Genomic DNA, 115,343 nt, shown 5'->3' with positions numbered 1-115,343 from the left:
GGCATCATTGCTCTCCTGCTCGCCTCCTTGCTGATCTTCCATAACATCCGGGCAGTATTCAGTAAAGGGGTTTACACCCTTATCGTCTCGTCAATACTGTGTACTATCGTATCGGAATTGTCATTTACCGCATATCTGAGTGTCTACGGTTTTGCCAACATGCTCGGCCATATCCTCAAGCTGGCAGCCTTTTACCAGATTTACCGGGCCCTCTTGGTAACAGGGCTAAAAAAACCGCTCGATCTCATTTTTCGTGAGCTGAAACAGGCTGAAGAGGCACTCCAGAAGGCTCACGACCACCTGGAGGAGCAGGTCAGGGAGCGAACCGCCGAACTGGAAAACGAGCGCCGGCTGCTTAGGTCTCTCGTTCAGACTATCCCTGACCCGGTTTGGCTGAAAAGCCCGGAGGGAAAATTTCTGATTGCCAATACCTCTTTTGCCCGGCTGTTCAATGTCTCCGAATCCGAGCTTATCGGAAAAACTGATTTTGATTACCTTGACCCGGCGCAGGCGGCTTTTTTTCAGCAAAAAGACCGGGAGGCTATTGCCGCGGAGAGAACAAAGACCAATGAGGAGTGGGTAACCTTCCTCGGCGACAATCACCGCGAGTTGTGGGAAACAAGCAAGACCCCGCTCCACTACGCAGACGGTCGGGTTATCGGCGTACTCGGCGTTGCGCGAAATATCACCGGACGCAAGCAGATGGAGGAAGCTCTTGCCGCCAGCGAGCGGGAATTCCGGTCACTGGCGGAAAACTCGCCAGACAATATTGCCCGCTACGACCTGCGGTGCCGACTGAAGTATTTCAACCCTGCGCTGCAAAAGAGCGTGCATCAAGATTTTGACCATAAGCTGGGCAAGTCGCCACGGGAGGCTGACGAAGATGACACCAAGGAAACCGGTCTCTATGAGGATATGCTCTGGAAAGTCATTGATAGTGGTGAACCAAGCGAGATTGAAATTGACATGCCTCATTTTTCCGGAGAAGCGCATACCCATCACATCCGTTTCGTCGCAGAACGTGATCCGCTCGGCAACATTATCGGTGTCCTGACCATTGGCCGGGACATTACTGACCGGAAGCAAATGGAAGAGTCCATTCGCAAATTGAACGAAGAGCTCGAAGAGCGGGTAAAACAGAGAACAGCGGAGTTGGAGGTCAAGAACGCCGAATTGCAGCGGATGAACCGGATATTTGTCGGCCGGGAGCTGCGGATGGTGGAGTTGAAGGAGCGGATCCAGAAGCTCGAAAAAACAGGAGGATAACCAATGATGGCATCTACCTCTTTTTTCATTCCAAAGGGAATGACTCTGGGGGTGCATCTCCCCTTCTCCGGCGCCGTTGCTATAGCAGCAACTGCGCCCGCTATAGCGAAGCCAAGGAATTTCAAGCAATACCTGGTAATTATTTTGACTATCGTGCTGTCGATAGCTGCTGCCGCGGATATTTCAAACGCTTCCCAGACCCTCATATTCAACACCTCCAATGCTCCTCCCAACTCAACGGATACTGCCACCGGCTCCTGTGACAGAATCCTGACCGAAGCTTTCAGGCGTCTCGGCATGAACCTGAAAATTGTCCAACTACCTTCGGAGCGAGCCCTCCAGAATGCCAATCAGGGGATTGACGACGGCAACTTCGTACGGGTCGAAGGGATGGAGAAAATGTATCCCAACCTCATCAGAGTCCCCGAAGCGATTACCACCCTTGAATTCACGGCCTTTACCAAGAATGACAGCATCAGGATCACCAACTGGGAAAGTCTCGTCCCCTATCGCGTCGCTATTGTCAATGGCTGGAAGATACTGGAGAACAACATCGTCGGAGTCAAATCGCTCACCAAGGTTAGGGACGAACATGTCCTGTTCCCGCTTCTGCTCACCGGTAAGGTCGATATTGTAGTCTATGATCGCAGACAGGGTGAGTATGCTCTCAAGCAGCTCGGAGCTGAAGGGGTCAGGGCCTTGCAGCCACCACTCATCGTAAAACCGATGTACCCCTATCTGAACAAACGCCATGCCGATCTGGTCCCGAAACTGGACCAGATCCTGAAAGCAATGAAGAAAGACGGGACGGTCAAACGAATCGTTACGGAGACTCTGCACACATTTTCCATTCAGGAGTAATTTCATGCTGAGCCGGGGGGACTTCAATTCCATTGCCTACAGGATGACCGCATCCGTGCTGGTTTTAAGTCTTCTGCTGGCCGGCGCTTCGACCATGGGGCTCTATGTCGTTTCTTCCCATGAGGAGGCTGACAAAGTCGAGCGGGATCTCCGGCAGCTGGTAAAGACCAACGTCCCCGGCATAAATGAGAGCCTGTGGGTCATGGATATGCGGCAACTCCAGATCCAGTTGAACTCTCTGCTCAATATCCCCCATGTGACCAAGGCACAGGTTGAGTCCGGTGGCCAGATCCTGGCGTCAACCGGGAACAACCTGCCGGATGAGGCCACCATTCGGAGGTCTTTCGCCCTCAACTACCGCTTAGAAGACAGAATCATTCCGCTGGGAAATCTCCAACTTCAGGTGAACTACAACGACATATCCAAGGATCTGCTTTCCAAGGCACATGTCAGGTTTCTGTTTCAGTTGGGGCAGATTGCCCTTGTAGCAGTCTTCATGCTGTTTATCTTCCGGCAAATTGTAACGCGACGTCTTGAAACATTTGAGAACCACATCAGCGAGCTGAACCGTGGCCAGACGGATGCCCTGGTTCTGCCGAAACCGATGTTCTTCAAGGGGAATGACGAACTGGACATGCTGGTTCAGGCATTCAACAACATGTCAGGCCAATTGCGCGAAATGATCAGCGACATGAAGCAGGCCGAAGAGGATCTCAGGCGGATGAACGAACGTTTTTCCCTGGCCACCCATGCTGCTCAACTGGGGGTTTGGGACTGGGACATCCCTAAAAATGAGCTGGCATGGGAAGAGTCGATGTATCGTCTCTACGCCATTCAAAGGGAAGACTTTGGTGGCGCTTACGACGCCTGGGCCCGCACCATTCATCCTCTGGACAAAGCCCAGACCGAAGGAGAGATTCAGGCCGCCCTGCGCGGCGAGCGCGAGTATGCTCCCGAATTTCGCATCGTCCTGCCAGATGGCAACATCCGCTACATCAAAGCGAACTCGCAGACATTCAGAGATGAAAACGGCACCCCCCTGCGTATGATCGGTACCAACATCGATATTACCGAGCGCAAACTGGCAGAAGAGGAAGTTCGCCGATTGAACGCCGAACTGGAACGGCGGGTGACCGAGCGCACTGCCCAGTTGCAAGCTGCCAATCAGGAGCTGGAGGCATTTTGCTACTCCGTGTCGCACGACCTGCGGGCGCCGCTCAGACATATCGACGGGTATGTGGATCTGCTGGTATCGCGCTGCCGCGACAGTCTTACAGATAAAGGCTTGCATTACGCAGATACCATCGCCGCCTCCGCTCGTCAGATGGGGGTGTTGATCGACGACCTGCTGCAGTTTTCCCGGACCGGTCGCGCTGAGATCCACCAGGAACGTGTGGACATGAACAAGGCAATGGAAGAAGCGCTGGTCACCTTACAGGAGGGCTGTGCTGGGCGTGCCATTGAGTGGGCCATAGAGAAACTGCCCATGGTCCGGGGAGATTTCGCCCTGCTGCGCCAGGTGTGGGCCAACCTGCTGGGGAATGCGGTTAAATATACCCGAACCAGGGAGACCACCCGGATAACGGTCAGCTCCAGCAGAGAAAACGATGAAGACATCTTTACGGTAACCGATAACGGGGTGGGGTTTGACATGCAATATGCCGGCAAGCTCTTCGGCGTCTTTCAACGTCTACATACCCAGGAGGAGTTCGAAGGGACCGGCATCGGCCTGGCCACTGTCCAGCGAATAATTAACCGGCATGGCGGCCGGGTCTGGGCCGAGGCAGAACTGAACCGTGGTGCGACGTTTCATTTCACTCTGCCGCTACATACGGAGGAAAGCGATGTCTGAACTTAAACCGATTCTGCTGGCGGAAGACAATCCTAGAGACGCCGAACTGACATTAGAGGCCTTGGCAGAAAACAATCTGGTCAACCGGGTTACGCACGTCAGGGACGGTGTTGAGGCATTGGAATATCTGCGCTGCGAAGGCCGGTTCGCAACGCGCACGCCTGGTAATCCGGCAGTGGTGGTGCTCGACATCAAAATGCCACGTCTGGATGGCATTGATGTGCTGCGGGCCATCCGCTCCGACCCTGCCTTAAAACTGATACCGGTGGTGATGTTGACCTCCTCGCGGGAGGAGCATGATCTGATCCGTAGTTATGAACTGGGGAGCAACGCCTATGTGGTCAAACCGGTAAAGTTTACGGAATTTGTCGAGGCGGTGAAGCAACTCGGTATTTTCTGGGCCTTACTGAACGAACTGCCCCCAAAAGGAGCAACCTCCAATGACCAATGAAATGCAGCGAGAGCGACCTCTGCGGATACTGCACCTCGAAGACTCGCCACGGGATGCCGAGCTAATCCGGGAGCGGCTGATCGACGCCGGCTTTTCCCTGCAGCTCGACTGGGCAGCCAGTGAACTGAAGTTTGCCTCGTTGCTCCAGAGAGGCGGATACGATCTTGTGCTGGCCGATTACCTGCTGCCAGGTTTTGAGGCGCCGGCGGCGCTGTCACTGGTAAATGCCCTCGCTCCCGGCCTGCCCTTCATTGTAGTTTCCGGCGCCGTCGGCGAAGAAAAGGCAGTGGAACTCCTCAAACTAGGCGCCACAGACTATGTGCTGAAAGACCGATTGGACAAGCTGCCGTTGGCAATTGAGCGGGCGCTGGATGAGATTGGAGAGCAGAAGGCGCGGCGCCGGGCCGAGGAAGAGCTGCGCATAAGTGAGGGAAAATATCGGCGCATAGTGGACACGGCCGCCGAGGGAATCTGGTCGCTAGGGGCGGATCATCTGACCACCTTTGTTAACGCCCGGATGACCGAAATGCTCGGCTACACCGGAGCGGAAATGTTCGGCCGGCCAATGGCCGACTTCATGTTCGACGAGGACGTGCCGAACCATCTGCTGAGAATGGGCAATCGCCGTCATGGGCAACCAGAGCATTATGAACGCCGCTTCCGCCGTAAAAACGGTGAGGCGGTCTGGACCCTGGTTTCTGCTACCCCGATTCTTGATGACCAACATCAGTTTCAGGGCTCCTTCGCAATGTTCACCGATATCACTGAAAGAAAACTCGCCGGCGACGAGCTCCAACGGCTCAAAGACGACCTGGAACGACGGGTGCTGGAGCGTACCATCGAATTGCAGGAAAAGTATGCCGAGTTGGAACGAATGAATAAGCTCTTCGTCGGCCGGGAACTCAAAATGGTTGAGTTAAAGGAACGGATCACTGAACTGGAGCAGCAGATCCGGCAACTCAACGAACGGAGTGGATCATGACACGCCTCATTGCTGTCATTACTCTGCTGCTGGTTGCCTGTACGGCATTCGCCGCGCAAGACGAGGTAACGCTTAAGCTCGGTGTACTAGCCTATCGGCCCAAGCCGCAGGCGCTGGCACAGTGGCAGCCGGTGGCGGAGTATCTGCGGATGGCCCTTAAGCAGCCGGTAGAACTGGCGGTATACGACTATACGGAACTGGCCGATGTTGCGAAAAAACGCTCGACTGATGTGGTGATCACGACCGCCAGTCACTTCGTTCTCCTCAAGCAGACCTGCGGTTTTTCCTCTCCGTTGGCGACCATGGTCTCCCGAATGGGCACCCATGAGCTCAGCACCTACGGCGGGGTCATAATTGCCCGCTCCGACCGCGGCGATATCACGTCGCTCGCGGACCTTTCCGACAAAAAGATTGCCACGGTCGCTACCGATGCGTTCGGCGGTTTCCAGATGCAAGAGATGGAGATGGTGGAGGCGGGGTTGCCGATGCCGCCCCACGAACGGTTAGTGATAACCGGACAACCACATGACAAGGTTATCGAAGCGGTCCTGGCCGGTCGTGCCGACGTCGGCTTTGCCCGGGCCGGCGTCATCGAGGGGATGATCAGGGAAGGCAAACTCGACCCGGAACGACTCAAGATCATTAATCGGCGGAACGCTCCCCACAGCCCGTTTGTTGTCTCCACCCGACTCTATCCGGAATGGCCGGTGGCGGTGCTGCCGCATGTTGAATCGGAACTGGCGGCACGCCTGGCGGCCGCCCTCTTCCTGCTGCCGCGCAACAGCCTCACCGGCCCCGCCGCCACCATCAGCGGCTTCACCGTTCCCGCCAATTATGACGGCGTAGAGCACCTGCTCCGGAAGCTGCGCCTCCCCCCCTTTGACCGGCCGCCGGAATTCACCCTTGCCGACCTTTGGAAGCGGCATGCGCCGTGGATCGTTACCCTGGGTGGGTTGCTGCTGCTTTTGTCGGTTGCCAGTGCTGGGCTGATCGTGTTGTACCGCCGCGCTAATCGCTCACTGCGCGAAGTGGAGCGACTGGCGGAAAAGGAACGACTGCTTCTCGCCAGCCTGGCCGAAGGAGTATACGGCGTCGATGCGTGGGAGAGATGCATATTTGTCAACCCTGCCGCCTTGACAATGCTGGGGTTTGCCGCAAGCGAACTCATCGAAGTAAAGATCCACGACCTGTTTCATCGGCATACGGAGAGCGGACTCCCCAACCATCCGGAAGCGTGTCCCGTTCTCCATACCCTGCGTGATGGGGTGAAGCGCGAGGCTGAAGTGACGTTTACGCGTAAGGACGGCAGTATGTTCCCTGTTTCGCTGGTCGCTTCCGCCATGAAGCAGGGGACGGAAATCGTTGGGGTGGTGGTGGCCTTCCAGGACATCACCCGGCACAAGCAGGCAGAAGAGGCGCTTATGCAGCGGACGTACGAGCTTGATCAGGAGATCGCCGAGCGGCAGGTGGCACAGGAGAGCCTGCAGGAGCAGGCGCTCCTGTTGGAAAAAGAGATGGAGGAGCGCCGCGCTGCCCAGAACGAGCTGGAGCAGGCAAACGAACGGCTGGAGCAACGGGTGCGCGAGCGCACCGCCGAACTGGAGGCTAAAAACGCCGATCTGCAGAACATGCTCAAGAGTTATGTCGGCAGAGAGTTGAAGATGGTGGAGTTGAAGGAGCGGATCAAAGCTCTGGAGGCGAAAATATGAGGCTACAACCCAAAAACCAAATATTGTTAATTGTCTTGTGGTTGGGGTGCTTTCACATTTCAGGTCGTACAACCTGGGCGGTTGAACCTTCTCTTGCGCAAGGCCTCGGCCATTGCAACTGTCATCACCGTTGAAGAGATCAGGAACATGGGGGCGCGCAACCTGCTGGACGTTTTGAAGATGATGCCGGGAATTACTGATGGTGGAAAGATCAAGGAGCTGGAGAGCCATGGAAACCGATAAAATACCGATCTTGCTGGTTGATGATCGTCCTGAGAACCTCATTGCGCTGGAAGCGCTTCTGGATGACATGGGTCTCGCGCTTTTCACTGCACAATCTGGGAATGAGGCGCTGAGCCTCTCACTGAAGCATGATTTCGCGATCGTTCTTCTGGATGTCAGGATGCCTGGCATGGACGGTTTTGAGACAGCCGAACTGATGCGGGCAAACCCTAAAACCAGCCGCGTACCGATCATATTTATCAGCGCAGCCTTGAAAGACACGGAACACCAGTTCAAGGGATATGAAACCGGGGCGTTTGATTACCTGTTGAAACCGATCGAGCCAACTATCCTGCGCAGCAAGATACGGGTTTTTTGCGATCTGTATCAACAACGCATGATGCTGGAGATGACCGAGCTGCAGCTTGAAACAGCTATCCGTGAGCGTACAGCTGAACTGCATGCAGCACTGGAAACTCTGCGTGAGAGCGAGCAACGTTTTCGTGACCTCCTTGCCTCGGTCACCAGTTATATGTACACGGTTGTCATGGATGGCGAAAAAACCGTTGCTACGGAGCATGGCCCGGGTTGTTTGGCAGTAACCGGTTTTTCTGCCGAAGAGTACGCGGCTGACCCTGACCTCTGGTATCGCATGATTTACCCGGAAGACCGCCAGACAGTTGTTGATGCGGCTCAGCATCTCCAGAAAGATAAAACCACTGATACCTTTGAACACCGGATTCAGCACAAGGACGGCTCGATCCGCTGGGTGCAGACCACGCTTGTTCCCTGCGTCGGCCCTGACGGCGAGCTTCAGTCATACGATGGCGTCATAACCGACATAACTGAGCGCAAACAGGCGGAAGAGAAAATTATAAGACTCAATGAAGAACTGGAGCAGCGAGTCAGAGAACGTACAATGGAACTCGAACTGAGGAACCATGAGCTGGAGCAGTTGAACAAGGCTTTTGTTGGGCGCGAACTACGGATGGTTCAGCTGAAGGAAAGACTATCAGAGTTGGAAGCCGACAAGGCAGCTCACAGCGAAACGGTTGCAGAACCTGATAAGTGCAGGAGCAGACTATGAACAGACTGATAATAGTAATCGAATTGTGCGCAGCACTCTTAGCAGGTGCAGTTTCACCAGCAAAAGCAGCAGAAAACATGTCATACACCATTGCCGTCATCCCCTCTGTACCAACTGTTACCATGCATACTCAATGGACCCCTCTGCTGGAGTGGCTGACACAAAAAACCGGCATCCGTTTCAGCCTGAAACTATTCGAACGGATGGCAGACTTTGAGCGTGAAATTGGGGAAGGCAACCCCGATTTCATCTTCGCCTCTCCCATCCAGACCGTAGTAGCTCACCAAACACACCAATACATTCCGCTGGTGCGCGGCGGCAAGGCTATTGCGATCGGGGTTTTCGTTCGCAAAGATTCCCCCTTTAGAACCCTTGACGATCTCTCCGGCGAGACGATCTCGTTCGTCGGGAACAAGAACCTGTGCAGTGTCTTTGTCCGCCACATGCTGGCCAAACGGGAGCCCCCACTCATATTTGCCAGTAATTACGCAGGGTCAACGCGCAACGTGATCAAGAGTGTTCTTTTGGGAAAGTCATCAGCCGGCGCGGTGTTCATACCAGAGCTGGAACGGGAGCTAGAGGCAAATCGCGAGCAGCTTCGCTCTGTTATCGAAACGCCGAAGATTGCCCCACATCCACTCTCGGCTCACCCACGGGTTCCCTTTAATGTGCGTGAACGGGTAAAGAGTGCTTTGCTGGAATTAGCTTCGCTAAAGAATGGTGCTGAATTGTTGCGGACCGTCAGGCTGCCGTCTCCGGTTGCTGCTGATTACAAGAACGATTACCAGTCCCTGGAACTTATTGATATCCGGGAGCTGACCGATTGGGGAAGATAGATGAAACTGCTTCCGCGTCACCTGAATAACCGTACGATCGTCCTGGTTGCCATCGTGTTATGCGTGACCGGCATCCTCTCGGGGTGGGTCACGGCAACGCGTCAGTCCGAGCGGCTGATCACAGCGATGCGCGACCACTCATCTGTCATGGTCGAACATTTTGCCGAAAATTGCGCACGGTTTCTCATCCTCGAAGACTATGCCGAGCTGGAATCATTTCTCCTCAAATCAGCGGAGCTGCCAAACGTGGTTCAGCTGCAGGTATTCGAACCAGATGGCAGAATTGTCGGCGACACCAAACGGACTCTGGACGGCAAACTTATTGTGCCAACTGATATGAAACGCATTGTTCTGCCGAGCAACAGCAAGCCTTCAGATAGCATTTCCGGAGAGCATCTGGTTTTCTGGTACCCGATTACAGCCGGCAAGCTGCTCGGCTGGGTCAGGGCCGATTTCAGTCTGGCATCCATTAATCGATCCCAGGAAGAGACATTGACGCAAAACTTGATCCTCGCAATGCTGTGGGTTATCTGCAGTGCGGCAATGATATTCATTGTATTACGACCAACGGCAGTAGCGTTGAACAAACTGGCACTCTTTGCCCGGGAGCTGAACGAATGCAAGGGTAACCGGATTGAAGTTCATCACGAAACCATTGAAATAGAGGCGCTTGAGGAGTCGCTCAACTATGCCTCGGGAAAACTCCTCTCCGCAGAGCAGCAACTGATCAGCGACCGGGAACGGTTGCGTAAAAGTGAAGAGAACTACCGGCGCCTGTTGGATACGATCCAGGAAGGGATTTGGGTCATTGACAAAGATGCCGTAACCACGTTTGTCAATCCCCGTATGGCGGATACCTTGGGTTATACCCCCGAGGAAATGATCGGCAGGCACCTGTTTACTTTTATGGATGAACAAGGCAGAGCAATTGCCGAGCAGAATATTGAACGGCGCAAACAAGGAATAAAGGAACAGCACGATTTTGAATTTATCAGAAAAGATGGTCAGCGGATTTATACGCGACTCGAAACCGGACCGATACACGATGATACAGGAAATTACATGGGGTCAATTGCAGCAGTTGCCGATATTACCGAGCGTAAACAGGCGGAGATCAGGCTTCATGCCAGCGAGCAGCTCTTTCGTTCTTTGGCGGAAAACTCTCCGGACGTTATTGTGCGCTACGATCGGGAAGGGAGGCGGATCTACGTCAATCCAGAATTCGAGCGGGTCAATCGACTCTCTGCACAGGAAGTAATCGGCAGAAAACCGGTAGAACTCTCAACTGAACTGGCTCCCATCGCAACCGAGTTTACTGAAAAGCTGATGGCAGCGATGGCATCCGGTACGGTGGCAAAAATCGATCTGTCATGGAACAAGGAAGGAAAAGCCATTTGCTGGTTTGTGCGCGTTGTTCCGGAGTTTGATGCAGACGGCAAGGTAGTCAGTGCCCTAACCATCTGGAACGACATTACCGAACGCAAGCAAACAGAGGAGGAATTGCGTTTACTAAACGAAGAGCTAGATCTTCGTGTCCAGGCAAGGACTGCAGAACTTAAAGGGAAAAATGCTGAGCTGGAACGCCTTAACAAGATATTTGTCGGCAGGGAACTGCGAATGATCGAGCTGAAGGAACGGATCAAAGCATTGGAAGCCCAAACACCGGGCAACATTGACACTGCTTAATTAAGAGATATCATACAGTTAAGAAGGGGGCGATCAGACTGAACAGACTGTTACGCAACTATAACGCAGCCATCATGGACACGGACCGGGACAAGGCGCTGTTGGTTGTTCACAATGCCCTGCAACGGGGGTTCACTCCGGAAGCGGTGGTATTTGAGGTTGTCGTGCCATCAATCGAGCTGATGATGCAAACAGTCAGCGAGAACCAAGGGGGAAGTCTGGCTCAGCACTTCATGGCAGCCCAGATTGCCTCAGAGGTAGTCGATGAAATGTTGCCGCTTTTCCATAAAGCCCCTCAGAGTATCGGTAGTGTGATCATAGGTACCTCCCAAGGGGACTTTCACGGGCTGGGCAAACGAATTGTCGGGGGGTGCCTGAAAGCCATGATGGTTGAGGTTATTGATCTCGGCCTCAATGTTGCGCCGGAGCGATTCATCGATGAGGCTGTGGCTCACGATGCCCAAGTCATCGGTATTTCATCCATGATGGTACATACCGCAAAAGGAGAGAACGGCTGCTGTCGGGTAAGGGAACTGCTCAAAACACGTGGCCTGGAAGATAAAATCAAGATTGCGGTAGGCGGTGCTCCGTACCGATTCAATCCGCAGCTATATGCCGAAGTTGGGGCAGATACCTGGGCTGAAAATGGCATCAAAGCCGGCAAAGTGATCTCCGATCTGATCCGGGAGGTACACAGAACATGACAGGCATGGAGCGTTTGAATGCCGCCATCAAAGGCACACCAGCCGACCGGATCCCGGTTTTCTGTAACCTGCTCGACCAGGGGGCCAAAGAACTGGGCCTCTCCATTGAGGAGTATTATTCACGCGGTGAATATGTGGCCGAGGCGCAACTCAAAATGCGGGAGAAATACGGCTACGATAATCTTTGGAGCCTCTTTTATGTCGGCAAGGAGGCCGAACTTCTAGGATGTGGCAAGATCATCTTTGCCAAGGACGGCCCCCCCAACGTTGGCGAGATGATTATCAAGAAATATGATGATATCGCCAAACTACAGGTACCCGATGACATTACCAGCCACCCTGCCTTTGCCGAAGAGCTTGAATGCCTGCGAATCCTCAAGGCTGAGGCTGGCGGCAGGTATCCGATCTGTGCCTACCTGACTGCTTCGATGACTCTGCCGGCCATGTTGATGGGTATGGAAAAATGGCTGCAGATGCTGATGATGGGGCCAAGCGAACTGCGCGACGAGCTGCTGGCCAAGTGCTCGGACTTCTTTCAAAAGCAGATAGCTGCCTACCGGGCCGCTGGCGCCGATGTTCTGGTCTACTCGAACCCCTTCGGCTCCACCGACTTTATTCCTCGTAAGTTCTTCAATGAACTGTCGCTCCCCTGGATGGAGCGCGATCTCGGCCCGGGTGGGACAGCAGGTATTGTCTATTATTGCGGCAGCTCCCGCTTCAACGATGTGATCGAAGCGGTCATCAACCGTCTGGGGATTGGTGCGTTTTACCTGAGCCCAATGGATGACATCGCTGAGGGGAAACGGCTGATAGCGGGGCGCGGACTTACCTGCGGCGTTATAAACGACATCATGCTCCTCGAATGGTCGAAGGACGAGATCAGGACAGAGGTAAAAAGGATGATCGACGCAGGCAAAACTGGCGGAAAGTTCCTGTTCGGCACACTGGTCATGCCTTATGCCATACCGGAAGCCAATATAAGGGCAATGCTGGAGGCAGCCTATGAATACGGCAGGATTGAGGGACCGCAATGACCCCTCATTCCCCTCCCCTATTGCTTCTGGGCTGTGGCATCTTACAGCAAGAAATTCATTTTCTCATCGAGAAGAATGGCTGGCCGCTTGATACATACTTTATCGACTCAGCGTTGCACATCAATTTTGACAAACTGTCCCAGGCTTTAACCTCGGCACTGAAACATAATGATGGACGTGAGGTCATTGTTTTCTATGGTGCCTGCCATCCACTCATGGAAGAGATGCTCTCCTCGGCCACGACGTTCCGCACCGAGGGGCAGAACTGTGTGGAGATGCTTTTGGGGAACGAGCGATTTACCCATGAACTGGAACAAGGGGCCTTTTTTCTTCTGGAAGAGTGGGCGCAGCACTGGGAGCAAATCGTAACCGCAACCTTCGGCACTAATCTGAAAGTGATCCGGGAGCTTTACCAGAGTGATCGCCGGTATCTGCTTGCTGTTTCAACCCCCTGCTCCGGCGATTTCCGGGTTGCAGCCGAGGAAGCCGGCCGATTGGTAGGACTGCCTCTAAAACAGCTCGAGGTTTCTCTGGATAACCTGGAAGCAGTGCTGAAAAAAGCGATACGCAGAAAAATGCGAGAAACCTCATGACTGAGATACCAGTCATAACCCCTGATGAATTGGCCGACTTGCAGGAGCGCGCCAGAAAACTTGCCAGAGACAAGTCATATCTGCAGTTGATCGTCAATCTGATCAATAAGGTAAGCGCCTGCCAGGGGCTTGATCCTATGATTGAAACCCTGTTGAATAATATCCTGACGGTTATTGGCGGCACCAATATCATCCTGTACTACCTGATTGACGATGAGATACATTATGCCGACCTCATGGGTAAACAGCAGGTCATAGAGCAGATCGATGACGATCTGGTTAAGAGAGTTCTTGAGCTGCGGACGCCCCTTGAAACCGAGCACGATTTCTGTGACACGCAGATGATGAGCCCGGAGTTTACCAAGGCCTACACCTGGGTGTTCCCTCTGTTGGTTGGCCGAGAGTTGATCGGTGTCATCAAACTGGAAAACCTGCACCTTGGCATGAGGGAATTATATGCCGAGCTACCGACCTTTTTCATCTTTGTCAGCAGCCTCCTGAAAAATGAAATATACAACCACACCCGGCTGAAACAATCTTACGACCAACTGAGTGAGATCAATGAGGAGCTGGAACTGGAGATTGCCGAACGGGAGCTGACCGAGGATGAACTGCGCAAGGCGCGGGACGAGTTGGAAATGCGGGTTGCCGAGCGAACCGCGGCATTGCAGGTTGCCAACGAAAAACTGCAGGAGGACCTTAGCGAGCGTAAACTGGCGCAAGAGGCATTGCGCAAATACGCCGAAGAGCTCCATGATCTCTACAACCATGCCCCCTGCGGTTACCATTCCCTGGACAAGGATGGTCTATTCATCCGTGTCAACGATACCGAACTTCAATGGCTGGGATACGAGCGCGACGAGATCATCGGCAGAAAGCGTTTTTCCGATATTGTCACCCAGCAGAGCGTGCAAACCTTTCGGGAAAACTACCCCCGTTTCAAGCAGCAGGGCTGGGTAAAAGATCTGGAATTTGAGATGGTGCGCAAGGACGGGACCATTCTACCCGTTATCCTCAGCGCTACAGCGGTCAGCGACAGTGACGGTAACTACCTGATGAGCCGCTCGACCATTTACGACATAACTGATCGCAAAAGGACCGAGGAGTCGGAGCATCTACTCAGTTCCATTGTTGAATCAACAGATGATGCCATTCTCAGCAAGGACTTGCATGAAAATATCCTTTCCTGGAACAAAGGCGCGGAACGTATCTATGGGTATTCGGCAGAAGAAATCATTGGTAAGAACATCAGGATCCTGATTCCTCCGGAACGTGAAAAAGAAGTTAATGAAATCATGGGTTCGATCCAACGCGGCGAGCGGATCGAACACTTTACCACTGAAAGAATCCGTAAAAACGGTGAACGGATTTTCGTATCGCTCACCATATCACCAATCAGGGACTCGACTGGTGTAATCGTCAGAGCATCGGTTATCTCCCGCGATATAACCGAGCAGGTGCAGCTGGCTGAGCAAATCAAGTCGCAACAGGTCAACCAGGAAGAGCTGATCCAACAACGAACAGCGGAACTGCTGGAAAGAGGCCGGGAGCTCCAGGACAACCAGCTGGCGCTGATGAATATAGTCGATGATCTCAACCAGAAAACCGACGAGCTGGAAAGCGCCAATGCCAAATTGATGGAACTGGACCGGTTAAAGTCAATGTTCATTGCCTCGATGAGCCATGAGTTGCGAACGCCACTCAATTCTATCATCGGGTTCTCCAGCATCCTTCGTGATGAATGGCTTGGCCCGGTCAATGCGGAACAGAAGGAGAACCTCTCCACCATCTTTCGCTCAGGCAAGCACCTGCTCAATCTCATCAATGATGTCATTGATGTTTCCAAGATTGAAGCAGGCAAGGTGGATACCCGTATCGAGGAGTTCGATCTCCATGAACTCATGTCTGAAGCGGTCCAGTACCTCGATAAAGAGGTGAAAGAAAAAGGGTTGGGGCTTAACTTGGAACTGCACCACCAGACCATCTGCACTGACCGGAGACGCCTCCTCCAGTGCGTTATCAATCTGCTGAGTAATGCCTACAAATTTACGGAACAAGGCGGGATCACAATAAAAACTTTCTGCGAAGATGCAACGGAAGCGCCTATCTGCATTTCCATCGCAGATACCGGCATCGGCATTGCTGAAGAGGATATCCCCAGACTTTTCAAACCGTTCGTTCGGCTGGATTCGCCCATAAAAATTATTGTCCCGGGCACAGGACTGGGACTGTATCTTACCCGCAAACTGGTTGGAGAAGTCCTTAAAGGTGATATAATTTGCGCAAGTAAACTCGATATGGGGAGCACCTTTACCATCCGCATACCGGAGAGAATCAATGAAAAAAGCACTGGTCATTGAGGATAATAAAGACAATCTGAAGCTCATTACCTATGCCCTAGAGCGTCACGGTTACACAGTGATTGCTGCAGAGACCGGCGTGAAAGGGGTGGAGCTTGCCATCAGCGATCCGCCCTGTTTTGTGATCATGGACATCAACCTGCCGGACATCGATGGTTTTGAGGCAACCAGGCGCATCCGTCAAAGCAGCTCCAACGGCGATATCCCTATTATTGCCATCACTTCCTATGCCATGGCAGGCGACATGGACCGAATCATTGCTGCCGGCTGTACCGGCTATTTCGAAAAACCGATAGATCCATTGACCATCGCGGACAATATCCATGCATTGCTTGATCGGGTTAAGAAACAGAAAACCGGTAACTAGGAGTTTCCGTGAACGTACTGATCGTCGAAGACAATGTAAATGCCCGCAAACTTTTGAGGATCACCTTTGAGCATTATAACTGCACTGTCTTTGAGGCTCAGGACGGAGAGGAAGGGCTTGACCTCGCATCCCGCCACCATCCGGACATCATCATCTCCGATGCCCTTATGCCGCGCATGGACGGCTTTCAGCTACTGAGAGCACTGAAGGCCGATCCTGAGCTCAAGCCAATCCCGTTTATTTTCTATTCATCAACCTATACCGGAGAAATGGAGGCCGAACTGGCCCTTTCACTAGGCGCTGAGGCCTTTGTTTCCAAACCGACCGAACCGGAAGCTCTCTGGCAAAAAACCTGCGCCATCATAAAGGAATGGGAAAAACGCCAACATGTGCCAACGCCCTCTGCTATCAATGAGAATGACGAACAGTATCTTCGCGAATACAGCCGCATTGTTGCCACCAAGCTGGAAGAAAAGGTGCTGGAACTCGAAGATGCTCTGCTGCAGCGCAGACAGGCCGAAGACGAGCTGCGCAGCCTTAATGAAGAGCTAACCAGGGAGATCGCCGAACGCAAGCTGGTTGAAAACACGCTTAAAGAGCAGGAAGAAGAACTGGCGACAATCTTCGAAAATGCTCCTTTTGTCATGCTGCTGCTTGACGAGGATCGTAAGGTCCGCAGGGTCAATGCCCAGGCCTGCCTGCTGACCGGCTTGGCAGTCAGTGAAATGATTGACCACCGCAGCGGCGAAGCGTTGCGCTGCATTCACGCCCTTGAAACCTCTGATGGCTGCGGTTTCAGCCTTAATTGCCGGAAATGCGTCATCCGGACAACGGTGCTGGACACCTTTGACACCGGGCAGAGCCATCATCAGGTCGAAACGTCCCTGCCTCTCGTAATTGACAACAAGGAACAATCCAAGACATTTCTTTTTTCCACAATCCGGGTATCAGTTGCCCAGCAGGCAATGGTCCTGCTCAGTCTCCAGGATGTCAGCGAATACAAGAAGCTTGAATTGCAACTACTGCACGCGCAGAAAATGGAATCGATCGGCACCCTGGCCGGTGGCATAGCTCATGATTTCAATAATATCCTGACCGCGATCATCGGCTATGGGGATATGACCCTGATGAACATGAACCCGGAGGACCCCCAGCATAGAAACCTCGTCTTCATGCTGGAAGCGGCACGTCGGGCTGCAGCACTGGCGAAGGATCTGCTCCTGTTCAGCAGGAAGCAGATCAGCGTCAAAAAAGTTGTCGACCTCAACGAAATTGTCCGTTCTGTGGAAAAGTTTCTGCAAAGAATTATCGGCGAAGATATCGATTGCATAATGTCGCTGGAAAGCGTCGCACTCCCGGTGTTTGCCGATGCCCACCAGCTTGAACAGGTCTTGATGAACCTTGCCACGAATGCTCGGGATGCCATGCCTGATGGGGGCTCACTATCCATTGCCACTGAACGGATCTCCCTTGACGATGCCTTCATTGCCACCCACGCTTACGGAAGCAGCGGGTCATATGCACTGCTTACGGTAACTGACACCGGAATGGGTATGGACGATGAGACCTGTCGACAAATTTTCGATCCATTCTTTACGACAAAAGAGATCGGCAAAGGGACCGGACTGGGGATGTCGGTGGTCTACGGAATCATCAAGCAACACGAAGGACATATCGCGTTGAACAGCGAGCCTGGGGCAGGCACGACATTCAAAATATACCTGCCGCTCAATGTCACAAAACTAACTGAGCAAGAAGCCGAAGTCAGCCCCGAGAAACCGGTAACCGGCTCCGAAGTGATTCTTTTGGCAGAGGATGACGAAATTGTGCGTACCATGGCGCAATCGTTGCTCAGCGGCTTCGGTTATGAGGTCATTGTCGCAGTCGATGGCGAAGATGCCGTGCAGAAGTTCCGGGAGAACCAAGAACGCATCCAGCTGCTTTTGTTTGATATGATCATGCCCAAGAAAAGCGGCAAGGAAGCCTATGGCGAGATTCGGGAGTTGAAACCACAGATAAAGGTGATATTCACCAGCGGCTATGCAACCGATCCGGCCCATCAGAAAGTCCAGGTAGGGGAAACCGGGATGATGATCCCTAAGCCGTATTTGCCGACCAACCTGCTGACAATGGTGCGTAGCGTTCTGGATAAAGGGTGAAATCATCGTGACCGCAGTGCGTTATAGGTGGTGATCATAGCCGCCGTTGGCAAGAAACTAAAAAGCGACATCCATCTGATTTGGGGTCGCCTTGGCAATATTGAAAAGGTTCTTTCGCGGCGTCTTTCTGACTGCGCGGAAGTTTTATCGCCGCTTGGTCTGGGCCAATTATTATTCTACCAAAGCTTAAGGACAATGAAGAATGGCACCCCCACTTCATTTGCCAAATACCTTGCGCAAAAGATCGGTGGTCCGGGCTGCCGGGTTGGTCCTGATCTTCTTTTCCTCCTCACCCACCTTGATGAAAAGGCCGTCCAGAGCCTTATCGGTCACATAGGTATCGAGGTCCAGAGAGGGGATGCCTGCCAGCGAAGCCAATGGCGAAACATCATACTTTCCGATCATCTCTTTATAGGCACGGGCGGTTCCCAGCTGATCCATGCTCCTGGCCACTGCCGGTTTGAAGGCAGCGAATAGTTGCGGTCGGGTCTTGTTCTCAAAGAACCTGGTTGCAGCCGTATCTCCACCCTGGAGGATCCCCTGGGCATCCTCCAGGGTCATCTGCCTGATGGCATCACCGAAGAAGCTGGCCGCCTTGGGTGCCGCTTTTTCCGCGGCCCGGTTCATGCTCAAGACAACGTCATCGACCTGTTGCTGGTAGCCGATGCGCCCCAGAATATCTGCTGCCTGCTGGATTTTATCGGGAAGGAGGATCTTGATAAGCTGGTTGCCGAAGTAGCCGTCAGGCTTGGCAACCTCGGTAACGGCCCGCTCGGTGCCGGTAGCCAGGGCCTCCTTGAGTCCCTTGACAATGGTGCTGTTGTCGAGAGAATCCTGCTGCGTGGGTGACGGGAGCACTTCGCGAACAAGGTCATCGAAAAATCCTGCCAGGCAGGGAGCGACCATGAACAGGAGCAGTACCGACGCCAGACCGAGAGAGCGTTTCATAGCAAACCTCCACCTTTATTGACATGCCGCAACGAAAAAGGCCGGGCTGCTCGGTGCCTCCATACGGTGAAGGCTCCGGCAACCCGGCCGACTATAAGCTGGAAAGTAGGTTTAGTCCCGTGGTGTTCCGTCCCCCGGTCACCCGGGGTTTGGCGGCATTATTATTAACATATCAATAATACCGGCAAATTACCTGCTGTCAATGATGCGATCGAGAGCTTCTGTTACGGTTAGCGCATCATTTCAAAGAAGCGATCCTCGCAAGTCTCATCCTTGATATCGATGAACTTGTTGCAGATCTCGGTAACCATGTTGATTACCCCCTGATAGCCGATGATCGGGTAGCGGTGCTTGTTGACCCGGTCAAAGATCGGGAAGCCGAAGCGGAACAGCGGGATGCCAGCGTCGCGGCAGGCAAACTTGCCGTGGGTATCGCCGATCATGGCATCTACCGGATCGGTCATGATCAGGCTGCGCATGTGCCACAGGTCTTTGCCCATGTAGATCTTGCAACCCTTGCCGTACATGGAGGAATCGAGCAGCGCCTGGATCTCCTTCTCCACTTTCTTGCTCCCCTTGCTGCAGAGGATGTGATACGGGATGGCCCCCATCTCCAGCAGGAAGGAGACGTAACCTAACAGCTGGTCCGGATCGCCGTAAAGAGCAAACTTTTTGCCGTGCATGTACTGGTGAGAATCGGTCATGGCATCAACCGCCCTGCCCCGCTCGTTCTTGATCGACTCGGGCACCGGCTTGCCCGAGAGTTCGGAGATCTTCTTGATGAACTCGTCGGTCTTGGCAATACCCAGCGGCATCGGGATGGCTGCATGCTTGCCAGAGTAGTTGTCCTTCAGCCAGGCAAAGGTCTTGGTGGCCGAATAGGGGCCGACGCTGAGGGTGGCCTTGCCGTTGATGGAGTCGGCGGCATCATCCAGCTTGGTGCCGCCGGGATAGGTATGGTAAGTGCCGTCGCAAGGGACGTCGAAGACATCGGAGATGTCGCCCAGAATGGTAGCTGGCACGCCGAACTCGGCAAAGAGCCGTTTGTATTCACGGAAGTTGCCGGTGTTGGCGTCAAAGCCCGGAATGAGGTTGATCTTGCCAGTGCAGCGCCCTTCCACCTTCTTCCCTTCAGTCAGGGTCTGGAGGATCGATAACAGCATGGCGTCGTAGCCGTGGATGTGGGAGCCGTTGAAGCTCGGGGTATTGGCGAAAGGCACCGGCATCCCTTCAGGAATAATCCCTTTGTTGCGAGCGTTCTTGAGGAAGGCGACCAAGTCGTCGCCGATGATCTCCGGCATACAGGAGGTAAAGATGGAGACCATTTTCGGCTTGTAGATGGCAATGGCGTTTTCCAACCCTTCGTGGAGGTTGTTCTGGCCGCCGAACACAGCGCCGTCCTCGGTCATGGAGTCGGACACCGCCGGCGCCGGCTCGCGGAAGTGACGGTTAAGGGTCGAGCGGTAGTAAGAGGCACACCCCTGGGAACCATGGACAAAAGGAAGCGAACCTTCAAAGGCATGTGCCACCAGTTCTGCCCCCAGAGGCTGGCAGGTATGCGGAGGGGCGATCACCAGCGCCTCGCGCTTGAAATTGAGTTCCTTGTATTCTTCGGTATTGATCCAGGCGGCCACCCGCTCTTTTTCACTTTCCGGGGTTTCGGTTACGTATTTGACAGCAGCTTCGGCGCTCATAATAGACTCCTTTTAGTTGCGGACCAATCCGTCCAACAACAAATTGTTTTCAGTCTCTACCTACCGGTGTCGGATTTCGAGGTCAGATAGGTAGCTCCCGAGACGAGCCGCGGAGGGGTAGCAGCGCTACCCCGCACAAGGACGAGTCGAAGGGTACTGCCGATCTGGCCCGAAGGCCGGCACCGTTAAAAAGGCGATTCAACCAGCTTCCATGTTGGAGAATTGACCGCCATGTCGATATCCCTCGCAAACACTGAGAACCCCTGGTAGCCGTGGTATGGTCCGGAATAATCCCAGCTGTGCATCTGCCGGAACGGGATCCCCATCTTCTGGAACACGTATTTTTCCTTGATGCCCGAGCCGATCAGGTCCGGCTTCAGGGCATGGGCGAACTTCTCGAACTCGTACTCGGACGGGTCATCATAGACCACCGTTGCATCGGGCATCTCCGGGGCGGTCCGATCATAGTCGTCGGTGTGGGCAAACTCGTAACCGGAACCGACGCACTCCATGCCAAGGTCCTCATAGGCGCCAATGGTGTGGCGGGGCCGGAGGCCACCGACCAACAGCATGACTTTCTTCCCTTCCAGGCGCGGCCGGTATTCATCGACGATCGCCTGCATGATCGGGTCATACTTGGCAATGACCTGCTCCACCTTGTCCTGGATGGTCTGGTCGAAGCGCTCGCCGATAGAGCGCAGGCTCTCCCGGATCTTGGTCGGACCAAAGAAGTTGAACTCCAGCCAAGGGATGCCGAACTTCTCTTCCATCACCTTGCACATATAGTTCATGGAACGGTAGCAGTGGATCAGGTTCAGCTTTACGGTGTGGGTCGCGGCAATCTTTTCCAGTTCGCCGTCACCGGTCCAGACCGACTTGACATTGAGGCCGATCTCCTCCAGCAGCGCCTTGGCTGACCAGACATCACCGCCGATGTTGTAGTCGCCGATCAGGGAGATATCGTAAGGGGTTTCCGGCTCGCTGAACTCGCGGGTGCCGATGATATGGTCGCGGATGGTGTCGTTGGAGATGTGGTGCCCCAGAGACTGTGATACGCCGCGGAAACCCTCGCAGTTACAAGGGATGATCGGCAGGTCCAGCTCCTTGGCTGACTGCTTGGCGGCGGAGTTGATGTCGTCGCCGATGAGACCCACCGGACATTCCGACAGTACCGAGATCCCCTTGGCCAGCGGAAACAGCTCTTTGGCCTCGGTCAGCAACTGCTTCAGCTTCTTGTCGCCACCATAGACAATGTCTTTCTCCTGAAAATCCGAGGTAAACTGCATGGCGAACTGGTCAACACCCAGTTTGCCGGTCATCAGGTTGCGCCGGGTTCCCCAGGAATACCAACCACAGCCTACCGGGCCGTGGGAAACATGGACCATATCGCGGATCGGTCCCCAGACAACCCCTTTTGCCCCGGCATAGGCACAACCGCGGGCTGACATGACACCGGGAACGGTCTTCTTGTTCGACTTGACGCAGGCCGAGCCAGAGGCCTGGTCATTGGCGCCAAGGTGGGGTGCCCTCTTCTTCTTGGCCTTTTCGGGATATACTTCCAGAGTCTTGGCAATCAACTCTTCGGTCGATTCCTTGGTGATACCGGGTATGGTTTTTATGGGATGTGACATAATTAGCTCCTGTATTTGAATGGTTCACGCAGGGGCTATGCACGAATTGCCCCTGCCAAATCACCAATTTAGTTAGCCGCTGCTTCGGCAACACCGACCACAGTCTCATCCTCGGCCTCCATGATGCCGAACTCCATGAGCAGGTCTTCCAGTTCTTCCATCTCCAGCGGCGTCGGCACCACCAGCATCTTGTTATCTAGGATCTTCTGGGCCAGGGTGCGGTATTCATTGGCCTGTGGATGTTCAGGAGAATATTCGATGACGGTCATGCGGCGCAGTTCAGCCCTCTGGACCTGATTGTCGCGCGGTACGAAATGGATCATCTGGGTGCCGAGTTTCTTTGCCAGAGCATCGATCAGTTCATACTCCTTGTCAGTCTTGCGAGCATTGCAGATCAGGCCGGCCAAACGGACTTTCCCGGAAGAGGCATACTTGAGAATCCCTTTGGCAATGTTGTTGGCGGCATACATCGCCATCATCTCGCCGGAACAGACAATATAGATCTCTTCAGCCTTGCCTTCGCGGATCGGCATGGCAAACCCGCCGCAGACAACGTCACCAAGAACATCGTAGAAAACAAAGTCAAGATCCGGGGTATAGGCGCCGTTCTCTTCAAGGAAGTTGATGGCAGTAATAACACCCCGGCCGGCACAGCCGACACCCGGCTCCGGTCCACCTGATTCAACGCACTTGACATCGCCGTAGCCGACCTTGAGGATATCGTCCAGCTCCAGGTCCTCAACCGTTCCGAGTTCCCGTACCTTGTCCATAACTGTTGCCTGGGCTTTGGCATGAAGGATGAGGCGGGTCGAATCCGCCTTGGGGTCGCAACCGACAATCATTACCTTTTTGCCCAGAGATGCCAGGCCAGCCACCGTGTTCTGGGTTGTGGTTGACTTGCCGATGCCGCCTTTACCGTAGATCGCTATCTGTCTCATTGTGTGCTCCTTTCGCGGCCACCAATCTGTGGACCGCCTGTTGAATTTTCGGGGCAATAAAAAAGGCGCCCCATGTCTGCCATGTAGGGCGCCTTTGCCAAGTCTGTTACCAATTAGATACTTCGGCGTATCTGTTGATGTTCCAGGTCTATTCGATTTTCAAAAAAACGTGCTGTCTTTGTCTTTCATTAAGCACTGACTGTGCCAATTCGTAACCTACTGTTATCTCGTCATTTACCAGCATTTCCCTGCAAATGATAGCTTTCGCTGAGTGCAGATGCCCATTTTTTCAGCATCACTCGGTCAGCAGAATTGCCTCAGCAATCTGCTTGAGCGTCTTCCGCTTGTCCATGGCCAGCTTCTGCATCTTGCGAAAAGCCTCCGGCTCAGACAAGGAGTGGTTCTTCATCAATAAACCCTTGGCCTTTTCAATTACTTTCCGGCTTTCTATGGTTTCTTTGAGGTCATTCACCTGTTCTTTGAGGTTTTCCACCTCGTCATTATGGGCAAAGGCAAGCTCAATGGCCGGCCATAGCTCATCCGCCCGTACCGGTTTGGTCAGAAACGCGGCAATGCCGACCTTGACTGCACGCTGCACAACCTCAGGGTCATGACAGGCAGTAAGAAAAATAACCGGAACCTTCAGTTTCTTCCTAATCTCTGTGGCAGCGGTAATGCCGTCCTTCTTCGGCATGGAAACATCCATGATGATAATATCCGGTATCTTGTCCAGCGCCGTTGTCACGGCAGCATTACCGTCCATTGATTCATAGATGTCGTCAAAACCGAGATCCTTGAGCATTGCCTTCAATCCCTGCCTGATGACCGGTTCGTCATCGCATATCAAAACAGATTTCATAGTATTGCCACCTCGCAGCTCTTGAGTCGTTTAAGCAGATAAAGCACAATCCATACCCTTTCTTGATTTCAGGCGGCAAGTGAGCTGCAAAGCCCCTCGTGAAGGTGCAGCAGCTCACTGTCCCTGAGTGATCGCTTGACCTTGCCGGCAAAGGCACGTGCCCGGTCAAGCAGCATTGATGCCTGCTCCTGAGACAGTTCAATACCCAAACCATGGTAACGCTCAATCACCCCCCTGCTTCCGGAGTGCTTGCCGATTACCAGCAGCCTGGTCAAACCGACTTCGTGCGGATCAAATCCTTCATAATTTTTCGGGTTCTTGATGACACCGTCGGCATGAATGCCTGATTCGTGGGCAAAAACGCGCTCACCGACAACAGATTTCCATGCCGGGACCGGCCGATGTGAGGCCCGGCCGACATAGCGGGAAATTTCGGCAAACCTGTGGGTATCAATACCGGTATCTACCCCGCATGACACCTTCAATGCCATTACCACTTCTTCTAGTGCCGCATTCCCGGCCCGCTCACCAAGACCGTTGACCGTGGTATTGACAAAGCTCGCCCCGGCTTTTAGCCCGGCAATGGCGTTAGCCGTGGCCATCCCCAGGTCGTCATGGGTATGAACTTCTATATCCAGACTCGGTACCGCAGAACGAAGCGCCTTGACCTTTTCATACATAGTGAACGGATCAAGTATCCCCAGGGTATCGCAAAAACGGAACCTGTCAGCGCCCATGCTCTGGGCAATCCCCATCAGTTCGGCCAGGAAATTCAGATCAGCCCTGCTGGAGTCTTCGCCGCCGATAGAAACATAGAGGTTGCGCTCTTTTGCATAGCCAAGCGCCTGCCTTAGCTGCTCCTTCACCCATCCCCTACTCTTCCCGAGTTTGTTTCGGATCATCAGGTCAGAAACCGAGAGAGAGAGATCCACAGCATTAATCCCGCATTCGAGCGAGGCATCGATATCGCTTATCAGCGCGCGGTTCCAGGTGATGAGCCTTGCGTTAAGCCCGAGATCAACCAGAGCGCGAATCGATTTCCGCTCATCCTCACCCATGGCCGGAATACCGCATTCAATCTCATGGACACCTATTGAGTCAAGCATCCGGGCAATCTCTTTCTTTTCTTTGACGGTGAACGATACCCCGGCAGTCTGCTCACCGTCCCGCAAGGTGGTATCATCGATAAACAGTCTGGTCTCATTGCTTTCCATATTCACCCCCATCGGTTTATCTGCGTGGTTAACCTCAAAAAAAAACGCCCTCTAAAAGTCAGAGGGCGCCATTGCCGTCAAAATCATTGTTTTGCTATCACAACAAGAAAGCACACGATGTGCCAACACATATTCAACTGAATTAATTACAATTTTCAATACTGATGTGCCAAGGCCACCACCATTTTGCCTAGATTTTATGCAATATTTTGCAGCACGAGCAAACAATAAGGAAAAATCTTAGTAAGGCAAAAGCATGACCATTATATTAAATAAGTCTAAATTTAGATCAAAACATGACGATAAGTTATAGAAATTCACTAAATTTAGGGGGATGCAAATGCTCGACAGAATAGGAATTAGCACTAAAATTACCGGTACTTTAGCGGTAATTACCCTGATTATGTTCCTAATCGGAGCGGTTTCAATTTTAAAACTGTCTGATCTGGCAAAGCTTACCGGCGAGTTGGGTCAGACAAATATGCCGGCAGTTACTCTTCTGGCAAAAATGCGCAACAATGTGGACACCTACCGTCGTTCGGAACTCCAGTTTTACCTGAAAAATACAGAAGATGACTTTAAACGTTACCTTGATCGAATGGGCAAGATGCAGGAAGAGCTGAAATCTTCTCTGGATTCATATGGCAAACTGCAGCTTAGTAGTGAAGAGCAGGGGAAAATTAAAGAGCTGGACACTGCCTGGAATAGTTATCTTGGATCGGCCAAAAAATCGGTTGACCTGATCAAGTCTGGCAAATTGGATGAAGCCCAAAATGAGACCCGCGGCGATGCTAAAAAGTTCTACGACAAAACCAACAATATCCTTGGCGAATTACAGGGATTGAGCCAGAAAAATGCTGATGGGTCTGTAAAAAAAGCCGCCAAAACCGCCACCTGGACCCGAAATTTCATCATTGGACTAATAATTTTTGGCCTATTTATCGCTATTATGCTCGGTATAGTTACGGTTAAAGCTATTCGCGCTCCACTGCGCAGACTTGCCGCTGATGCCGAACAGATCGCCACCGGTGACTTGAGCGTAGATATAGGCATCAACACGGAGGATGAAATAGGCCAGGTGGCCCGGTCTTTTGAAAAAATGGTCAACAGCTTGCGGGAGCTGATTGGCAGGCTTGCCGATACGTCCTCGGAAGTATCGAAATCATCAGGTGAAATGAAAGAGAACTCTGAGTCAATGGCAGCCGGTGCCGAGGAAGTGGCGGCCCAGGCTACTACTGTTGCCACAGCCAGCGAGGAGATGTCGGCAACTTCAGGCGATATCGCCCACAACTGCCTGCTGGCCGCAGAAAGCGCCAAACGGGCCAATGATGCCGTTGATCACGGCGCAACGGTCGTGGACAACTCGATTGTTGTCATGAGACGGATTGCGGACCGGGTGAAATCTTCAGCATCCACGGTTATTGAGCTTGGCCAAAAAAGCGACCAGATCGGTGCCATTGTCGGCACCATTCAGGACATTGCCGACCAGACCAATCTTTTGGCACTGAACGCGGCAATTGAGGCGGCCAGAGCTGGCGAACAGGGACGCGGCTTTGCCGTAGTTGCCGATGAAGTACGGGCGCTGGCCGAGCGTACCACCAAGGCAACCAAAGAGATCGGCGAAATGATCAAGGTCATCCAGAACAATACCCAGATGGCGGTTTCTGCCATGGATGAGGGGGTGGCTGAGGTCCAGAACGGAACAGATGAGGCAGAACGTTCCGGAGAGGCGCTGAGAAAGATCCAGGACGAGATCAACACCGTAAACCTGCAGGTTCAACAGATCGCCACCGCTGCCGAAGAACAGACAGCCACTACCAGCGAGATCAGCACCAACATCCACCAGATCAACAACGTGGTTAACCTGACGGTAGACAAGGCTCGCAACACCTATAATGCGTCGCAACTCCTTTCCAGTCTTGCCGGAGAACTGCAGAAGGTCGTTTCCGAGTTCAAGCTCTCCGAATCCGGCAAGTTGATCAACTGGAGCAACAGCTACAGCGTCAAGGTGTCAAAGATGGACAGTGAGCACCAGCGCTTGATCGACATGATCAATAACTTGTACATAGCCATGCGTGAAGGCAGGGGTAAAGACGCAATCGGCTCCATTCTCGATGAGTTGATCGAGTACACCAAGACCCATTTTGCCCATGAAGAAAAGCTGATGAAGGAATCAGGTTATCCGGGATATGAGGACCAGAAGCGGGCGCATGAAAGCCTGATTAATAAGGTCGTCGAGATCCATGCCAGGTTCAAGGCAGGAAATGCCCTCAGCCAGGAGATCATGACTTTTCTGAAGGATTGGCTGATCAACCATATCCAGGGGATGGACAAGAGATATGGCCCGCACATGAACCAAAAAGGGATAAAGTAAGAATGAACTTTTATAGGCATCCCCTTCCATAACCTGAAGGGGATGCCTATTAGTTGCTGCCCGCCTTAGTCCTACTCAACAATGCCAAAGCCCTGGCACAAACATTTTCAGCAGTAAAGCCATATTCAGCATAAACAACAGGACCGGGCGCCGAGGCGCCGAATCCTGATACTCCGATTACTTCGCCGCCATCACCGACATAACGATGCCACCCTTGCGCTATCCCGCATTCCACTGCAAGCCTCGCTTTGACAGCCGGAGGAAGGACTTTATCCCGATAATCCTGCGGCTGCTCCTCAAAAAGTTCCCAACTCGGCATGGAAACGACCCGCACAGCAACGCCTGCCCGTAAAAGTCGCTCTCTGGCGGCAATAATCAGCCCGACCTCGGAACCGCTCGCAATCAGAAGCAGCTCAGGATTTCCGTCTGGCGCATCGGCCAGGATGTAAGCCCCTTTCTCAACGGCGTCAGCCGGTGCGAAACTTTCCCGATCAAGGGTCGGCACTGCCTGGCGAGTCAGGATCAGAGCAATCGGGCCATCGTTCCGCTTCAAGGCAAGCTGCCAGACAGCAGCGGCCTCGTTGGCATCAGCTGGCCGAATAACGGTCAGCCCGGGAATCGCCCGGAGCGATGCCAACTGTTCAACCGGTTGATGGGTAGGCCCATCCTCACCTACTGCGATACTGTCATGAGTGAAGACATAGACCAGGTGCAATCCCATAAGTGCCGCCAGCCTGATGCTCGGTCGCAGATAATCGGCGAAAACCAGGAAGGTTGCCCCGTAAGGTATGCAGCCACCATGAGCAGCCAGGCCATTGATGATTGCCCCCATAGCGTGCTCGCGTACCCCGAAATGGATATTCCTGGCAGCGTACCCCCACTCACCTCCCACAGCCCCTTGTCGATCAACAGGATTATAGGCAGGCGACTGGAAATCACCGCAAGCAGATAACGCGCTCAGTGTCGACGGATTCAGGTCGGCAGAACCGCCGACAAGTTCAGGGAGTGCGGGAGCCAGGGCGTTCATGACAATCCCTGATGCCGACCTGGTAGCCATGCCTTTCGGATCCGCCGGGAATCGCGGTATCCCCTGATCCCACCCGTGAGGGAGTTTGCCGGATACGATTCTCTTTAATTCTGCAGCGGCCTCAGGATAATCGTGTTGATAACGACGAAACAGGTCATCCCACTCGACGTTAGCAGCAGCGCCCTTTTCCCGTGCTTTCCGGAAATGGTTCTCAGCAGTTTCAGGAATATGAAACAACGGCTCTAAAGGCCAGCCGAGATGGTGCTTAGTTAAGGCCAGCTCCTCAGGCCCCAGAGGCGAGCCGTGTGCCTCGAAGCGGTCCTGTTTGTGGGGAGAGCCGAACCCGATATGGGTTCTGACCATAATCAACGATGGCGCAGCTGTTTCGCCCTTGGCCTCTTGTATGGCGCGGCGCAGTTCATCCAGATCGTTGCCGTTAACAACTGTCTGAACGTGCCAACCATAGGCAGCAAACCTTTCTCCCAACTGCTCGCTGCATGAAAGGGCAGTCGCACCGGCTAACGAGATGCGGTTATCATCGTAGAAACAGACCAGCTTACCCAACCTCAGGTGGCCGGCAAGTGAAGCAGCTTCCGCCGAAATCCCCTCCATCAGGTCGCCGTCTCCAGTCAGACAATAGGTGAAATGATCAATAATCCTCAGGTCAGGCCGGTTGAAGCTGGCGGCAAGATGTGCCTCGGCTATCGCCATGCCTACGGCATTGCCGAAACCTTGTCCCAAAGGACCGGTGGTGGTCTCAACTCCAGGAGTCACCCCTCGCTCCGGATGGCCGGGAGCCCTGCTCCCCCGCTGGCGAAACCGCTTAATGTCATCAAGCGAAAGATCGTAACCGGTCAGATGCAACAACGCATAAAGCAGCATCGAGCCGTGTCCGGCAGAGAGTACGAACCGGTCGCGATCAATCCAGTCGGGGTTTGCAGGATTATGTTTATGAAATCCCATCCAGAGGGCGTAAGCAAGTGAGGCAGCCCCCATCGGCATTCCGGGGTGACCACTGTTCGCCGCTTGTACGGCATCGAGCGCTAAAAAACGGATGGTATTAATGCAGAGTTCGTCCAGTGCCGCGTCGCTTGATGTGAGCGTTAGTTCCTCGTCCATGGCCCTCTCACGTAATATGTCTTGAGTAGTCTTGTCAGGTTAATTCTACCACAGACTATGCAACCGGCATCTGCAACATTAGTGCGCATAGGAACATAGTCAAGTTAGAACTGCCCACTTTCTACAAGCCCGTATCACGGCCTAATCCATTTGACTTCTCTGCAACGGTCTGTCATTTTCATTAAATAAAAAAGGATCTATGTCAGAGTCGACAAAAGAATTGATGATGCTGTTATATGGGGATGAATAGCCACGTGTTGAAGGTAGCGCAGATAATTGACCGCACGGTGCGATGCTTTGTCCGGAGGCTCCAATCATGTGTGCCAGAGCAGTTTTCTACTGAGAACTCCCGGGTTCAGAGAGAAAATCCAACTGTCAGGTTCCCGCCGCGCGATCTCTCTCAGGCCGCTCTGAACCATTGCAACTACCGGCAATACTTGGATTCAGGCCGCGCCCATGCAAACTTTATTTTGCAGACAATCAGAAGCCACAGCTCCGCTCAGAATCTTGTTGTCTGTGAATGGGGGTGTGGTCCGGGAAGGATCATCCAGCATCTTACCGCAAAGGACACCGGCATTGCCCGCCTGATCGGCACCGACTGCCATGAAGCCACTATTGACTGGTGTCGGGAGAACCTGCCGACCACTGAATTCCAGCACCATAGCCTGAACCCACCGCTTGACCTTGCAGACAAAAGCATTGATGTCATCTATTGCTGCGCAGTCTTTTCGCATCTGGGGGAACCGCTCCACCATGCCTGGATTTCGGAAATCCTCCGCTTGCTCCGTCCGGGCGGACTACTGATTGCCTCTTTCAACGCCGGCGGCATGGAGGATCGGATGACTGCCAATGAGCTGCTTGCCTATGGCAACGGCAACCTGGTACAACGTGCCGCAGCGCAAGAAGGGGTGACCGGTTTCGTCTCTTTTGCCAGCGACCGTTTTGTTCGTAATTGCCTTCTTGTCGGCTTCGACAATATCACCCGACTTGACAGCGCACCGTTCCTGCAGACCGTCTGGTCGGCAACCGCACCAACGCACTGAGCCACATCACTCAGCATTTGTCCCCATATTTTTTCAACTGCGACACTTATTCCTTCACATCATTGCCACCGGGTTCCACCGCTTGAGCATCCTCTGCGGATGAAGCTTCAGTCAGCGGATCAAGTAGATCTCCGCCATGTTCAGGACAATATTCAGTCGGTGCGGTGCCGTCAATATAGAACTCCTCCACCCGTTCCGGACAGTCCATCGTTGCCAGATAGCCGGTTGCAGGGTCAATAGTAGCAGCTACCACCTTTTCCGGCTTGGGGAAATCAATGGCAGGCTTTCCGGCCAGCGCCTGGCGCATAAACCGCTCCCAGACCGGCGCGGCTATGGCACCGCCGGTGAACCCTTTGCCGCCGGGCCTTGGTCTGTCATATCCCACCCAGATACCGGTAACCATCTGTGGGGTATACCCGACAAACCAGGCATCACGGTAATCATCGGTAGTGCCGGTTTTGCCAGCTGCCGGACGCTCCTTACTGAACCGCTTTAAAGACTTGGCTGTGCCATAGGCCATGACATCCTCAAGCATGCTGGTTGTAACAAAAGCGACTTCCGGGGAGATAACTGAGACCGTTGCCGGCGGGGTTTCTGACCAGGCATGACGGTTTCGATCATAAATCCTGACAATGGTGCGCGGTTCGGTACGCAACCCGCCGTTGGCCAACGGCGCATAGGACTGCACCAGCTCGTTGAGGGTTACCTCCTCGGTGCCGAGAGCCAAAGATAGATCGTTCTGGGCCCGAAGCGGCAAGCCCATCTTTCGGGCATAATCAACAAAATATGGGACCCCGATCGATTCCAGCAGTTTAATAGTGATGACATTATTCGAATATGCCAACGCCTCGCGGAGCGTCAACTCGCCAAACAGTTCCTTGCCATAGTTCTGAGGTTTCCAGGTGTCGCCATTGCCACGGTTGTAGGATACCGGGGCATCATCCCAGTTGCTGCTGGCAGTGACCCCTTTTTCCAAGGCTGCAGCGTAGATGAGCGGTTTAATGGAGGAACCGGGTTGGCGTCTGGCTGTAAATGCCCGGTTATAGGGACTCTTGGCAGCATCAACGCCGCCAACTGCTGCCAGGACATCACCATTGACCGGATCAAGGGATATCAGCGCCCCCTGTAGCTGAGGAGATATCTTTCTCACTCCTTCCGCCAGGGTCTTTTCCGCCAGTTTCTGAAGGTTCAGGTCCATGGCGCTAATGACATCCAGCCCACCCTGCTCGATGATCTGCGGGCCATAACGTTCCACCAACTTCCCTTTGATATGGGCCATGTAATACGGAGCCTGACCAGCAGGGATTATCTTCGGCGGGTTCGCTCGCAGCTGCTGTCTCTGGCCGGATGAGATCATTTTCAGATCCTCCATCCGCCTGAGTACCACGTCCCGACGTCCGGTCACTTTGGCCGATTGCCCGAGAGGGTTGTAGCGCGCCGGATTCTTCGGTACTCCGGCCAGCAGCGAGCATTCGGCCTCGGTCAGTTCCTCGGGGTTTTTGTCAAAATAGAGTCGAGCCGCCTGGGCAATGCCCCAGGCGCCGTTGCCGTAATAAATCTCATTGAGATACATCTCCAGGATCTGTTTCTTGGTGTATTTCTTTTCAAAGTCCATTGCCATGCGCGCCTCATCGAGCTTGCGCTCGATGGTTTTCACGCCTGTCAGATAACGGTTCTTGATCAGTTGCTGAGTGATGGTGGAACCACCTTCGGCCAGCCTCCCCTTGACCACGTCTTTTACCAGGGCGCGGGCAATCCCGCGGACATCAATGCCGCCATGTTCGTAAAAACGGGCATCTTCGACAGCAACCACGGCATTCTGCAGAAAAAGTGGAATCCGGTCTATCGGGGTCCAGTACCTCTTCTCAGGAACTATCCTACCGACAAAGCGGCTCTGGTTATCGAAGACCTTGATGGAAGAATAACCAAACGGCAGTGGCGGGAAAGAGGCAAATGACTCCTGGGCCGATGCCGAAGATACAAAACCCAGGCACATCATGAGCAGGAAAGCAATCAATTTAGCTAAATCAGTAGGCACGGCAGTAGCATCCTTTCAGGGGTTGCTGCATCGAAACCTAGTCTGGCGCAGGAACTTTCCAAAGTCAATCATCGGTTTCATGGATTAAGCGAGGATAATTTGCAACCATGGAGAGATCATTCAGCGCAGCAGGAAAGGCGGGTAATGTCCCGTGAGAACCCCTGGGCACAGAGCCGCAGCCCTTCACTCATTGTGGGGTAAACCGGCAGGGTAGCGGCAATATCATCAATTGTGGCATGCAACCGCAGCGCCAGAGCAGCTTCATTGATCAGCTCTGCGCCCCGATGACAGATCAGATGAACACCGAGGAGTCGCCCGGAAGGCTGGTCAGCCACCATCTTGATCACTCCGGATCGATGGCCGGTAACATGAGCCTTGGGAATGGTTGAGACCGGTATGACATTTACTGCCGTAGTAAAACCGGCTTGTCGTGCGCTCTCTTCGGTATGACCGACCAGCCCCAGTTCCGGGTCGGTGAAGATCGCCATGGGTGCGGTCAGATAATCCATCGGGCAGCCACAACCGGAGTTGAACATGTCATCGACGGCAACGACTCCTTCGCGGGCACCAATGGTGGCGATCATCATGCCGCCGGTGACATCGCCGGCGCTCCAGATGCCTGGTGCAGAGGTGCGCATATGGCTGTCGGCAATGATAAACCCTTTCCTGTCCAACTCGACTCCTGCCAGTTCAAGACCGATGCCAGCAGTTGCCGGAGCAGTGCCGACAGCAATAAGGAGCTTTTCACCGGTAAACTCCTGACGAACCCCGGCAACATCGGTACTGACCGTTGTCATCCCCGCAGAACCCTCTACCGAGCAGATTGCCGCGTTAAGGACGATCCGCAACCCCTCAGCGATCAATACCTCCTGCAAGGCCGCAGACAGCTCCGGCTCAACCGACGGCAGGATACGAGGGCCATGTTCAAGGATGGTTACCGAACAACCTAACCGGTTGAACATCTGTCCCAGTTCTACAGCAATGGCACCGCCACCGATGATGATCAGTGACTTCGGCAGGCTCTTCTGCAACAGTGCGGTCCTGCTGGTAAGAAAAGCTATGTCTTTCAAACCGGGGATTGCCGGAATGCGAGGAAAGCCGCCAACAGCAACCAAGAAACGGTCGGCATGGTAACGCTGATCAAGTAACTCTATGGTCTCGGGATCAAGAAAACGTGCCGTCCCCTTAACTAGCTCCAGACCGGGAACACTTTGCAGAACATCAAGATAGCGCTCCTGGCGCAGGTTGAGCACAGCCTGCTCGCGGTGCGCTGCCAAACGTCCGGCATCGACACCCTCCTCCCAGGAACCAAGGCCGATAGCTGCAGCCAGGCGGGCCTCGTGACTGAAAAGCGCGGCATGGATCATGGTCTTACTGGGGATGCACCCCCAGTTGATGCAGGTCCCGCCAAGAACGCTTTTTTCAACCATTAGAACTTTTGCCCCGTAGGAGGTTGCATGCAGGGCAGCGGCAAAAGCAGTCGATCCAGAGCCAAGAATAATCAGGTCATGTTTTTTCTGGTGCTTTTTCATGAATAACAGTCTAGCAAATGAACCGGCCACTGCAAACGCAGGATGAGGTCAGCAAGGATGAGGGTCAAGGGGTGACTGCTCCAAAATTGCCAGGGCTTGGGCAATCGGATCACCCTCGCCGTCAAGCCAGTTAATGACAGTGCCATTGCGCTCCATTCGCCGGAACCAGTTATCCTGGCGCTTGGCAAAGTCGTGAATGGCGCTGTTCAGCTTCTGAAACAGGTCGTTGCGGTTCAGCTCTCCGCGCAGATGCCGGGCAACGAAGCGGTATTCCAAACCGAAATAGTCGAGCCGCTCCCAAGGAATACCCGCATCATGCAGCTTTTTGACCTCATCGACCATGCCTGCTGCCAGCCGCTCCTTAAGCCGATCAGTTATTCTCTTACGGAGCGTTGTTCGTTGCCAACGAATGCCGAAGATCAACGGCCTGATTTCCGGCAGGGGCTCCGGCTTATTTCGCTGGGCATGTTCTGCGATCTCAATGGCCCGGATCAGGCGCTCGCGGTCTAGCATGTCAGTAGTATTGTGGGTTGAGGAGGCAGCCTGAACCAACCGTGAACAGAGAGATTCCAGAGGCAGCCCAGCAAGTTCTGTCCGCAGTGCCTGATTTTCCGGCACCTCGACAAGCTGATAACCATTGAGTATCGACTCGAGGTAAAGCCCGGTACCGCCGACAAGCACCGGCACTCTGTTTCGGGCCTGGATATCAGCCATTGCCTGCAGGCATTCGCGCTGAAAATGAAACACACTGAACTCTTCTGATGGGTCGCGAATATCGATGAGGTGATAAGGCAGGTCACCATAATCAACGATGTCTTTACCGGTGCCGATATCCATAGAACGGAACACCTGACGAGAGTCGGCGGAGATGATCTCACCGCCGATCAACCGGGCAATGGCGACGCCGAGCTTTGTCTTCCCGGAGGCGGTCGGACCAAGGACAACAACAAGATTGATCGCGTTATTATTGTTTAACACTGGAGCTCCGACTTGGCATAAAATGGAAAAGCCGCTCCACAGGGCGACTTTTCGGTATTAACCGCAGCTGCTGAATTAGGACCTTCAGCAAAGCGGGTTGCCACGGGTTTCCACATCATAGATATCGAGCAGCATTTCCGGGGTCAGCATGCATTCATTAACATGCTTGCCGGTTTTCCCCTCATGAATCCACTTCACTACATCGCCGCTCTCCCCGTGCGTTACGTTGAGCCGTTCTCCAGTCACCCGTTTCACTTCATTGAGCATCTCTTCCAAGGTAAGCAGTTCCACACCACCAATCTCTTCCTGAGGCGAGAGATTTTCCAGGAATCTGTCAAGTAGATCATAGTCAACAAAGTCATTCTCTTTCCGCCACCAGCGAACAAAGCGATGCTCAGTCGTTACATTTTCGGTAACCAGCCCTCTGACATCCAAGCCTCTCATGGCACGCCTCCTTTCCGCTAATCCCTTTGGCATCAACTCAATACTTATCCTCTTCTGCTTACAGTATACATCAATTTACTCATTAGGGATAAATGGATAATATGACAAAAGCCATTGAGAACGGGTTACAACCAATTGGTTTGCAATTGTCAGTCGTCATCATGCTCCTGCTGGTCGCCCTGTTTTTCGCTTTTGCCCAACTGAATCAAGGTGCCAGACACAGGTACTTCGAGTTTCTTGGTTGAGAAATCATAGTTTTTTACAATCGCGGTGCTCCATCCGCCCATCAGCACAAGTAACACCAGGGCGACCAAAGAATGAGCCGAAGGAATACTTTCACTGTCTAGCCCCATCTTCCTCCCGGTCAGCATACTGAGCACCACATTCTCCTTGTGCACCACAATATGGGACAGCACTCCGAGCAGATGCGCTCCAATGACCGCCAACAGGCCGAATGATACCATCTCGTGCAGTTCTTCGAATATCTCGCTGCCAGGCATCAATAATCCGGAGATAACGGAACCGGGGATGAGTACCAGCATGGCAAAAATTGCGAAACTTGCCGCCGGATTGTGGCCGAGATAGCGCTTTGAGTTGTTGGTCATGACGCCGATCAGATAATCCACTGCTGCTCTGGGTCTATACAAAAATGATTGAAAGCGACTGTACCTGGTTCCGATTAATCCCCAAAGCAAGCGAAAAATAATGAGCGGCAACAGCATCAGGCCAAGCAGCATATGAAAGTCAAAGGCCCGGCTATGTTCAGGCGCTCCAAGAGCCAGCGCGATTGCAGCAAGGCAACAGAGTGATAGCAACCAATGGAATATCCTGATCGGCAAGTCCCAGACAAGGACAGGTTTCATTTTGAGACTCCTGATAAGTAATTACAGCAAAGGGAAGGGAGGCACCATCCCCCCCTTCCCTGCCCCATCTATTTCAGTAACGGTTTCGGCGTACTATCAGAATTGACCGGCAAGATCGGATACACGACTTTTGGTTGTTTGCCGTTCAGGGTCTTGAGAAACGCCACTATTTTCGCATCATCCTCAGCATTCAAGGTGATCCCCAGCTGAGAAGAGCCCATGACTTTTACCGCATCACTCAGGGTCCACACCTTGCCGGAATGGAAATAAGGAGGCGTCAGCTCGATATTGCGCAGTGATGGCGACTTGAAGACATATTTGTCAGCTGCGGTATTAGTAACCTTAAAGCGCCCGAAGTCATCAACCGGCCGGGCCGCGGCATCGGGGTCCTCTTTGACGCCAAAGGGGAAGTATCCGGTACCGCCGATATTAACCCCGTTATGGCAGGTTGCGCATCCTTTAGCCATAAACAGTTTCAAGCCGTCATGTTCTTTGGCAGAAAGCGCTTTGCGGTCCCCTTTGAGATAACGGTCAAAACGAGAATCAGGGGTAATCAGTGTTGCCTCGAACACCTCTATGGCGCGGGCCATGTTGTCAAAGGTAATGGGGTCCTTTTCCCCGGGGAATGCCTTCTTGAACTGCGGCAAATATCCCGGGATGCTCTTGAGGGTTTCGACAACACGTTCCGGCTTGTTGTTCATCTCTACCGACGCCTGTACCGGTCCTTTGGCCTGGGCCTCCAGATCTTTTGCCCGGCCGTCCCAAAACTGGGCAATATTGAACACGGCATTCAACACTGTCGGGGCGTTACGCGGACCTTTCTGCCAGCCGTGACCGACCGATGTTTCCTGAATGTCCACTCCGCCAAGCCCAACGTTGTGGCAGGTATTGCAGCTGATCAGGCTTGATGACGACAGGCGTGGGTCAAAAAAGAGCATTTTGCCAAGCTCGATTTTTGCCGGGGTTGCAGGGTTATTCTTCAGAACCGGGGGTTTTGCCGGTACCGGCTTAAATACAGCTTGTGCTTGGCTCAGGGTGTCGTCTTTGCCCCAAGCAACGCCTCCTGCAAGCATTAACACCATGATGCTACTAGAAATTTTCAGCTTCATCTTAAAACCTCCTTTTTCTTGGTTAATGTCTTTCCGGAAATGCCGGATAAGACATAGCGATTCCCTGCAGCAAAAAACCGCTTTTGCTGAATGAAAATGCTAGCTCGCAACCGGCAGCAAACTCTCGATGGTCAGGAACGGATGATGAGTTTTGCTACTCAGACGAGAAAAGTTGGGGTAACTATTTTTGGTGGAGAAAATATCGGGAGAAATATCAGCGGGAGAGCGTGATCGAAGGTGGCAATGAAAAGCCTCCCGACTCTGGTGGTGACTGACAGTACTGCGGCACCGAAATAGCCCGGGTATTCCGGGCTGTGGAGATCATTAAACTCTATAGTATCAGCACCAGTGCCGTCACATTCAAGGGAAAGGCCTTGAGAATTATGGAGCGGCTGCACCTGCCCGGCATCGGCGCTGATCTGAAGCAAATGAGAAACAGGCTCTGCCGCTGAACAGATAAAAAGTACCAGGGCAAGCAACTGTAGCCAGAAAACATCAGAACAGCGATATGATAAAACCATAAAATGTCACCAGGACAATGTGATTAAACCGCTCATTTTATTTATGGCCAGCATCAACAACAATGCAAACAAGACTTACAAGGTCTTATTTATCACAGAACCATCAGATGTCAACAATTATTTCCAATATGCCTGATTGATCGACAGTCTTTCTTCAGACATCAGGCCTATCGTTCAAGCCCTCCGCCCCCGCCGTCCGGTCTTGGGAGCGGGGCGTTCGGCTACTGCCTTTTTTCGGCGAGGAACAGCGGCTTTGATATCCTGTTGCACCTTGTCTCTGCTCTTGCGCGCCTTGACCTGTTCCTTAACCTGCTTGGCCTCCTTGGTCTTTACACTCCGCCGGGATGCGTATTGAGGAAACTCTGCCAGCGTCTTGCGAGGGATGGCGTATTTGAGCAGTTTCTCAATGGCAACCAGCAGCGGCCGCTCTTCAGGAGCAACCAACGACAGGGCTACCCCATCCTCGCCGGCCCGGCCGGTGCGGCCGATCCGGTGCACATAATCCTCGGGCACCTGCGGTAGATCGTAGTTCACCACTTGAGGCAAGCGTTCGATGTCGAGACCGCGAGCCGCCACATCGGTCGCAACCAGTACGCGCCACTCCCCCCGCTTAAATTCTGCAAGAGTCCGCGTTCGTATCGACTGGCTCTTGTTGCTATGTATGGCTGCGGCCTTGATCCCGTCGTAGAGCAGCTCTTCGGTCAGCTTGTCAGCTCCGTAGCGGGTGCGGGCAAAGACCAGAACCTGCTGCCAGCCTCCAGAGCGGATCAGGTGTGAAAGCATCTCCCGCTTACGGCTCTTTTCCACCTCATAGATTGTCTGGATAACCGCATCGGCAGTGATATTCTTCCGCTCCACCTCGATTCGCCGCGGCTTATCGAGGAGTTCATCGGCCAGTTGCTTGATGCTCTGCGAATAGGTTGCTGAGAACAGCAGCGTCTGCCGCTTCGGTGGCAGATACTCTGCTACTTTGACGATATCGTCGATAAATCCCAGATCGAGCATCCGGTCAGCCTCGTCCAAAACAAGGAACTTAATCCGGGAAAGATTAATCGTGCCCCGTTCCGCATGGTCCAGCAGCCGCCCCGGCGTTGCGACCACAATATCAACTCCGCGATGTAGCCGCTCGATCTGGGCCTGGATGGTGACCCCGCCGTAGATCATGGTCGAACGCAGCGACAGGCGCCGCGCATAATTGTTCATTTGCTCACTGACCTGAGCGGCCAGCTCGCGGGTAGGCACCAAAACCAGGGCGCGCGGGCGGCGCCGCTTCTCTACTGGTATGTTTTCCCCGAGCATCTGTACAATCGGCAGGGCAAATGCCGCAGTCTTGCCGGTACCGGTCTGGGCGCCAGCCAGCAGGTCGCATCCCTCGAAAATCACCGGAATCGCCTCGCTTTGAATGGGGGTTGGCGTTGTATACCCCTGGGCGGCAATAGCACTCAGTAGTTCGGCACGGAGACCAAGAGAATCAAAAGACATTATTCAAACTCCTTGTGGACACGATTCAGAAATGGATTATTAAGATAGTTTATCGCAAAAAATAAAAACCACAGGGTCGCCCCTGTGGTTCAGAAGTTCTTCGTGTATAGCACGCCAACCCATACGGCGACAATGGCTTTTTAATCAGGCAAAGGTCAGACACTCACCTGATTTACGGATGTTAGCGACGATCCCCGGTAAACCTGAGCAGCATGAGAAACAGGTTGATAAAATCGAGGTAGAGAGTCAAGGCGCCGAGGATCGCAGGTTTTCGCCCTTCAGTCCCGTACGCTGCCATCTCCTTGATCTTCCAGGTATCGTAGGCTGTCAGTCCGGTAAAAACAATGACTCCGATACCGGATAGCACCCAGGAAACCGTACTGCTGCCGACAAAGATATTGACAACAGAGGCGATTACTACGCCAATCAACCCCATAAACAGAAAGCTCCCCCATGAAGTCAGGTCACGCTTGGACATGTAACCATAGATGCTCATGGCTCCAAACATGCCGGCAGTAATCACGAAGGTTGAGGCAATCGAATTGGCGGTGTAGACCAGGGCGACAATCGACAGGGTTACTCCGTTGAGCGCCGAATAAGCGACAAACAACAGGGTTGCGACCGACGCGCTCAGGCGATTGATAGCGCCCGACAGAGTAAACACCAAAGCCAGCTCGCCGATCACCAACCCGAAGAACAGCAGCCGGTTTCCGGTAATTGCCTTGATGAGCACTGGCGAGGAAAGAGTGACCAGCGCCATAAAGGCGGTAATGGCCAGCCCGGCTCCCATCCAGGCGTATACCTGGCGGACAAGGGTGTTCTGCCTGACTATCACCTGCTCGGCAGTGCGATTATAGCTGGTATTCCATTCATTCATGATGATGCTCCTTGATATCTGTTATGCGACCAGGGTCATTATATGCACGGCTTTCTCCGCAACCATGTCTTCAACGGCACTCAGGTAGTTCTTGAAGTGATCCGTGTTCATGTGCTTCTCAAGACACGCCCTGCTCTCCCAAGTTTCGTAAAAAATAAACACGGCGGGATCGGCATTGTCCTGATGGAGTTTGTATTCAAGGCAACCATCTTCTTTCCGGGTTGGCTCAACGAGCTTCAGCAGCTCGGTTTTGACCGCGCCAATGACATCCTTCTTTGCTACGACTTTTGCGACAACGGTTAAATATACCATAGTTCCCTTCCTTCCAGGTGTATATATTCGCAAACTACGCGTTGGGAATCAGGTGGCCCGCCACTCCTTTTTCCAGACAGCTTGCAGCAACTCTTTCAGGCATTCACCTTCGGTGGTTTCATCACCCGACTCAGCCGGTCAACTCTGCCATGTCCTGCCCGAATTATCTCCTGGCAATCGGTAAAGATCGCCTCAGCGATTGCCACTCGTTGCCGAATCTTGGCAATAGGCACCCGGCTCAGCTCAAACCGGCTCAGTGTCACCAAATGCCTGCCACCAAGAGCTCTGGCGCCGACAAATCCGGGTAATCGCCCGAGAACCTTAAGAGCATAGACGACCGCCGGGTTCACTTCGGCGGTAACAATTGCCTCACAAAAGAACTCGTAGCAAACAGGCGGTCGGCCCACCTTAAGCCTGCACCCCTGCGACGAGAGCCACCCGCGACCTTCATCGAATGCCCCGACGTCCTGCCCGGAAACAGCCGCGATGATCCCAAGCCAATAACTATCGACAGACTCCCGGCAAAAGCGGACAGCGCAACAGCATTCTCTACAGAGTCGGCACACGGGTTGACAGGCAGCGGCGACAGCACCGTTGATCCTAGCTTCTAATTCGCTGTATAGTCTTGCTACAGCAAGCAACTCAAGGGAAAAGTCGTTAAGGTCAAGACAATCAGCTGGTTGTGTATTCATATTCGCCCGAGCCGCAGTCATCGGGAGATGACCGGAGTTGTGACCTGCTCTAAATTTTATCTGTATATCTCATTCTTGTTCACAAGAACAGTTCCTTATTCGCACGAACCGGGTTACTATAAAAAAACACGGCGATAACCGTCATTTCTGATATCGCATCTATTGGAAAATGCGCGACCAGTTGCTATCAATGGGTGCAACTATAATCACAAAGGAATGTTTTATATGACGATACAATGGTTTCCCGGACACATGGGCAAGGCGCTGGAACAGATCCAGGACCTGATCAAGCGGGTAGATGTGGTGATCGAGGTTCTGGATGCCCGGCTCCCCAACTCCAGTTCCAATCACCGGCTGGCTGAGCTGCGACGGACCAAGCCCTGGATTAAGATTCTGAATAGACACGACTTGGCCGACCCGATCGTAACAAAGGCCTGGGTGCGAGAGTTGGAATTACAAACCGGGGTGCGGGCGCTTCCCATGTCTGCAAAGAAGCATGCTGACACCAAGCCGCTGATCAAGCTTTGCCAGGCAATGGCCCCAAAGCGGGGCAAGCCAGGCTTTCCGGTTCGCACCATGGTGGTAGGGATTCCCAATGTTGGGAAATCCACCCTGATCAACACCCTGGCTGGGAAAAACATGGCAAAGGTGGGTGACCGGCCAGCAGTAACCACCACTACCCAGCAGATCGACCTGCGCAACGGCATTGTCCTTTCTGATACACCGGGGGTGTTGTGGCCGGATATGAGCGATCAGAACGGCGCTTACCGGTTAGCCGTCAGTGGCGCCATCGGCGACAACGCCATGGACAGTGTCACTGTCGCGACTTTTGCCGGCGAATACCTGCTAGGGCGTTATCCCGAACTGCTGCAAACCCGTTACGGATTGCAAGCCATCCCCGGCTCAGCCAATGACCTTATTGTGGCTGTGGGTCGCCGGCTGGGGTGCCTGGCCAGTGGCGGGGAGGTAGACCTGAACCGGGCGTCGGAGGCATTATTGCGGGAGCTGCGTGCAGGTAAGATCGGCCGGATCAGCTTTGAAGAACCAACAGCAGAGACAGCTCAGTGAATGATGACAACTCAAGAGCACCATGTCCGGCTCAGAATTGCAGACAACAACACTTTGTCTCCCTTTTTACCAGTGTTGTTGTTATACTTAACTTGCGAGTGATATGATTTGCTTTGGGCCGTCAATGAAAAGACGGCTTCTTTTTGCCATCGTAGTTTTCCCCAAGACAAACCACCAATAACAACACCCCTGCTAGCGTGAAGCTGACAGGGGTGTTGTTATTTCAACTATCTCACGGAATGGTGGTCAGAGCGCTACATAATGCCCTTCCGCTTTCAGCTTTTCAAGAATCTCGGAGTGGTTATTTGTATCATTTTTAAGGGAATGTCCCTGCAGCATAGCCAAGGTAGTCTCGTAGCTAACTCCGTTTTTACGGCACCAGCCCATAACGCTCAAACCGGTATTCCGAATATTATTCATTACCTCTCTGCCGTTCATATTCTTTATTTCATCGATCATCGTAGCTCCAACTTTCTGCCGTTCCCGGCCATGCAAAACTTTCATGAAAAAGCCCCTGTTTACAAGGGGCTGAAGATTCTTTTTCGGTGCCGTCCGTTAAACTATTGCCTCAGTGACTGTTTTTTACAGCGTGAGAGACTCTATTGAGATAACTAGCAGAAATTGACTTTACTTCGGCAAGCACTGAATGTCCAACTTTTTTGGCAAGAACCGAAAGAATCTGTGACCGCAAACTCGTTTTCCCTTAGTGTCGGAGTCACTTGTTGCCCGCCTCATATTCTTCGGGAATAAGGGGAGAAGGACACTTATTAGCTTGGTATTATTTGCCATTTGGCATATTGTTGAGCAACGAGGTGATTATGGACAATATCAAAACAGCTGTAGATACAAAAGAATTGGTACAGAGGATCAACAGGGTACTGGCAAAGAACCGCCACCGCCTTGTGATGTCGCGCAGCCTGAGTGAAAAGTCGAATCTGGGCGACTGGTATATTATTAGCACCTCTACAAAAGCGGTTACGGATTATTACAGTGATATCGTCGCGCTGGCCAGTGAAACTAACGTGTTGATGCCTCATGAATACTTCAATAAGGCGATCTGATCCAGAACTGATTGCATAAGGCGACCGGCCCCGGCTTTAGCTATGTCCCTTCTATCTTACTTTTAGCATTTGGGTTTCGCCGCCGGCGCCGTCTTTTTCTCTTCCGTTGCGGCGCCTCGTTTTCTTCGGCAAGTCCTGGCAACGGTACCGGCGCCTCCTGCCTTGACTGAGCCACCCACCAGTCGAGCTGTTTGCCAACATCTTTTTTGTCACCGTGGGTTATCCGGCAGTATTCAATAATGTCATAAAAATCGTGACGGGCAATGAACGACTCCGGTCGGCGACCTGGGATCTTTTTCAGGCGCAGCTGCTGGCTGATGATATCGCGGAGCGCGATGCCGACACGGTTCATGATCATAACAGTCGGGCAGGTTTCGCCCATAAACTCCGCGATTGCCGCGTTGACGCTCTGCTGCCAGGGCGCACCCTGGCGACGGAAACGCTCCGCCTTCGCGTCGAGATATTCACCGAAAAGAAGGGCCAAGAGGAGCGGTGGCGAGACCTTGCCTCCCTGTTGGATGCGGGAATCAACGCAGTTGAGCATTGCTCCGAACCGGGTATGGGGAAAGCTTTCGTTTTCAGTGCCGAGCCAGCTTGAGAAAGCCGGGAAAAGCGCCGCAAAGAGCCCGGTCTGGCTGAGGAGGTCGTAACACTTCGCCCCTTCTCCCGAGAGGAGAAGTTTGAGCATTTCGTCGTAGAGACGTGGCGGCGCCGCCCTGACAATGGTATCAGCAGCTGCTACCAGCGCCTTCCTGGTTTCTTCTTCAATGGTGAAGCCGAGCTGCGCGGCAAAACGCACTGCCCGCAGCATCCGTACCGGGTCTTCCTGGAAGCGGACATTTGGATCGCCGATGGTGCGAATAATGCCGGCACCTAGATCGGCGAGACCGCCGGTGTAGTCAATAATTGAGAAATCAGCAATATTGTAGGAAAGCGAGTTGACGGTGAAGTCGCGGCGCAAGGCATCCTCTTCAGGAGTGCCGTAAACGTTATCCCGCAGAATCATGCCATCGTCGTCCTTCAGCATCCGAGCATCCCGCTGCCGGTGCCCCGCATCATTTGCGTCATTCGGCTCGGGCTCTGGCTCGTTCGAAGCCTGGGCTCGAAAGGTTGACACCTCAATGATCTCATCTTTGAAGTGGATATGGGCAAGGCGAAACCGCCGCCCGATAAGCCGGCAATTGCGGAACATCCGCTTAATCTCGCCTGGGGTGGCATTGGTTACCACGTCGAAATCCTTCGGCTCTCGTCCGAGCAAGAGGTCACGCACGCAGCCACCGACGAGATAACCCACAAAGCCGTTGTCTTTCAGGCGGTAGAGCACGCGCAGGGCGTTCGGGCTCATAAGCTTGCGGGAGATGCCATGTTCCTGCCGGGTGATGACCACCGAGCTGTTCTGTTCCTTTTTCATCCGGTTACCGAAACCTTTAATGGTTGTCACGCAGTTGAGAATCCTACTAATCACAGTTCCAGCAGATCGACCATGTCTTAAAGACGGCCACTACCTTAAACCAACCCGGTGGCAAGCTCACGCCAGTATACGATGTCCAGACGCTTGCATGCGCGGGTAACACACACATAGAGCAGGTTGCGGTCCAGCGCAGACTTTCTGAAATCCTTTGTATTCGGGTCGTAAAGGATCACGTTGGCGAACTCCACCCCTTTTACCTGGTGGGCGATGGTGACCAGGGCACCCGGCTCAAAGGTCAGCTCGCCCGGTTCATGCAATCCCTTGATGCCGTGTAACGCCTTATGGAGCATCTTTTCGTCCGTCTTTTTCTTGCAAATGACCGCAGTCAGGCTGTTCGGGTCCTCGGTCACCAGCTGCTCCACAAGCCGGCGCAACGTGATAAGGGCGTTCTCCTCATCAGCTGCCTTGTGATACTCAAGGACGCCGGAATGCCTGCCGACCTGCTCATTCTCCCGACTGCTGATCCTTGCAGCCAGCGCCATGATCTCCTTAGGGCAACGATAGGAAACAGACAGGGCCTCGTTGCTTACCCCTACCTCCCTGAGATTGTTATGGAAGATATCAAAGTCTGCCGCATCGACCCAGGAGAGGATCTTCTGTTTGCTGTCTGCACTGAGGGTGATGCTATTCCGCTTGTCCGTTGCCGCGAGGATGGCCTCAAGCTCCAGGAGCGAGAGGTCCTGGCCCTCATCGACGATGATATGGGCGTACCAGCCGAGGGCATCGCGAACCGGCCCCTCCTTCTCGCGCAACTGGCAGAGCCTTAACAGCACACTCACGTCAGCAAACGACACCGCCTGGCTTCTGACCGCATAACGCCGCCGCAGCTCGCCCAGAAACGCCTCTTTCTCATTCTCACCTTCGCCAAACATCGCCTCCAGAACGTAAGGCTGGCCGTAAAAACGCCACAGATCCTGAATCGGCTCCGGCTCCTGCACTTCCTGGACATAGCGGGCGAGCAAGCCTGAGAGCTTTGACGATTTTTTTTGCACGGTCAAGGTATCGGTAATAACCGGTTTGATAACCTTGCCCGTCAGGGCGGTGATGGCGCTCAGTGCCCAGGCGCTAAAAGTGTCAACCCTGGTACTGCCGAGCAGGTCTGAGGAAGTCTGTCTGACGTAGTTGCGGAGCACCTTGTTGAACATCAGCACCAAGCAGCGGTCAGGCGTGAATCTGCCGGGATCGTTGAACTGCAGGCATGACAGCCGATGGAGACTCACCACCGTCTTGCCGCTGCCAGCGCCACCGGTAATCAGGGTACAGCCATCAGTGGCTTCCGAAGTAATCATCTGGAACTGGTCCGGTGAGATCAGAGAAACGATATCCACCATCCGGTGGTCCTGGTTCGCCACCTTGGTGTCGGTAGTCGTATGATACTGCTTATCGTTCTTCATCCACCCGCCACCGGTCAACTCGTAAAGGTCTGCGCCGGATTCAATGCGGCGCAGAGACCGTTTCGCTATCTCTACGGTGTCACGCCGGGTTATCTCCCCTTCCCGATCCTTGCCCTGAATCGTTTCAAGATACTCCTCGCCAACTTCGTAGTCATAGAAAAAACGCGAGATCGGCGCCTTGCGCCAATCGACGATCAATGCCCGGTTGTCATGCGAAACAAACCCTTGCTTGCCTATGAGATATTCTTTTGCGCCGATCCGCTTATCAGTGTCTTTGATCCCAACAACCCCGAAGTACGGGCTATCGATCATCTGGAAGGAGGTAAGATACTTGGCAGGATCAAATTTATCGTTTTCGATGAGCTTGAAGGTCAACGAGTTCTTTTCACGCCAGCTAACCGAATCAAGGCGTGCCTTCTCCAGTTCAGCGGTGTAGGCATAATGATTGGCGATCTTAGCCTTGTTCTGCCTGGCAGTCTCTTCGATCGAGGAGAGCACGTCAGTCAGGCGCTGCTGCTCCTGAATGACTATGTCAAATTGGGGGCTTTTGCTCATACGCAGACCAAAACAATCCTGTCATTTCTTGAAAATACGGAATCCGGCAACAGGCTGTTATCCAATCAATGGGCTGATTATGTTCATCGCGGGATTTGAGTTCAGCATCTCATCGCTAAAGCTTCGTACCTGGGGCATAAAGCCATGGAAATCGGCACGAAGGGCTTCGTAATGCCGCTCCAGCTCCACCTCACCGCCGGCAAGCGGGTTGGCACGTTTCAACCTTCTGGACATCCGGGTCAGTGCGCTGCCTATGCCGCTCACCTGGCCATAGGATGGAAGAAGCTCATCGAAGATTATCGGCACAACCTGTTGCAGCCGCTCCGGGAGCTCGTCATTGAGCCTGGTTATAATTGCCCTGCTCCGGTTTAGATAGCTATCGAACGATTCTTCCGACCAGTTGTCCCACTCAGCCACCAGGAAATGATCATAGAACAGGTCAATCATTACTCCTCGATACAGGCCGTAATGAAGGTCAAGACGACGCCGGCTCTGCTGAAACAGCTCTGAACGGCTGGCAAACGAGTCTATTTTCCGGTGGAGGTTGATCCCCTGCCTGATGCGTTCAGGGAACCTTTCTGCCAAAGGACCTTTGACAAAATCACCCATGAAGTTGCCGACAAGAATCTGGTCATCATCGCCGGAGAGGAGCATGTGAAAGAGAAAGTTCATGAAATGGCTAATTGAAGCTGGAAGATGTAACCCCGGGTTGATGAGGCTATTGCTGAATACTCAAAGGCAGTTTCGATGAATGCCGCCCTAACCCGGAGCCCTTTCTGGTTGTTAATGAAGGTCTCAAGACAGAATAACCAACCATCCTGACTCTCAAACTAATAGATCATACTCCCAATAAATTTAAAAAAACAGACTGTTATTTTGCCATAGGAGAGGATAAAGTTAATTCACATGCAACAAACGTCTCAACAAAAGGAGGGCAATAATTATCGAGAATAATGACAGTCCACCACAAAATAACCGTTACAGGGAAGTTGAGTCACGCCGGAGGTAAGTAGGGCCGGTATCTTCGATGAAATCGAAAAGTTACGAAACACGCATAGCGAAGCCCACCAAATATCTTGGTGGGCTTTTCATGTTCGGGCTAACAATAGAGCCCGGGGTAACTACAAAATGAAGAATATCTTAACCCTTCCGGCGCCTCACCTCAAAAGTCTTGGAGGCGGGTGTTTTCTTCTCCTGCTTGCATTCAAATTTGCACGCATCAAGGTCTTTGAGGAATTTGCCGGTTGTGAACTTCCCTACCCTTTTGGCCGCTATCTTCATCTCTTTGCCAGTCTGCGGGTTCCTGCCGGTCCGTGCCGCTCTCTTGACTGACGAGAAGGTGCCAAAGCCTACGAGAGTGACTTTACCGTCTGTCACCAGTTCCTTAATCACGATGCATTGAAACGCTGCTACGGCAGATTCTGCTTGAGCTTTGGTGAGTTTTGCCTTCTCTGCGATTTTGGCGATCAGTTCTGCTTTAGTCATGTCCTCTCCTTTACAAATAGATGATGGTAGGGAGGATAACAGATTAATTACTGGATACAAACCGTGCAGATTGCCATCCAATTCCGCCGGGCAAGGCCTTGAAGACACAGAGCTTTGAGTTCCGGATGGACGATAACCTTCTAATATAAACCAAGATTTATGGCCCAAAATAACAAAGCCGCATCCGAGGATGCGGCTTTGTTCCAGCATGAGTTGTGGTGATTACTTCGCTGCCGGGGCTTCAGCAGGCTTGGTTTCTTCTTTTTTCTCTGCCTTTTTGGCTTTTTTTGCTTTCTTGGCTTTTTTGGCCTTCTTGACCGGAGCTTTTTCTTCCTTGGTAATAGCTGGGTGACCAGCTGGCATTGCAGGTGCTGGTTCAGCTGCACATACGATCCCGGCGAAAGAGAGTGCTACGATAGCTGCTACGAGGGTTGAAAGGACTTTTTTCATTTGAGTATCCTCCGTTAATTTTGATTCCTGTATTTGGATAAAGCATATGCTATGCCACACAATAACCCAGCCACAACACTCTGAAATAAATAAACTTTACCAAAAAGAGCATTGAAAGCCGGGGAATAATCACCTGAAAACATCCATGGACCACCTCGTTTGCGGTAGCTAAATAGATGATGCTATAATTTGTGTAACTTTCTTAGTGGCCAGGCTAGCAAAGAGGTATAGACTCACCCCGTTATGCCTGTTGCAAATGTTGAGTCACTTAGATTGAAAATATCCTGGGGGGAAGAATATGCCGGTGTTTATGGAGTGGAGTGACAAGTATCTGCTGGGGGTAAAAGAATTTGATGAGCATCATGAGCACCTGGTGGAGCTAATGAACAAGTCATACGACCTTTTCAAGAACCAGGCGCCGCAGGCCAGACTTGAGATGATCCTTGATGAGTTATTTGAATATACTGCCTACCATTTTGCTGCCGAAGAAAAGTGGATGGCTGAGCACTCTTACCCAAAACTTGCCGAGCATAAAGAGGAGCATGCCCTGTTCCGACAAAAGATCATCGAGTTCCAGCATGCCTTTCACGATGGTCAGCCAACCATTAAAGTGGATCTCTATGCGTACCTTGCCAAATGGTTGATTGCACACATTCAGGAAAAGGATCCCGACTACGGCAGCTTCAATGCCGGCAAGGGTGACAAACAATAATTCATACAGGCCGACAGGCGAGCATGTACCTGAAGCCGGTTGCCAGAACAACCTCTTCCCGTTGATTCGTCACATGATACTTCACCGTTGCCACGCCCTGCATCGGTTTGCTCTTTGAGCGCTTGAGGTCTGCCCAGTGGGCATTAATGGTCAAGAGATCATCAGGCCTGACGACATTCGGCAATGATACCTTCTCCATCTCCAGACCAATGATGACTTCATGGTCGCTCAAGGCTTCCACCAACGACCTGGTACACATTGCCAGGGTATGCAGTGAGGACGCAATTATCCCACCGAAACGGGTTGCTGCCGCCGCGTTGGGATCGACATGGAATAGCTGAGGATCGTACTTCTTGGCAAACTCGATGATTTCGTCAATGGTCAGGGTAAATGGGCGACATGCGAGCGGATCCCCCTCGCGCAGGTCATCCCAATAACATTTTTCGCTCAAAACTCTCCCTTTCTCTAGTACTCTTCTTGATATTCCGGCACTCCATCGAGGAATCCCGGGTATCTTGCGGCCTGCACCATTGCGGCATCCAGCTCCGCAATCAGCCGTTCCCGGTCTTTGGGGTAGCTCCCGGCAAGATTCAGGAAGTTGGAAACATGGTTGGAGCGGAGGATGGTGCGCGAAGGGTTGAGAAACGACAGCAGCTCGCGTGCTTCCAGCATCAGTTCGCGGCGGGTGCACTGGACCAGCGAGCGAACAAACTCTTGGTTGTGGCGGTGGAACAGCGTCAGCAGCGAAAAGTACTCCGGATTGACCCGGTTGACCCATTCTGCGGTATGTCGGGCATGCTCAAGGCTTCGCTCCCGGCCTGCAAGGCCAAGGATGGCGGTCACTGAAAGTTTCATCCCGGCTTCGCGAGCCTTGATCGCCTGCTCCGCCATCCCGTCTGCCGTAAATCCCTTCCGAACAGTTGCCAGGGTTTCGTCGTCTCCCGACTCCAGTCCGAAATAGAGGATCCGCAGTTTCTTTGCCCGGAGGCTGGCAAGCTGATCGCAGCTTTTGGTCAGCAGACTGTTGGGTGAGGCATATGAACCGACTCTGGCGAGGTTGGGGAAAGTTTCCGCCATGGTGTCGAGAAGGGTAATAAGTCCATCGAACGGATAGACCAGCGCGTCGCCATCGGCGATGAAGATCCGATCCACGGCAGGCCTGAAAGGGGCGGCGATGCCTTGGATCTCGGCGATCAGCTCTTCCAGGGGCCTGATGCGGAAACTCTTCCCCTTGTACATGCCGCAAAAGGTGCAGCTGTTCTGGGAACAGCCGACCGTTATCTGGAAAATGAGGCTTCTTGCCTCGCTCGGTGGCCGGAAGAGCGGTTCTTCGTAACGGGGCATGGCATTAATTCGCATAGCCGCTCCCGATGGCCGTGAATGGCAGCTCAAGTCCAAGTTCCGGAACCTTCTTGGCAATCCAGGCAATAAAGGTATTACTGTTCGGCCCGGGGAATGCTTTATAGGTATCCGGCCACGGGTAGCTGCGGGCTGCCTGGTCAACGGCTGGAATCAGCTTTTCCGCTTTTTCGCCCCTGAGCTCCTTGAGCAGACGTGGGCGCTCGCCAAACCAGTATCGGTCGGGAAGGTCCTTTTCAATGCGAACCATGGGTATCCCCCGTTTTTGCCTCCAACCGATCAACTCGTACACCGTATATGACGTACCGTTTGCCGGTTTGACCGAGATCCAGGTATGTACGGCAAACCAGCCGCGCCATCCCCAGGTGGGAGCAGCGTAGGCTTGCAATACCGCCTCCTTGGTCACGGCCGGGTCAGGCGCAATCCCGGCAGGTTCACGGCTGGCGGTTCGCCAGTCCTTGGCGGCACATCCGGCTACGGTTACGACCAGACATATAATAATCAGAAATCTAGACATCTTCACTGTAATTCCTTTTACTGTTTCGGCAGTTACGACATGCCGGATGGCATCGAGCTTGTCGGACAGCTCTTCCATCCGACACCACCAGATCCCGCCGATGATGAATCATGGGGCATTTAACTGTCTCAAGCTACGCACCCGTTCCACAACCGGTGGATGTGAGTAGTAAAACCCTGCATACAGAGGATGTGGGTGAAGATTGGAGAGATTCTCAGCCGACAGCTTGATGAGGGCTGAGGCAAGCGATTCGGGATCGCCGGTAATAGCGCAGGCAAACCGATCGGCCTCCCGTTCATGTCTACGCGACAGCCAGGCCGATAACGGGGTGAAAGGGAACATCAACAGCGAAGCGATGAACCCCAAGATCATCAGCCGTGCAAAAAATGACCCCCCTTCCATACCCACTAACCCAGTTAACCCTTCCCAGCGCACAGCCTGCCAGGCGCACCACATCCCCCCCAGCAGCATCCCCTCTGCGACAACCAACCGTTTAAGGATATGGCGCAGCTTCCAATGACCGATCTCGTGGGCAAGCACCGCCACTATTTCGGCATGGGTCATCTGCTCAATAAGGGTGTCAAAGAGCACGATCCGCTTCACCTTGCCGATTCCGGTGAAATAGGCATTGCTGTGTCGGCTCCGTTTGGAGGCATCCATCTTCATAACCCGCCCGACCTTAAGTCCTGCCTTGCCCATCATGGCTGCAATCTCTTCGGTCAACCCCGGCTCATCGACCGGCTCGAATTTGTTGAACAGCGGCTCGATCACGTACGGCGAGAGAAACATCATGACAAGAGTGAACATGGCCATAACTCCCCATAACCAGAGCCACCAGTGCAGAGGGCTCCATTCAATCAGCCAAAGAGAGACAGAGATGATCAGGGCAAGCAAGATTGAGCCGATAACCTGCGATTTAAGCAGATCAGCAGCCCAGATACGGAGCGTGCTGGTGTTGAATCCGTGGCGAGCCTCGACCACGAAGGTGCTGTACAGAGTGAACGGAAGCTCCAGAATCGCCTGTGTCCAGGTGAGGATCAAGAAGAAGAGCAGTCCCTGAACAATGAAGGAGTCACTCATTCCGGCCACGAAGCGATCATACATCGGCAGCAATCCGGCAAAGAGAAAAAGGATCAGCAACGTGTTATCAAACAGAGATTCCCACAGCCCCAGACGGCTGCTGTCAATGGTGTAGGCAGAGGTTTTGGCCAGAGTCTCCTGACTTATTGCATCGGCAAAACCATCCGGGACAGTCGCCCCATACTGCTTCAGATGGCGAAGATTGATGTGGCGCAGCCAGTACGTGAATGCGGTTGTAGCGGCAAAAAGCAGTAACAGAGATACTTTCAAAATCTACCTTTCATGTTACAGATGGCCGAAGATCGGTATCAAAACGGGATAATGGGTGGCTTTGCGCTTATTTCTCTTTGGTCCTAAGAGGATCGGGAGCAAACTTCTCTTTGGGAATATCGCTATTGATCCGTATCTCAGACAAGGTAATGACCGACAGCTTCATCTCACCCGCATAGTTGATGAGACGAAACGGAAAGAGTACTTTACCGACCACTCTGAAATCCTCATATTCGGTAGCTAGCTCGCTTGAACCCATCCCCATATCGAAATCCGACGCCACCCGAACAATCAGCCGCTTCTCCGGGTCAATGTAAACTCTCAGTTGCGGTGCCCCGTTAACCGCCACCAGCAGAAGGTCAACCTGCTTGCCCCGGTACTCTTTCTTTCCGCCGTAAGACACGGAATAACTCTTGTCGGCCAACCCCATGGGAAGGTCGAGATAGCTGTACTGGTAGATCATCGACTGCATAGTGATCGGCCTAGCCTCTTTGAGGGCTTCAGGGCTCCCCTGCCAACCTTTGCCGCCATCAAGGACTCGCGCTTCGCCTCCTTGGTCAGGCATGATCTCTATCCGCAGTTTTTGCGGCCGGGCATAATAGCGGGCATATTCACCTTTTTTCTCTTTCATGAAATCGGTAATTGTCCCTTTGGCCACCACCGACTTTACTTTTAAGACTGAGCCCTTACCACCATAAGCTTCAAGTACCGATGTAACGATACGGCTCAGCTGATTTGCAGACCGGTCCTCGGCATTAGCGATGGCTGGAAAGCATAAGATTGCGAGCAAGACGCCGCTAGCAGTTCTCCGAAGCAATGATTTTAAAGCATTCATGCAGTTACCCTCGCGGAATCAGTTTTTGACGACATTGTGCAGCTGTTCGTAGCATACAAGTCCGGTAATCATTGGACACTAAAGGACAACACAAAAAGAAAAGCCTCTATTTATTGAGACATTCAACACTTTTTCCCTCCATACCACGCACCATTCAAACATTGGCAACATGGAGTTTCCTTGATACCTGCCGTTCGATGAAGAACATCATGCCAAGAGTAATGAGCATGGTGCAGGCCGTGACATAGCCAACAGTGTCAAAATGCTGCAGTGGTGCATTTTTAGCCGGCTGATAAACAATGAGGCCGGCAACGAAAGATGCAACTCCTCCGGCAACCTGCTGGGTGGCCGAGTTTATACCCATGTATGCCCCTCTGTCCTTCATCTCAGGCACGCCAGAGATAAGCGCGGAAGAAGAAATCATACGGGAGGATATTCCTATCCAGAGAAAAACATTGGTTACGATGACCGTCCAAATCGAAACAGGTCCGAGATGAGTGTAGATTATTACCATTATCATCGACAGAAGGCTGCCTATCACAAACAACCGGTACTTGCCAATGCTGTCAGCCAGTCTCCCCAATAGTGGACCGGTAAAAATGGAAACAACCCCAGTAACAAGAAAAATCAGCGACAGGTGGGTTTCCGGAATGAGGACATTATCCACCAAAAATGCGCTGCTGAAAGGCATGATCATGAATCCTCCCGTAGCAAGCAGCATCGTCGCAATGAACCCTCGGATGTAGAAAGGGTTTGATGCCGTATGCCAGAGGTGCTGAAACGCGCTTTTGTCCTGACTCCCTTTGAGATGGGCAGTAACCGGCTTTAGTTTCAAGGCGATGACCACCCCGACCAGTGCCGCAATTGCCGCAATCATCAGGAACGGTGCATGCCAATTGAAATAGGTGGCAAGGAAAAGTCCCAGCGGAATACCCAGTACCTGGCTGGCCGAAAAAGCCATCTGTACGAATCCCATCACCCGGCCACGAACCTCCATCTTGAAGATGTCGGTTATTATTGCGAACGATATGGAGCCAATTACGCCACCAAAGATCCCTGTAATGACCCTTGCACAGAGTAACATCACATAGCTATTAGCAATCCCGCAAAAGAGAGTGCCAATGACGAACCCCGCGTAGAAGAACAGCAACATCCTCTTCCGGTCAAATTTGTCGGCAAATCCAGCCGCGCACAGGCCTGATGCTCCGGCACTGAATGCATATGCTGAAACGGCCAACCCGAACTGAGAGGTCGAAATGCCTAAATCTGGCATGAGTATGGCCCCTAGCGGTGACATAACCATAAAGTCAAGGATGACGGTGAATTGGAGAAACGCCAGAATCGCAATTACGAATTTTTCGTAAGGCGTAAAGAGATGTTTGGGATTGTTCAAATAGGGGCCTATTACTTCCATAGTGTAAGAGGGCTTGGTCCCTCAAATTTCTTAGTGCCAAGTTTATGTCAGGATCGCTTTTATTTCAGGTGTCTTCCTGCAGGACTACCCCAGGTAAGAAGCTTCTTTAAATCAGTCTCTAGATGGTCTTACTATGAGATTGAGGATGAAACTGATGACACTGAAAGCGAACGCACCAAGCATCGCACTACCGAAACCGGTCACATTGAATCCGGGAACAATCCAGGAGGCAAGAGCGAAGATAACGCCATTCACAACGAAAGTGAAGAGTCCGAGGGTAAGGATCGTTATCGGCAGAGAGAAAAAGGAGATGATTGGTCGTAATGTCGCATTGAGTAAACCAAGCACTAGGGAGGAGACCACAAGGTTTTCAATTCCCGCAACGCTGATACCAGGTACAAGGTGAACCACTGCATAGAGCGTCACGGCATTGACTATGAGTTTCAGGAGAAAGCCGATCATTATTTACTCCCTTCTTTAAGCATCACGATATGACGTCCAGAAGTTATTTCTGATTTTATCACCTTCGAGTTTATTAGCAGGTACAGGAAGTCGTGAACTTCCGTATGCTGCGGCTACAGTTGCGGAAGGATCTGTGATATTTGCCACAGATCCTTATTAAAGCTGGATTAGCTGTAGGCTTATTGTTTAGACGGGTTCAAAGCCAGATCCATTGAAACATCAGAAAATATTGCAACGCCCGAATACACCCTGTTTTCATGAGACATCCCTGACGGTGATATGATCTGAATTTCATAGGAAGGATTCGGAAGAAGCGTGATGGAATAATACCCTTTTTCATCAGAAGTAACGGTATCATCTCCCATATCTGATTCATAATTATAAGTGATGCCTTCATTACTCCAACTGTAGGTTCTGGGAGCAGTTTTCACCCGTACTCCACCCACTGGCATACCAGTATGATCAGTCGTCCTTCCCCTAAGAACAGGAAAATGCGGCAAGACGATAACGGGGAGCGACAATGAATTAAGCGGTGCGTGGAACAGTATATTGCTGATCGACCATTCAACCTTGATCGGAATTTCTGCGGTTTGTTGGGCTGCCGGTGAAGATACATTCGCATTGAAAACTGTCCCGGCAGGCATACTGTTTTCACTTATCAACGTTACAAAGTATTTGCCAGAGAGGTCAGTTAAGCCGCTGCCAAAATTCTCACCGGAATCGATAATGACACGCATATTGTGTGCTGCAGTCCCTAGCTCTGTCTTTACATATCCTGTAATGGTTGTGGATGATGTTGAATCCTTAGTCAGAACAATATTCTGGATTACATTTGAATTACTTACTTCTATTCCGTTTACATATGAAACAGCATGTTCACTGTCAGTTGGTGGAGTAATCTCTAAATTGTATTTACCTTTTTCAACTGTACCTGAATAATAACCTTTTGAATCTGAAGTCACACTTTTTATCGGAGACAGAGTTAATGAATCAACTATTATTATTGATGCTTCTGGCAGGGGCGCACTTCCACCATATATTATGCCGCTGACGGTATAGGCCAGGTTTTCTGCAACCGCAGAAACAGTAAAGCAGCCGATGCATAACAGCACCGACAACAGCCTACAGAAATTACCCTTCACAAAAACACTCCTTGATCAACTCAAAAAGCACAGTCAAATCTACCTGATATTCACACATATCATAATTGTGGCTTTCGGCAAAGTCGGGAAACATCAGATTGATTGTCGGAAAAATTTACACTAAAAAACGACTGTATTTCATAATTAATGAAAACTCCAAAATCAACATACCCATTAAACGGCCTATTAGCTGAATACTCTCCGATAAAGTCACTCTAGTAACTACAAATATAAATGGCAAAACTGTCGAAAAGTCTTACTTTATTAATTCTCGGTAACCGACCACTGTTGAGGGATAAATATATCATGTCGAATTTTTTAATGAAATTGACAATGGCGCAAACATTGCTTAATGAAACCCCAAACAATGTTCTCTTATTGGAGGTTAATATGATTACGCTGAAGTCAAATAGGATAATGGTAGCAGTTGCTGGGCTTTTGTCTTTGGCAATAATGCTTAGTACAGCGTTTGATGCATATGCAATCTCCGGAGCCCAAAGTTCGGCATCAGTATCCGTTGACCCTTTCAATGATCCAAGAATGATCATAAACCGGGTAACCACAGAGACAATAACCACATCAAGCTCGCCGTCCGACTTCCAAATCAACAGCACTCAAAGTAACATATGGGAAGATGCTCTGGTTGAGTCAACTATCTCAGACGGTCCATACAAGCTTTCTACCTCGACCGCTTCATCAAGCGGTTCCATGGTAAATCAGCTCTCACTTGCTCTTTCCGATGCTGGCGGAGATTATTCGGCAAATGCTCAGACAGTTCATGATATCGATTTTCAGATTGGCCTGGGAGGCGCACTGCAAGCCACAGCATTCTATGATGTCCTTCTGCAACTTTATGCGGACAACGGCAAAGAGAGCGCCTCAGGGTATCTCCTTGCAGGCATCTACCTGCGCAATCTGACGCAGTTAACCGAGTCATCTGATGTCGTTCAATTCAGCTATTCCACCAGCACCTTTCCCGAAGAATACTTTACCTCACTTCAGGGCTCTCTCTCCACCTCATTGGACTTTGCCACCGGCGACTATGGCTCGTTCCGGGTTATAGTCGACGGTAATGCTTTCGCCTCATCTCAGCCCGCACAGTCGGCTGACCCGGTACCGGAACCTTCAACGCTTGCGCTGTTCGGAATCGGAGCTATCGGAGCTGCCTTAGTAAGGAAACGCTCGCGCAGGTGATTATTGCCCCTTCGGGGATCAACCAAAAAGGAGGAATATATGAACCCATGTAAACTGTTTTTCACCAAAGGGATAGCACTAGTTGGTCTGCTGCTTTCTGTCGCGCTGTCATGGGCCGCTACCCCCACAACGCTCACCCCTGAACAGGCATTCGCCCAACTTCAGGCAGGCAATGCCCAGTTTATAAAGGGGCGGGTACTCCACCTTACCGCCCAGAGCCAGCCATCAGTCAGAATCAATGCCGGCACCAACGGGCAAAACCCTTACGCTGCGATCCTTGGTTGCATGGACTCCAGAGTTCCACCTGAAATCATCTTTGATCGGGGCCTCAATGAAATTTTCTCAGTAAGGGATGGCGGAAACGTTTTGGGGGATATCGAGATCGGTAGTTTAGAGTATGCTGTTGAGCATGTCGGTGTGCCTCTTATCGTTATCCTTGGCCACAGTAAATGCGGGGCTGTCACCTCATCGGTCGACTACTACCTCATGAACGGTAATACCCCTCTGACAGTCCCAGCACCAGGATACGGATACATCGGCAGTCTCGTCAATTCTCTACTGCCCCCAATAAATACCAGATATAATAAAGGTACTCACGACCGGGCCCCGCTTATCGAGGAATCCATAACCGAGAATGTCACCGAAGTCGCTGACTCGCTCTATCGTAAGTCAACTATTATAAGAGAATATGTAGAATATGGTGTGCCTGGAACAAGGCCGTTACAAAAAGTAAAAATCGTTACTGGCAAGTATGACGTCGTTACCGGTGTTGTGACCTGGATCCCGTGGAATCCGCCTGCAATACCCTAATACAAGCTTTCACCCCTTGCTTTATTTTGAAGAAAAAAGGCCGCCTCCTAAAAAGGAGCGGCCTTTATCATTTACATCCGACACCGATTCGGACGTTTGTATCATGTCCTCAATTCACCGGAACTTGAACTCCGTCCTTAATCCCAGCTGCATATCAAACAGGTGCTTGACCTCAGACACCGAATAGTTCCCATTAAACCTTGCACCAACTCCCTTAATGTTAACGGTATCTCCAATATGCAAAGATCCGTTAACTCCCGCAACAGCCTGTCCAGACTTCTTCCCGAGAAAATGACCAATGGTAATCTCTCTCAGTGATTGGCCATAAGTAATTTCCCATGACTTCGGAACCCTCAGCCTCGTCCCTGTACTGCGTAAAAGAAATTCAGATGTAATGCATATTGATGAAGCACTGTGCTGCGTTTGGATTGTTGATATGCCGGATATAACTCCTGAGAACATGCTGGTATTACCCAATTTGACCTGAAACTGCTTTCCTGGATCGAATTGTGGGTTATCGGTATAGAGAAATCCAACCCCACTACTTGATTGCCCCCAGTTGTTGAAGGTCACATCACAATTAATGCTGCCCTGAGTTTCCAGGATAACCAGAGATTGTAGATCAGTTGCCAGTTGAATATTGGCAGTGCCGTCAACGGCAAAGGTCGGTCGAGCTGCGTTAATGCTGGGACCCCATTTGTCAGTCATTCTAGAACCCTCCAAGAAACAGCAAAATTCATGTTTGCCGGGACTACATCGTGTGACGCGGAAACTTCGAGCGAACCAGCTTGATAATCGTAGGGACACTGAACATGACAACGAGGATTATCAGCATGGTGATGTTCGGGTCCTCGATGACAGTGTTCAGCTTCAGGGTGCTGATGGCAATAACCGCAAAATAAAGCATATCCCCGGCAATGGCGATGGTCCAGCCGGCAAGGAAGCCATGACCGGCAGCATGGGCTGTTGCCCGACCGGTCATCGGGTCAACACCGAAGGCGATCATGATAAGACCGATGGGACCGGCTCCGGTACCGCTCATATGATGGACGCTGCGGGCAGTGGCAGCCTTCATGGCGGCGGCAACGCGACCCAGGAAGGATATCTTGCTGCAGATGTAGGCCAGCAGGCGCAGTACCGGTTCAAACAACAATGCCAGAATGATGTCGGAAACCAGATAGAGTAGCGCAGTGACCGGCCATGCCACCCCCTTGGTCTGGGCAAGCATGACACCTGCCGGGATGCCGCCACCAACCGGAATCAGGAAAAGTTTCAGCACGGATAGCATGTTTGTTGTTGCTTCGGTCATTTTTCAGCCTGTTCAATCCAGTAGATCTGCTTGTGGATACATACCATCAGTTCTGCCATTCTTGCTTCGGCATCAGCCTTGACCTGGTACTCACCGACCAGGAACCGATGGCCGTTATCGTCCTGTCGCCATAACTGCCAGGTCATTGCAAGGTGCTCATCTATCAGCCGGGCAACTGCATCTGCGAGCTCAAGACCAAGATCATGGCTGCCGCCGTTCAGGACGTGTAACTCGGCATGTGGCAGTAAGGATCTGAGCTTTTCCCCTACGCTAGGCGGGCTGATCGGATCACAATCCCCCCAGAGCAGCAATACAGGGATATCCAGGGTGCCCAGCTGGTCAGTAAGATCAACCGAATAGTCGGCAAACCATTCCGGATAGGTTGGATTTGCCGCCATGAATGCGGGGCGCCAGTTTTGGGCGCCGAGCGCTGCAAGATTCATCCCTCCAGATGTGGCCGTCAGCACCAGATGGGTGACCAAGCCCGGTTTTTCCAAAGTCGCAAGTAACGCAATGACGCCACCCATTGACTGGGCGATCAAGACTGACGGGCCTGTAATTTCAGCGGTGACGAGCCTGACCAGGTCATCGATCCCCTGGATTGTCGGATCAGGGGGTGTAGGGCCAAAACCGGGCCAACCGAAATGAATCTTATCTCCGGGAATAGTCAAGATATCGGCAACGGGTCGCCAGAAGTCGGTGTTGCCCGAGGCACCAGGAAGAAACAGGATTCTTTGCGGAGTTATCATAATCACCCTGAAATCTGACGATGAATCATACACGCTTGTCCAGCCAGACTACGCTTTGTGCGGCGCCTTGCGCTTGGTGGCGTCGGCCCAGGTTGGGCCGGGGGCGCGGCCCAAGAAGGCCGGATTTATTCAGCCAACCAGCGTCCCAGCTCACGGCGCGCACAACGGTCGACCGCGGCAAAGATCTGCTGCACGTTGTCTTGGGCAGCAGTGCGGCAGTGCCCGGCTAACTTGACGACCTCGAAACCGAGTTCATCGCCGGCTGCGAAAAATGCGCGGTAAAGTGCAGAGTTGCTCAGGGGTCTTCTGGAGTGCACTGCGGAGAAGCCGTGCTTCTCCAGCCGCTCCCGACGCCCGGCCAGGCCGACAATACACTGGGAGTCAGTATAAAGCCGCAGACCGCCGCGCTCCACCGGTGCTATCTGCTCCCGGTAGATTGACACACCCCACAAGAGTGTCTGCAGTTCCAGTTGTGTCGATGACGTATCGGTAAAACGCCGGTACTGACAGCGCATGGCGAGTTCATTGAGGTCAGGCTCCGAGAGAGAAGACTCAAGAAACGCAGCGGGCAACAGCAGACAAACGCCGACACCGAGCCGCTGCTGTGGATTGACGCTGCCGTCGGTAAAAAGAACATGACTGACCACTAGCAGACCTCATGAATCGCATTTTATCGTGTATCTTCCCATTTGCAGCCGCTGCGCTTGATGCTGACAACCGTGCCGTTCTCTTCTTCGAGCCGCAGATTAGAACCTTCATGAAATTGCTTGCGCCCTGCCCTGCGTTTTGCGTCCGTTAATTTCCTGGCCGTAAATGTATAAGTTTCACCTTCGCTATTAAAAACGAGGTTATCCGATTGCCGTAAAACATACGTTGTATTCATGGTGTCCTCCTGTTGAACGACAAGTAATTAAGGTATCACAAAACGAAGAATAATGGTTACAGTCGCCATTCGCGGCGATGTTCGGCCAGATACTTAAGCCGAGGAGTTGCAACGCCGCCAGGGAGCAAAAGATGCGGAATTGAAAGGCATGAACTGACAGCAGGAGCGGCTTGTGCGGAGCCTTGCGCTTGGGGGCTTCGGTCCAGGTCGAGCCGGGGCGCGGTTTAGAGTCCGCTTCTGTCAGGGTAAAGCCCCTTGGCGATCTTCACTTCCATATCAATGCCGTTGCAGCTCCCTGGGGAGGGAATCGAGCCAGCCGAGATGCAGCAACCCCCACAGGCCGATCATGATAGCCTCTGCCGCATCATGCCTGAGGGAGGTGGGGCGTCGGGCTCCGCTCCAGTCGATCACCCGGCGCGCCAGCTCGCCGGCGTATCTCTTGGCATCCGCGCCTGACCGCTGCTCGCGATCATGCAGGAACAGCGGCCGCCACCGCTCGGCGCCGATCCGGACTACGGTAATACCTCTGCGCTCCGCCTCACGCTCCCAGACGGTCGCCAGATTGCCCCCACCTTCAAGCACCACAGCCTCAAGATCGCCGATCGACGCAAAAATCCCCGGCAAGCCGTGCCGCAACCGTTCCGTGGTCCCGAAGTTGTGGGAGCGGTACCAGACTAGCCTGCCACTGCCGGCAAACAGGGCCAGACCGGTACGAAGCCCCAGGTCCACCGCCAGCAGCGACCGGCTTGCGTCAGTCGAACCGGTAATGTTTCCGGACCGCATTCAGGACGGTCCAGCGGCACGACATCCCGGCCCGTGGCGGCCGATCCACGCAGCACCAAACACGCCGGCGGAATCTCCCAACCGGTTTTTCAGGATCGGGGTGCGGAGATCGTTGTGAAAGGCATACTGCCGCACCCGGTCAACACCGATCGTATAGATCTCATCGATATTGGAAAGCCCCCCACCCAGCACGACGGCGTCGGGATCGAGCGTGGAGATCAATCCGCCGAGACAGCGCCCGAAGTCATCCAGGAACCGGTCAAAGGCTTTCCTGCAGAGGGGGTCGCCAGCACGGGCCTTCTCGATGATCCGGTCCATCGATAACGAGATGCCATGCTCACGCTGAAAGGAGTTCTCGACGCCGGAGCCGCTGATCAGCGTCTCCACGCAGCCCCGGTTGCCGCAGTAGCATGCCGCCCCCTGGGGGTCAACGGAATAGTGGCCCCATTCGCCGGAGATCCGGTGCGGCCCCTCCCGGACCATGCCGTTGCAGAAGATCCCCCCGCCACACCCGGTTCCCATAATGACCCCGAATACCAGGCCGTACCCCTGCCCTGCTCCGCTCAGGCACTCGGCAAGGGTGAAGCAGTCGGCGTCGTTGCGCACCTGTACAGGTCTATCGAGCAGCTGCTCCAGGTCTCTTTTTAGCGGATGTCCGATCAGGCAGGTGGAGTTGGCATTGCGCACAAGGCCGGTATGTTCGTCAAGGGAGCCGGGGATACCAACCCCGACGGTGCAGGCTTCATCAGGGCCGAGTCGTTCGATTGCATGGCCGACCATAGCGGCAACAGCCGAGAGGATCGCCCGGTACCCTTCATCGCGGGGTGTCGGTATCCGTTCGCGGAAGAGCACCGTATCATCCGGTGCGAGCAGGATCGCCTCGATCTTGGTCCCACCCAGGTCGATGCCGACGCTGAACCTTTCGTCACGAGTTCTATCGCAGGGGGGCGTTGGGGTCATACCGACATACTGCAACTTGCCTGTTTTTGTAGATATTTTGGCCGGCGAGTGAGAATCACAGACCCACCGCCGTCTTGCGGATGATCTGCCGAAACGACTCGCTGGTGGTCGCCCAATCCACCACATCAACCTTGAAGGGAAGTTCCGACTCATCAAAGTCGTTTTCAAGCAAAGCAAGCTGTCTGAGGTCAAGCGGAATGTCGCCAATAACGGCAAGATCGAGGTCGGAAAACTCTTTGGCGTTCCCGGTTGCGCGGGAACCGAAAACCCAAACCTCCCGGTCGGGCAGATTCCTGCGCAGAATGGCCCTGATCGTTTCAAGATGTTGTGGGGCCACGTCGATCATGGGCGTGGCATCTTCTCGGTCAGCCTGTCGATCAGGTAACGCGCTTCCTGTAGAAATTCCGGGACGATACTGAATACTTCACGGGCCTTTTCCTCATCATAGGTGTGACTAGTGGAGCCGCGCGCCTTACGGTAGCGCACCCAGGTATCCCAGCCTGACAAAAGCAATCCCTGTTCACTACCGGTGCGAATAAGCGTCTGGAAAGACATGCCATCCACCTCTTCGGGGTTGGGCAAGGTAGCCTCAAGATAGCGCTTGAGCATCTTCCAGGAGATCTCATAGGTGTATTCAAACCGCTGGATCACGCCATCCCGCAGCAACTCGCTGTCTGGCGATGCCTGCGACTCCCGCAATCCTGCATCCAACTGTGCGATCGCCTTATCCAGTGATTTAAAGTCAAGAACTCCCATAGGACTGGCCCCTTCGATGCATAAATAAGGTCACTTCGCCGCTCCTGCGCCCGTTGGGCTACGGCGGGCAGTGCAAAAAAAAGGCTCCGACTAGCATTATCATGCCAGCCGAAGCCTTGGCGAAGGCTGGTGGAGGTGCCGGGAGTCGAACCCGGGTCCGAAAGTCATCCACAGAAGGCGTCTACATGCTTGTACCAGTTTTTGATTTAACCCCCTGAAACTCCACTGGCCGGGATTTTCAGGAAGCGGTCCTGCTAAGGTTTCGCTTCAGATACGCAGGCTCTCTCATCGGCTATCCCACATTAATGACGATCTGTCCTTCCCAGCGGGAGTGAGTCGGCAGATCGGTAGCAGGTTATTAAGCTGCTACGGCGTAATTATAGTTATCGGCGTCTATAAACGCTCGGATTGTTTAACGAGCCACCCGAACCTCGGCATGCAACCTTTGCTTATTACCCCCGTCGAAACCTTTACACCCCCATATCGGATCCGGAAAAAGTCCATCTGCTGTGTTATGCTCGGCCTTCGTCGTTACGACGTACCTTACAGGTACGACTCACTCCTCTTGCCTCTCAAGCCTTGCATCTGGAGCTTTTTGCGAATCCTCATCCTCTAAATCCGGAAAAAGTCCATCTGCTGCGTTACGCTCGGCTTTCCACTCTAAAAATACTGCTGAGGAAACCTTCTGGTTCACCCGGCTTACTCCCTGCTTACACTTGGTAAGCGTCGGTTGCTATGCTTCGTGTGACTTCCAGAATGACTTCCTCAGTAGGCCGTGCTATCTACTCAGGATTTCTTCTTACTATCTGCTACTTCCTTCTAATTCAATATAACACTTTATTGAGCGCATTGCAAACCGGCATCACCCGCGGTGGCGCTCCTTGAGCGCCTGGGCAAGCTCACGTTTATGGTCTTTTTGTTTCAAATCCTCGCGCTTGTCGTACAGCTTCTTACCCTTTGCCAAGCCTAGTTCTACCTTTACCAGGCCATTCTTAAAGTAAAGCCTCAGGGGAACCAGGGCATAACCCCGTTCCTGGGTCTTGATGAAAAGCTTGCCGATTTCGGCCAGGTGAAGCAGCAGTTTGCGCGGCCGGTCAGGATCGTGGTTCTCGCGGTTGCCGAAATCATACGGCGGGATATTGAGGTTGTGCAGAAAGACCTCGCCGCCACGCACCAGGGCAAAGGAGTCGCCCATGTTGGCCTTGCCGGCCCGAAGCGATTTGACCTCGGTCCCTTTGAGCGATATCCCGGCCTCGAATTTCTCTTCGATGAAATATTCGTGAAAAGCCTTCTTGTTGTTGCAGATCAGTTTTTCGCCCATGGGACCGGATAGTAGCAAACTGTTGGGGATACTGCAAGGGAAGCCTATGGATTGAAGTCGACCCCGGCCAGGTAGACCTTTGAGACCACTGCGGCTTCAAGGAGGGTATCGGCGATGGTCTGCGCTGCCATGGATGCCGGGGTTGCAAGGATCTGGATGTCGGCCCGCTTGCCCTGCTCAAGGGTTCCGGCCCGCCCATCCAGGTGCAGAACCTTGGCGCCGCCAATGGTGGCCATCTCCAGCAGCTCTTCTGCGGTGAACATGCGGGGGTAGCGCTCATGGAGAAAGCGGATTTCGTCCCACAGGGAGAGGGAATCGTTGCTGGCCAGCGAATCGGTGCCAATGGCCAGTGGGATCCTGCTCCCCCTGAACAGCATCAGCGGTGGGGTCCCGACAACCAGCCGGTCGTTGCTGCGGGGACAGATCACCACGGAAACGCCACGGTCGCGCAGGATGCCGACATCCCCTGGGGTGACATGCACGCAATGAACGCAGGTGGTCATCGGCGTCAGGACTCCGAGGGCGTCGAGATAGGCAACCGGCGACATGCGCCGCGGCGGCGGCAGGTACGCTGCCCATCCGGCCATGGTGAAGATGTCCTCGGCAATCCGTCCGGTGGCGTCAAACCAGAAATCTATCTCATCGGACGATTCAGCGAGGTGGATCATGGTCGGCAGGCCGGAGGAATGGGCGAAGCCGGTCATATCCCTCATGAACTGCTCGGAAAGGGTGTGCGGAGTATGGGGAGAGACCCCGGGAACAAGGGCATCACCGGAAAATGACTCTATCGCCGCAGCGATTTCGGCCCTTCTCTCCTCGCATTTTACCGGGTCATGGCCAATGGCTTCGAGATAAACCCTGCCGGCTACCGGTAGTTTGAGGTAATCGGGGAGGTGCGTCAGGCTGCTCAGGATATCGCCGACAGTCGTTGTCCCTGCCGCGAGGGAGATTCTTGCCCCTTCGACAAGCGAATGGAGCAGTTCTTCGCTCGAAAGCCCCCTGCTGATCTTGACCACCTGCACAATCCAGTCAACATACTGCCTGGGCATGTAATCAAGCCCCTTGCGGATCTTCCACGAGGGGAAATGGGTTAGCTCCAGGTGGGTATGGGCGTTCACCATGCCGGGCATGAGAACGCACCCCGGGTGGTCTTCGACCGGCCAGGGGAATTCCCCCCGCAACTGGTCAAGGGTGCCGACAGCGATTATCTGCCCGTCACGCACGGCAACAGCACCGCCGACAACAGGCGCAGAGCCTGGGTTATAAAGGTATGACGCAGCAATGATCTTCATAATGAAAGTTTACCAGTGAAATAAAAAAGGGCAAACAGAATGATCTGTCTGCCCCCGAGATGCAAGAGTCTCAGCCCTCTTAAGTCATGTTCGTCCTGCGGAGCAACATTTTCGCTGCTGCTGAGCAGTTGTTCCGTCACAACCCTGACCGACACAGAGCTCCTCAATCTGCCGCAATAACGATTGAATCTCCGGTTGCTGCACGATTTCGCACTGTTCCTCCAGCACTGACTGCAGGATCTCCTCGGTCGTCAAGGGATTTGCCAGGACCACGCGCAGGACCGTGAGTTCACCATCATAGTGGTCGATACGCAGCCGTGTCCTGGAGACAAAGGTCTTGCCTGCTTCCCGCTGGTATTTCTGCAGTAACTGGCAGACCTGGTCAAGCAGAGCGTTGATCTCAACGACCTGTTCGACCGTTGCCTCAGCCAACGACTGTTGTACCGCCAGAGGGCAGTAGCGATAGGTGAGGATATTCAACTCCGGATCGCTGGTCAGTTCAAAATCGGGATGGTGTCGGATCATATCGGCAAAGGTTCGTGCCCGTTCAATCCCCATGTCGATAAGAAGCTCGTATCCCTTGCGACCGATGATCGAGAACCCGGCATGGACGAGCATTGCTTTTCCCGGCCGCGACCCTTCAAGGGTATGGCTGCCCAGATCCTTCGAGCCATGACGCAGGATATAGTTGGCATGATGCTCTATCGCCGACAAGGCGGTAGGATCCCGGAAAACGACCATCCCTGCCCCCATTGGGACATACAGCTGCTTGTGCGCATCAATGGTAATCGAATCTGCCCGCTCGATGCCGCTGAGCAGTGGGCGGTAGCGGTCAGAGAACAGGGTCGGACCTCCCCAGGCAGCGTCTACATGAAAATGGCAGCCCAGTTCCTGGGCAAAATCCGCCAACTTCTCCAGGGGATCGATGTTGCCGGTTTCAGTGGTACCGGCGATGCCGATCAGGGCCAGCGGCAGGATGTTCCGGTCCTGCAGACGCTGGCACTCGTCTCTCAGCAGCTTGAGGTCGACGCGGTTGTTCGCATCGGTCTTCACCTTGATCAGATTATCCCGACCGAGGCCGAGCAGATCGGCAGCCTTGCCGAATGAGTAGTGACCGCGTTCCGAGACCAGAACGGCAATCCCGTCTGCCCCGCGATGCTTCAAGGCAGCAGCAAGCCCTTCCTGGGCAATACCGCGGAAAGCCCCGTCAGGAGCAAAGAGCCGATTTCGCGCCACCCACAGCGCCGTAACATTGGCAATGGTGCCGCCGGAGCAAAAGGCTCCCAAGGCATGCTGGCTGTTGTGGATCCATTGCCGGTAAAAACCGTCATCGCGGCGATACACCAGGTGATGCAGCATGGCAAGCACCTGCCGCTCCATCGGAGTAAAGGCCTTGGAGGTTTCCACCTTGACCAGGTTCTGGTTGAGCGCAGTCATCAGCCGCGACAGGGGGAGCATGAAGTACGGCAGCGCCGAGGTCATGTGACCGACAAAACCTGGGGCAGCGGTATGGACCGAATGGGCGACCAGGTTTTCTTTGACGAATTCCGTGTATTCTGAAACGTAGGTAGGCTCTTCGGGAATGGCAGCGGAGGAGAACATCGCCTCGATCTCTTCCAGGTTTCGTTCGATGGCGACTATATGATTCTGCAAAAAACCGGTGACGTCATCGGTTATTGCCTTGTCGATAGCACCAAGGGTGGAATCGGGGGCTTCCGGCACAGTAAAGATCCGGTAAAGATTTTCCAGATTGGCACGGGCAGCGTCGCGATTCTTCGGCATTATCGTCAGTCATCCTCTCCGAGCAGGCAGTTGTCGATGAGTCTGGTAGCTCCGACCCTTACTGCCAGGGCCAGCAGCGTGCGATCATCTACCGTGGCGACCTTTTCCAGCGTCTCGTCTGCGCGGAGTTCTACGTAGTCGATGGTTGCGCTAGGTTCAGCCAGGATAATATTTTGGACCAGCTGCTTGAGGCGCTCTGCATCCCGCTCTCCAGAATGATAGGCAGCGCGAACCGACTGCAACGACCTGCTGAGGCAGAGTGCGCTTGTCCGCTCCTCCGATGACAGGTACTTGTTGCGCGAGCTCATGGCCAGGCCGTCCTGCTCGCGGATGATCGGCATCCCGACAACTTCCACCGGCATGTTCAGGTCCACCGTCATCTGCCTGATGACCGCGAGCTGCTGAAAATCCTTCTTCCCGAACAGGGCAATATGAGGCTGAACAATATTGAACAGCTTGCAGACCACGGTGGTGACTCCGCGAAAGTGCCCCGGCCTGCTGGCACCACAGAGTGGCAGCGTCAGTTCTGCCACATCCACAAAGGTCTGGTAGCCTGCCGGATACATCCCGACAGGAGACGGGGTAAAAACCACATCAACCCCGGCAGCAGCCGCAATATGGGTATCTCGCTCCATGTCGCGCGGATACTTGTCGAAATCCTCGCCAACGCCAAACTGGGTGGGATTGACAAAAATACTGAGCACCAGCAGGTCGCCGCGCTTTCTCCCCTCATGCAGGAGCGAGGCATGCCCTTCGTGCAGGAACCCCATTGTCGGGACAAAGGATATCCTTTTCCCTTCCCCTCTGGCGGCAATAGCAAGGGTCTGCATTTCTTTTATGTCGGATATGATTTTCATGTCAGTTGAAGGAATGGGCCTCGGTCGGGAACTCTCCGCTCCTGACTTCGGCAATATAGGCGCTTACCGCGTCCGCTATCAGCGCCCGGCCGTCCGCATAGCGTTTGACAAACTTGGGGGAATATTTCTCACAAAGACCGAGGATGTCGTGCAGCACCAGAACCTGGCCGTCACACCCAGGCCCGGCGCCGATGCCGATGGTCGGGATGGTGAGAGCTTCGGTTATCTTTCGCGCCAGTTTCTGGGGTATTCCTTCCAGGGTCACGGCAAAAGCACCCGCCGCCTCCACAGCTAAGGCATCGGCCATGAGCCGGTCGGCCTGCTCCTCCTTTTTACCCTGAACGCGGTATCCCCCCATCCGGTGGATCGACTGCGGGGTCAGGCCGATATGCCCCATGACCGGGATGTCCATCGAAGTGATAGCCCGGATGGTATCGGCCATGTTGGTGCCACCCTCCAGCTTCACTGCTGCCGCTCCCCCCTCTTTGATGAGTCGCCCGGCATTGAGACGGGCAGTGGGGATATCGACCTGGTAGGAGAGAAACGGCATGTCCGCCACCACCATCGCCCGCGGGGTGGCCCTCATCACCGCCCGGCTGTGATAGATGATTTCGTCAACAGTAACCGGCAGGGTGTTCTCATGACCGGCAACCACAACCCCCAGGGAATCGCCGACAAGAATGACATCGATGCCGCAACCGTCCATAATCCTGGCTGTCGGATAATCGTAGCAGGTGAGTACGGTTATCGGTGTCCCTTCGTCCTTCATCTTCTGAATATCAAGTATGGTTACCTGCTTGCGCATTGTGCCCCAAAAAAAAACGCCCTCCGGAACAGAGGGCGTTTTCCATGCGCACGAGGTAGAATCCTCGAAAAAGTCGCTGGCTATTGCCTCCCGTCCCGGTTCAACTCTGAATCCAGGCGGTATGAAATATAAAAACAGGTGAGGGTTAACAGCTCCGCTCCTGTAGCGGGCCTTGCCTCACCTGTTTCGATTTAACATAACAGGGTTATACCTGTCTACACTTTTTATTATTCGCTGAACTCTTTCATCATCTCCAGTTCTTTCACCACGGCAACGCTTTCACTGCGGCGTTTTTCCAGATCTTCGAAGATTCCCAGCACCATCTTGCCCACAGACTCTACCGCATGCTTTATCTCTTTGCCATCGTCTACCTGGCGCCCGGTGGCGCCAGCCATCTCCTGGGTCATATCCTTGATGGTATTGACTGCCCTGAGGATGTTGCGGGTAGCGTTGGCCTGTTCCTTCGAGGCGGTAAAAATCTGGGTGGTCATCGTACTGACATCCTCAATGGAGCGGGTCACCATTTGTACGCTTTTGGCCTGCTCCTCTGTGGAGATCCTGATCTGGTTGGTCATATCCATGGCCTGGTTGGAGCTTTCGAGAATAACCTTGAGCGATTCCCCGGTTTCCTGGCCGAGCATAACCCCTTTTTGCACCAGATCCTTGGTCAGCGTCACGTTGCTCGCCGCTGCCCGGGACTCGGTCATGATCTCCTCAACGATTCCGGTAATCTCACCGGTCGATTGACCGGTCTGTAGCGACAGATTGCGGATTTCGTCGGCAACAACGCCGAAACTTTTGCCGTACTCGCCGGCTTGGGCGGCAATAATCGAGGCATTAAGGGCCAGCAGATTGGTCCTTTTGGTGATGTCGTTGATTACTCCGACGATCCCTTCAATTCGGCTGCTGTTTTCGGCTAGCCGCTTGATCCCGGCGTATGACAGCTCTACCGAATTCTGAATCTCGGCCAACGAGGCAATCGTCTCTTCGACAATGGCGCTGCTTCGATCGGCTTGCGATTTTACCTGACTTGACACCTTGTGGGAAACTACCGTGTTCTTTTCAACCGTGAAAAGGGTCGCATTAATCTCTTCCATGGCCGAAACCGATTTTTCTACGGTCTCGGACAAGGCATCCAGATTGCGACTCACCTGCTCGATAGCGACTGAAATCTCACCGACCGAGGCGCTGGTGTCATCAATGGCGGTCATTACGTTTTCTGCGGCCCCGGCAATATGGGCGGTATTATCGCTGAGAGAATCGACATACCCTTTGAGATTGATCACTGTTTTGGAATGGCTTTCCCGATTTTTAAGCAGGGCGGCAAAGGTATTGCCCAGCTCCAGGGTAAGGGTATCAATCGATTTGACCAAGTTGATCCTGGTAAGAGAGGATGCTGCCTGATCGGCAAAAAGTTTAACGGTGTCCAGATCCGAGTCGTTCAGGGGACGCTTGCTGTGCTTGTTGTCGACACCAAAGACCCCTACCGATTCGCCTTTGATGATTATCGGACAAAGGATGAAACTTTTGGACCTCAAGGGCTCGATGGTATCATAGGGTGGCTTGATCTGGTATTCGGTAGGATAGCTTCTCATGTCCTCCACGAGGAACGGCTTTTTCTCCACCATACATTTATAGATGATCCCTGCTCTTTCATCAAACGGCAGAACTGCTGAATGCGGGTCAAACCCTTCAGTGCGGGCATTGACCGCAAACCTGAGCGTAGAGTGAAGTTCATCGGCAATCAGGATATTGACCCGCTCATAGCCCAGCACTTCGCTCAACCCCTCGGCACACAGTTTTAAAACTTCCTGGGAATCAATGGTCTTCTGGATCCGGCTGCTTATCTGGTGAAAGCTCTTGATGCTGTTATCCAGAGCCTTGAAGCGGGTTTCAAAAAGCTCTTTTTGCAGGACTATCTTTTTATTCAGATCCTCGGTCTCATGCTTCTGCTCCTTGAGTTCGTCGCTGTTGCGACCGACCAGATAGCCAAGCCCCCCCATGACGGCGCTGGTGCCGAAAAACATGTAAATATACAGAGATATCTGCTCCGAACTCCGGGAAGCGTCTTCGTAAATGCGGACAAAAAACGACTTCGATCCGTCACCGAAAAAGATGGCACTAAGAATTGCCCACATGATCGGGGCTCCCACGCCGAACAGGATTCCCATTATCAGATAACGCAATGATTTCGAATAGGACGCGTCGCTATTTTTCATAAGACGGAGTGAACCTCCCGAATATTTTCAATTTAATGTCTGATGATGCGGGCTCCAGATCTCTGCTGTATCGATCCGGCACATATCCAGAATCGCTGTGCTAAATGTACATTTCGGCCCGGCAAACGGAAACTGAAGCCACAGTTAAGGGAACACATCAGCCTAGCGCCCCAGCATTATCCCCAGTTCCTCAGCAGCATTGACCATCTGGCCCCGGGGGTTTACCAGTTTAAGCCGGCGAACCGCTTTTTCTATCTTGACCGAACGGATCTCTGTCCCTCTGAGACAGACCATCTCCCCGAAAATGCCTTTCTCTATAAGTTCAAGGGCCTTGATGCCGAAGCGGCTCCCCAGGCAGCGGTCAAATGTTGACGGAGAGCCGCCGCGCTGCAGATGCCCCAGTACGGTAACCCGGGAATCCATGTCGAGACATTTGCCAATCCGTCGCGACACGTACTCGCCGATGCCCCCAAGCCGCTCAACCTGGTGGCGCAGGTCCGGGCCCGACTTTACAACCCTGTTGCCCCCCTTTTCCATGGCACCCTCAGCAGCGACAATAATACTGAAACGGCTCCCCCGCGATCTTCGCCGTTCAATGGACTCACAGATTTTTTCAATCGAAAAAGGGATCTCCGGGATGAGAATAACGTCAGCCCCTCCGGCAATTCCTGATTCGAGGGCAATCCAACCGGCATAACGCCCCATGACCTCCATCACCATGACCCGGTGATGACTCTCTGCCGTTGAGTGCAGTTTGTCGAGCGCGTACGTTGCTGTCTCCAACGCCGTGTTATACCCGAAGGTGACGTCAGTCTCAAGCAGATCATTGTCGATCGTCTTCGGGACGCCGACAACCGGCACCCCCTTGCGCATCAATTCCAAGGCTATCGTTAAAGAGCCTTCGCCACCGATGGCAACAAGGGCATCAATGCCGGCACGACTGATGTTATCAACCACTCTATCCGAAATATCGACAATCTCAAGCTTTCCGTCTTTTTCGACTGGGTAGGAAAAAGGATTGCCGCGATTGGTGGTTCCGAGAATCGTGCCTCCACGAGGGAGTATACCCCTTACCTCGTTGAGCCCCAGTGGCCTCATCTTGGATTCTTCAAGCAGGCCGTCAAAACCGTCTTCAATGCCAACGACTTCCCAGCCCCGCTTGAGAATTGCCCCCTTTACCAGAGCGCGAATAACCGCATTCAGGCCCGGGCAATCACCACCGCCGGTTAAAATACCAATCCGCTTAGCCATTTATCCTCCCGAAATATCTACATTAGCTGCGACAGGCAATGGATCAACGGCTAAAACGTTCCAACGCCACTGCTGCCGCCCCCAATACACCAGCATCATCATTAAGCTCACCTTTGATTATTGTCACCCCTGCGGCCGAAGGCCTGTATGCCCGCAGGTCAATCTCTGCCCTCATCGAACTCTGCATGAGAGCAAAACTGGCAGCAACTCCTCCGCCGATGATAATCGCGGCAGGGTTCAGCAGGTTTACCACAGCTGCGGCAGCAGCCCCGAGATAGCGGCCGGCATCACGGAAAAGAGCTATTGCCTGGGCATCGCCGGCAGTGGCCAGGGCCGCAAGGGCTTCCACAGAAGCATCTCTGATCATAATACCCTGCTCCCCGGCAATTGCCAGTAGAGCAGTGGCGGATGAGTACTGCTCGACGCAGCCGTGATTGCCGCAAGGACACGCTCTGCCATCTGGAACCACTGTTAAGTGACCAAATTCCCCGGCAAAACCGTCGACGCCGGTCCAGAGGTTCCCGTCAAGGACCAGCCCTCCGCCAATGCCGGTGCCGATGGTAATCATGATAAATGTACGAAACGGGCGACCCGCGCCAAAACGGTGCTCGCCGCAGGCAGCGGCATTGGCATCGTTGACTACAGCAACCGGCAGGCCGGTTACGGCCTGGAGTTCAGATTCCAGGTTCAGCCCTGCGCAATGCTGAAGGTTGACCGACGAAAGGATCTGCCCCGATGGAGCGATAAGGCCGGGCATGCCGATGCCGACACCGGTCAAGCTGCCTGCGCCACTCAACTCTGTGGCCATGAACCCGACATTCTCGTTGAGTTTGCTGAGAAAGGCTGCCCGGTTCATCGGCGTAGCAATGCGTCTCCGAGCCACGATTTCACCATCAGCTCCGACCAGGGCAAACCTGAGATTTGTCCCGCCGACATCGATCCCCACGACATAGTGCTGGTTCGCCACAGCTACGACCCTTCCCCGGCATGAGCTGCAAAATGCGGCTTGAGACGCTTGTAAGTTGTCACTAAATCCTCAGGGATCACTCGTGTTTCTGCGGTCACAGCCATGTAATTGGAATCACCGTTCCACCGCGGCACAATATGATAATGCAGATGCTCTTTCACCCCGGCGCCGGCAGCCAGACCGAGGTTCATACCGATATTGAACCCATGGGGAGCATATTCAGCGTTAAGGACATTGCATGACAACCGGACCATCCTGGCAAGATCGAGCAGTTCCGTATCATCGAGGTCATTCATGGTTGCGGTATGCCGGTAAGGAATGGCCATCAGGTGCCCACTGGTATAGGGATAGATATTGAGAATAACGAACGAGGCGCGTGATCGAAACAGCACCAGCCGCTGTCGGTCCTGTTCCAGATCATCGCCGATGCAGAACACGCAATCTTCAGATTTCGCCCCGGCAATGTATTCCATGCGCCACGGGGCCCAGAGCCGCTCCATTCGTTCCACTCCATATATTCAGTAAAATGACTCCGGCAGTTGAAGATAAATAGTAACGGAAAACTGGTGTTTGACAACCGTAAGAAGCAGTCTATAACTGCTGATAGATGAAAACTTTTTGTGTTTTACTCTGAATAAACCTTGACATAGCCTTGATTATGGAAATAATGTAAAACGACTTTTGATTGGTGGCGGTATCGCACAAGATCCGCACCCAACTACCTTAACATCCAATTTTACTCTAAGTAAAATACAAGGGGGTAACAGAATGGGAAAAAGAGAAGATGCATTGGATTATCACTCCAGTGGCCGCAAAGGGAAAATAGAAGTTATTGCTACGAAACCGTGTCTCACATCCCGTGACCTATCGCTCGCCTATTCTCCAGGCGTAGCTGAGCCATGCCTGGAAATTGAAAAAAATCCCGAAGACGCTTACAAATATACAGCCAAGGGTAACCTGGTGGCGGTTATTTCCAATGGAACAGCGGTTCTGGGGCTCGGCAACCTGGGCGCACTGGCCGGCAAACCGGTCATGGAAGGGAAAGGTATTCTTTTCAAGCGCTTTGCCGACATAGACGTCTTTGATATTGAGGTTGACAGTGAAGACCCGGAAGAAATCATCAAGTTCTGTCAGCTTATAGAACCTACCTTCGGCGGGATCAACCTGGAGGACATCAAGGCCCCTGAGTGCTTTCACATCGAGGAAGAGCTGAAGAAGACCATGAACATCCCGGTCTTCCATGATGACCAGCACGGCACGGCAATCATCTCCGCCGCAGCTCTGACCAATGCACTTGAGCTCATCGGCAAAAAGATGGAAGAAATCAAGATCGTGGTGAACGGCGCCGGGGCATCCGCCATTGCCTGCGCCAACCTGGCCATCTCCCTCGGCGTAAAAGCAGAAAATCTCATTATGTGTGACACCAAAGGGGTTATTTACAAGGGTCGCACCGAAGGGATGAACAAGTATAAAGAACGGTTTGCCGTAGACACCACGCTGCGCACCCTGGAAGAGGCGGTAGTTGGGGTCGACGTCCTGTACGGACTTTCCTCGAAAGGCGCATTTACTCCTGACATGGTTCGTAAAATGGCAAAAAACCCGATCATCTTTGCCATGGCAAACCCGGATCCGGAAATTACTCCCGAAGAGGCACAGGCTGTCCGTGGCGACGTCCTGATTGCCACCGGCCGCTCCGATTATCCGAACCAGGTCAACAATGTACTCGGCTTCCCCTTTATTTTCCGCGGCGCCCTGGATGTCCGGGCATCATCCATCAACGAAGAGATGAAAAAGGCCGCTGTACGCGCTCTGGCAGAGCTTGCGCGCGAAGAGTGCCCTGATTCTGTTTGCCGGGCCTATGGCAACGAGAAATTCTCTTTTGGACCGCGATACATTATCCCCAAACCGTTCGATCCGCGGGCGCTGCTCCGCGTTGCCCCTGCAGTGGCGCAGGCAGCAATGGACTCCGGTGTGGCAAGACAGCCCATCGAGGACATGGAAAAATATGTCGAGCATCTTGAATCGCTCCAGGGCAAAGCCAAGGAAACCCTGCGCGGCATCATCAACAAGGCCAAGAGTGATCCGAAACGTATCGTCTTCCCTGAAGGTGACAACGAAAAGATCCTTAAGGCTGTACAGGTGCTGGTTGAAGAAGGAATCGCCCACCCAATCCTCATAGGAAACCATTCCAAGATTCGGACTGCCATTGAGGAGCTGGGGCTGGATCTTAACGGCGTGCCGATAGTCGATCCGGAAACTTACGCAAAGTCTGATGAGTACGCGGAAGAGCTTTTCCGGCTCCGCCAGCGCAAGGGGCTTACCCTGTCCGAGGCAAAGAGGATCATGCGCAGGAAATCAAGAACTCATCTCGGCTGCATGATGGTGCGCCAGGGGGATGCCGACACGCTTCTCGGCGGCATCGATACCCACTACCCTGAAACCATTCGTCCGGCCCTGGAAGTCATAGGCAAGCAGGAAGGGCTTTCCAGCGTCCACGGCCTGTATATGATGGTCTTCAAGAAAGGGATCATCTTCCTCGCAGATACCACGGTCGATATCGACCCAACTGCAGAAGAGCTGGCCGAAACTGCCATTCTCGCCGCGGAAAAAGCCAAGATGCTCGAATTCGAGCCCAAGGTTGCCATGCTCTCCTTCTCCAACTTCGGCTCAGTGCTCCATCCGGATACGGTCAAGGTGAAAAAGGCGGTAGAGATCGTCAAGCAGAAGGCGCCAGGTCTGGAAATAGACGGCGAGATGCAGGCGGATACCGCTCTGGTCCCGGAAATCCTTCAGAAGAACTACCAATTTTCGACTCTTAAAGGGTCGGCAAACGTCCTGATCTTCCCGGACCTCAACTCAGGCAACATCAGTTATAAGCTGCTTAACAGAATCGGTGGCGCTGATGCAATCGGTCCGATCCTGATGGGGATGAAAAAACCGATCCATGTCCTGCAGCGGGGTGACGATGTGCTCGACATCGTCAACATGGCGGCAATCGCCGTGGTTGACGCGCAGAACAGCTAATCACAATTATTCTAACTCCAGAATAAACTGTCGTATATAACCCCTCTTTAATCGAAGAGGGGTTATTTTTTATGAATTAAATTGATACTATTAGCTGTCTCTGATATATAAAAACGGTTTATGTGAAGTTGAGGCACACTCCCTTCTTCCTCGCAAATTCTTTTACCGCAAAACTCGACATTTGGAGTACTGATGAACAGGGTAATCAATCAATTTACCACCAGGGCAGAGACGTACTCTGCTTCTGCCAACTGGATATCCGATGAAAAACTAATCAATACCCATATTGAAGCCTGCGGGCAAAGATCAGCGGGACACCTGCTGGAGCTCTGTTGTGGAACCGGTATGGTAGGCAGAAAATTCTCTGCTGCCGGCTGGAATGTGTGCGGAATCGATCTGACCAAAGCCATGGCCGAAGAGGCCAACAGGTTTTTCCCCTGCATCTGTTCACCGGCAGAAGAGGTTCCTTTTCTGGATGGCGCTTTCGATGTCGTCTTGCTGCGCCAGGCTTACTTTCTTCTGGATAACGGCCAGAAGGTTTTGGAGCAGGCCCATCGGGTGTTGAAACCCGGCGGGTTTTTTGTCTTCAGCCAGACTGTGCCGTTTTCAGCGGAAGACACCCCGTGGCTGGAACATATTCATCGTACCAAGCAGGCCCAACTGCAACGGTTCTTTACTGAAGCAGACCTTGCCGAAGAGTTGGAGCGCACATTTTTTTCTGTGCGGGAAACCCGTCGCCTTATGGTAAGGGAAAACATAACTGGTTGGCTAGCCGCAGCTCCGGAACTATCTCCGGAGAAACAAACCGAAGTGTGCGCCCTGATTGCTGGCGCCCCAGAACCTTATCGCACTATTCACAAGGTCGAAGCAGTTGACGGACAGGTACTAGAAGACTGGAACTGGGTGATATTCACAGCAGAAAGAAAACCTGGCAGATGACCTCCTCACAGAACTCGCCGCAAACAATCTGCAGAATCGCAGCACTCCCCCTGCCACACGAAGCCGTACCAAAACTCACCACACCAATTGCACTGCTGGTCCCGCCATCTGTCTTTGTCGTACCCCGTGGCTGGGAATGGACACATAGCGCCCCTTTCGAAGGGCCGTCGATTCTGGCGGCATTGATAAAGGGACTGGGATATCCCTTCAGGCTTTTCGACCAGAGAGAATATTTTGACCCGGAAGATATCCGCGGAATTGCTGATGGGTACGACATTGTCGGCATCAGTGTCTGGGGTGACAGCTTCAGCTATGTTCGCCGTGTAGTAGAGATACTCAAGGAAGAGCGCCCCGAAAGACCTATTATCCTTGGTGGACCACTTGCCAGTGCCATCCCGGAACTGATGATGAAAACAACTGCGGCAGATTTCGTGGTGGCCGGTGAGGGAGAGCTGACCCTTACTGAGCTGCTGGATCACTTGACGGCGAACGAGTTTGCTCGCCCTCTTGATACTATCCTCGGCCTCACCTGGAGGGATGATTCAGACACCATACGGCACAACGCTCCACGCCCCCAGTTGACAGACCTCGACATTATCCCATTCCAGGACTTTTCAGCCTGGGATCGATTCAAAGACAAAGAAGTACCGGAGCTTTATCTCTCCTACTCCCGTGGCTGCGCATGCAACTGCACCTTCTGTTATCGCGCCTTCCCAAAGCTGAACTACAAGTCAGTCGAACGAGTCAAACGTGAGATAGACTACTACAGCTCCACAGGTTTCCGGATGGCATGGTGGAATGATCTCACCTTTGTCACCGACCGTACCTACGTTCACCGGCTGATGAAAACAATTTTCGAGCACCATCAGTTCCGCTGGACAGCATTCAGCCGGGTTACAGGACTGGACGAAGAGACGCTGGTTATGATGAAGGAGAACGGGCTGGATATTGTTCTCTACGGCATGGAATCGGTTTCCTCGTCGGTTCTAGAGAGTTACCACAAGGGAATCGCCAAAAGTGCCATGATCGAAACTATCCAGTTGCACCGCAAATGCGAAGTGAAAATCGGCGGGCTGTTCATCATCGGCGCTCCCAACGACAACCAAGAAAGCATGGATGAACTGGTTGCGTTCTGCAACGAATTCAAAGAGGTGACGAGAGTCAAGTACCTCTCTGCGCTGCCGGGGACAGCGTTCTACCGCCAGTGCCTGCGGGACGGCTTGATCACAGACGAGGTAAAACACCTGGAGTGGCTCTCCCTGGAGCAGTCAGTGGAAGAGGATATCGATCAGCCAGGATTCGTGAAATTCACGTCTCATCTGACCAGGAACGAGTTGCGTGCAATCTACCGTGACATCAATTACCGCATAGAAATTCGCCCCTACGACTACCGTATCCAGGACAACTTATTCCTGGACGAAGCTGAGAAATTCCGAACCAGAAAACCTTGTTAAATGGAGGATTGAAACAAATGACCCCCTTGAGGCTCTTGCTGTCAATTGTTGCAGCATTCTTCTTTATTGCCGCTACAGCGATGGCGGCCGATGCGCCGACAACTGTGCGAATAGCCTATCCCCAGGCCGGAACGAACATAAGCGCCCAAGTCGGAATGGTGCTCGAGAAGACCGACATCCTCAAAAAGAACGGTTTTGCACCCGAGATGTTCGCAATGTCCAATGGGCGTGACATGAAACTGGCGCTGGTCAGCGACAAGGTGGACATCATCATGACCAGCGAGGCAAATTTCGTGGTTCTGCTGGCAGAAGGCTTTGAATCATATGGAATTGCCTCCCTCGGTGAAGGGGGAAACATGGCCCTTACTGTCAAGACCAATTCCGGCATCGAGCGCCCGGATCAGCTGCGTGGCAAAACGGTAGGCACCATTTTCGGCACATCTCTCCATCGTCCTGCAATTGAATGGACCGAAGGGGTTACCGGCGTGAAGATCATCAGCATGCCGAACATAGGAGCACTGGTGGCAGCCCTGGAATCGAACAAGATCGATGCCGCAATGCTGTGGGACCCGCACCTGACTGACGGGGTAACTAAAGGGAGTTTCAGGGTTCTCAGACAGGAACCACTGGAGCTTATCGCCATTTCCTCAAAGAAGTTTGCCGAGAGAAACCCAGGTGCACTGGAGCGTTTCCAGAAGGGATTCAAGGAGGCGGTGTTTTATTTCGTCACCAACAAGCAGCAGGTAAACAAATGGTACAGCGAGGTATCAAAGGTTGACTATAAGCTAATTGACAAGGTTTCCCGAATCAACAGAAATTATGACAAAAAGCGGCTAGAGAAGATCGATATCAGGATCAGTCCCACTTTTATTGACAAGATGAAAAAGACCGGCGCCTTTTTGCAAGCCCACAAGATTACAACCAAAAACCCGGCCATCGAAAGTGCGGTCAGAAATCCTAAATGATCCTGCTTAGACGTTTATTTTTTATGTTCAGCCCCTTCGTCATCGCGCTGCTATTGTGGGGAGGTTTGTCGGCGGCAGGAAAGATCAACCCTTTCATTTTGCCCCCCCCGATTTCTGTCCTGCGGGCGCTTGTGGAGGCCCTGGCCTCCGGTGAGCTTTTACAGGGAACTATCTCTAGCCTGGGAAGGGTTGGAACCGGTTTCGGCATCTCGCTGATAACTGCCATCCCTCTGGGAGTGCTGGTCGGAAGCAGCCCTGGAGTTAGAAACTTTGTTGCCCCCTTGCTGAATTTTCTCCGGCCGATCCCTCCACTCGCCTGGATTCCGCTTGCCATCCTCTGGTTTGGGATCGGCAACGGCCCTTCATATTTTTTGACAATGATCGCATCGTTCTTTCCGATACTGACAAATACCATCACCGGGGTAGAAAACGTGTCCAAACAGCATCTGGCGGTAGCACACTGCTTTCAGGCCAGCAGGACTTCAATCCTCTGGGATATTATCATCCCCTCATCTCTACCGATGCTCATTTCAGGCGTCAGGACCGGTTTTGGCTTTGCCTGGATGGCGGTGGTGGCGGCCGAGATGATTGCCACCCGTTCCGGTCTGGGCTACCTGATTTACACCAGCCAGGATCTTTTGAAAACCGACCGGGTCCTGGTTGGCATGCTGGTAATAGGCCTGATCGGCATGCTGGCTGACACCCTGTTGGTATGGTTGCACAAACGCCTGGTCCACTGGGTTTGACATATGCTCTTACTTGACTGCGTAAACTTCCGATATCCTCACAAAAGGCATGGGAACGAACTTTCCCCATGGGTGCTTAAAGATATCTGCTTCAAGGCTGATGCCGGCGAGTTTGTTTCAGTGATAGGACCTTCGGGATGCGGAAAATCGACATTGCTGGCCCTTATCTCCGGACTGCTCCGACCCTCTGAAGGGCGAGTATTGGTTAACGGCACAGAGGTTACAGGACCCTCCAGGACGCGTGTAATGATCTTCCAGGGGCACCTGGTGTTCCCCTGGAAAAGCGCTGTGCAAAATATAGAGTTCGTGCTCAAGTCACGCGGGATCCCCCGATATGAACGTCGCGACATGGCACTCGATTATCTGAGCAAGGTACGACTTGAATCGTTTGCGGATGCTTATCCTCATCAACTGTCCGGAGGCATGCAACAGCGAATCGGCATTGCGCGAGCTCTTGCGGCCGAACCTGAAATCCTGCTCCTGGACGAGCCGTTCAGTTCACTGGATCTTGTCACCAAATGTGCCGTCATAGATGAACTCAAGGAAATCGCAACACAGATGCGGAAAACTGTGGTTCTTGTGACCCACAACTTGGACGAAGCCTTCTATATTGGCCATCGTGTGCATCTCATGGCAGCATCTCCAGGCCGCATAACAACTACTTTCGATCTAACTGAGGGCAAACCTGAACAGCTGCTAGCCCTTGGGAGATCACGCGAGTTCCAGGATTTCAAGGAACAGGTTTCAACAATTATGAATGGCCACCAGGAAGAAAGGATTCACCCATGAACAGGACACCTGATGAAATCCGACTGGCTACGCTTACTACCCACCCCCGGCCCTCTGCATCCCGTCCGGCTTTTACCATCGTGCTTCCCACCTCACCGCAGGTGCCAACCCCCAACCGCGAATTCCTGCTGCAAACCCCGACTGAAGGGATCAGCCATATTGCGACGGTAGCCAAGTTGGCCGGTTGGGATGTAAAAATCCACGACCTGCGATTAGGAGAAAAGCTTGAGGATGCCTGCCGGGATTCAGCGGCACGCGGGGGCGTGGTTGCCATGCCGACCTTTATCGACTCCTATCCAGATAACCTGGCTGTGCTCAACCAAGTAAAGAAACTCAACCCTCAGATCACCACCCTTTTAGGCGGCGCACTAATTTCCTCTCTGCCAGAGCCATTGATTGCAGCCCTAAAGCCTGACTACGCAATACTCGGAGAAGGCGAGGCCGCTCTTCTGGATCTTTTGGACCATATCGAAGCAGGAAAGAAGCCGGAAGAAGCCCGTTACATCAATGGCCTCGGCCTTTGGCTTGACGGAACCACTCAGTTCACCTCACCACGCACACAGCTTATGGACCTTGATGTACTGCCGATTCCGGATCTATCCCTGTTCCCCGGAGTACAGAAGAATCCTTTCATTCCTGAGCTCGGATTGACTACCTCCCGTGGCTGTTACGGCCGTTGCTCGTTCTGCTTCCTAAACATGCGCAAACTCTCCTACAAGAGCCCCGAGCGCTTCGAACTGGAGATCGCAGAACTTACCTCAAAACACGGGACCGGCTACTTCTACATCAACGATCTGACCTTTACTTCCGACCTGGAACGTACCAGCCGGATTTGCGATGTTCTGAAAAAGTACGGAATAACTTGGTCCTGTTCAACCCGTGTAGAGAAGATTAATCCGGAACTGTTGGCATACATGCATACCTGCGGCTGCCGAGATATCTGGTACGGTGTGGAATCGGTTGATCAAACAGTGCTCGACCTGGCCGACAAGATGACCCGGGTGGAAGAGATCGAGTATGCCGTTGCCGAAACAGTCAAAGCCGGCATCAAGGTGATGGCCAATCTGATCGTAGGTCTACCGGGAGAAAGTGTCGCATCGCTAAGGAAGATGATGGATTTCTGCCGCCGGAGTGAGGTTATTCCTACATCGATAAAGTACCTTACCCCTTTCCCCGGAACCAGAATCTACGATATGGCCGTGGAGCAGGGCTTCATATCCGACCATATCAACTACCTTGAAACACTGGCGCAGCGCAAGGTCAATGATGTAAATGACTCCATCATCAATCTGACTGAACTGCCGGAATCTGAGTTACGATCAGCCTTTGAGGAATTGATGAATATCCGCCGTGAACGCCTCAAAAATTTTTGACTCATTTACTCAAGAAGTTAACCTGAAAGTTCCCATTGTGTTATATTGGCTCGTCTTGTGCTACTAACTTCAAGTCTAATGAAAGTCAAGACAACCCATTTGTTGTGCGGAGCCTATGAACGAAGATTTGCTGGACCTTAACGCAGAAGAAACCGCCGCAGTGGTACGTCCTTTTTTCCCGAAAATGATTGCCATATCGCTGGCCCTGCACGTTATTTGCGCCATTATTATTGCCGGAGGTGGTAAAGGCCGCCCCGGCGATCCGACCATCAATTACCTCGACCTTACCATGTCCGAGCCGCCGGCTGCCGTCAGCAAACCAGCTGCTCCGCCACCAGAGTTGACGACTCCGGCAGAAGACGCAGTGTTGCCCAAGGCAGAAGAGACGCCACCGCCGCCCCCCACCGAAGCGGAAAAACTCCGGCAAGAGGCACAGAATGCCGTTAAAGCGGCGGCTGACCAGCCTGAAGCTATGCAGAAAGTCTCATTCGGCCTCGGTCTGCTCAATGGGCATTTCGGGACCATCGCCGATGGCCGGACCCTGAGAAACGACATGCGGGAGTACCACCTGTCGCTGCTCAGATCCATCAATGAAAACTGGTGGAGGAACGGCAACAAGTTCGAAGGGATGAACAGCGCTATCGTGAATATCATGGTGTCCCGCAGTGGCGAGATAATCAACGCCCAGATCATGCAGAGCTCAGGCAATCCCGCCTATGACAGAGTCCTGATGAAATCTTTGATTGATGCCGGGCCGTTACCGCCACTGCCGCCGCAGTACGAATCGCAGGTATTCACCGCTCCGATCAAATTCAACCCGCCGCTGACCCTTTTTGGCTCACCATCTGGATAGTCGGCGCTGACTATTCTGTGCAGTGTGGTACACTTGTGGCACCCCCTTTGAGGTGCCTCTATGAACAACCCGCAGCGCACTGCCATCCTTGAAGTAATGGACACCGTCTCTTCCAGCTACCTGCAAGGGAAGATCAGGGCGGTTAAACTCTCCTTCATCGCCATGCTGGCCGGTGGTCACATCCTCCTGGAAGATATCCCCGGCCTGGGCAAGACCACACTGGCCCTCACCATAGCCCAGGTACTCGGCCTCACCTTCGGCAGGGTGCAATGCACCAGCGACCTTCTCCCGTCAGACATAACCGGCCTCTCCATATTCAACCGTGACGAAAACCGCTTCACCTTTGTCCGCGGTCCGATCTTCAACAATATCCTGCTGGTAGACGAGGTAAACCGCGCCACGCCCAAGACCCAGAGCGCCATGCTCGAAGCCATGGAAGAAAGAAGAGTCACTGTCGAAGGCACGACCTACAGACTGCCAGACCCCTTTCTGGTCATCGCCACCCAGAATCCGACTGAACAGGCCGGCACCTACCCGTTGCCGGAATCACAGATCGACCGCTTTCTCATCAGGACCGGCCTCGGCTACCCTCCGGCAGAGGTCGAGTGCGCCATCATCAGGAAAGGCGGGATTCGCGAGGAGATCATGAATATCTCCCCTCTCCTTTCCAGCGATGTCATCCTTAGCACCAGAAAGGCGATCCAGGATGATGTCCAGCTTTCCGAAAAGGTGACCGGCTACATCATGCAGATCATCGCCGCAACGCGAACCAACCCGCTGGTGGCGGCCGGGATATCGACCAGGGGAGGTATCAGCATTGCCCAGGCTGCCAGGGTTCATGCCTTCCTGGAAGGCCGTGATTTTGTTGCCCCGGAAGATGTCATGGCGATCGCAGTGCCGGTTGGGGCTCACCGACTGGTACTGAAACCTGAAAATGAACATCTCGACAAGGAGGAGATCCTACGCGCGGTAATAAACGACGTCCCCGTCCCGCTGGCCTGAAAATTACCCGAGCCGGTGGCTTTTATATCGCAACTACGCTATTGCTCGGATTTGCTGCGGTAAATACAGGGAACAACCTGCTGTACCTGATTGTATCGCTGCTGCTCGGATTCATGAGCATATCAGGACTCCTGGGATGGCTCAATATTCGAGGGTTGGAGTGCGATCTCGCCTTAAATGATGAAATATACTGCAACATTCCCACTCTGGTCACCCTGACCATCACCAACCGCAAGCAATACCTCGACTCCTTTCTGCTCCATGTCCAGGCAGCCGGGGGAATACGCCTGCTCACTTCCCTCCCCAAAGGAGAAACAGGGAGTAGTTCCTTCATCCGGACATTCACTCACAGGGGCAGGCACTCATTTGACACGGCAATCATCTCCTCGCCATTTCCGGTCAATTTCTTTGTCCGGGGAATGATAGTCCCGATTGCCAGCGACATTGTGGTATTTCCAGCGCCGGCCACCTCCGGAGCAAGCCCGTTCAAGGCAGACAGCTCAGCCTATGGCGAACTCCTCGGCACTGACCGCGGACTTGATGGAGAAATGCGCACCATCAGCGATTATACCGGGGTAGAGCCGCTCAAGCAGATTCATTGGCGGCTTTCTGCCCGTCAAGAGTGGTTCAAGATAAAGGAACTCGCTACAACGGCACATGCACCGGTTATTCTCGATTTGACTGCAGAGAATAACCTGATGCTTGAGGAGAAACTATCTTGGGCAACGGCCCTTATCAATAAGGCCTGCCGAGAGAACAGAGAGGTAGGACTCCGGCTTTCTCAAGAAAGGGTTATCTCTCCGGATAAAGGGCGCAGCCACAGACTGCGGCTGCTTAGGGAGTTGGCGCTTTATGCTTAGTCCGGCCAGAATCATCGAGATTCTTGTGCTGCTCGCCTCAATTATCGGGATTCTGCCGCTATATCCGTACCTGGATCTTTTTTCACGGATTCTTCTTCCGCTGGCAGCGATCTCCGGACTGGTAGTGCATAACAAAGGGATCAGGCTGCCCACGATTGTCCTTACCCTGGCCTCTATCGCGATATTCTTTAGCTATGCGACACGCTTTGGCCATAACAATGTTGCTGCTCCGGCAGCCAATCTCCTTGCCTTGCTGCTGGCAATCCGCTTTATGGGCGAGCAGAGCAGCCGCGCCGCGCTCCAGGCGTGCGCTCTCTCGGTTTTCTGTCTCGCAGCGTCAACACTGTTCGCCCTGGACCCGATCTTTCTCTTCTCGCTGATCCTGCTCTCATTTTTTATCATCAGCACCCTGCTGCTACTGACTTTTCATGAAACTGACAAGGCAATCATGTTGAACCGCTTTGAACTGCTCTCACTCGGAAAGCTTGCTGTCTGGACGACCGGCGTCTCCATCCCACTGATGCTTATCTTCTTCATTATTCTGCCTCGCACCCAATTCCCGTTATGGAATGCCTTTGCCGGCAAAGGTCAGACAACCAGTGGCGTAAGCGATCGCGTAGAGCCGGGTAGATCAACGACCATCGAAACAAGCCTGGCAGTGGCTTTCCGTGCGGAAATGCCGGCTATCGACCCGGAAGCGCTTTACTGGAGATGCGTAGTCTTCAACAGATACAGTTCAGATGCGTGGGTTAGAGAGATGCCGCCCAGCAGAGAAATTGATCGGGCCATTGCCGGTAACAGGGTACAGCAGACGATCTTTTTCGAGCCCGGTAGTTCGAGATATCTGCCGGCTCTCGACCAACCGCTCCAGGTGCGTGCTCCTCGCGCAACCACCAGCGGCGACCTGGTTACCACGCAAAACCTTGGGGGCTCCAACAGGTCAAAGATTGAAGCCATCTCAACCCTCGGAGAGACGCTCAGAGTCACTAGCATCGACCGTGAGTTTTACCTCAGACTCCCCTCGGAACTCCCGCCAAGACTGGCTGCAGTGGCAGATGCCATAAAGGGGCGCGGCAAGAGTGACCTTGAGCTGGTGGCCCTGGCCAGAGAGTTTTTTATTACCAGCAGGCTGCGTTATGCAACCACTAACCTGCCAACCGGTAGCAACCACCTGGACAATTTCCTCTTTACGGCAAAAAAAGGGCATTGCGAGTTTTTTGCGTCATCATTTGCCCTTATCATGCGCAGAGCCGGAGTTCCTGCCAGAGTTGTGGGCGGCTACTACGGCGGCGTTTACAATCAGATCGGCGGCTATTTCGTAGTCAGTGAGGATACGGCACATGCCTGGGTTGAGGTATTCATCGACGGTGTCGGCTGGCAACGGGTTGACCCGAGCCGGTGGTCGGCAGGTTTTGCCGAAATCGGCGCCAACAGAAATAGAGGAATCTTGAGACGTCTCTCAACTCTGCTGGACACCTTTACCTATTATTGGCATGCGACAGTCATCACCTATGACCTCGGCAATCAACTCAGTCTCGCGAGAAATGCCGGCGCAATGCTGCAACAGATCAAGCTCCCACGGGCCACCTCTCGTACAATGCGCATGCTTGGCCTGGGGACAGCGGGCATAATTGCATTTTTTGTTATCTTGAAATTTCGGAAAGGCCGCTCTGCCAATAGAATTGCCCTAGCCTTCATCCGCTTGTCCGGATATGATTCCCCTCCCAAAGGGAAGGGGATCCTGGAGATTGCCACAGAATGGCATAATGAGGATGCGACACGTTTTGCCACAATCTATGCCGGGGCGATATACAGAGACCGCGGAATATCGAAAGCAGAGCAACGCGAACTGGCGGCCCTGCTCCGCAACTTAAAAGCTCTTAAATCAAAGGGTTGATGCTTGACATGCAACGGCTATTACATTACTTTTCATGACATTATCTATATTTCACGCCAAGCGACACCGGGTATGAATTGAGCTCAAAAAAAGAAAAATTTATCGAGAATGCCCAGAAGCTGATCATTAAAGGGCAATTTGAAAAGGCCGTCTTTGAACTGGAACAGGCAATAGCCCTTGATCCCGGTGATCTGAAAGTGCGTCAGAAACTTGCAGAGATTCTGATACGGGTCAATCGGCAGAGTGAGGCAATCTCTCATTACGAAACCATCGGCAAATCGTTCTCCAACAGCGGCTTTTATCTAAAGGCCATTGCCGTTTACAAGCAGATTCAAAAACTCGACCCGGAAAATACGAAAACCACAATCACCCTGGCAGAACTGAACGTAAACCATGGTCTTATCGGTAATGCCCTGGCCGAGTACAGCCAGGTAGTCAACGTCTACCTGAAATGCGGCAAACAAGCTGAAGCGCTGCAGTTACTTGAGCGAATGCTTGAGGTTGACCCGTCCAATCTCAACACCATGCTCAAGATTGCCGAGACATTGTTGGCTGCAGACAAAATCGACGAGGCATTCGATGGTTATTGCCGGCTTGCCCGACAGCTTTGGGAGCGCCCGGATAAGTCAGCTTACAACCGCTTAAATGATCGTATCAAAACCCTCTTCCCCGGCAAAGGGGACCCAATCCTCAGCTCTATAAGCGCCTTACTGGAGCGGGGCGAATCAGCAGATGCCTTTGTGCAGCTGAAAGAGATCATCTCCCTGTCTCCGGACAACCTCGCAGCATGGTATCTCATGGCTGATGCCATCCGCAACTTGGGGGACACCCGTCAGCTCAAGGGGGTTCTTGCAAGAATTTCCGAGCGGTTCCCGGCAGAAATCCGGGCAAAAGAGGAACTGATCACCCTGCTGATCACCTTTCAAGAGCTGGACAGCGTTCTTGACCTCCTGGACCAGTACGGAGCGTTTTTAGCGGAAAATGGTCATGCCGACCAAGTCGCTAATTATTATAACCAGCTTCAGGTTCTGGCTCCCCAGGATACACGTCCTGTTGCAGGACTTTGCCGGCTTTTTGAAAAAACCGGGGACAGCACGAGGCTGGCCGAAGCACAGGAGCTGCTGGCAAAACTGAATAAACAACCCGAAGCCATCGAGCCTGTTGACGAAGGTATCCAGCCGATAGAGGAAATGCCGCTTACTCCTGTTGGCCCTGACAGCTCAGATATCGGGCACTCAGAACTCTCTGAATCAATACCGCCGGAGCCGCAAGCACTCGAATGGGAAGAAGAGATCGATCTTGGGTTTGAAGAAGAACCGGAACCACAGACAGTAATTCTCCCGACTCCCATGGAAGTCGCTCCAGGCGAACCGGAAGTCCCAGAAGAGCTTCCTGAGTTTTTGCCAGAACTGCTGTCAACCGAACCTGAGCAACCATGGCAACAAACGACTGATACGGCACCTCTTGAAGCAGCAGAACCGGAAGTCAGCGAAGTGGAGCTCTCTCATGTTTTTGCTCCTGAGGAGCTGGCAGAGGCTTTAGGAGAAGACGCTGAACCTGAAGATTTGGAACCACCCGAAGATACTGTGGAGAGGGTCATTCTGACAATAGAATCACCGCTCCCGGTGGAGGCATTCCTTGAACCAGCCATAGTAGAAACCATGGAGAGCCCGGTAATTGAGCAGCTGCAGGTTTCCCCATGGGACGAGATAGCTGCAGAGGAACCGGTCACCGCTGATATCCATGGAGAGCAGTCTGATCTTGCCCCGGCCGACGAACTGATGGATCTTCTGGTGGGACACCTGGAATCCTTTGACTGGACTGCAACCGACAACAGAGTTGAGCCCCAGGCCCAAACGCTCCAGGCTGAAGAGCTTGAATTCGAAGTCCTTGCCGATGCTCATGATGAAAACAGTGAGCCGCCGTCGTTTGAGCTCGAAGACCTGTCGAGCTTTGCCGAGGCACTGTTCAGCGACGAGCCGGCAACAGCCGATGCCGCCGACGATTCGGAGCAGTACAGCCTGGGAAGCTTGATCAGCGCCTTCAGGAAGGGTGTAGACGAGCAGCTTGACGATAGCGATACCGAATCGCACTACAATCTGGGCATTGCCTACAAAGAGATGGGGCTTTTGGATGAGGCTATCCACGAGTTCCGTTCCGCCGGACGGGATCCTCAGCGAGCTGCAGACTGCATAGCCCTTCAGGGGTTATGCCTACGGGAAAAAGGCGATACTGAAGGTGCTGAGTCCGTTTTCAGGGCAGGACTTGAACTGCCGGTCCTCTCGAGCGAAGCCCTCCTGAACCTCAAATACGAACTGTCGCAACTGCTCGAACAGTCAGACCGCCACCAGGAAGCGGTGACAATCTACAAAGAGATCGTCAGGGTCAACCCATCCTACCGAGATGTATCCCTCCACCTGGCACGACTTTCAGATGAAGAGGATCTCGATATCCTGATCGAACTGCACGAGGAAGGTAACTGAACAAGGTGCATATTTATTTGTTCACTTGCAGAAATATATTCACTAGTGTTGAATAGCTGCAAAACCGCCACAGGTAATCGTTTGTAGCGTTTTATCCGTATACGGCACTGTATCCCAATTAAATACAAATCCCTTTTTAGATTCCTGCCGCTTAAACCCTCCGCCAAATCAATACCACAGCATTTCAACATGTTACACAATATAAATAATATTTAATGCATTACACTTAATCATGGCACATGCAGTGCATAATAAATATTAAAGCATTTAAATTGAACCACTTGAGGAGGACGCCATGAAAAAGTTAACTACTACATTATCCGCAACCGTCGCCGCCCTGCTTCCTGCCGCCACAGCTTTTGCAGCGTCCGGAGCCCGAGAAGATAACATAGGTTTCTTTGCCTGGCTGTTCATGGGGTTCTGCGGCATCATCATAGTCGGCCAGTTCGTACCAGCCATAATGTTGATGCTTGGCATGGCGCGCGGCCTGAAAAAAGGGACCGAGGCCAAAACCACCACCTAAGTCAAGTCACAAGAACAATTCCATCGGTATCCAGAAGGGTCGCCACACTGGCGGCCCTTTTGGCTATCGGCAGAGCACCTTCTCCCCTTCCCATTTAACTCATTTCCTGATAAACTCCCGCCATCAATAAACATGGAGTCATGCGATGAAATACATCAGTACCAGAGGCGGCATTGCGCCGTTATCCTTCCGCGATGCAGTCATGATGGGGCTCGCGACTGACGGTGGACTGCTGCTCCCGGAATCGATTCCGGCAATCTCTCGGGAAACCCTCGCTGCCTGGCAGAAACTGTCATACCAGGAACTGGCGTTCGCCATTATTTCCATCTATGCCGACGATATCCCTCCGGCAGACCTGAAAGCCCTTATCGACCGGTCTTATGCCACCTTCACCCATCCGGACATAACACCGGTAGTTGCCAAAAACGGGGTTGAGATTCTGGAGCTGTTTCATGGGCCGACCCTGGCATTCAAGGACGTTGCGCTCCAGCTCCTGGGGAACCTGTTCGAATACCTGCTCAAGGAGAGCGGCAAGAAACTGAACATCATCGGCGCCACTTCCGGCGACACCGGCAGCGCTGCGATCCACGGCGTCCGGGGCAAAGAAAACATCAACATCTTCATCCTCCACCCGCTGGGCAAGACCTCACCGATCCAGGCGATGCAGATGACTACCGTCACCGACCCCAATGTCCACAACATTGCGGCCCGCGGCACCTTCGACGACTGCCAGAACATCGTGAAGACGCTCTTTAACGACCTGGCATTCAAGGAGGAGTATTCCCTGGGCGCAGTCAACTCCATCAACTGGGCGCGGGTGCTGGCCCAGGTGGTCTATTACTTCTACGCCTGGTTCCGTGTTGCCGATCAAGGCAAGAAAAAGGTCGTATTTTCCGTACCGACCGGCAACTTCGGCGACATCTTTGCCGGCTATGTTGCCAAGCTGATGGGGCTGCCGATCGACAAGCTGCTGCTCGCCACCAACGAGAACAACATCCTCAGCCGTTTCATCAATGACGGCGACTACTCGCTGGGGCATGTTGTCCCCACAGTGTCGCCATCCATGGATATCCAGCTCGCCTCAAATTTCGAGAGATATCTCTATTACCTCTATGACCAGGACCCGGCCAGGGTAAGAAATGCCTTCGCAGAACTGGCCCGTGATGGCCGCATCAGCTTCAGCAAAAATGAGATGGATCGGGTCCGTGCCGAGTTCCTCTCCCTTTCAGTTAACCAACAGGAAACCCTCGACATCATCGCCAGGTTCCACAAAGAAACCGGCTACCTGCTCGACCCGCATACCGCCGTAGGGGTAAAGGCAGCGCTCGACCTTACCGGTCCGGATCAGCAGGCAATCTGCCTGGCCACGGCCCACCCGGCCAAGTTCGGAGAGGCGGTCACCAGGGCCACCGGCCAGGATCCACCTTTCCCGCCTTCACTGGTGGGGATCGACAAGCTTCCCAGCAGATGCGAGACCATGGATGCGGATCTTGAGCAGATCAAACAGTTTGTAAAGGAAAAGGTAAAGGCCCGCTAAGGGCCTTTACCTTAGCAGATGAAGATCGACTGGAACGCCATCGACACCGTGCTGCTCGACATGGACGGCACCCTGCTTGACCGCCACTTTGACGACCATTTCTGGGTGGAACATGTGCCCAGAGTCTGGGGCCGCAAAAACCGGGTGCCTCTGGACGAAGCCAAGAACAGGCTCCATGCCATGTTCCGCTCCCAGGAGAATACCCTCAACTGGACCGACCTCGATTACTGGTCGGACCGTCTCGGCCTGGACATCCCGCTGCTCAAGCTGGAAGTAGACCACCTGATAGCAGTCCACCCCGGAGTGATCGAGTTTCTGACCTTTCTAAGGCAGAGCAACAAACAGGCATGGCTGGTCACCAACGCCCACTCCAAGACCCTCGACCTTAAAATGAGAAAAACCAGGATAAGTAGTTATTTTAACGGGATAGTATCAGCCCATGACCTGGGACTGCCAAAGGAAGAGACCAGCTTCTGGGGGAAACTGCAGGAAAAGGTCAAATACGACCCGCTGCGGACCATGCTCGGCGAAGACAGCGAAACCAACCTCGGTACTGCCCGCGAATACGGCATCCGTTACCTGATCTACGTCAGCCGGTTCAGCTCAACCATCCCCCCGGCACCATCCCCGGAATACCACTCGATCCACTATTTCACCGAACTGATGCCGGATAGCCGGAATTGAGATTTTCCACTAACGAGGTCCCAATTATGAGCACCCGCGATCTGCCACCGGTCCATCCCGGCGAAATCCTTTTGGAGGATTTCCTGAACCCGATGGGGATCAGCCGCTACCGGCTGGCCAAGTCCATCGGCGTCCTCCAGCGCCGTATCGATGAGATCTGCGCCAGCAAGCGGTCGATCACCGCAGATACCGCCCTGCGGCTGGCCCGCTTCTTTGGCACCGATGCCCAAAGCTGGATGAACCTCCAGACCGAGTATGACCTAACCACCGCAGCAACTCTCAGCGAACGAATTGAGCGCGAAGTCAAGCCGTGGAAAGATGCGGCGTAATAAAAAGGGGACAGGCTTTATGAAGACCTGCCCCCTATCACTATCAGTTCGTGCCCATCATTTTTTCGACAACTTCCATCGATAGAAATACCCAAACCCGCCGCGATACATTGTCAGACTATAGATGTCGCCGACTTTGTATGATTTCCAATCCTTTAGGGGAACGCTTAAATGGATCTCCCGCCCCTCAAAGTGAACATACAAGTAGGTACTAGGCCCCATACGCCCCGAGGAATCGGCTTTTTTAACAATAGGACCTGACACAACAACCGGTTCGTCACTGCCGGTAAGGGCATTGGCAAAATTGAAGTATCCGATAGAGCCATAAGTTAACAATACCCCACCAAGCACAGGTGCAACAATTAGCCAGGCTTTTCGAAAAATGCTTTGACTAGCTCGTTTATTACAATAGGATAGTAGACAAAATAGAACCACAATTGGTGGTGCAACCCAGATGTATGCCATTCTTATGGCCCAATCGCCAGCCGCGCCTTCAGAGTCCAACTGTAATACTAAAACTACTGATAATAATAGAAGAGGTATAACCACCCTGAAAGTCAAGCCGTCCAGATCACCTTCCGTCAACTCTCGCCTTTTCAACCGCTGCCAGAAAGCTGACCAACACCACTTTTCTTTGGTTTCTTGCGCGAGTTCGTTGTCATTTGTGAGCCCTCTTAAGGGCTAGATCTTCATCTTTCATATTTTAAATTAACCCTTCATCTGTAACTTATTGACTGTTTTGTTTCTACACAAAAAAGGCGCTGAGGGAATCGATCCTCCAGCGCCTTTTTGCAGTAAATCATTACAACCCGATTACTCCAAATTATCTTCAATCCTGATCAGAATACTCTTGCCATTGATCACGTCGAAAGCGTCGATCTCGGCCAGGGCGGCGCGGATTTCGCTCTCTTTGGCCTCGTGGGTCATGATCACGATCGGCACCGTCTCGCCGGCGCTGCGCCCCTGCTGGATCATCGACTCGATGCTGATATTGTGGTTGCCGAGCGCCCCGGCAATCTTTGCCAGCACTCCGGGCTTGTCCTGGGCGCTGAACCTTAGGTAGTACTTGCTGACGATCTCGCCGATCGGCTTGATCGGCAGGGTGGCAACGCTGTCATCCAGGTAGCCGAGCGGCGCCGAGCGGCGTACCGCACCGGCCAGGATGCTCCGGGAGACCTCGATCACATCGCCAACCACGGCACTGGCGGTCGGGTCCATCCCAGCCCCACGGCCGATGAACATGACCGCGCCGACGAAATCGCCGGTCAAGCGAATCGAGTTAAAGACACCGTCCACGTCGGCGATCGGGTGGCCAACCGGGATCATGGTCGGATGCACCCGGACCTCGATCCGGCCGTTGTCCCGCTTGCCGATGGCGAGCAGCTTGATCTTGTAGCCAAAATCCCTGGCAAAGTTGATATCCAACGCCGAAACCGAGCTGATCCCCTCGGTGTAGATGCTCTTGAAATCGACCCGTGTACCGAAACAGAGCGATACCAGCAGGCTGATCTTGTGCGCAGTATCGATCCCCTCGATATCAAAGGTCGGATCGGCCTCGGCGTAACCAAGCTCCTGGGCGGTTTTCAGCACATCGCCGAAATCGGCCCCCTCCTGGGTCATCCTGGTGAGGATGTAGTTGCAGGTGCCATTCAGGATGCCAAGCACGGTCTGGAAATTGTTCCCAGCCAGATTCCCCTTGATTGCCGACAGCACCGGGATGCCACCGCCAACTGCGGCCTCGAATAGCACCTCAACGCCACGCCGGGCCGCTGCTGCGTAGATTTCGTCGCCATGAAGCGCCAGCAACGCCTTGTTGGCGGTAACCACATGCTTGCCATGCTCTATTGCCCTCATTACGAAGGTCCTGGCCGGCTCGTAACCGCCGATAAGCTCGATGACAATGGCGATCTGCGGATCGCACAGCACCTGGTCGACATCGGTGGTGAGTACGCCATCAGCCAGCTGTACCCCGCGATCCGTGGTAATATCAAGATCGGCTATTTTTTTCAGCACCAGGCGGGCGCCGGTCTTCTCAGAGATCAGTTTTTCGTTCTGCAGCAGAAGCTTGGCAACTCCGGCGCCGACAGTGCCGAAACCTACCAGGCCAACATGTATCTCTTCCATTTATTCCCTCACACTATAGCTTCGCCAAAATTCCATCTGCGGCGTTATGCTCAATCTATCGTCACTGCGACGTAGCCTACGGCTACGACTCATTCCTCAGATTTCTCAAGCCTTGCAACTGGAGCTTTTTGCTGTGCCATTTAATAGTTTAAGATTAAAAAGGTTTCTCCGGTACTGATGCAGCTATCTCGTCCAGTATGCCGTTGATAAAGGCCGGCGACTCTTCGGTACCGAACTTCTTGGCAATCTCGATCCCTTCATTGATCGTCACATTCCGCGGAATATCCTGGCGATGGATCAATTCAAAGGTGGCAAGCCGCAGGATGTTCAGGTCCACCTTTGACATCCGGCCCAGGGACCAGTTCTTCGATTTCTCCTCGATCAGGGTGTCGATCTCTTTCCGGTTATCAACCACCCCTATTACCAGCTGTTCCGTGAACTCCCGTATTGCCTGAGGCGCCCGCTGGCTCTCCCAGAACAGAGACAAACCGATGCGGATACCAACCGGGTTGAGGTCCAGCGCATAGAGGGCCTGAAGTGCCAATTCCCGCCCTTCTCTCCGAGCCCCCACTATTTAAGCCCCTTGAGAACATTGGCGGTTTCGATGGCAGTCACGGCGGCATCGAACCCCTTGTTGCCGGCCTTGGTACCGGCGCGTTCCACAGCCTGCTCAATGGTGTCGGTGGTGAGCACGCCGAACGCCACAGGACAGCCGGTCTGGAGGGAAACCTGGGCAACCCCCTTGGAGACCTCGGATGCCACGTAATCAAAGTGCGGTGTTGATCCACGAATCACGGCGCCGAGACAGATCAGGGCATCGTACTTGCCGGACTCAGCCATCGCCTTTGTCACCAGCGGGATCTCAAAGGCACCGGGAACCCTTGCCACCTCGATCTTTTTATCGTCAGCGCCATGCCTGATCAGGGCATCCAGCGCCCCTTCCAGCAGACGCTCTCCGATGAAGCTGTTAAAACGCCCAACCACGATGCCAAACTTAAGCCCCTTGGCGTCCAGGTTACCTTCAATGAATTTCGGCATATCTATCCTCCGGAAACTGCAATAATGTCCTCAGACATTCTCGATAAGATGTCCCATCTTGTCACGCTTGGTCTTCAGATACTTGATGTTGCTCTTGGTCGGCTCCACCTCTATCGGCACCCGCTCGACAATATCAATGCCATACCCTTCCAGGCCGACGATTTTCTTCGGGTTATTGGTCATCAACCGGATTTTCTTGACCCCCAGATTAACCAGGATCTGCGCCCCGATGCCGTAGTCGCGCAGGTCGGCCTTGAAACCGAGCGCCAGGTTGGCCTCGACCGTGTCCTGCCCTTCATCCTGCAGGGCATAGGCTTTAAGCTTGTTGATCAGGCCGATGCCGCGCCCTTCCTGGCGCATGTAGAGGACAACCCCCTTACCTTCCCGGTCGATCATCTCCATTGCGGCATGAAGCTGGTCGCAACAATCGCAGCGGCGGCTGCCGAAGACGTCACCGGTGAGACATTCCGAATGGACCCGCACCAGAACCGGCTCATCGCCATGGATCTCTCCCTTGACCAGCGCCAAGTGCTCCAGATTGTCGATATCGTTTTCAAAGGCGATCGCCTTGAAATCGCCGCCGTACATCGTGGGAAGCTTGACCTCGGCGGCGCGCCTCACCAGCGACTCGTGCTTGAGCCGGTAGGCCACGAGATCGGCAACAGTGCAGATCTTGATGCCGTGCTCCTTGGCGAATTTCCGCAACTCCGGAAGACGCGACATGGTGCCGTCGTCGTTCATGATCTCGCAAATCACTCCGGCCGGTTTAAGCCCGGCCAGGCGTGCCATGTCAACCGATCCTTCGGTCTGGCCAGCCCTAACCAGAACCCCGCCGGCCTTGGCGCGCAGCGGGAAGACATGGCCGGGACGGGCCAGGTCTTCAGCCTTGCACCCATCAGAGACAGCGGTCAGTATGGTATGGGCGCGGTCGGCAGCAGAGATCCCGGTGGTAACCCCTTTCTTGGCCTCAATGGAGACAGTGAAAGCAGTGCCGAATGATGAAGTGTTGCTGGAAACCATCAGCGGCAGCCGGAGATGGTCGCACATCTCGGCGGTCATACTGAGACAGATCAGGCCACGGCCAAACTTGGCCATGAAATTAATCGCCTCAGGGGTGATTTTTTCCGCTGCCATGGTCAGATCGCCTTCGTTCTCACGATCCTCATCATCCACCAGGATAACCATCTTCCCCTGGCGAATATCCTCTATTGCATCTTCTATCCTGGCTACAGGCATGCGAAGCTCCCGAATTCGTTTCTCAATTGGTCTTTATCTCACAAAAAGCCGGCTTGTGCAAGCGCCTCAAGGCTCAACCCGCCACCACTTCCACCCTTGCCGGTCAACAGGCGCTCCACATATTTTGCCAGGATATCTACCTCAATATTTACCTGGTCTCCGGGACGCCTCAGGTGCAATGTCGTTGCCTGTGCCGTATGCGGGATGATGTTTACCGAAAACCGTTCCCGCTCCACTTCGTTCACGGTAAGGCTCACGCCATCGATAGTGACGGAACCCTTGGCAACGAGATAGCGGCAATACTCGGCAGGGAGCCTGAAGTCAAAGACATGATTGCCGGAGATCTCTTTCCTGCCGGAAACCAGAGCAGTACAGTCCACATGACCGCTCACCAGATGCCCGCCCAGGCGGTCGGAAAGGCGCAATGCCCGCTCCAGGTTCACGGCGGAACCGGGCTTCAGCCGGTCAAAACCGGCAGCGCGGAGCGATTCCGGCGAGACATCAAAGGAAACAGTCCCGTCCCCCTTGGTAACCACCGTGAGACAGACCCCATTGATCGCCACTGAATCACCGATGGCGATCTCTGCCAGGGGCAGAGCAGTAGCCACTTCCAGGGCCGCTGCTGCGCCATGCTTTTCGAGACGGGCCACCCGCCCCACATCTTCTATCAGGCCGGTAAACATCGGTAATTCGGCTCTCCTTCCACGATAATGTCTGCTCCGCAGCGACGAACCGCAATGTTGCCGAGCGGCACGGCATCCGCCATCACCCCGGCCCCGCTGCCATTGAACAGTCCGATCCCCTCGCCGCCCACCAGTTTCGGGGCGTAGAAAAAGAGACAGCGGTCAATCAACTGATTATCGAGCATGGCACCGGCCAGGCCGGCCCCGCCTTCGAGCAGGATCGACTGGATGCCTCGGCCGCCAAGCTTGGCCATGAGATCCGGCAGATCAACCCTGCCGTTCTTTTCCCGGCAGGGAAGGACCTCTGCGCCAAGCGCCTCTATGGCTCGGATCTTCGCCGGATCGTCCGCAATGGTGGCAATAAAAGTCCGCGCCCCTGAATCAACAGTTAACACCTTTGCACTCAAGGGAGTTCTCAGCTTGCTGTCGATGATTACCCGCTGCGGGTCGCGCCCCCCCCTGATCCGGCAGGTAAGCTGCGGATCATCGGCCAGTACCGTGCCGATGCCGACCATGATGGCATCGCTCTCGCCCCGTAGTTTATGAACAAGCCTGCGCGAGGCCTCGCCGGTCACCCACCGGGAATCGCAGGATGCAGTAGCGGTCTTGCCGTCAAGGGTCATGGCGCTTTTCAGGGTAACAAACGGGAGGGTTGTGGTGACGTGTTTGATAAAAGGTCGATTGATGACCCGGCATTCTTTCTCCAGAACGCCGATGGTTACCTCTATTCCGGCAGCTCTCAGCTTTTCAATGCCGCGGCCGGCAACCTTGGGGTTGGGATCGACCATGCCGACATAAACCCTGGCGACTCGAGCTTCGATAAGCGCATCAGCGCACGGCGGAGTCTTGCCGAAGTGGCTGCACGGCTCAAGGGTTACATAAACATCGGCGCCTTTGGCCAAACCCACGGCATCCCTGAGGGCATGCACCTCGGCATGGGGGGTTCCGGCGCGCCTGTGCCAGCCCTGGCCTATTATCTCGCCATTACGTACGATGACGCAGCCGACTGCAGGATTGGGCGAGGTCTTGCCGATTCCCTTACGGGCAAGGGACAGGGCACGCCGCATGAACTGTTGGATATCCGCCACGTCAAAGCTCTCGGTGAAATAATGTGCCATGCAAAGAACGGTACTGGGACGGCATTCGGTCCGTCATGCTACTTTTTCAGAAGGTCCTGCAGTTCTGCCATGAATTCGTTGATATCCTTGAAAGAGCGATATACCGAGGCAAACCTGACATAGGCGACCTGATCGACCTGGTGAAGCTCGTTCATCACCCACTCGCCGATCATGGTGCTTGGAAATTCCCGCTCGCCGCTCTCCTGAAGCCTTGTTTCCAGCCGGTCCACCATCTGTTCGATCTGTTCAACCGATACCGGCCTCTTCTCGCACGCCTTCTGGATGCCGCCGATCACTTTCAGGCGATCAAAGCTCTCCCGGCGGCCATCCTTCTTGAGCACCAGGGGCAGGATGTCCTCCACCCGCTCGTGGGTGGTGAAGCGCTTGCCGCACGACTCGCACTCGCGGCGGCGACGAATGGTCGACCCCCCTTTGTCCGGCCGGGAATCGACAACCTTGGTGTCGTGATAGCTGCAAAAAGGGCATTTCATGACTCTTCACCTGCGGCTTCAGCATCGAAGCGATCCACAATGACTCCTGATTCAGCTATCATACTGGCGGCAAGCTGGTCTGAATAGCCCTCTTCGTAAACCACCCGCTTGATGCCGGCATTTATAACCATCTTAGTGCAGATAATGCAAGGCATTGTTGTCGAATAAAGAGTGGCCCCTTCAATGCTGGTACCATGCTTGGCAGCCTGGATAATGGCATTCTGCTCGGCATGGAGCCCCCGGCAGAGTTCGTGACGCTCTCCGGACGGAACCCCCATCTGCTCACGCAGACAACCGACATCCAGGCAATGGGCCACCCCTGAAGGGGCGCCATTATAGCCGGTTGCCAGGATATTCTTGTCTTTCACCAGAACCGCCCCGACCTGGCGCCGCAGGCAGGTGGAACGCTTGGCAACAAGGTGCGTTATTTCCATAAAGTATTGATCCCAGGTGGGACGAGCCATGTGTCACTCCGTCGAATGCGCGTTTGCGCAAAGTTACCCGATAATCGGCAACAGGTCAAGGAGAGACGGCTCAGGCGACTCTTGACAGCACTCGGGCCATGAAGGCATACTCACCCGATATGAATCCTTACACCTTGATCGAAAAATACTTTCCTGACAGCAATGCCCGCACCATAATACTAGAGCACAGCCGACTGGTCGCACACAAGGCGCTGCGTATTGCCCAGTGCCTTGCGGCTGAGATCGACCTTGAATTTGTCGAGCAGGCGGCCCTGCTCCATGACATCGGGGTATGCCGGATATCCGCCCCTGATATCGGCTGCCACGGTGCGGACAATTACCTCTGTCACGGCATCCATGGCCGCGCGATCCTCGAAGCAGAGGGGTTTCCTCGTCACGCCCTGGTATGCGAACGCCATATCGGCGTCGGACTGACTGCCGATGAAATACTAACCCGCAATCTGCCGCTCCCGGCCCGCGCCATGGGCCCGACGTGCATTGAAGAAGAGATCATCTCTTATGCTGACCTGTTTTACTCCAAGACCCCAGGCAAACTGACAACAGAGAAGAGTGTCGAGCAGGTTCGCTCCGGACTCGCCAGGTTTGGCGCCGAAAAGCTGGTTATCTTCGATCAGTGGCTGGAGCGGTTCGGCAACCCGTGTTTACCTTGTGGATAAGGTTATTGGAGATCACCTTCTTGTACTCCCCTGTTTTTGATGTATTTTTATGATTAAACTGAACCGGAGTGAACCGTGGCCACTAACAGCAACGACAGCAATGACCGGATCCGCAAAGCAAGCGAGTTCATCCCGAAGCTGATCTCTTCGATGGAGAATGTACTGGTCGGCCAGCACCAGTTGATAGAGCGGCTGCTGATCGCCCTGCTCTCCAACGGGCACATCCTGATCGAAGGGGTTCCGGGGCTGGCCAAGACCACGGTAGTCAAGACCCTGGCCGGTTTGATCGACGCCAGATTCCAGCGGATCCAGTTCACCCCGGACCTGTTGCCGGCCGACCTGATCGGCACCCAGATCTATAATCCGCGCGACGGCCACTTCTCAACCAGAAAAGGGCCGATCTTTGCCAACATCGTGCTCTCCGACGAGGTGAACCGTGCCCCGGCCAAGGTCCACAGCGCCTTGCTGGAAGCGATGGAGGAACGTCAAGTAACCATCGGTGAGTCCACCTATCCGCTGGACGACCTGTTCATGGTGCTTGCCACCCAGAACCCGATCGAACAGGAAGGCACCTACCCGCTCCCCGAGGCGCAGATGGACCGGTTCATGCTCAAGATATCAGTAGACTACCCCTCATGGGATGAAGAGCGGGAGATTATCAGGCGCTCGGCCCGTACTGCCAGAACCAGCGAGACAGAACCGGTAATCCATCCTGCCGATATCCTGCGGGCACGGGCAGCTGTCGATGAGCTGTACCTGGACGAGAAGATCGAACAGTACATCCTCGACATTGTCTTTGCCACCCGCGATCCGTCCCGCTGCGGAATGGAGCGGCTCGCGCGCTACATCGACTTCGGCGCCTCCCCACGCGGGAGCATCTATATGGCCATGGCCTCCAAGGCGCTGGCATTCATCCGCGGCCGCTCCTATGTGGTGCCTCAGGATATCAAGGAAATTGCCCCGGATGTCCTGCGTCACCGGATCATAACCACCTACGAAGCGGACATTGATGGCATGACCACCGATTGCCTGATTGCCGAGATTCTGGCCAACGTCAGGGTCCCCTGATCATGAAGGCTCGCCAGCAGACCACGCCAACTGAGCATCCTTTCAGTCATCTTAGCGTCCGAAGCCTGCAGATCAAGGCGGCGCACCTTGCCACCGGAATCTTTGCCGGAGAATACCTGAGTGCCTTTCGTGGGCGGGGCATCGAGTTCGAGGAAGTGCGCGAGTACCAACCGGGCGATGATGTCCGGACCATCGACTGGAATGTTACGGCCCGGCTTGACCGCCCCTTTGTCAAGCGCTTTGTCGAAGAGCGGGAACTGACGCTCATGATCCTGCTCGACTGTTCCGCATCCATGGATTTTGGCACTGTGCGCGCAACAAAGCAGGAAACCGCAACGGAAGCAGCGGCACTGCTCGCCTTTGCCGCACTCCGCTCCAACGACCGGGTCGGCCTGTTTACCTACGGCGGTGGCCGGGGGCATTTCCTCGCTCCGGCCAAGGGAAAACGCCATGTCATGAGATTGGTGCACCAGGCGCTCGCACCTCCCCGGGAAAATGAGGCCTCTGACCTGGAAAGCGCGCTTACCTACCTGCAGAATGTCATCAAGGGGCGTGCTCTGGTTTTCATTTTTTCCGACTTCCTTGACCCGATACCGGTGAGGTCGCTTGCGACACTAGCCGCTCGCCACGACCTGGTAGCCGTTCCAATAAGCGATCCGGCTGACAGGGAGTTGCCATCAGCAGGGCTCGTCCAGTTGATTGACCCGGAAAACGGCGCATCCCGGTTAGTGGATTCGTCCAGCCGGCTGGTCCGGGAAAGTTACCGGAGATTGGCCGCCGGACGGCTTGCAGAAATGCGCAGCAGGATCTCCTCAAGTGGCGCTGAAATCCTCGATTTGGACACGCGGACACCGCCGCTGCATCCCCTGATCCGGTTCTTCAGAAGCCGGGGACGACAGAGGAGACAGTGACATGGTTCGTCACAGTGTCGTTCTGCTTGCATTCTTCAGTTCAATTACCGGCCGCCTCTATGCTGCAACTACTCCCCCCGAGGCAATCCGCGCTATCCATGGCCCCATAGCCCCGACAGGCCTTCCCCCTTTTGCCTTAACTGCCGCAACCGTTGCTCTCTGCAGCCTGGCTATTTTCTTGATATTCAGAGGCAAGCCACAGGCAGTGCCCATAACTTCTCCGGCAGAGGATGAATCGGAACCGCTCGCTGCATTGCTGGCAACCATTGCTGACCAGTACCACCAGGGAAAAATCGATGGAGCCGCTCTCTGCGACAGGCTTACCACACTGTTGCGCCAACACCTCTCCCGGCTGGCAGACGCCGAACTCTCGCATCTGACCTCCAAGGAACTGCTCGATATCGCACAAGAGCTGCTGGCATCTGATGCGTTCAAGCAGGTGGCCGAGCTTTCCAGTTTCTGTGATTCAGTAAGGTTTGGCGCTGTGCAGCCTCAGGATGAACAGTCACTCCGGGCCATCAGCATAACGGCTCAGTTGCTGCAGCCCGGCACAGGAGCCAGGGCATGAGCTTTCACGACCCTGCGGCACTGTTGCTGCTTCTGCCACTGACGATTATCTTTATCAGCCGCCTGCGCCGCAGCAATGCCGAGCAAATCAGATTCCCCGCTATGGACCTCCTGGAGCGCCTCCCGATTACGCCACGGCAGAGGATTGCCTCTGCTCTGCCATTTGCGCGAGGAGCCGCGATTATCCTGATGGTACTGGCACTGGCAAGGCCGCAACTGCTGGTCCGGGAAGTCTCGGTAACCAGCAGGGGGATCGATCTGGTGCTGGCCCTTGATATTTCGACCAGCATGCTCGCCATGGACCGTGCCGCAGGAAAAGACGGCAAAGCGAGACTGCAGATAGCCAAAGATGTCATGCGGGACTTCATTGCCAAGCGCGACGGCGACCGCATTGCCGTGGTTGCCTTTGCCGCCCGCCCCTACCCGGTCGCCCCCCTGACGCTTGATCACCAGTGGCTGAACAGCGCGATTGAACAGCTCAATACCGGCGCCATCGAGGATGGCACTGCCGTCGGCGATGCCTTGCTGACAGCAGTGAACCGCCTTCGTACCTCTCCAGCCAAAAGCAGAAGCGTACTGCTGGTAACCGATGGCCGGAACAATGCCGGTGCCGTCGCCCCGGCAGTTGCGGCCCAGGCAGCAAAGGCACTGGGCATAAAAGTTCACACCATCGGCATCGGCGCTAACGGTGTGGCAGTCTTTCCGGTGGAAAACCCGCTAGGCGGGATAACCTACCGCGAGGTCAAGGCTGACCTGGATGTGGCCACTCTTTCCGATATTTCCCGCACCACCGGGGGCAGATTCTTTCTCGCCACTGATGCCGATACCCTCGGTTCGATTTTCAGAGAGATTGACCGGCTCGAAAAACGACCGATTGAAGAAAAGGTCAGCAACAGCGCTCAAGAGATGCTGACACCGTTGCTGCTGACGGCAATAGTCCTGATGCTGGCCGAGACCATAATCCGGGCAACCTGGCTGCGAAGGGTGCCCTGACATGACTTTTGCCGCCCCAGAGCATAGCTGGCTTCTCGCTGTTGTCAGCGTCGCCGCTGCGATATCAATCCGGTCTGAATTCAGGAGGAAGAAAGCTCTGGTCGCATTTGCCGAACCTGATCTGGCAGAACGGATCTGTCACCTCCCCTCTCTGGCATGGCGCGTTGGCCGGACAATAATTTTCTCTGCTGCCCTGCTGCTGGCGGTTATTGCCCTGATGCGTCCGCAATGGGGGCTTATCACCGAGGAACAGACCAGGAAAGGGCTCGACATTGTCATCGCCCTTGACCTCTCCCGCAGCATGTTGAGCGATGACCTCAAGCCATCCAGACTTGAGGCGGCAAAAGCTGCCATCAGGAAACTGTTGGACACCCTGCCCGGAGACCGGGTTGGCATCCTGGCTTTTGCCGGGACAGCCTTCACGGTATGCCCGTTGACCAGCGATTATGCGATCGTGGCCAGGATGGTAGATGAACTGGGACCGGCTACCGTTCCAATGGGCGGCAGTTCGATCTCGGCGGCCCTGAATGAGGCGCAAAGGACCTTCCGTGCCTCCCCTGAGCAGGGACGCATCCTGATACTGGTCAGCGACGGTGAGGATCATGGCGGTGAAATCCCGGCAGCACTCCAGAAGCTCCGACAAGCGAAGGTAACGGTCCTGGCGGCATTTACCGGAACTGAGGAAGGTGGCCTGATTCCCTTGGGAAGCGGAATTTTTGTCAAAGACCGGCAGGGTGCCGTTGTCAAAAGCCGGGGCTCTCGAGCGACCATCCACAGCATCGATCCGGCAGCCATCCAGCTACAGGGGGACGCTACTGGTCTTGAGTCCTTGCTGCAGCGAGCCCGCTCAATCGGCGGGGAAACCGTACGCAAAGAGCATCGTCAACGGCTGGCCGAACGATTTCAGTGGCCGCTGGCCGCTGGCCTGGCACTCATCGGCATTGCCAGCCTGATGGGGAGGCGAGTAACCCCATGAACCGTCCGGTAAAAATATGCCTGGTTCTGGTCGCCATCGCGCTGATAGCCGCTGCAGTGAGGTTTGACCTGTTACAGTACAAAAACAGCCGAGCCTATGCCAGCTTCCGGCAGGGCGATCTCAATGGAGCTCTTGCTGACTGGTCACTGCTGAGGGACAATAAGGAAGCAGCGTATAATCGGGGCGTGGCCTTTTTCCGAAAAGGCGAGCTGGAAAAGGCTGCCACCGAGTTTAAAATTGCAGCAGCCTCGGCAAAGCATGCCGTGCGCCAGAAGAGCCTTTACAATCTTGGCACGGTCATGCTGAAGAGTGGAATCAGCACCTCAGACCAGAATACTGCCAAGCAACGGCTGGAAACGGCTACGGTAGCCCTGCAAGACGCCTTGCGCCTCGATGCCGGTGACATTGATGCCCGGCACAATGAGGCCATCGCCAGCTCATCCTTGGCAGCAATAAACCGGCAGATTTCTCTAAAACAACAGGGTGAAAAAACTCACCAGGAAACGCCTCAGGCAAAACAACAGGACAAAGCCAAAAAGGGCGAACAGAGCAACCAGCCGGGGAAGCCAAGCGAGGAAACAGCCGAAGGGGATGCCAAAGGAAAATCCCGCCAAGCGCGCCCTATGAGCAAAGACGATGCAAACCGCCTGCTTAACGATGCCCGCGGCCGGGAAACCCTCCGCTCTGCCACGGCAGCAGGTTCAAAACCGTCTAACATGGCCCCGCCGGATAAGGACTGGTAAAAGATGAAACCTTATCTGCTAGTTATCATTATTCTTTGTTCTGTGATCCCCGGCTTGCCTGCGGCTGCCGAGACAACTGTGCCACCAGGCATTACTCTCAACCTGGAACTCGGCAAAGAAAAGGCCTATCCCGGCGAAACAGTGCCGGTAACCGTTATCCTCCACATCAAAGGGGTCTCTATCCGCAATATTGGCTATCCACGCCTTGCTCAACCTGATGGTGGCCTGATATCCTTCCACCCTCCCACACAAAGCATAGATAAAGAGGATACCGGCATAACAGCCTATCGATTTTCCGGCCAGTTTACCGTCGGCAACCAAGGGACTGGCAAAATCGGCCCGGCAACCCTTGACTGCGAAGCCATGGAGCAGGCAACCGGCAGCGCCGCATTTTTCGGAGAATCGGTCCCTCACAAGGTCAGTGTCTCCTCTCAGGTTGAACAGCTTCAGATATTAGCGTTGCCGACTAGCGGCCGACCTGGCTCTTTCTCGGGAGCTATCGGCAACTTTTCAATGACTGTGACCGCCAAGCCGGAATCTGTGGCCATCGGCGATCCCCTGACTGTTGCTACAACCATATCCGGCACCGGCAGTTTCAGTAACGCCGCCTGCCCCACGATCACCGGAGCCGGACTGCAGAGTTTTCCGGTTCGATCGACAAGGACAACCGGAAAACTTGGCTGTGAACAGGTTGTCGTACCGAAGGACCGACTGCCGTTGCCGGCGATTGTCTGGAGCTACTTTAATCCCGACAACGGAACGTACAAAACCCTTTCACACCCGATTCATGCAGCTTTCAAAAATGAGACAAGTGCAACCAAGGCAATCGCGGCAAAATCGACCGCTGTTGCCGTCAGGGAGTCAACATCACGTAACAACCTATTAACACTTCAGATGACTATTACCGCCACTGTAATAACACTCTTTCTGGTTATATCCGGAGGAGTGATCGTTTCCCGAAAGAGAGCGGCAGAATTCCCGATTCAACCCGACCGCAGTGTGCAACAGATGCTTACCGAAGCCGATAAGGTTTTAATAACCGGTGATGTCGAAAAGTTTTACACTATCATCTTCGGGATACTACAACTTATTGTCGCCGCAAAAACCAACCAGCCCCCCTACGCCATATCAGGTATTAGGGAGATCAACCATAGCAAAAACCCTATAGACACAAACCTAATAACACTGTTCCATCGATGTGACAGGGTGAGATATGGACAGTGTCTCCCGGATTACGCTGTAATGAACGCCGATTTTGATCTTCTTAAACGAGTGTCATCTAACCAAAACTTACAGTAGCGTATACATATCCGACGATGGTCCGCTAAGCCGCACATCTCTTTACCTCTGATATTTCGAATAGTTACCCCAAGACCAACAAGCAACAATAGTTGCAGCCAATGTCGGCTTTCTTTACACCCCACCAGAATTACATTTTTTCACAAATAATTACACTATGTTACAGATGGCACTATTTATGCTGAATGCTTATTCAATCCACTTCTATGTGCTCTACACCGTTTAAAACGTAGTTAGATCTAAATTTAATTTTTTTTAAAACAAGTCTCAAGACAACAAAGGAAAGTGAGGTACGAACATGAAAAAATTAGCATCACTATTGGCAGCAGTGGCATTTGCAGCAATTGCCATGACAGGTTCGGCATTCGGTGCAACCTACAATTATGGCGAAACAAACGGTTTATTTATGTATTACAGTAACAGTGGTAGTGGATCAGTGAGTGCAGATTGGGGTACCCTGAATAGCGATAACAGTACAAGCACTGCTGGCCTCGGGACTTTCAAATTGACATTTACCGGAGCTGGTGATTACAAAGCTGGTGCGTATCTCGACATGGAAATCGATCAGTATGTGAACTCATGGTGGAATGAAACCGGCATCGCTCACAACACCGCTGCTCAAGATGCTCGTCTTTCCTGGCAATTCCTTGCTCCTCTTGTTGGCGACCCTATCGATTTGAACCCTTTACTTAACCTTGACAACAGCATTCTGGCCGGTCCCGCAGACATGGCCGTTGCCTTGCTCTGGAACTTCTCCCTGACTGCAGGGCAGAAAGCAACCATAACCTTTAACTCCAAAACCGCTGCGCCAGAAGCAGGCTTTTTCCTTCAGCAATACGATAACGGGATACTTGACGGAGAGCAATTGAGCGATCCGGCTTCGGTCTTTTTCTCCAGCTCTATCAGCGTCACCAATATCGACAACAACAATCCGGTTCCAGAGCCTTCAACCATCGTGCTGCTCGGCGCTGGTCTTGCCAGCCTGGGCCTCTACGCCCGTCGTCGCAACAAAAACTAAGCTAAACCTGCAATGAAATGATGGGAGACCGGACAGCTACCGGTCTCCCAATTGAATAAGCCGCTGGCAATAAATCTATTTTTAAGGAGGTTTTTATGAAAGTCAGTCAATGGTTGAAGAATACCCTGCTCTTAACCGCCATCCTTTCACTGCTCCCTCTTGTAGCCTTTGCAGATCCGCCTGTAGTTAAGACTGTACCGTGGGTTGTCACCAACCCATTGATCCCGCACGACACTTACTCGGGTAAAGCGATCCGCCTCAAGGGAACGAGCGATGTTCAGGGCAACAACATCAAGTACACCTGGGACTTTGGTGATGGTTCACCGGTAGCAACTGGCACAGTTACCAACCAGTATAACATTGAAGCGCTTCATACCTATACCGATGCAGTTAACAAAATCTTTACCGCCACCTTGACAGTGCAAAACACGACTACCGGCGAAACCGGCAGCAAGAACTACTTCGTAAGGATCCAGGAGAAGACCCTCCCTGTCGAAGTCAATATTGCCATTGACGAAGGTTTGTGGGAACTGCACAAATCCATGACAAGATCGACATCCGGCGGCTTGCTCTATGGCAATTGGTCATCTTGGACCGGTTACTATGCAATACAGGGCGCAAACGTCAATGCTTTTGAGGTCAACGGCCACCTTGAAGACGGTCCCGTTTCCAACCCTTATACCGAGACGGTCAAGCGCGGTATGAATACGCTGTTCACCTACCTTGCAACACAAGGCACCCCGGTCCAGACTCTCGGTAATCCTGACTCCAACGGCAACGGCTTCGGCATCCGTGTTAATCAGGGCAACGAGTATTACCAGGGTGGCGCTATGATGGATGCCATCATCGCCAGCGGTACCCCGGACAAGCTGGCAACAACCGGCCCGGTTAATGTAACTGGTCGGAAATATAAGGACATCGTCCAAGACATGGTCGATTATTATGCCTATGGCCAGTATGACGATGTACGTTACGGTGGCTGGCGCTACGGCACCAACCAGTTCCCTGACAACTCCGCCTGTCAGTGGGCTGCCATCGGCATGATCCCGGCTGAACGCAACTGGGGACTTACCGTCCCGGCTTGGGTAAAAACAGCAAATGCAAACTGGTTGACCTATTCGCAACATCCATCAACCGGCTGGTTCGGCTACACTGATATCAATTACATCTGGGGGCCGTTCGCAACAACCGCCTCTGGCATGGTGCAGTTGGTGTTTAACGGCATCGGCCGCGGCAATCCGGCATGGGACAAAGCCGAAACCTTTATGCGCAACAATTTTGACGGCGCAGGCTATAGCTATCCCATGAAGTCCCAAAACTACTACGGCATGTTTTCCTTTACCAAGTCGTTGCTCCTGCATCAACCGCCGATTACCAAGCTACACTCTACCAGTGGCCCGGTTGATATCGACTGGTATGCTGCAGAGGTGGCAAAAGGGGATCCCACTGACGGAATTGCCCGAGCACTGGTCAATGCCCAGCATGCCGACGGTTACTGGTGGTACCATAATCCGAGCGGGGAACAGTATCCATTCGAGACAGCCTGGGCAATCATGATGCTCAAGCAGACTATGTTCGAGGCTGGTGCGCCGGTAGCAGTGGCAACAGCAACCCCGAATCCCGGTGTTGCTGGCCAGACCATCAACCTGAGCGGCTCAAGCTCTTACCACCAAGACCCGGCCAAGACTATCGTCAAGTGGGAGTGGGATCTTGACAACAACGGCACCTTTGAAACAGTCGGTCCGAACGTAAGCAAATCCTGGCCTGTGGTAGGCAACTACCCGGTTAAACTCAGAGTAACGGACAACAACTCTCCGGTAAAGACTGCGGAAACAACGCTAACTGTACTGATATCGATACCACCACTTGCGCCGACAGCCAATGCAGGCGGCCCGTACTACTTCTGTCCCAACAAGACCTGGTTCCTGGATGGCACCAAATCCATAAACCCGGATAACGGCCAGAGCGAGCCTGGAATGCCGGTTGACTACATCAAGTCATACCTCTGGGATCTTGACGGAGATAATGCGTTTGACGACGCCAGTACTGCTCAACCCGATGTTACTGCTTTCTTCACCGGCAAACCGTTGGGTGCATATCTGGTTTCGCTGAAGGTAACCGACAACACTGCTGCATCTTTCCCCAGCAGTGGCTTTGGCGACCTGAGCAGCACCGCTTCGGCCGAGGTAGTTTTGAAAGCAGCAACCGATCCTGCTTGCAACGCCTGCACCACTCTCAAGGCACAGCCAAAGAGCGGCAAAGTAGGTTTGACTTGGCTTAAGAAGGCAACAGCCAAGAGCTACAATATCTACAAAAGCACTACCCAGGGCGGTCCATACACCAAGATCGGCACCGCACCCGGCAGCACCATCTTCTACTATGACGGCAATGTTGTGAATAACACTACTTACTACTATGTCGTACGGGAAGTTGGGGCAAATGGTAGCGAATACTGCCAGTCCAACGAAGCAAGTGCCAAACCTACGTTGTAATCTAGATTTTTTAATCTGATTAATGAGGGGGCCTGTTAACACAGACCCCCTTTTTTCTCCGAGAGGTGACAGATGCGCTTTTTACGTTCTGCAATCGTATTTGTATTATCAATACTCATTCCCCTTGCCACTACAGCATCATCACTGCCGAGGGTTTCTGGCGTTGTTGGACAAGAAGGGGCATGGGTATTGGCAATTATCGAAACCGATGCGGGCGCATGCAGTGTTGTCTCAAGAGGTGACAAAATAGGCGATGGAATTGTTGCAGATATTTCGTCGCGTGGTTTGCAGATTACGTACGATTCTAAAACGGAATTCCTTCCGCTGCAAGGAGGTTCGTTCACAACAACTGCCGATGATCGGCCTCTCGATGCTGCGCGAACAGCATCGCTCAAAGTATCTCGTGAACAGGTAGTCTCAGCCCAGGACAGCATAGTTGGGAAAGCTTCTTCAGCAAAAAAACAGTCTGTGAATGAGATATTAGGACTCCCTCTTGCTGCGCAGATTTCAGCAATTAATGGTATCGCGGTTACCTCTCAGCAGGAGGCGAGCAAGATGCTGCTTGATCAGCTTAAAAGTGGCACCCTCCCTCGCATCAACATTTCCGGTGTTCCGGGACTGACTGAAATTTATGTTGTCCCTGATTCTCAGCCTGAACAACAAGTAGATAACAGTGATATCCCGCCATGGGAACGAGTTAAAACACCCCGTTAAGCAACAAAATCCGAGAGACACTGACAAAGGAGAACTTGTAAATGCGAACGTCCCTGTACGCTCTTTTCATGACATTCATATTTTCATTATCTGCTTTTGCTGATGGCCCGCCACCACCACCGCCGTTCGATCCTTCTGCGGTTACGCCTCCGATTGAAGGTGCTCCATCCTCTTTCACGGAAAAAGGTTCTGACACAGTAATTGACAAGGTATCGCCCGGCGTTTACAAGATCGGCGCTATTCAAATAGACAAGGATAAGAAGACGGTATCTTTCCCTGGCGAAATTAATATGAATAAAGGTATGCTGGAATACCTCCTGGTGAGAGTTGGTGGCAAAACCCATGAAAGCCTGCTGAGAACCAAAGTTGAGCCATATCAACTGCAGATTGCCTGTCTGCTTATCGGCCTTGAGGGAACATCCAAGCCCCTTGATTTTCAAGGTGATCCGCGCATGCCAGAAGGTACGCCAGTAGTCATACAGTTGAAGGTAGCAGACAAGGATGGTACATTTACTGAGATAAATCCTGAAATATGGCTGGCCAAGACGGTTGATGGCAAGCTCCAGGCTGTGACTAATAGTTCATGGGTTTTCACCGGCTCAACAATCCGCGATGGGCGGTTTCAAGCCCAGTCAGATGGGTCCATTATTGCGATATATCACGATCCTGCCGCCATAATCGATAATACCTCCAAGGGAGGCGATAGCGATAAGGTATGGTCGGTAAAAGAAGGTTCTGTTCCTCCCGTTGGAACTCCAGTTACGATTTCTATCAAACCTGCCAGATAACTGAAAGGAGAGACATGTTCATGAAGAAATTGAGTCTCGCTGTTATTATTGCCACTATGCTTTCCTTCCCTTTCGCAGCATGTGCCGCTGACAAGGTGGTAACAAAATCCAAGCCCGATCTCTCGCTAAAGCTGGAACTGGAAAACGCCATCGGCAAGGGGCTTACCTGGCTGGCAGCCAAGCAGCAACCAGGCGGTTATTGGGCTCAGGCTGAATATCCGGCGCTGTCGGCCCTTGCCTTGACTGCATTTCAGGGTGATCCGTCAAAGTTCTACAAAAACAAATATGAAAAAAACATAAAGAACGGCTATGACTACCTGGTGAAGAGCGCCAAGCCTGATGGCGGTATCTATGGCAAGGACCTAGCCAACTACAATACCTCCATTTCCATGATGGCGCTGCTCATGGCCAACAACCCGTCCTATGAACCGCTGCTCAAGAAGGGGCGTAAGTTCATCATCGGCCTGCAGGACGATTTCGGGGAAAAAGGGATGGGCGACGACCCGCTTGACGGCGGCATCGGCTACGGCGGCACTTACAAGCACTCCGATCTGGCCAATACCACCTTTGCCCTTGAAGCCCTGTACTATACCCGCTTTCTGAAAAGCGATGTGGCCAACGATCCGGACGCCAAGGATCTGAACTGGCAGGCTGCCGTCCAATTCATCAGCCGTACCCAGAACCTGCCGGCATCCAATGACCAGCCATGGGCTAGCGACGATCCGGCCAACAAAGGAGGCTTCGTCTATTTCCCGGCAGACAGTAAGGCAGGAGAACAAAAGCTGGAAAGCGGCAAGACTGCGCTCCGCTCCTATGGCAGCATGAGTTACGCAGGTCTGCTCAGCTTTATCTATGCCCAGGTGGACAAGAACGACCCGCGGGTCAAGGCGGTCATTGACTGGCTCTCAAAGAATTATACCCTGGACGAAAACCCCGGCATGGGACAGGACGGGCTCTACTATTACCTGCACACCATGGCCAAAGGGCTCTCTGCGGCCGGTGTAGATACCCTGACCCTGAAGGACGGCAAAAAGGTCAACTGGCGTCAGGACCTGGCTCGCAAGCTCCTTGACCTGCAGCGTGAAGACGGTTCCTGGGTTAACAAGAATGGTCGCTGGTGGGAGAAAGACCCTCACCTGGTAACCGCTTATGCAACGATTACCCTGGAGATCCTGCACCGGGGACTATAGGCTGACCGGTCTAGCTGGCAACTCACCAAAGGCGAAGCTTTGCGGCTTCGCCTCCTTCTTTCGCCATGGGAGGAATCATGCAGACAATACATCAACAATTCACGGTCAGCTACTCCTACCCGGTAACCTTTACCCGAGACATCTTCAACTCGAAAAATCACGTTCTTATTGATCTGCTCAAGAAGAGCGGCAAGCCTGTCAACCGTTCCTTGGTGGTA

113 protein-coding genes, 1 other RNA gene and 1 riboswitch (2 of these 115 cut by a window edge) are annotated in these 115,343 nt (G+C 53.4%); of the genes, 53 read left to right on the top strand and 61 right to left on the bottom strand.

Features of this window, described 5'->3' with window-relative positions:
* From KI809_RS16570 to KI809_RS16495, 16 genes are all read left to right on the top strand, one after another.
* A protein-coding gene (locus KI809_RS16570) for an MASE3 domain-containing protein (RefSeq protein ID WP_214172699.1) crosses the window boundary here: on the top strand, nucleotides 1-1,266 show its 3' portion. Its footprint begins 609 nt before the window's first position; 1,266 of the gene's 1,875 nt are visible here — the last part of the coding sequence; its start codon lies off the left edge, out of view; the stop codon is at nucleotides 1,264-1,266.
* A gap of 3 nt (nucleotides 1,267-1,269) precedes the next feature.
* Nucleotides 1,270-2,127, top strand: a complete 858-nt coding sequence (locus KI809_RS16565) for a substrate-binding periplasmic protein (protein ID WP_214172698.1) — start codon at nucleotides 1,270-1,272, stop codon at nucleotides 2,125-2,127.
* Nucleotides 2,128-2,131: 4 nt separating this feature from the next.
* Nucleotides 2,132-3,979 (top strand): ATP-binding protein, encoded by a 1,848-nt coding sequence (locus KI809_RS16560; RefSeq protein WP_214172697.1) that lies wholly within the window; start codon nucleotides 2,132-2,134, stop codon nucleotides 3,977-3,979.
* Nucleotides 3,972-4,430 (top strand): response regulator, encoded by a 459-nt coding sequence (locus KI809_RS16555; RefSeq protein ID WP_214172696.1) that lies wholly within the window; start codon nucleotides 3,972-3,974, stop codon nucleotides 4,428-4,430. Before KI809_RS16560 ends, KI809_RS16555 begins: the two co-directional genes overlap by 8 nt.
* The gene (locus KI809_RS16550; protein ID WP_214172695.1) at nucleotides 4,420-5,412 is read left to right on the top strand and encodes a PAS domain S-box protein; all 993 of its coding nucleotides are present in this window, start codon (nucleotides 4,420-4,422) and stop codon (nucleotides 5,410-5,412) included. Before KI809_RS16555 ends, KI809_RS16550 begins: the two co-directional genes overlap by 11 nt.
* Nucleotides 5,409-7,121 (top strand): phosphate/phosphite/phosphonate ABC transporter substrate-binding protein, encoded by a 1,713-nt coding sequence (locus KI809_RS16545; protein ID WP_214172694.1) that lies wholly within the window; start codon nucleotides 5,409-5,411, stop codon nucleotides 7,119-7,121. The genes KI809_RS16550 and KI809_RS16545 overlap by 4 nt, the downstream gene beginning before the upstream one ends.
* A gap of 81 nt (nucleotides 7,122-7,202) precedes the next feature.
* A complete protein-coding gene (locus KI809_RS16540) occupies nucleotides 7,203-7,364 on the top strand; it encodes a TonB-dependent receptor plug domain-containing protein (protein ID WP_214172693.1) in 162 nt (53 codons plus the stop codon).
* Nucleotides 7,351-8,430 (top strand): response regulator, encoded by a 1,080-nt coding sequence (locus KI809_RS16535; protein WP_214172692.1) that lies wholly within the window; start codon nucleotides 7,351-7,353, stop codon nucleotides 8,428-8,430. Before KI809_RS16540 ends, KI809_RS16535 begins: the two co-directional genes overlap by 14 nt.
* Nucleotides 8,427-9,266: a phosphate/phosphite/phosphonate ABC transporter substrate-binding protein gene (locus KI809_RS16530; RefSeq protein ID WP_214172691.1), complete on the top strand. Its 840-nt coding sequence runs from the start codon at nucleotides 8,427-8,429 to the stop codon at nucleotides 9,264-9,266. The genes KI809_RS16535 and KI809_RS16530 overlap by 4 nt, the downstream gene beginning before the upstream one ends.
* Complete coding sequence (locus KI809_RS16525) at nucleotides 9,267-10,952, top strand: PAS domain-containing protein (RefSeq protein WP_214172690.1); 1,686 nt, start codon at nucleotides 9,267-9,269, stop codon at nucleotides 10,950-10,952.
* 74 nt (nucleotides 10,953-11,026) lie between these two features.
* On the top strand, nucleotides 11,027-11,656 hold the full coding sequence (locus KI809_RS16520) for a cobalamin B12-binding domain-containing protein (protein WP_214172689.1): 630 nt from the start codon (nucleotides 11,027-11,029) through the stop codon (nucleotides 11,654-11,656).
* Complete coding sequence (locus KI809_RS16515; RefSeq protein ID WP_214172688.1) at nucleotides 11,653-12,690, top strand: uroporphyrinogen decarboxylase family protein; 1,038 nt, start codon at nucleotides 11,653-11,655, stop codon at nucleotides 12,688-12,690. Before KI809_RS16520 ends, KI809_RS16515 begins: the two co-directional genes overlap by 4 nt.
* Nucleotides 12,687-13,283, top strand: a complete 597-nt coding sequence (locus tag KI809_RS16510; RefSeq protein WP_214172687.1) for a DUF1638 domain-containing protein — start codon at nucleotides 12,687-12,689, stop codon at nucleotides 13,281-13,283. Before KI809_RS16515 ends, KI809_RS16510 begins: the two co-directional genes overlap by 4 nt.
* Nucleotides 13,280-15,643 (top strand): PAS domain-containing sensor histidine kinase, encoded by a 2,364-nt coding sequence (locus KI809_RS16505; RefSeq protein WP_214172686.1) that lies wholly within the window; start codon nucleotides 13,280-13,282, stop codon nucleotides 15,641-15,643. The genes KI809_RS16510 and KI809_RS16505 overlap by 4 nt, the downstream gene beginning before the upstream one ends.
* Nucleotides 15,621-16,010, top strand: a complete 390-nt coding sequence (locus KI809_RS16500; protein ID WP_214172685.1) for a response regulator — start codon at nucleotides 15,621-15,623, stop codon at nucleotides 16,008-16,010. The genes KI809_RS16505 and KI809_RS16500 overlap by 23 nt, the downstream gene beginning before the upstream one ends.
* A gap of 8 nt (nucleotides 16,011-16,018) precedes the next feature.
* Nucleotides 16,019-18,169, top strand: a complete 2,151-nt coding sequence (locus tag KI809_RS16495; protein WP_214172684.1) for a hybrid sensor histidine kinase/response regulator — start codon at nucleotides 16,019-16,021, stop codon at nucleotides 18,167-18,169.
* A 216-nt stretch (nucleotides 18,170-18,385) separates the two neighbouring features.
* Here KI809_RS16495 and KI809_RS16490 read toward each other — a convergent pair whose 3' ends face one another.
* The 6 genes from KI809_RS16490 to nifV all read right to left on the bottom strand — a co-directional run bounded on the left by KI809_RS16490 (nucleotide 18,386) and on the right by nifV (nucleotide 25,453).
* Nucleotides 18,386-19,117, bottom strand: coding sequence for a DUF4197 domain-containing protein (locus KI809_RS16490; RefSeq protein ID WP_214172683.1), 732 nt, complete (start codon nucleotides 19,115-19,117; stop codon nucleotides 18,386-18,388).
* A 74-nt stretch (nucleotides 19,118-19,191) separates the two neighbouring features.
* A riboswitch (cyclic di-GMP riboswitch) is annotated at nucleotides 19,192-19,281 on the bottom strand.
* A gap of 66 nt (nucleotides 19,282-19,347) precedes the next feature.
* On the bottom strand, nucleotides 19,348-20,811 hold the full coding sequence (gene nifK, locus KI809_RS16485) for a nitrogenase molybdenum-iron protein subunit beta (RefSeq protein ID WP_214172682.1): 1,464 nt from the start codon (nucleotides 20,809-20,811) through the stop codon (nucleotides 19,348-19,350).
* 185 nt (nucleotides 20,812-20,996) lie between these two features.
* Nucleotides 20,997-22,442 carry a nitrogenase molybdenum-iron protein alpha chain gene (gene nifD, locus KI809_RS16480; RefSeq protein ID WP_214172681.1) on the bottom strand — a complete coding sequence of 482 codons (1,446 nt, stop codon included), beginning with the start codon at nucleotides 22,440-22,442 and terminating at the stop codon, nucleotides 20,997-20,999.
* Nucleotides 22,443-22,510: 68 nt separating this feature from the next.
* Nucleotides 22,511-23,380 (bottom strand): nitrogenase iron protein, encoded by an 870-nt coding sequence (gene nifH / locus KI809_RS16475; RefSeq protein ID WP_214172680.1) that lies wholly within the window; start codon nucleotides 23,378-23,380, stop codon nucleotides 22,511-22,513.
* A 295-nt stretch (nucleotides 23,381-23,675) separates the two neighbouring features.
* Nucleotides 23,676-24,239, bottom strand: coding sequence for an ANTAR domain-containing response regulator (locus KI809_RS16470; protein ID WP_214172679.1), 564 nt, complete (start codon nucleotides 24,237-24,239; stop codon nucleotides 23,676-23,678).
* Nucleotides 24,240-24,307: 68 nt separating this feature from the next.
* The gene (gene nifV, locus KI809_RS16465) at nucleotides 24,308-25,453 is read right to left on the bottom strand and encodes a homocitrate synthase (RefSeq protein ID WP_214172678.1); all 1,146 of its coding nucleotides are present in this window, start codon (nucleotides 25,451-25,453) and stop codon (nucleotides 24,308-24,310) included.
* A gap of 340 nt (nucleotides 25,454-25,793) precedes the next feature.
* Here nifV and KI809_RS16460 point away from each other — a divergent pair, with 340 nt between their 5' ends.
* Nucleotides 25,794-27,827 (top strand): bacteriohemerythrin, encoded by a 2,034-nt coding sequence (locus KI809_RS16460; RefSeq protein ID WP_214172677.1) that lies wholly within the window; start codon nucleotides 25,794-25,796, stop codon nucleotides 27,825-27,827.
* 49 nt (nucleotides 27,828-27,876) lie between these two features.
* On the opposite strand, the gene tkt is transcribed toward KI809_RS16460, so the two are convergent.
* A complete protein-coding gene (gene tkt, locus KI809_RS16455; RefSeq protein WP_214172676.1) occupies nucleotides 27,877-29,973 on the bottom strand; it encodes a transketolase in 2,097 nt (698 codons plus the stop codon).
* A 320-nt stretch (nucleotides 29,974-30,293) separates the two neighbouring features.
* Between tkt and KI809_RS16450 the strand changes: the two genes are divergently transcribed.
* The gene (locus KI809_RS16450; RefSeq protein WP_214172675.1) at nucleotides 30,294-31,016 is read left to right on the top strand and encodes a class I SAM-dependent methyltransferase; all 723 of its coding nucleotides are present in this window, start codon (nucleotides 30,294-30,296) and stop codon (nucleotides 31,014-31,016) included.
* Nucleotides 31,017-31,062: 46 nt separating this feature from the next.
* On the opposite strand, the gene KI809_RS16445 is transcribed toward KI809_RS16450, so the two are convergent.
* The 11 genes from KI809_RS16445 to KI809_RS16395 all read right to left on the bottom strand — a co-directional run bounded on the left by KI809_RS16445 (nucleotide 31,063) and on the right by KI809_RS16395 (nucleotide 41,864).
* Nucleotides 31,063-33,015: a transglycosylase domain-containing protein gene (locus KI809_RS16445; RefSeq protein WP_214172737.1), complete on the bottom strand. Its 1,953-nt coding sequence runs from the start codon at nucleotides 33,013-33,015 to the stop codon at nucleotides 31,063-31,065.
* A gap of 155 nt (nucleotides 33,016-33,170) precedes the next feature.
* Nucleotides 33,171-34,586 carry a mercury(II) reductase gene (gene merA / locus KI809_RS16440; RefSeq protein WP_214172674.1) on the bottom strand — a complete coding sequence of 472 codons (1,416 nt, stop codon included), beginning with the start codon at nucleotides 34,584-34,586 and terminating at the stop codon, nucleotides 33,171-33,173.
* Nucleotides 34,587-34,634: 48 nt separating this feature from the next.
* Nucleotides 34,635-35,564 (bottom strand): tRNA (adenosine(37)-N6)-dimethylallyltransferase MiaA, encoded by a 930-nt coding sequence (gene miaA / locus KI809_RS16435; RefSeq protein WP_214172673.1) that lies wholly within the window; start codon nucleotides 35,562-35,564, stop codon nucleotides 34,635-34,637.
* An 84-nt stretch (nucleotides 35,565-35,648) separates the two neighbouring features.
* Nucleotides 35,649-36,008 (bottom strand): hypothetical protein, encoded by a 360-nt coding sequence (locus KI809_RS16430; RefSeq protein ID WP_214172672.1) that lies wholly within the window; start codon nucleotides 36,006-36,008, stop codon nucleotides 35,649-35,651.
* Between the two features lie 149 nt (nucleotides 36,009-36,157).
* The gene (locus KI809_RS16425; RefSeq protein WP_214172671.1) at nucleotides 36,158-36,871 is read right to left on the bottom strand and encodes a cytochrome b/b6 domain-containing protein; all 714 of its coding nucleotides are present in this window, start codon (nucleotides 36,869-36,871) and stop codon (nucleotides 36,158-36,160) included.
* 68 nt (nucleotides 36,872-36,939) lie between these two features.
* On the bottom strand, nucleotides 36,940-37,980 hold the full coding sequence (locus KI809_RS16420; RefSeq protein ID WP_214172670.1) for a cytochrome-c peroxidase: 1,041 nt from the start codon (nucleotides 37,978-37,980) through the stop codon (nucleotides 36,940-36,942).
* Between the two features lie 158 nt (nucleotides 37,981-38,138).
* Nucleotides 38,139-38,501: a hypothetical protein gene (locus tag KI809_RS16415; RefSeq protein WP_214172669.1), complete on the bottom strand. Its 363-nt coding sequence runs from the start codon at nucleotides 38,499-38,501 to the stop codon at nucleotides 38,139-38,141.
* A 174-nt stretch (nucleotides 38,502-38,675) separates the two neighbouring features.
* Entirely contained in the window at nucleotides 38,676-39,983 is a 1,308-nt protein-coding gene (locus KI809_RS16410; RefSeq protein WP_214172668.1) for a DEAD/DEAH box helicase, read from the bottom strand.
* A gap of 181 nt (nucleotides 39,984-40,164) precedes the next feature.
* Nucleotides 40,165-40,860: a Bax inhibitor-1/YccA family protein gene (locus KI809_RS16405; protein ID WP_214172667.1), complete on the bottom strand. Its 696-nt coding sequence runs from the start codon at nucleotides 40,858-40,860 to the stop codon at nucleotides 40,165-40,167.
* 21 nt (nucleotides 40,861-40,881) lie between these two features.
* Nucleotides 40,882-41,172, bottom strand: a complete 291-nt coding sequence (locus KI809_RS16400) for a putative quinol monooxygenase (RefSeq protein WP_214172666.1) — start codon at nucleotides 41,170-41,172, stop codon at nucleotides 40,882-40,884.
* A gap of 95 nt (nucleotides 41,173-41,267) precedes the next feature.
* Nucleotides 41,268-41,864: a hypothetical protein gene (locus KI809_RS16395; RefSeq protein WP_214172665.1), complete on the bottom strand. Its 597-nt coding sequence runs from the start codon at nucleotides 41,862-41,864 to the stop codon at nucleotides 41,268-41,270.
* Nucleotides 41,865-42,089: 225 nt separating this feature from the next.
* On the opposite strand from KI809_RS16395, the gene ylqF reads away from it, so the two are divergent.
* Nucleotides 42,090-42,932 carry a ribosome biogenesis GTPase YlqF gene (gene ylqF / locus KI809_RS16390; protein WP_214172664.1) on the top strand — a complete coding sequence of 281 codons (843 nt, stop codon included), beginning with the start codon at nucleotides 42,090-42,092 and terminating at the stop codon, nucleotides 42,930-42,932.
* A 246-nt stretch (nucleotides 42,933-43,178) separates the two neighbouring features.
* Here ylqF and KI809_RS16385 read toward each other — a convergent pair whose 3' ends face one another.
* Nucleotides 43,179-43,436, bottom strand: a complete 258-nt coding sequence (locus KI809_RS16385; protein WP_214172663.1) for a hypothetical protein — start codon at nucleotides 43,434-43,436, stop codon at nucleotides 43,179-43,181.
* A gap of 314 nt (nucleotides 43,437-43,750) precedes the next feature.
* On the opposite strand from KI809_RS16385, the gene KI809_RS16380 reads away from it, so the two are divergent.
* Nucleotides 43,751-43,993, top strand: a complete 243-nt coding sequence (locus tag KI809_RS16380; RefSeq protein WP_214172662.1) for a hypothetical protein — start codon at nucleotides 43,751-43,753, stop codon at nucleotides 43,991-43,993.
* 40 nt (nucleotides 43,994-44,033) lie between these two features.
* Here the strand turns inward: KI809_RS16380 and pcnB are convergent, their stop codons facing one another.
* The 5 genes from pcnB to KI809_RS16355 form a co-directional block, all read right to left on the bottom strand.
* The gene (gene pcnB, locus KI809_RS16375; RefSeq protein ID WP_337833331.1) at nucleotides 44,034-45,434 is read right to left on the bottom strand and encodes a polynucleotide adenylyltransferase PcnB; all 1,401 of its coding nucleotides are present in this window, start codon (nucleotides 45,432-45,434) and stop codon (nucleotides 44,034-44,036) included.
* Between the two features lie 65 nt (nucleotides 45,435-45,499).
* Complete coding sequence (locus tag KI809_RS16370; RefSeq protein ID WP_214172661.1) at nucleotides 45,500-47,413, bottom strand: UvrD-helicase domain-containing protein; 1,914 nt, start codon at nucleotides 47,411-47,413, stop codon at nucleotides 45,500-45,502.
* A 57-nt stretch (nucleotides 47,414-47,470) separates the two neighbouring features.
* The gene (locus KI809_RS16365) at nucleotides 47,471-48,085 is read right to left on the bottom strand and encodes an acyl carrier protein phosphodiesterase (RefSeq protein ID WP_214172660.1); all 615 of its coding nucleotides are present in this window, start codon (nucleotides 48,083-48,085) and stop codon (nucleotides 47,471-47,473) included.
* Nucleotides 48,086-48,553: 468 nt separating this feature from the next.
* Nucleotides 48,554-48,898, bottom strand: coding sequence for an HU family DNA-binding protein (locus tag KI809_RS16360; protein ID WP_214172659.1), 345 nt, complete (start codon nucleotides 48,896-48,898; stop codon nucleotides 48,554-48,556).
* 222 nt (nucleotides 48,899-49,120) lie between these two features.
* Nucleotides 49,121-49,348: a hypothetical protein gene (locus KI809_RS16355; protein WP_214172658.1), complete on the bottom strand. Its 228-nt coding sequence runs from the start codon at nucleotides 49,346-49,348 to the stop codon at nucleotides 49,121-49,123.
* A gap of 298 nt (nucleotides 49,349-49,646) precedes the next feature.
* Here KI809_RS16355 and KI809_RS16350 point away from each other — a divergent pair, with 298 nt between their 5' ends.
* The gene (locus tag KI809_RS16350; protein WP_214172657.1) at nucleotides 49,647-50,060 is read left to right on the top strand and encodes a bacteriohemerythrin; all 414 of its coding nucleotides are present in this window, start codon (nucleotides 49,647-49,649) and stop codon (nucleotides 50,058-50,060) included.
* A 1-nt stretch (nucleotide 50,061) separates the two neighbouring features.
* Here the strand turns inward: KI809_RS16350 and KI809_RS16345 are convergent, their stop codons facing one another.
* From KI809_RS16345 to KI809_RS16310, 8 genes are all read right to left on the bottom strand, one after another.
* Nucleotides 50,062-50,511: a MaoC/PaaZ C-terminal domain-containing protein gene (locus KI809_RS16345; RefSeq protein WP_214172656.1), complete on the bottom strand. Its 450-nt coding sequence runs from the start codon at nucleotides 50,509-50,511 to the stop codon at nucleotides 50,062-50,064.
* Nucleotides 50,512-50,525: 14 nt separating this feature from the next.
* On the bottom strand, nucleotides 50,526-51,404 hold the full coding sequence (locus tag KI809_RS16340) for a radical SAM protein (RefSeq protein WP_214172735.1): 879 nt from the start codon (nucleotides 51,402-51,404) through the stop codon (nucleotides 50,526-50,528).
* Nucleotides 51,405-51,408: 4 nt separating this feature from the next.
* Nucleotides 51,409-52,014, bottom strand: coding sequence for a DUF3750 domain-containing protein (locus tag KI809_RS16335; protein ID WP_246559461.1), 606 nt, complete (start codon nucleotides 52,012-52,014; stop codon nucleotides 51,409-51,411).
* A 30-nt stretch (nucleotides 52,015-52,044) separates the two neighbouring features.
* Nucleotides 52,045-53,286 (bottom strand): M48 family metallopeptidase, encoded by a 1,242-nt coding sequence (locus KI809_RS16330; protein ID WP_214172655.1) that lies wholly within the window; start codon nucleotides 53,284-53,286, stop codon nucleotides 52,045-52,047.
* Between the two features lie 67 nt (nucleotides 53,287-53,353).
* On the bottom strand, nucleotides 53,354-54,121 hold the full coding sequence (locus KI809_RS16325; protein WP_214172654.1) for a LolA family protein: 768 nt from the start codon (nucleotides 54,119-54,121) through the stop codon (nucleotides 53,354-53,356).
* 154 nt (nucleotides 54,122-54,275) lie between these two features.
* A complete protein-coding gene (locus KI809_RS16320) occupies nucleotides 54,276-55,535 on the bottom strand; it encodes an MFS transporter (RefSeq protein WP_281416926.1) in 1,260 nt (419 codons plus the stop codon).
* Nucleotides 55,536-55,646: 111 nt separating this feature from the next.
* Nucleotides 55,647-55,997 carry a phage holin family protein gene (locus tag KI809_RS16315; protein ID WP_214172652.1) on the bottom strand — a complete coding sequence of 117 codons (351 nt, stop codon included), beginning with the start codon at nucleotides 55,995-55,997 and terminating at the stop codon, nucleotides 55,647-55,649.
* Between the two features lie 179 nt (nucleotides 55,998-56,176).
* Complete coding sequence (locus KI809_RS16310) at nucleotides 56,177-57,139, bottom strand: carboxypeptidase-like regulatory domain-containing protein (RefSeq protein ID WP_214172651.1); 963 nt, start codon at nucleotides 57,137-57,139, stop codon at nucleotides 56,177-56,179.
* 390 nt (nucleotides 57,140-57,529) lie between these two features.
* On the opposite strand from KI809_RS16310, the gene KI809_RS16305 reads away from it, so the two are divergent.
* Both KI809_RS16305 and KI809_RS16300 read left to right on the top strand, forming a co-directional pair.
* Entirely contained in the window at nucleotides 57,530-58,333 is an 804-nt protein-coding gene (locus tag KI809_RS16305; RefSeq protein ID WP_214172650.1) for a PEP-CTERM sorting domain-containing protein, read from the top strand.
* A gap of 39 nt (nucleotides 58,334-58,372) precedes the next feature.
* Nucleotides 58,373-59,143 (top strand): carbonic anhydrase, encoded by a 771-nt coding sequence (locus KI809_RS16300; RefSeq protein ID WP_214172649.1) that lies wholly within the window; start codon nucleotides 58,373-58,375, stop codon nucleotides 59,141-59,143.
* 114 nt (nucleotides 59,144-59,257) lie between these two features.
* On the opposite strand, the gene KI809_RS16295 is transcribed toward KI809_RS16300, so the two are convergent.
* The 20 genes from KI809_RS16295 to KI809_RS16200 form a co-directional block, all read right to left on the bottom strand.
* On the bottom strand, nucleotides 59,258-59,851 hold the full coding sequence (locus KI809_RS16295) for a hypothetical protein (protein ID WP_214172648.1): 594 nt from the start codon (nucleotides 59,849-59,851) through the stop codon (nucleotides 59,258-59,260).
* Nucleotides 59,852-59,894: 43 nt separating this feature from the next.
* On the bottom strand, nucleotides 59,895-60,452 hold the full coding sequence (locus KI809_RS16290) for a hypothetical protein (protein WP_214172647.1): 558 nt from the start codon (nucleotides 60,450-60,452) through the stop codon (nucleotides 59,895-59,897).
* Nucleotides 60,449-61,201: an alpha/beta fold hydrolase gene (locus KI809_RS16285; protein ID WP_214172646.1), complete on the bottom strand. Its 753-nt coding sequence runs from the start codon at nucleotides 61,199-61,201 to the stop codon at nucleotides 60,449-60,451. Before KI809_RS16285 ends, KI809_RS16290 begins: the two co-directional genes overlap by 4 nt.
* Before the next feature lie 125 nt (nucleotides 61,202-61,326).
* Nucleotides 61,327-61,848 carry a ribonuclease H gene (locus KI809_RS16280; RefSeq protein ID WP_214172645.1) on the bottom strand — a complete coding sequence of 174 codons (522 nt, stop codon included), beginning with the start codon at nucleotides 61,846-61,848 and terminating at the stop codon, nucleotides 61,327-61,329.
* Between the two features lie 23 nt (nucleotides 61,849-61,871).
* Nucleotides 61,872-62,084, bottom strand: coding sequence for a hypothetical protein (locus tag KI809_RS16275; RefSeq protein ID WP_214172644.1), 213 nt, complete (start codon nucleotides 62,082-62,084; stop codon nucleotides 61,872-61,874).
* Nucleotides 62,085-62,360: 276 nt separating this feature from the next.
* A complete protein-coding gene (locus KI809_RS16270) occupies nucleotides 62,361-62,867 on the bottom strand; it encodes a hypothetical protein (RefSeq protein WP_214172643.1) in 507 nt (168 codons plus the stop codon).
* Nucleotides 62,868-63,827 (bottom strand): ROK family protein, encoded by a 960-nt coding sequence (locus KI809_RS16265; RefSeq protein WP_214172642.1) that lies wholly within the window; start codon nucleotides 63,825-63,827, stop codon nucleotides 62,868-62,870.
* A gap of 55 nt (nucleotides 63,828-63,882) precedes the next feature.
* Complete coding sequence (locus KI809_RS16260; RefSeq protein ID WP_214172641.1) at nucleotides 63,883-64,173, bottom strand: nucleotidyltransferase family protein; 291 nt, start codon at nucleotides 64,171-64,173, stop codon at nucleotides 63,883-63,885.
* Nucleotides 64,170-64,583 (bottom strand): nucleotidyltransferase substrate binding protein, encoded by a 414-nt coding sequence (locus KI809_RS16255; RefSeq protein WP_214172640.1) that lies wholly within the window; start codon nucleotides 64,581-64,583, stop codon nucleotides 64,170-64,172. Before KI809_RS16255 ends, KI809_RS16260 begins: the two co-directional genes overlap by 4 nt.
* Before the next feature lie 127 nt (nucleotides 64,584-64,710).
* Nucleotides 64,711-65,063, bottom strand: a transfer-messenger RNA (tmRNA) gene (gene ssrA, locus KI809_RS16250).
* A 76-nt stretch (nucleotides 65,064-65,139) separates the two neighbouring features.
* Nucleotides 65,140-65,277, bottom strand: a complete 138-nt coding sequence (locus KI809_RS16245) for a hypothetical protein (RefSeq protein WP_214172639.1) — start codon at nucleotides 65,275-65,277, stop codon at nucleotides 65,140-65,142.
* A 168-nt stretch (nucleotides 65,278-65,445) separates the two neighbouring features.
* Nucleotides 65,446-65,904: an SsrA-binding protein SmpB gene (smpB, locus tag KI809_RS16240; RefSeq protein ID WP_214172638.1), complete on the bottom strand. Its 459-nt coding sequence runs from the start codon at nucleotides 65,902-65,904 to the stop codon at nucleotides 65,446-65,448.
* Between the two features lie 44 nt (nucleotides 65,905-65,948).
* Nucleotides 65,949-67,196, bottom strand: coding sequence for an amidohydrolase family protein (locus KI809_RS16235; RefSeq protein WP_214172637.1), 1,248 nt, complete (start codon nucleotides 67,194-67,196; stop codon nucleotides 65,949-65,951).
* Between the two features lie 84 nt (nucleotides 67,197-67,280).
* On the bottom strand, nucleotides 67,281-68,978 hold the full coding sequence (gene panP / locus KI809_RS16230; protein ID WP_214172636.1) for a pyridoxal-dependent aspartate 1-decarboxylase PanP: 1,698 nt from the start codon (nucleotides 68,976-68,978) through the stop codon (nucleotides 67,281-67,283).
* Between the two features lie 5 nt (nucleotides 68,979-68,983).
* The gene (panC, locus tag KI809_RS16225) at nucleotides 68,984-69,835 is read right to left on the bottom strand and encodes a pantoate--beta-alanine ligase (RefSeq protein WP_214172635.1); all 852 of its coding nucleotides are present in this window, start codon (nucleotides 69,833-69,835) and stop codon (nucleotides 68,984-68,986) included.
* Between the two features lies 1 nt (nucleotide 69,836).
* A complete protein-coding gene (gene panB / locus KI809_RS16220; protein WP_214172634.1) occupies nucleotides 69,837-70,640 on the bottom strand; it encodes a 3-methyl-2-oxobutanoate hydroxymethyltransferase in 804 nt (267 codons plus the stop codon).
* Between the two features lie 227 nt (nucleotides 70,641-70,867).
* A complete protein-coding gene (locus KI809_RS16215) occupies nucleotides 70,868-72,859 on the bottom strand; it encodes a methyl-accepting chemotaxis protein (protein ID WP_214172633.1) in 1,992 nt (663 codons plus the stop codon).
* Between the two features lie 162 nt (nucleotides 72,860-73,021).
* On the bottom strand, nucleotides 73,022-74,110 hold the full coding sequence (locus KI809_RS16210; RefSeq protein WP_214172632.1) for a 6-phosphofructokinase: 1,089 nt from the start codon (nucleotides 74,108-74,110) through the stop codon (nucleotides 73,022-73,024).
* A 43-nt stretch (nucleotides 74,111-74,153) separates the two neighbouring features.
* Nucleotides 74,154-75,077, bottom strand: coding sequence for an ROK family protein (locus KI809_RS16205; RefSeq protein ID WP_214172631.1), 924 nt, complete (start codon nucleotides 75,075-75,077; stop codon nucleotides 74,154-74,156).
* Nucleotides 75,078-75,079: 2 nt separating this feature from the next.
* A complete protein-coding gene (locus KI809_RS16200) occupies nucleotides 75,080-75,577 on the bottom strand; it encodes an HIT family protein (protein WP_214172630.1) in 498 nt (165 codons plus the stop codon).
* Nucleotides 75,578-75,845: 268 nt separating this feature from the next.
* Between KI809_RS16200 and KI809_RS16195 the strand changes: the two genes are divergently transcribed.
* The 16 genes from KI809_RS16195 (at nucleotide 75,846) to KI809_RS16120 (ending at nucleotide 94,535) form a co-directional block, all read left to right on the top strand.
* Nucleotides 75,846-78,101, top strand: a complete 2,256-nt coding sequence (locus KI809_RS16195; RefSeq protein WP_214172629.1) for an NADP-dependent malic enzyme — start codon at nucleotides 75,846-75,848, stop codon at nucleotides 78,099-78,101.
* Nucleotides 78,102-78,293: 192 nt separating this feature from the next.
* Nucleotides 78,294-79,040, top strand: coding sequence for a class I SAM-dependent methyltransferase (locus KI809_RS16190; RefSeq protein ID WP_214172628.1), 747 nt, complete (start codon nucleotides 78,294-78,296; stop codon nucleotides 79,038-79,040).
* Complete coding sequence (locus KI809_RS16185; protein ID WP_214172627.1) at nucleotides 79,037-80,494, top strand: B12-binding domain-containing radical SAM protein; 1,458 nt, start codon at nucleotides 79,037-79,039, stop codon at nucleotides 80,492-80,494. Before KI809_RS16190 ends, KI809_RS16185 begins: the two co-directional genes overlap by 4 nt.
* Nucleotides 80,495-80,511: 17 nt before the next feature.
* On the top strand, nucleotides 80,512-81,459 hold the full coding sequence (locus KI809_RS16180; RefSeq protein WP_214172626.1) for an ABC transporter substrate-binding protein: 948 nt from the start codon (nucleotides 80,512-80,514) through the stop codon (nucleotides 81,457-81,459).
* Nucleotides 81,460-81,482: 23 nt separating this feature from the next.
* Complete coding sequence (locus KI809_RS16175) at nucleotides 81,483-82,205, top strand: ABC transporter permease (protein ID WP_214172625.1); 723 nt, start codon at nucleotides 81,483-81,485, stop codon at nucleotides 82,203-82,205.
* Nucleotides 82,206-82,208: 3 nt separating this feature from the next.
* Nucleotides 82,209-82,994 carry an ABC transporter ATP-binding protein gene (locus tag KI809_RS16170; protein WP_214172624.1) on the top strand — a complete coding sequence of 262 codons (786 nt, stop codon included), beginning with the start codon at nucleotides 82,209-82,211 and terminating at the stop codon, nucleotides 82,992-82,994.
* The gene (locus KI809_RS16165) at nucleotides 82,991-84,367 is read left to right on the top strand and encodes a B12-binding domain-containing radical SAM protein (protein ID WP_214172623.1); all 1,377 of its coding nucleotides are present in this window, start codon (nucleotides 82,991-82,993) and stop codon (nucleotides 84,365-84,367) included. The genes KI809_RS16170 and KI809_RS16165 overlap by 4 nt, the downstream gene beginning before the upstream one ends.
* A 115-nt stretch (nucleotides 84,368-84,482) precedes the next feature.
* Complete coding sequence (locus KI809_RS16160) at nucleotides 84,483-85,220, top strand: energy transducer TonB (RefSeq protein WP_214172622.1); 738 nt, start codon at nucleotides 84,483-84,485, stop codon at nucleotides 85,218-85,220.
* A gap of 60 nt (nucleotides 85,221-85,280) precedes the next feature.
* Nucleotides 85,281-86,222: an AAA family ATPase gene (locus KI809_RS16155; RefSeq protein WP_214172621.1), complete on the top strand. Its 942-nt coding sequence runs from the start codon at nucleotides 85,281-85,283 to the stop codon at nucleotides 86,220-86,222.
* 41 nt (nucleotides 86,223-86,263) lie between these two features.
* The gene (locus tag KI809_RS16150) at nucleotides 86,264-87,082 is read left to right on the top strand and encodes a DUF58 domain-containing protein (protein WP_214172620.1); all 819 of its coding nucleotides are present in this window, start codon (nucleotides 86,264-86,266) and stop codon (nucleotides 87,080-87,082) included.
* Nucleotides 87,075-88,979, top strand: coding sequence for a transglutaminase TgpA family protein (locus tag KI809_RS16145; RefSeq protein WP_214172619.1), 1,905 nt, complete (start codon nucleotides 87,075-87,077; stop codon nucleotides 88,977-88,979). The genes KI809_RS16150 and KI809_RS16145 overlap by 8 nt, the downstream gene beginning before the upstream one ends.
* 77 nt (nucleotides 88,980-89,056) lie before the next feature.
* Nucleotides 89,057-91,462: a tetratricopeptide repeat protein gene (locus tag KI809_RS16140; protein WP_214172618.1), complete on the top strand. Its 2,406-nt coding sequence runs from the start codon at nucleotides 89,057-89,059 to the stop codon at nucleotides 91,460-91,462.
* Between the two features lie 295 nt (nucleotides 91,463-91,757).
* Complete coding sequence (locus KI809_RS16135) at nucleotides 91,758-91,985, top strand: hypothetical protein (RefSeq protein ID WP_214172617.1); 228 nt, start codon at nucleotides 91,758-91,760, stop codon at nucleotides 91,983-91,985.
* Nucleotides 91,986-92,130: 145 nt separating this feature from the next.
* A complete protein-coding gene (gene thrC / locus KI809_RS16130) occupies nucleotides 92,131-93,522 on the top strand; it encodes a threonine synthase (RefSeq protein ID WP_214172616.1) in 1,392 nt (463 codons plus the stop codon).
* A gap of 18 nt (nucleotides 93,523-93,540) precedes the next feature.
* The gene (yrfG, locus tag KI809_RS16125; protein WP_214172615.1) at nucleotides 93,541-94,206 is read left to right on the top strand and encodes a GMP/IMP nucleotidase; all 666 of its coding nucleotides are present in this window, start codon (nucleotides 93,541-93,543) and stop codon (nucleotides 94,204-94,206) included.
* 26 nt (nucleotides 94,207-94,232) lie between these two features.
* The gene (locus KI809_RS16120; protein WP_214172614.1) at nucleotides 94,233-94,535 is read left to right on the top strand and encodes a HigA family addiction module antitoxin; all 303 of its coding nucleotides are present in this window, start codon (nucleotides 94,233-94,235) and stop codon (nucleotides 94,533-94,535) included.
* 57 nt (nucleotides 94,536-94,592) lie between these two features.
* On the opposite strand, the gene KI809_RS16115 is transcribed toward KI809_RS16120, so the two are convergent.
* The 9 genes from KI809_RS16115 to KI809_RS16075 all read right to left on the bottom strand — a co-directional run bounded on the left by KI809_RS16115 (nucleotide 94,593) and on the right by KI809_RS16075 (nucleotide 101,689).
* Nucleotides 94,593-95,120, bottom strand: coding sequence for a hypothetical protein (locus KI809_RS16115; RefSeq protein ID WP_214172613.1), 528 nt, complete (start codon nucleotides 95,118-95,120; stop codon nucleotides 94,593-94,595).
* Nucleotides 95,121-95,348: 228 nt separating this feature from the next.
* Nucleotides 95,349-96,659 (bottom strand): homoserine dehydrogenase, encoded by a 1,311-nt coding sequence (locus KI809_RS16110; protein WP_214172612.1) that lies wholly within the window; start codon nucleotides 96,657-96,659, stop codon nucleotides 95,349-95,351.
* Nucleotides 96,660-96,813: 154 nt separating this feature from the next.
* Nucleotides 96,814-97,230 carry a transcription antitermination factor NusB gene (gene nusB, locus KI809_RS16105; RefSeq protein ID WP_214172611.1) on the bottom strand — a complete coding sequence of 139 codons (417 nt, stop codon included), beginning with the start codon at nucleotides 97,228-97,230 and terminating at the stop codon, nucleotides 96,814-96,816.
* On the bottom strand, nucleotides 97,230-97,697 hold the full coding sequence (gene ribH / locus KI809_RS16100) for a 6,7-dimethyl-8-ribityllumazine synthase (RefSeq protein WP_214172610.1): 468 nt from the start codon (nucleotides 97,695-97,697) through the stop codon (nucleotides 97,230-97,232). Before ribH ends, nusB begins: the two co-directional genes overlap by 1 nt.
* A 30-nt stretch (nucleotides 97,698-97,727) precedes the next feature.
* A complete protein-coding gene (locus KI809_RS16095) occupies nucleotides 97,728-98,933 on the bottom strand; it encodes a bifunctional 3,4-dihydroxy-2-butanone-4-phosphate synthase/GTP cyclohydrolase II (RefSeq protein WP_214172609.1) in 1,206 nt (401 codons plus the stop codon).
* 38 nt (nucleotides 98,934-98,971) lie between these two features.
* Nucleotides 98,972-99,616, bottom strand: a complete 645-nt coding sequence (locus KI809_RS16090) for a riboflavin synthase (protein ID WP_214172608.1) — start codon at nucleotides 99,614-99,616, stop codon at nucleotides 98,972-98,974.
* Nucleotides 99,601-100,734: a bifunctional diaminohydroxyphosphoribosylaminopyrimidine deaminase/5-amino-6-(5-phosphoribosylamino)uracil reductase RibD gene (ribD, locus tag KI809_RS16085; protein WP_214172607.1), complete on the bottom strand. Its 1,134-nt coding sequence runs from the start codon at nucleotides 100,732-100,734 to the stop codon at nucleotides 99,601-99,603. The genes KI809_RS16090 and ribD overlap by 16 nt, the downstream gene beginning before the upstream one ends.
* Before the next feature lie 38 nt (nucleotides 100,735-100,772).
* Entirely contained in the window at nucleotides 100,773-101,225 is a 453-nt protein-coding gene (gene nrdR, locus KI809_RS16080; protein ID WP_214172606.1) for a transcriptional regulator NrdR, read from the bottom strand.
* Nucleotides 101,222-101,689, bottom strand: coding sequence for a deoxycytidylate deaminase (locus tag KI809_RS16075; protein ID WP_214172605.1), 468 nt, complete (start codon nucleotides 101,687-101,689; stop codon nucleotides 101,222-101,224). Before KI809_RS16075 ends, nrdR begins: the two co-directional genes overlap by 4 nt.
* 98 nt (nucleotides 101,690-101,787) lie before the next feature.
* Between KI809_RS16075 and KI809_RS16070 the strand changes: the two genes are divergently transcribed.
* The 14 genes from KI809_RS16070 to KI809_RS16005 form a co-directional block, all read left to right on the top strand.
* The gene (locus tag KI809_RS16070; RefSeq protein WP_337833330.1) at nucleotides 101,788-102,366 is read left to right on the top strand and encodes an HD domain-containing protein; all 579 of its coding nucleotides are present in this window, start codon (nucleotides 101,788-101,790) and stop codon (nucleotides 102,364-102,366) included.
* A gap of 75 nt (nucleotides 102,367-102,441) precedes the next feature.
* Nucleotides 102,442-103,434: an AAA family ATPase gene (locus KI809_RS16065; RefSeq protein WP_214172604.1), complete on the top strand. Its 993-nt coding sequence runs from the start codon at nucleotides 102,442-102,444 to the stop codon at nucleotides 103,432-103,434.
* Between the two features lie 2 nt (nucleotides 103,435-103,436).
* The gene (locus tag KI809_RS16060) at nucleotides 103,437-104,345 is read left to right on the top strand and encodes a DUF58 domain-containing protein (protein ID WP_214172603.1); all 909 of its coding nucleotides are present in this window, start codon (nucleotides 103,437-103,439) and stop codon (nucleotides 104,343-104,345) included.
* Between the two features lies 1 nt (nucleotide 104,346).
* Complete coding sequence (locus tag KI809_RS16055; RefSeq protein ID WP_214172602.1) at nucleotides 104,347-104,913, top strand: hypothetical protein; 567 nt, start codon at nucleotides 104,347-104,349, stop codon at nucleotides 104,911-104,913.
* Nucleotides 104,910-105,905, top strand: a complete 996-nt coding sequence (locus tag KI809_RS16050) for a vWA domain-containing protein (RefSeq protein WP_214172601.1) — start codon at nucleotides 104,910-104,912, stop codon at nucleotides 105,903-105,905. The genes KI809_RS16055 and KI809_RS16050 overlap by 4 nt, the downstream gene beginning before the upstream one ends.
* Nucleotide 105,906: 1 nt before the next feature.
* Nucleotides 105,907-106,881 carry a VWA domain-containing protein gene (locus KI809_RS16045; protein WP_214172600.1) on the top strand — a complete coding sequence of 325 codons (975 nt, stop codon included), beginning with the start codon at nucleotides 105,907-105,909 and terminating at the stop codon, nucleotides 106,879-106,881.
* Complete coding sequence (locus KI809_RS16040; protein ID WP_214172599.1) at nucleotides 106,878-107,624, top strand: hypothetical protein; 747 nt, start codon at nucleotides 106,878-106,880, stop codon at nucleotides 107,622-107,624. Before KI809_RS16045 ends, KI809_RS16040 begins: the two co-directional genes overlap by 4 nt.
* Before the next feature lie 3 nt (nucleotides 107,625-107,627).
* Nucleotides 107,628-108,923: a BatD family protein gene (locus KI809_RS16035; protein ID WP_214172598.1), complete on the top strand. Its 1,296-nt coding sequence runs from the start codon at nucleotides 107,628-107,630 to the stop codon at nucleotides 108,921-108,923.
* A gap of 298 nt (nucleotides 108,924-109,221) precedes the next feature.
* Nucleotides 109,222-109,941, top strand: a complete 720-nt coding sequence (locus KI809_RS16030; protein WP_246559460.1) for a PEP-CTERM sorting domain-containing protein — start codon at nucleotides 109,222-109,224, stop codon at nucleotides 109,939-109,941.
* 95 nt (nucleotides 109,942-110,036) lie between these two features.
* Nucleotides 110,037-112,433, top strand: coding sequence for a PKD domain-containing protein (locus tag KI809_RS16025; RefSeq protein WP_214172597.1), 2,397 nt, complete (start codon nucleotides 110,037-110,039; stop codon nucleotides 112,431-112,433).
* A gap of 72 nt (nucleotides 112,434-112,505) precedes the next feature.
* The gene (locus KI809_RS16020) at nucleotides 112,506-113,147 is read left to right on the top strand and encodes a hypothetical protein (RefSeq protein ID WP_214172596.1); all 642 of its coding nucleotides are present in this window, start codon (nucleotides 112,506-112,508) and stop codon (nucleotides 113,145-113,147) included.
* A 68-nt stretch (nucleotides 113,148-113,215) separates the two neighbouring features.
* Nucleotides 113,216-113,935, top strand: a complete 720-nt coding sequence (locus KI809_RS16015) for a YdjY domain-containing protein (RefSeq protein WP_214172595.1) — start codon at nucleotides 113,216-113,218, stop codon at nucleotides 113,933-113,935.
* Between the two features lie 20 nt (nucleotides 113,936-113,955).
* A complete protein-coding gene (locus KI809_RS16010; protein ID WP_214172594.1) occupies nucleotides 113,956-115,125 on the top strand; it encodes a prenyltransferase/squalene oxidase repeat-containing protein in 1,170 nt (389 codons plus the stop codon).
* Nucleotides 115,126-115,202: 77 nt separating this feature from the next.
* Nucleotides 115,203-115,343: the 5' end (the start) of a 3-dehydroquinate synthase gene (locus KI809_RS16005; protein ID WP_214172593.1), read on the top strand. Its footprint extends 1,062 nt past the window's final position; only the first 141 of its 1,203 coding nucleotides appear in the window; it begins with the start codon at nucleotides 115,203-115,205; its stop codon lies beyond the right edge, outside the window.

The organism is Geoanaerobacter pelophilus, from assembly GCF_018476885.1.
In the GTDB taxonomy this organism is placed as follows: domain Bacteria; phylum Desulfobacterota; class Desulfuromonadia; order Geobacterales; family DSM-12255; genus Geoanaerobacter; species Geoanaerobacter pelophilus.
Note: the sequence above shows the minus strand (reverse complement) of the source record. Positions and strands in the feature narration are given on the sequence as shown.

Coding starts and splice junctions, on each gene's coding strand:
- KI809_RS16405 (WP_214172667.1), bottom strand. CDS start 40,860: ATGAATGAATGGAATACCAGCTATAATCGCACTGCCGAGCAGGTGATA.
- KI809_RS16285 (WP_214172646.1), bottom strand. CDS start 61,201: ATGATAACTCCGCAAAGAATCCTGTTTCTTCCTGGTGCCTCGGGCAAC.
- KI809_RS16340 (WP_214172735.1), bottom strand. CDS start 51,404: ATGCCCCGTTACGAAGAACCGCTCTTCCGGCCACCGAGCGAGGCAAGA.
- KI809_RS16365 (WP_214172660.1), bottom strand. CDS start 48,085: ATGAACTTTCTCTTTCACATGCTCCTCTCCGGCGATGATGACCAGATT.
- panB (WP_214172634.1), bottom strand. CDS start 70,640: ATGCGCAAGCAGGTAACCATACTTGATATTCAGAAGATGAAGGACGAA.
- KI809_RS16165 (WP_214172623.1), top strand. CDS start 82,991: ATGAACAGGACACCTGATGAAATCCGACTGGCTACGCTTACTACCCAC.
- KI809_RS16555 (WP_214172696.1), top strand. CDS start 3,972: ATGTCTGAACTTAAACCGATTCTGCTGGCGGAAGACAATCCTAGAGAC.
- panC (WP_214172635.1), bottom strand. CDS start 69,835: ATGAAAATCATATCCGACATAAAAGAAATGCAGACCCTTGCTATTGCC.
- KI809_RS16295 (WP_214172648.1), bottom strand. CDS start 59,851: ATGACTGACAAATGGGGTCCCAGCATTAACGCAGCTCGACCGACCTTT.
- KI809_RS16500 (WP_214172685.1), top strand. CDS start 15,621: ATGAAAAAAGCACTGGTCATTGAGGATAATAAAGACAATCTGAAGCTC.
- KI809_RS16525 (WP_214172690.1), top strand. CDS start 9,267: ATGAAACTGCTTCCGCGTCACCTGAATAACCGTACGATCGTCCTGGTT.
- KI809_RS16550 (WP_214172695.1), top strand. CDS start 4,420: ATGACCAATGAAATGCAGCGAGAGCGACCTCTGCGGATACTGCACCTC.
- KI809_RS16075 (WP_214172605.1), bottom strand. CDS start 101,689: ATGGCTCGTCCCACCTGGGATCAATACTTTATGGAAATAACGCACCTT.
- smpB (WP_214172638.1), bottom strand. CDS start 65,904: ATGGGCGAAAAACTGATCTGCAACAACAAGAAGGCTTTTCACGAATAT.
- KI809_RS16145 (WP_214172619.1), top strand. CDS start 87,075: ATGCTTAGTCCGGCCAGAATCATCGAGATTCTTGTGCTGCTCGCCTCA.
- KI809_RS16030 (WP_246559460.1), top strand. CDS start 109,222: ATGAAAAAATTAGCATCACTATTGGCAGCAGTGGCATTTGCAGCAATT.
- KI809_RS16290 (WP_214172647.1), bottom strand. CDS start 60,452: ATGACCGAAGCAACAACAAACATGCTATCCGTGCTGAAACTTTTCCTG.
- KI809_RS16015 (WP_214172595.1), top strand. CDS start 113,216: ATGACATTCATATTTTCATTATCTGCTTTTGCTGATGGCCCGCCACCA.
- KI809_RS16385 (WP_214172663.1), bottom strand. CDS start 43,436: ATGAAAGTTTTGCATGGCCGGGAACGGCAGAAAGTTGGAGCTACGATG.
- KI809_RS16045 (WP_214172600.1), top strand. CDS start 105,907: ATGACTTTTGCCGCCCCAGAGCATAGCTGGCTTCTCGCTGTTGTCAGC.
- KI809_RS16190 (WP_214172628.1), top strand. CDS start 78,294: ATGAACAGGGTAATCAATCAATTTACCACCAGGGCAGAGACGTACTCT.
- KI809_RS16180 (WP_214172626.1), top strand. CDS start 80,512: ATGACCCCCTTGAGGCTCTTGCTGTCAATTGTTGCAGCATTCTTCTTT.
- KI809_RS16425 (WP_214172671.1), bottom strand. CDS start 36,871: ATGAAACCTGTCCTTGTCTGGGACTTGCCGATCAGGATATTCCATTGG.
- ylqF (WP_214172664.1), top strand. CDS start 42,090: ATGACGATACAATGGTTTCCCGGACACATGGGCAAGGCGCTGGAACAG.
- KI809_RS16095 (WP_214172609.1), bottom strand. CDS start 98,933: ATGCCTGTAGCCAGGATAGAAGATGCAATAGAGGATATTCGCCAGGGG.
- KI809_RS16195 (WP_214172629.1), top strand. CDS start 75,846: ATGGGAAAAAGAGAAGATGCATTGGATTATCACTCCAGTGGCCGCAAA.
- KI809_RS16460 (WP_214172677.1), top strand. CDS start 25,794: ATGCTCGACAGAATAGGAATTAGCACTAAAATTACCGGTACTTTAGCG.
- KI809_RS16305 (WP_214172650.1), top strand. CDS start 57,530: ATGATTACGCTGAAGTCAAATAGGATAATGGTAGCAGTTGCTGGGCTT.
- KI809_RS16060 (WP_214172603.1), top strand. CDS start 103,437: ATGAAGGCTCGCCAGCAGACCACGCCAACTGAGCATCCTTTCAGTCAT.
- KI809_RS16565 (WP_214172698.1), top strand. CDS start 1,270: ATGATGGCATCTACCTCTTTTTTCATTCCAAAGGGAATGACTCTGGGG.
- KI809_RS16545 (WP_214172694.1), top strand. CDS start 5,409: ATGACACGCCTCATTGCTGTCATTACTCTGCTGCTGGTTGCCTGTACG.
- KI809_RS16530 (WP_214172691.1), top strand. CDS start 8,427: ATGAACAGACTGATAATAGTAATCGAATTGTGCGCAGCACTCTTAGCA.
- panP (WP_214172636.1), bottom strand. CDS start 68,978: ATGCCGAAGAATCGCGACGCTGCCCGTGCCAATCTGGAAAATCTTTAC.
- KI809_RS16430 (WP_214172672.1), bottom strand. CDS start 36,008: ATGAGAGGCTTGGATGTCAGAGGGCTGGTTACCGAAAATGTAACGACT.
- KI809_RS16215 (WP_214172633.1), bottom strand. CDS start 72,859: ATGAAAAATAGCGACGCGTCCTATTCGAAATCATTGCGTTATCTGATA.
- ribD (WP_214172607.1), bottom strand. CDS start 100,734: ATGGCACATTATTTCACCGAGAGCTTTGACGTGGCGGATATCCAACAG.
- KI809_RS16380 (WP_214172662.1), top strand. CDS start 43,751: ATGGACAATATCAAAACAGCTGTAGATACAAAAGAATTGGTACAGAGG.
- KI809_RS16370 (WP_214172661.1), bottom strand. CDS start 47,413: ATGAGCAAAAGCCCCCAATTTGACATAGTCATTCAGGAGCAGCAGCGC.
- KI809_RS16490 (WP_214172683.1), bottom strand. CDS start 19,117: ATGAAACGCTCTCTCGGTCTGGCGTCGGTACTGCTCCTGTTCATGGTC.
- KI809_RS16360 (WP_214172659.1), bottom strand. CDS start 48,898: ATGACTAAAGCAGAACTGATCGCCAAAATCGCAGAGAAGGCAAAACTC.
- KI809_RS16335 (WP_246559461.1), bottom strand. CDS start 52,014: ATGGAAGAGCTGTCCGACAAGCTCGATGCCATCCGGCATGTCGTAACT.
- KI809_RS16470 (WP_214172679.1), bottom strand. CDS start 24,239: ATGAAATCTGTTTTGATATGCGATGACGAACCGGTCATCAGGCAGGGA.
- KI809_RS16160 (WP_214172622.1), top strand. CDS start 84,483: ATGAACGAAGATTTGCTGGACCTTAACGCAGAAGAAACCGCCGCAGTG.
- KI809_RS16395 (WP_214172665.1), bottom strand. CDS start 41,864: ATGAATACACAACCAGCTGATTGTCTTGACCTTAACGACTTTTCCCTT.
- KI809_RS16110 (WP_214172612.1), bottom strand. CDS start 96,659: ATGGAAGAGATACATGTTGGCCTGGTAGGTTTCGGCACTGTCGGCGCC.
- nifK (WP_214172682.1), bottom strand. CDS start 20,811: ATGAGCGCCGAAGCTGCTGTCAAATACGTAACCGAAACCCCGGAAAGT.
- KI809_RS16135 (WP_214172617.1), top strand. CDS start 91,758: ATGAAAAAGTTAACTACTACATTATCCGCAACCGTCGCCGCCCTGCTT.
- KI809_RS16175 (WP_214172625.1), top strand. CDS start 81,483: ATGTTCAGCCCCTTCGTCATCGCGCTGCTATTGTGGGGAGGTTTGTCG.
- nrdR (WP_214172606.1), bottom strand. CDS start 101,225: ATGAAATGCCCTTTTTGCAGCTATCACGACACCAAGGTTGTCGATTCC.
- ribH (WP_214172610.1), bottom strand. CDS start 97,697: ATGCCGAAATTCATTGAAGGTAACCTGGACGCCAAGGGGCTTAAGTTT.
- KI809_RS16515 (WP_214172688.1), top strand. CDS start 11,653: ATGACAGGCATGGAGCGTTTGAATGCCGCCATCAAAGGCACACCAGCC.
- KI809_RS16040 (WP_214172599.1), top strand. CDS start 106,878: ATGAACCGTCCGGTAAAAATATGCCTGGTTCTGGTCGCCATCGCGCTG.
- KI809_RS16300 (WP_214172649.1), top strand. CDS start 58,373: ATGAACCCATGTAAACTGTTTTTCACCAAAGGGATAGCACTAGTTGGT.
- KI809_RS16050 (WP_214172601.1), top strand. CDS start 104,910: ATGAGCTTTCACGACCCTGCGGCACTGTTGCTGCTTCTGCCACTGACG.
- KI809_RS16020 (WP_214172596.1), top strand. CDS start 112,506: ATGCGCTTTTTACGTTCTGCAATCGTATTTGTATTATCAATACTCATT.
- thrC (WP_214172616.1), top strand. CDS start 92,131: ATGAAATACATCAGTACCAGAGGCGGCATTGCGCCGTTATCCTTCCGC.
- KI809_RS16510 (WP_214172687.1), top strand. CDS start 12,687: ATGACCCCTCATTCCCCTCCCCTATTGCTTCTGGGCTGTGGCATCTTA.
- KI809_RS16090 (WP_214172608.1), bottom strand. CDS start 99,616: ATGTTTACCGGCCTGATAGAAGATGTGGGGCGGGTGGCCCGTCTCGAA.
- KI809_RS16185 (WP_214172627.1), top strand. CDS start 79,037: ATGACCTCCTCACAGAACTCGCCGCAAACAATCTGCAGAATCGCAGCA.
- KI809_RS16560 (WP_214172697.1), top strand. CDS start 2,132: ATGCTGAGCCGGGGGGACTTCAATTCCATTGCCTACAGGATGACCGCA.
- KI809_RS16055 (WP_214172602.1), top strand. CDS start 104,347: ATGGTTCGTCACAGTGTCGTTCTGCTTGCATTCTTCAGTTCAATTACC.
- KI809_RS16255 (WP_214172640.1), bottom strand. CDS start 64,583: ATGGGAGTTCTTGACTTTAAATCACTGGATAAGGCGATCGCACAGTTG.
- KI809_RS16025 (WP_214172597.1), top strand. CDS start 110,037: ATGAAAGTCAGTCAATGGTTGAAGAATACCCTGCTCTTAACCGCCATC.
- KI809_RS16520 (WP_214172689.1), top strand. CDS start 11,027: ATGGACACGGACCGGGACAAGGCGCTGTTGGTTGTTCACAATGCCCTG.
- KI809_RS16275 (WP_214172644.1), bottom strand. CDS start 62,084: ATGAATACAACGTATGTTTTACGGCAATCGGATAACCTCGTTTTTAAT.
- KI809_RS16235 (WP_214172637.1), bottom strand. CDS start 67,196: ATGAAGATCATTGCTGCGTCATACCTTTATAACCCAGGCTCTGCGCCT.
- KI809_RS16445 (WP_214172737.1), bottom strand. CDS start 33,015: ATGATGTGCCTGGGTTTTGTATCTTCGGCATCGGCCCAGGAGTCATTT.
- KI809_RS16155 (WP_214172621.1), top strand. CDS start 85,281: ATGAACAACCCGCAGCGCACTGCCATCCTTGAAGTAATGGACACCGTC.
- KI809_RS16415 (WP_214172669.1), bottom strand. CDS start 38,501: ATGGTTTTATCATATCGCTGTTCTGATGTTTTCTGGCTACAGTTGCTT.
- tkt (WP_214172676.1), bottom strand. CDS start 29,973: ATGGACGAGGAACTAACGCTCACATCAAGCGACGCGGCACTGGACGAA.
- KI809_RS16355 (WP_214172658.1), bottom strand. CDS start 49,348: ATGAAAAAAGTCCTTTCAACCCTCGTAGCAGCTATCGTAGCACTCTCT.
- KI809_RS16320 (WP_281416926.1), bottom strand. CDS start 55,535: ATGGAAGTAATAGGCCCCTATTTGAACAATCCCAAACATCTCTTTACG.
- KI809_RS16420 (WP_214172670.1), bottom strand. CDS start 37,980: ATGAAGCTGAAAATTTCTAGTAGCATCATGGTGTTAATGCTTGCAGGA.
- KI809_RS16120 (WP_214172614.1), top strand. CDS start 94,233: ATGAGCACCCGCGATCTGCCACCGGTCCATCCCGGCGAAATCCTTTTG.
- KI809_RS16210 (WP_214172632.1), bottom strand. CDS start 74,110: ATGGCTAAGCGGATTGGTATTTTAACCGGCGGTGGTGATTGCCCGGGC.
- KI809_RS16325 (WP_214172654.1), bottom strand. CDS start 54,121: ATGAATGCTTTAAAATCATTGCTTCGGAGAACTGCTAGCGGCGTCTTG.
- KI809_RS16170 (WP_214172624.1), top strand. CDS start 82,209: ATGCTCTTACTTGACTGCGTAAACTTCCGATATCCTCACAAAAGGCAT.
- KI809_RS16505 (WP_214172686.1), top strand. CDS start 13,280: ATGACTGAGATACCAGTCATAACCCCTGATGAATTGGCCGACTTGCAG.
- KI809_RS16270 (WP_214172643.1), bottom strand. CDS start 62,867: ATGCGGTCCGGAAACATTACCGGTTCGACTGACGCAAGCCGGTCGCTG.
- KI809_RS16070 (WP_337833330.1), top strand. CDS start 101,788: ATGAAGGCATACTCACCCGATATGAATCCTTACACCTTGATCGAAAAA.
- nifH (WP_214172680.1), bottom strand. CDS start 23,380: ATGAGACAGATAGCGATCTACGGTAAAGGCGGCATCGGCAAGTCAACC.
- KI809_RS16260 (WP_214172641.1), bottom strand. CDS start 64,173: ATGATCGACGTGGCCCCACAACATCTTGAAACGATCAGGGCCATTCTG.
- KI809_RS16400 (WP_214172666.1), bottom strand. CDS start 41,172: ATGGTATATTTAACCGTTGTCGCAAAAGTCGTAGCAAAGAAGGATGTC.
- nifD (WP_214172681.1), bottom strand. CDS start 22,442: ATGTCACATCCCATAAAAACCATACCCGGTATCACCAAGGAATCGACC.
- KI809_RS16035 (WP_214172598.1), top strand. CDS start 107,628: ATGAAACCTTATCTGCTAGTTATCATTATTCTTTGTTCTGTGATCCCC.
- merA (WP_214172674.1), bottom strand. CDS start 34,586: ATGAAAAAGCACCAGAAAAAACATGACCTGATTATTCTTGGCTCTGGA.
- KI809_RS16535 (WP_214172692.1), top strand. CDS start 7,351: ATGGAAACCGATAAAATACCGATCTTGCTGGTTGATGATCGTCCTGAG.
- KI809_RS16265 (WP_214172642.1), bottom strand. CDS start 63,827: ATGACCCCAACGCCCCCCTGCGATAGAACTCGTGACGAAAGGTTCAGC.
- KI809_RS16410 (WP_214172668.1), bottom strand. CDS start 39,983: ATGTCTTTTGATTCTCTTGGTCTCCGTGCCGAACTACTGAGTGCTATT.
- KI809_RS16200 (WP_214172630.1), bottom strand. CDS start 75,577: ATGGAGCGGCTCTGGGCCCCGTGGCGCATGGAATACATTGCCGGGGCG.
- yrfG (WP_214172615.1), top strand. CDS start 93,541: ATGAAGATCGACTGGAACGCCATCGACACCGTGCTGCTCGACATGGAC.
- KI809_RS16350 (WP_214172657.1), top strand. CDS start 49,647: ATGCCGGTGTTTATGGAGTGGAGTGACAAGTATCTGCTGGGGGTAAAA.
- KI809_RS16010 (WP_214172594.1), top strand. CDS start 113,956: ATGAAGAAATTGAGTCTCGCTGTTATTATTGCCACTATGCTTTCCTTC.
- KI809_RS16315 (WP_214172652.1), bottom strand. CDS start 55,997: ATGATCGGCTTTCTCCTGAAACTCATAGTCAATGCCGTGACGCTCTAT.
- nifV (WP_214172678.1), bottom strand. CDS start 25,453: ATGGAAAGCAATGAGACCAGACTGTTTATCGATGATACCACCTTGCGG.